Raw genomic sequence first — 115,343 nt, 5'->3', positions numbered from 1 at the left:
GCTGCAAAACCTGCACGGCGGGGCTTTTAGGCGCAAGGCGCTCGCTGTACAGGCTTTTGAACAGCCGGGTGTGCTGGGTGGCCGCATACTCCGCCAGGCGGCGAGTCAATTCCGCCGCACGCGACGGGGTGTCGAGCCCTGTACGCTCACCCAACAGTGGCGTTAACTGTTCGTGGCTGAGGTGCTCGACAATGCGCCTGGACAGCTGGCCCTGCATCAGCTCGGCACGGCTGATCCGGATCAGGTCCCGCCCCGTCGCCAGCCGGTTGCCATAGCGCACCGCCGAAGTGTCGAGCCCGTCCTCTCCCAACACGTCAATACCCGTGCTGGCCGGCCAATGGGCAAGCTCTGTGACCAGGCTGGCGGCATAACCGGTCAACTCGGCAGAGAGACGTCCAGCCGTGATCTGCCGGTTGAGTTCCTTCGCCTGCCCGTAGGCGCGAAATTGCTGCGCGGTGTCCAGCAACACCGCCGGTACCGGCTCACTTTGCGCGTGCACTCTACGCAACTGGTCCTCGTGGACATCGCTGACCTGACGGATCTGCTCAAGCTCCTCGTCGCTGAAGCCCTCCATCGCAGGGCCGATACGCCGCATCAGCGTCGCCCCTGTCCACTCCTGGGGCCGGTCGGCCTCATGCAGCCACCTGCCCTGGTTGTTGTGGCGCAGCAACGGCTGGTAGGCCTCTGCTCGCGTCGGGTGCTGGATACGGTAATGCCCGGTGGTGGCGTCCTCGACAATACGGTAATGCTTGCCCTCAATAGCGAGCACCGGTTGTCCATTCTGGCGGTACACACCGTGCTCGTCTGCTTGCCCCTGCGGCTCGTAATCCGGTAGTTCATAACCGTCGAGTCGTGGACGCCAAAGGGTCTTCCCGCCTGTGGGCAGGCGTACGTTTCTCAGGCTTTCGACCTGGCCCGACCATTGAACATGCGGCAATACCGCAGCGCCCGCGGCAAAAAATGCAGCATTGAGCGCTACCGAGGAAAAGCAGCGCCACATCTCTTTGACTTCACCCTGTTCATACGCCTCGATGCCATGGAACACGTCAGTCATCATCTGCCCAGCGCCCACCGCCAGCATGATCGGTCCAAGCCCCGGCACCACAAACGCCGCCAGGTTGAATACATTGAGCACCGCGTCCAGGAAACCTGCCATGCGCCTGGCCCGCGCCTGCGCGTCCTCGTCGCCGGTGGGCACGGCCACCGCCCTGGCATCGCTGAGCAGCTTGCGCATATGGGCCTGACGCTGTTCGATCCACACGTCGCCGGTGATCTCGAACGCTTCGATCGGCAATCTGGCGGGCTCGGCTTGCAGTACGAAATCCGTCTGCGTGTCGTCGCTTTCCTTTGGTTGATAGAGCTTGTTGAGTTGCTGAAAGAACTCACCTTGATGCTGCACGGGGATGAACTGGCTGAAGAAACGGCGGTAGGCGATGCTGTGCAGACGCGCTCTCAAATCGGCCATGAACGCGTCGCCGGAGGCATATTCGCGCATCGGCTGCTGCGGATCGTTGGGGATATACACCACCACCCGCTCGGCATCGACACTGCTCAGGCGCTCTGGCCCGATCAACAATGGCCCGACGAGCACAATGCCGAAGATTTTCAACGCCGCAAACGTGACCGGGCTGCCATCGAGGTAAGCGTTGCGCGAGCCGCTGAGCACCTGATCGAGCATCCGCCGTGCGCTGGCACTCACACCCGCTCTCCCGTTGGCGTCAGCCAACCGTTGCCGGCTGGCAATATCGAGACTCAGGGTAAATTGCTGGCGTTGATGCGCATGCAATTGGTTCTCCAATGCGGTGCGCTGGGTTTGATCCTGCGGCTCAAGCACCGCCTTGAGATGCTCCTGATACAACTTACCCAGGTTCAGCGAGCGACACAGCTGGGCAAACTCGTGAGGCAGGATGGCCACGGCCTGACCCTCCAGAACGTCGAACCCCGGGATCACCTCCCCTTCGAACGCGCTGAATCGAGTGATGATCGAGCAATCGCGGCAACTCAAGGGTTGTTCTTCAGAAGGCTCGAAGTTGGCCAGGGCGGCTTCAAGCAGCGTTACGCCGCGATAACGGTAATTGGCATCCGGACTGCTGGTTTGATCGACGGTAAAAAATCCACCAAAGGCAGCTTGCTCTTTTCCGGGGGTGTACTTGCGGGCGAAGTACACCTGCCTGACATCCAGGTCCAGGTTGAAACGTTGCTGAATCTGCGCTTTAAGCAGCGGTTCGGCGAAATCGAGCACGTCGTCAATGCGGGCAAGGTTGTCTTCGAGGTCGCGCTGAGCGGCGCGGAAGCGGGTGTGAGCGACCGCGAGGCTGGCTCGACCTGCCGAGTCGGCTTTCAGGTACCAATCCGGCAGTTGCAGCGAGTGGTCGGCCAACTCTTGCTGGCGCTGCTTGGGCGCCTGCAGAAACCAGGAAGGGACGCGGCTTTTCAGGAAGTCGTAATGCACTCCGCTATAGCCGGGCGAGGAAGAAGCGGGCGAAGGTATGTTTGGCATTTGGGCTCATCCGTGGCCAGGAATTAAGCCCTCAGCCTATCGAACGCCCTTGCGCCAAAAGGCACATATAGTTGTGCCGTTTGGCGCTTTTGCGTCAGTTCAGAACTGTTCGCGCGGGTTGAACGCGGCTTTCTCCGCCAGCGCCTGCCACAAGGCCTTGACCTCGTCGTCGGCAGCTTTGGGCATCACAGCCTTGAGCTGCACGAACAGGTAACCGCGCTGGCCCGCCTTGTTCAGCAAGCCGTGGCCCTTGGCGCGCATGCGCTGGCCGTTCTGGCTGCCCGCCGGCACCTTGAGGTTGATCTTGCCGGTCAGCGTCGGTACGGCCACTTCAGTGCCCAGCGCCAGTTCCCACGGCGCCAGCGGCAGGTTGATGATCAGGTTTTCGCCATCAACTTCAAACTTGCTGTGGGGCGCAAACTTGATGATCAGGTACAGATCGCCGTTGGCCCCACCGCCGATGCCCGGCGCGCCCTGCGCCTTGAGGCGGATGCGCTCGCCGTCGGTCACACCGGCCGGGATCTTCACGTTCAGGCTCTTGGTGGTGTTGCTCACATGCCGGCCCGAGGCGTCGTATTGCGGCACCTGGAAGCTGATCTGCTTGGACTCGGTGGACAGCGTTTCTTCAAGCGACACCGTCAGTTGCATCTCGACATCCTGGCCTTTGCGCCCGGCCGGACGGCGCTGGCCGCCGCCGAAAGCATCGCCACGATTACCAAAGATCGAACTGAAGAAGTCCGAAAAGTCCTCGCCCTGCCCGCCGCCGCCAAAGCCGCCACGGCTCTGCCAGCCCGGTGGCCCCTGGAACGGCTGGCCGTGCTGGCCGTATTTGCGCAGTTCATCGTATTCGGCGCGCTTATCGGCGCTCTTGAGCGCTTCATAGGCTTCGGACGCGTCCTTGAACTTGGCTTCGGCGTCTTTTTCCTTGCTCACATCGGGGTGATATTTACGCGCGAGTTTGCGATAGGCGGCCTTGATTTCCTTGTCATCGGCGCTCGGCTCGACACCCAATATCTTGTAATAGTCTTTGAAATCCATCGGCGGTTCACCATCCTTCATCGAGATCGCACAGCCCTGGGCACAACGTGCGCTGCTTTGCACCTGTTGAGTCTTGTGGCCTGGGGGTACGTCAGAGTTTTATCGGCACTTGCCGTATGCACCAGATGTGGGGGCAAATCCCACACTTTCAAGCACGATTTAACGGATGGTCGGCCTACGCATCCGCCTTCGACTGGCATACACTGCGCGGCCGTTTTTCGACCGGAACCCGATAGACATGAAAAACCCATCCCCAGCCCGTGCTTGTGGTATCGACTTTGGCACGTCCAACTCCACCGTCGGCTGGATCCGCCCCGGCGAGGAGACGCTTATCGCGCTGGAGGACGACAAGATCACCCTGCCGTCGGTGGTGTTCTTCAACTTCGAGGAGCGCCGCCCGGTATACGGTCGCCTGGCGCTGCACGAGTACCTGGAAAACTACGAAGGCCGCCTGATGCGGTCGCTCAAGAGCCTGCTGGGTTCCAAGCTGATCAAGCACGACACCAGCGTGCTGGGCACGGCAATGCCGTTCACCGACCTGCTGGCACTGTTTATCGGCCAGCTCAAGAGCCGCGCCGAAGCCAACGCCGGCCGCGAGTTCGAAGAAGTGGTACTGGGCCGCCCGGTGTTCTTCGTCGATGACGATCCGATGGCCGACCAGGAAGCGGAAAACACTCTGGTGGATGTGGCGCGCAAGATCGGCTTCAAGGACATCTCGTTCCAGTACGAACCAATTGCCGCCGCGTTCGACTACGAGTCCACCATCGAGAAAGAAGAGTTGGTGCTGATCGTCGACATCGGCGGGGGGACGTCCGACTTCTCCCTGGGGCGCCTGTCGCCCGCCCGCCGTCACAACGACAACCGCCACGACGACATCCTCGCCACCGGCGGCGTGCATATCGGCGGTACCGACTTCGATAAGCAACTGAGCCTGCAAGGCATGATGCCGCTGTTCGGCTACGGCAGCCGTATGAAAAGTGGCGCCTACATGCCCACCAGTCACCACATGAACCTGGCGACCTGGCACACCATCAACTCGGTGTACTCGCAAAAATCCCAACTGGCCTTGGGCAGCATGCGCTATGACATCGAAGACACCGGCGGCATCGACCGCCTGTTCAAGTTGATCGAACAGCGCGCCGGGCACTGGCTGGCGATGGAAGTGGAAGAAACCAAGATCCAGCTGACCCACGCAGACAGCCGCCATGTGGCGCTGGACCGTATCGAAGCGGGCCTGAGCGTCGACTTGAGCCGGGCGCTGTTCGAATCGTCCATCGACGCCCTGCTGGAGCGTGTGCGCGGCAGCGTGACGCAACTGCTCAACGACGCTTCCGTGACCGTGGCGCAAGTGGACACTGTGTTCTTTACCGGCGGTTCCAGCGGCATTCCGGCGCTGCGCCACAGCATCTCGGCGATGCTGCCGAATGCGCGGCATGTGGAAGGCAATATCTTTGGCAGCATCGGCAGCGGTCTGGCGATTGAGGCGAGCAAGCGGTACGGGAACTGATCAACAGATCAACACCCGTGCCCTACGTGCTTGCTCGCAACAGCGATCGGCCAGTCGACGGCCTCTCGTCATCGTGAGCAAGCACGCATCCCTGACCGCTTATCCCGGGTCAGTCCCACTTATAGAAAGGTCCATAGTCCAGCAGCAACTCCTCGCCCTCCTCAATATCCCGCCAGGCCACAAAAAACGTCATGTAACGACCGACGTAGATACTCGCCACATTTTGCTCGCCTACTGGTACTTGCCCTGGGGCAGCCGGGCTGTTGATCAGGCTAAGGATATTGCCACTGCCATGAGCGCTTAGTGTTCCGTCATTGGAAAAGCTCTGGAACGAGTAAGTCTCCACCGGCCGGCGCCCCTTGGCTGCAATCTCCTTCATCAGCGTCGGATCGCCTTGATGCAACTTTCCTGAATAAGGCCCCAGCACCTCAAACCTGCGAATCCTGCGTAGCGCAACGACCGACAGCCCTCGATCAGGGCCATCCGTCATCTTCCTGGCCAGTAGCTTGCCTAAGAAACGCGCGGCGTGACGCCCCTCATCTCGAATCCAATTTCGAACATCCTGGGTTATTTTTTCAGACCATCTCAGGCGTTCCTGCGTCCCGAACTCGTCGAGCAAACTGTTCCAGTAAGTCACTTCAATCTGGTCAACCTCACCCTCCAGTTCTGCGGTCAAACTGCGCGTGACATCGCTCGGATCTTGCAGGATGGGCAGGTCGTTATTGATTTCATGCTCAAGGAGAAGCGTTGCATCTTTGCTCTCATTAGCCACCGTCGGCTCGCGCCTGGGCACCTTGATCTGCGGTGAGAGCGGGTCCTGCGCAGGACGTTTGACGGGGACTCTGGAGCTTTTGCGTGCCGTGAATATCCGCGTCTCAAGGCTTTCGGGATTGAGGGGATTGGCGGGCAACTGCCCCGGTTCACCAAAGATCAGGCGGTTTTTTCCGATCAACGTGAACTTTCCGTTTGCCCTCACGTGGCGCGCCCACTCCAATGGGTCGATATTGTTGCGTTGAACAAACTCACTGGACGATACCGTTTGACCCTCCTTGCTTTGCAAGCGGTACCACTTGTCCAGATGAGCCTCGGTCAGCGGATCATAGTTAGCCCGTTCGAAAATAAGCTCGGTCATACCTTGCTTGGTAAAACTGCCATCTTGCTTTACGTAATCGCCCCACATGATCGGGTTGAGGTTATGCCGCGTGGCAAAATCACGGGCCATCAATTGGCTGCCGGGGGTTTCATACAGCGTTTTCCATTCACTGAGATGCTCACGAGTAATGCTTGTATAGGCACCACCGCCGGCATGTTTGAGCAGTACTCTCCCTATGTCGTTGATCGAGCCATCCTGAGCGATATGCAGCATGAGAGCATCTGGCTCAATCAAGTACTGATTCGCAAAACCCTCACGAGTCAACTCATGCCGCTCCCTGGGTGACAGTCGCTCCCATGCAGACAAATGCTCGGCGGTAACACTGGTACGCACTGCGTGCTCATTGTCGAGAAATGCCACCCCCTCAGGCGTGGTAGATCCGTCCGCTAATACGTAACGTCTCAAGGTGGGATAGAACAGTCCGCGCTGCCTGGCAAACTTGCGCATTAAGTTGGCAGAACGGTCGGCTTCAGATAACTCGCTCCAATCACGGACGTCATCCCCCGTTATCAAACGGTGAGGCTCGACGCCGCCCTTCAACCCGATGGACTCCCATTGATCGGGACCTACTCGCCGCAACCAGTAACCTGTCTGCCGGTTGGTTTGAGCATCGACGACGTTCACATCAAAAATGTCGGCCTCTATCCTGAAGTTATCGCGGATCTGGTACACCTGCTCTCGACCATCACCTCTTACGTCCCGGATATAAAACTGTTGGCCATCAGCCGTCCGATAGATGCCCTGGGCGCTGGGTGTAAGCGTCGAGATCGTGGACTGATCTACTGCGTACTCCCGGTACCCAAGAGGGGTCACCTCGGCAGGCTCGTCTACTGGGATGGGCGCTTCAAGCGCAGGCTCAACCTGCGCAGGCAGGTCAGGGGTCGGCTCAGACGACGTATACGTGATATGCCCCTCCTCGCTGGAGGCGGGGATAGCGACCTTCTGTAAACGAATGCGCCCATCTGGAGACGTGACACGGCGGAACATATTCATTTCTTCGGGCACGACGTAACTGAGCGCCAGACCGGTGACAGTAACCTCGACCAGGGCGTTAACCACACCGACAATGTGTGCCCAGCCCACCGCCTTGTCCCCCACGGACAAGTCCTCGATACCTTCCAGCACCTCATTCATCAGGTTGACCGCCGTCGCCCCCAGCAGTACTACGCCAAGCGCAGGCACAGCAAAGGCAGCAACGCCGATCACGGCCATGAGGTCTTCCAGCAACTGGGCAATCCACTCCCTGCGACTCTTCGCATCCGCATCTTCAGTGGGGACTGCCTGACGTCTCGCATCGGCCAGCCCCCTTTGTCGCCACTGCCGGTAGAGGCAAGCCCACACGTCCAGGCCTTCTTCCCAGATATCCAGAGATGTCCCCATGGGCCGGAACTGCAAGAGAAAGTCCAACTGCTCTTTTTGCCGCAGCACCGGCGCGTGACGTGGGGATTGTCCAGGTACTCGTTCGGTGAAGTAATTGAAAAAGGCTGGGCGATCTTCAAAGGCTACAAACCGACTGAAAAACAGCTGATAGTCAGAGGGCGCTGCAGTGGAAGACTTTGCTGCTGGGGCTTTTCGCAGAAATTGCGTCTTCATCTGCGCCTTGAGCTGCGCCAGGGAAGAGTAATGCTTTACGGGATGATCAGGATCATCAGGGATGTAAACAATGAAGCCGGACTCTGACTCGCTGTCCAAGAATGGCCAGATCACCTTCACTGGCAAACTCTGGCTTTTCTCAACGATCTCAAACACCACACAACCGTTCAGGTTCATTCCCATGAAGTTCAAACCGCGCAACCACAGCGGGTGGCCGTCTACTGCAACCTCTTGCTGTTGGTCGATAAGGGCAAGCAGAGCTTGATAGTGTTTCGCCTGAATATCTGTTTTTAACAGCGCGATGTAACTCGCGGTTTTAAGCGATGCTTTCTGATAGCGGATAAAGGCATCTTTTTCGGCCTCCAGCTTCTCAGGATCGCTCCAGCCTAGTGCGTCCTTTATGTGCTGTTGGTACTTTGCACCCAGGTCCAGATCCCGACATAAGGCTACAAATTTCTCGATCGTCAGCCCCTGGATTTTTTGGCGAATACCTACTTTCTTCCCGTAGTTAAAAAACTCGCTGATATAGAAAGCCCCCGCTCTTCCTTCAGAGGCCTCAAAATTATGCAGCGCAGCTTGCAACAGGGTAAAACACTCGATTTTTGGGTTACTGAAAAAACTGGCATGGGTATAAAGCTCCAACCAGACCTGATTGACATCCAGATCCAGGCCAAAGATTTTTTTGATTTCCTGCGTTAACAGTGGTGCAGCGAAATCATTAATCGCCTGCACATCAGCCATGATGCGAACGTAAGCGCTGTGCGCCTCGATGCTCAGCGCGGCATAGCTCGCAGCCGTCGCACGCTCAGCGGGCGAGGAAGACGTCCACCACTCGGGCAGCTGAGGAGTCATCCCCCCGAGTGTTTTTAAAGTCTGCGCGGGCGCGTTTAACAAACATGAAGGAACAGCAGACGCCACGATATTTATGTAGTCGTTGCTAACACCGGAGCCATCACTGGCAGTCGTTCCGCTACCATCGTTATCAGTACTGGAATCACCCATCAAATGCAGTCCTTCTGTTCGCGTTAGTTAGATCAAACGCTATCAGCGGGTCCTGCCTATTGAGGGTTAGATAATTACAGCGTGCCGCATCATTGATCAGGCTTTGGCAGTGGTGACGACTGCACTACCGTGCTCAACTCTGCCGTTCGCGCAGCGTAGGTAGGGTCGTTCACCTTAGTAAATCAAACCATCCCTCCGAGTTTCAGCTCACTCTTCAGATACGCATAGTAGATCGGCCCCGCCACCACGCCCGGCAGACCGAATGCGGCTTCAAACACCAACATCGCGAGCAGCAGTTCCCACGATTTGGCACTGATCTGCCCGCCAACAATGCGCGCATTGAGGAAGTACTCGACCTTGTGGATCACGATTAAATAGCCCAACGCCGCCACTGCCACCCAGATCGACAGCGACAGCGCGACGATGGTGATAAGGGTGTTGGACATCAGGTTGCCGATCACCGGCAGCAGGCCGAGCAGGAAGGTCAGCACGATCAGGGTTTTGGTCAGCGGCAGGTGAATGCCACACAGCGGCAGCACCACGGCGAGGAATATGGCGGTGAAGGCGGTGTTGAGCGCGGCGATCTTGATCTGAGCGAAGACGATGTTGCGAAAGGCCTGGACCAGCAGGTGCAGGCGGTCGAACAGCGCCGCCGCCAGGGGCTTGCGCTTGGTCAGGTCAGGCACGCGCTGCAGGGCGATGATCGCGCCGAGCACCATGCCGATCAGCAGGGTGACGAACATGTGCGCGGCGTCTTTGCCCACCAGTTGCAGCTCGCTCAGGTGTTTGCTCAGCCACTCACCGATGGCCACACGGAATTCGGCGGCGCTGGCCGGCAGGTAGGCGTCGAGGAATGGCGGAAGTTGGCCCCGCGCACGGTCGACCACGCCCATGAATTTGTCGAGGGAAGCCCCGGGATTTTCCGCTTCGTGGAGCAGGAAGCTAATGGCGCCGGCGAAGATCAGCGCAAGCACGCTGACAATCAGGGTCCCGAGCAACGCCACTGCCAGCCAGCGCGCGCGGCGGCCTTCGATCAGCCGTTGCAGTTGGGGGGTGAGCATGTTGACCAGTTCATAGACCAACAAACCGGCCAGCAGGCTGGGCAGCAATTTCAGCGGCAGCACCAGCAGCAGTCCGCCGAAAATGATGATGTAGCTGGCCAGCAACAACACATGACGCTGAGAAAACGTTGGCATACAGCCTCAAAACGAACGGCGTTAAAGGATGGGCAGTCTGCCAGCCTTCAGAGAATCAAGCGAGTGGATAGGTTGTGAATGCGATCAAGTGTGAGAGGGGCACCTCCCCTCCCACTTTTAATCTTCAGCACCTACGAAATCGTGATCAACCTTTGAGGCAGGTGCTCATGAACGTCTTGCGCGCATCGCCGGTCAGCGCTTTGGTTTTCGCCGACGCATTGCAATCCTTCATCTTCTGCTGCTGCGGCGTCAGGGTCTTGGCGTCATTGGCAGCCGGGGCCGACAGACAGGTTTTCATGAACGCCTTGCGCTCGTCGCCCTTGAGCGTCTTGGTGGTGGCCTCAGCATTGCAGGTGGTCATTTTGTTTTGCTGGGCAGTGGCGGCAAAGCCTTGGGAACACAGCAGCAAGCCCATCATCAATAACGGAATACGCAGCATCTTCATGGAGTTTTCTCCCTGTTACCACGCCGATGGGCATGGCCTATCCGCAGTGTAGTCAAAGCCTGTTACATCTTCATCCACAGCGAATATTCGTCCGGCGGTACTGCTCCGGCGTGCAGCCGGCATGGCGCTGAAACATCGCGATAAACGCCGAGGCGGTGCTGTAGCCGAGGTCGAACGCCACCTGCTGCACGCTGCGTTCGCTGTCGAGGGCTTCGATGGCCGCCAGGTAGCGCAGACGCTGGCGCCATTCACCGAAGCTCATGCCCAACTCGCGCACAAACTGGCGCGCCAGCGTGCGTTCGCTCACATGCACCTGTTCAGCCCATTGCGCCAGCGGGCGGTTATCGCCGGGGTCGGCCTGCATACCTTCCAGAACGCCAAGCAGCCCTGGGCGGCGGGCGTAGGGCAGGAAACCGTCGTGGATCGGTGCCTGCCGCAGTTGATCCACCAATACTTGGGCCAGGCGGATATCGGCTTCGGAATGCGGAATATTCACGTCACGCCGGGCGAAGTCGCGCAGGATCGCCTTGAGAATGTCGCTGATCGCCAGTGTGCAAGGCTGTTGTGGCAGTTGCTCGCAGAGCTCGGGGGCCAGGCCGACCGAGTGATAGACAATCGCCTGGGCGTTGTAGGAGCTGTGCTCAGTATTGGGCGGGATCCAGACCGCGTACTGCGGCGGCGACATAAAGCGGTTACCGGCCACTTCCATGCGCATCACACCGCTGGCGGAGTAATCCAGCGAGCCCCAGAAGTGCTGGTGCGGCGTGCACTCGGTGTCAGGGGCAAAGTCGGAATAACGGAAGTAGACCGGGCTGGGCAAGCTACGGAAATCGGCGAGGCGTACGGTGTGTCGGGCCATATTGTCTGGATGCAAAGGTGAGTTGTCTGGATCGCAGTATAGGCTTCGATCCAGACAGGGGATAATCCCGCTTCATCAACACACTTGGTTTCTTTCGATGCAGTACGCGTATCCCCTGCTGGCCATTTTTATCTGGGCCGGCAACACCGTGGTCAACAAACTGGCCGTGGGCTCGATTTTCCCGTCGGAGATCGGTTTTTACCGCTGGCTGCTGGCGGCGCTACTGTTCACGCCGTTCATGCTCAAGCCGGTGATCGCTCACTGGGCGCAGATCCGCCCGAATCTGGGCAAGATCGTCATCCTCGGCGTGCTGGGCATGGCCGTGTACCAAAGCCTGGCGTATTACGCCGCCTCCCTGACCACTGCCACCAACATGGGCATCATCCTGTCGCTGATGCCGTTGATGGCCCTGACAGCAGCGATCATCAGCCTCGGCCAACGCCTGACCTTCGGCGCACTCACCGGGGCTGTGCTGTCGTTTGCCGGTGTGGTCGTGGTGGTGTCGTCCGGCAGCCTGGGCGCGCTGTTGCAACATGGGGTCAACCTGGGCGACGCCATGATGCTGGTCGCCACCCTGGCCTACGCGGTCTACAGCACCTTGCTGAAAAAATGGCAGCTGCGCCTACCGCCGTTGGTGTTGCTGTATTTGCAGATACTGGTGGCGGTGGTGGTGTTGTTTCCGCTGTTCCTGTTCTCGGCCAAAACCGGCCTGGGCTGGGCAAATATCCCACTGGTGCTGTACGCGTGTTTACTGGCGTCGATACTCGCGCCGTTGGCGTGGATGCACTCGGTGAAGACCTTGGGGCCAAGCCGTACCACGCTGTTTTTCAACCTGCTGCCGTTGATTACCGCGTTGATTGCGGCGGTGGTATTGAAGGAGGAGCTGGCGTTGTATCACCTGGTGGGCGGTTTGCTGACCTTGGGTGGGGTGATCTTGTCGGAGCGCTGGACCACACCGGTGCGCCGACGGGCTTAAACACCTGCCGCTTTCAAGCGCCGGGCATGCTCCACAAACAATCGGATCGGCTCGGCGCCCTTGCCCACCAGCCCCATGGACTGATTGACGATATCAAAATGGTCCAGGGCAAAATCATCACCAATCACCGTGCCCAGGTGTGAGCTGTAGCGCCCGACCATGCCATCACACTGGCCCTTTTCCCGCACAAAGCTGCGGGCGAACAAGCGGCAACTGCGGTGGGTACCATCAAACAAATTACGGCCCCGATCCGTGATGCCCGGCTGCAACGTGCCGGACCACGAGTAATAGCGCACGCCGTTGACCACCTCCGCACCCTGCCCGCCCCATGTCTCGGGTAAGCCTTGGGGATACCGGCGATTGAACAAAGCCACACCTTCACTGGTGAGGGAATGGTGAGACGCCTGCAGATCCGCCTTGAAGCGCGGCCCGCGATAACCGGTTTCCAGCACACCCATCACCCAGGCGACCAGGTGAAACAGCGCGCTCATGATCCGGCCCTTGGCGCCGTCGATGGGGTAATGCGTGTGGATATGGTCCGCCAGCTCAGAACCGTGGTTCGGCCCCGCCACCGAAGTCACCGACGCCACCCAATCCGGGCGCAGGGCTGCTGCATAGCGCGCAGTCAGTGAGCCTTGGCTATGGCCGATCAAGTTGACCTTTTCCGCCCCAGTCTCGCGGCGTATGCGCTCGATCTGCACCAGCAGTTGCTCGCCACGCACCTCGCTGGAGTCCAGCGGTGCCACCTGTATCGGGAATACCTGAGCCCCACCAGCCCGCAAAGCCGGGACGATGCCATACCAGTAGGGGAAAAACCCGATGCGCACAAATCCGAGCATGCCGGGCACCAATACCAGGGGATAGCGTGTGGCCAACGACTGTGACATGAAGCGAATATCCTCGCAGCGCGTTTGATGCAATGCAGCCTAGCCCAGTTGCAAGTCGGGCTCGTGACGCGCGAGGTAAATCCGATAAAACTTTTTGCGCTGCCCGGCACTCACAACTTGGAGCGATCACGCCGACAGAGCGTGGCGTAACCCGGATTAGCCCCAGGAGATTGAGATGACTGAAGCAAACTTGACCGACGTTGCGACCCTGCGCAGCCGCGCCCGCCAGAACGTCGAAAACGGTGCCGTGACCGAAGGCTACGACGCCGACCGCGAAGAAATTATCCGCCTGCTCAACGCGTCGCTGGCCACCGAACTGGTGTGCGTGCTGCGCTACAAACGCCACTACTTCATGGCCAGCGGCGTTAAAGCAGCCGTCGCTGCAGAGGAATTTCTGGAGCACGCCACCCAGGAAGCCGAACATGCCGACAAACTGGCCGAGCGAATCGTGCAGCTGGGCGGCGAGCCGGAGTTCAACCCCGATCTATTGTCGAAGAACTCCCACGCGCAGTACGTGGCCGGTAACAGCTTGAAGGAAATGGTCTACGAAGACCTGGTCGCCGAGCGCATCGCGGTGGACAGCTACCGCGAGATCATCCAGTACATCGGCGACAAAGACCCGACCACTCGCCGCCTGTTTGAGGAGATCCTCGCTCAGGAAGAAGAGCATGCGGACGATATGGCCGACATCCTCGAAAGTCTTTAAATAGCGGAAACCCCATGTGGGAGGGGGCTTGCTCCCGATAGCGGTGATTCAGTCTCAGAGGTACTGACTGACATACCGTTATCGGGGGCAAGCCCCCTCCCACATTTGGTTAGCCTTTAACGGTCTTCGGCGCCTTGCCTTCTTTCATCTGCTGCAGCAGCGGCGCGCACTCATTGGGCTCGCCACCACTTGGGGCGACCAACGCAAGCAAGCCGGCAGCAGGACCCGCGATCACGCCCAGCGCCACCATGCCCGCGCCGCGCAGGGCTAATGGAATGGCCTTGACCCCGGCATTCGGCTTGATAAACGGCCCGTTCACATACAGCGGCGAGCGCAGGGAGAAGAGACGGAAGCCTTTGGATTCCGGGGTGACCGTCAGGTCCAACTGCTCAGTCGCCATGTTCGCGGTGCCATCGATGTAGATGATGGCGTTCTCGGTATCGAACACAAACAGCCGCGTAGTCGCCAAGCCGGTCTTGATGCCGAAATCCGCGGCGGCACAGTTGATCTTCACTTCCTTATCGCCGAACAAGCGGCCCACCACGTAGTTGCCCACGTTGAGCCCGGCGATTTCCATCAGGCCACGGCTGATGGCGCCGTCGTTGATCAGCATCTTCAGGTCACCATTGGAACTGCCCAGCAGCGCCGCCACGGAGTTACCTCGCCCGGCAATATCGGCGTCACCGTTGAGTTCACCGAAGCTGGTTTTCATCGGCTCGAAGCTCGGGAACAGTTGCTTGAGCTTGAAATTGCGCGCGGTCAATTTGGCGCGACCTTCCATCGGTGTGATGCGGCCATTCAGGCGAATCTGCGCATCGAGCTTGCCACCAGCGACGCCGAAACGCAGTGGCTCCAGGCTCAGCTCGCCGTCGTTGAGCACCAGATGGGTATAAAGATCGGTAAAGGGTAATTCGGCACTGTGCACGATACGCTTACCGGTGAATTCCACATCGGCATCCATGTCGCGCCAGCGTTCGGTGCGGAACTCTTCCACCGGCAGCACTTTGGTCGCCGGCTGTTTGCTTTCGCCGCCACGGGCCTTTTGCTTGGCGTTGGAGTCGGCGCCGATCAAGGGTGCAAGGTCAGTCATCAGCAACTGGTTGGACACCAGCGCGCCGCTGAGCTTGGGCCGTGGCTGGCTGGCGACGTAGGCGAGGTTGCCGTGAATGTCGCTGTTGCCGATCTTGCCGTTGAAGTTGTCGTAGCGGAAGGACGCGCCGCTGGCATCGTGCAGCTTGGCGATCAAGTGACCGTCGGTGGCGTAGGCCGGCGAGTCCGGCAGCGTGACGCCGGTCAGTGGATACAGGTTGCCCAGGCTGCTGCCGGACAGCTTAAGGCGCAGGTCAAGAGCGCCGAGGTTGAGCGGGTCGGTCAGGGTGCCAGCCAGGGCGATGTTGGTGTCAGCGATCTTGACTTGGGCCTGTAGCGGGAACGGCTTGGCCGCATCCTGCAGGGCCAGCAGGCCGCCGATCTTGCCGGTGCCGTCGAGCTTCTGGCCGTGGTACTGGCCTTTGACCTTGAGGGCGAACGCATAGTCCTGGGGCGCCGAGCCTTTCTCCAGAGCCTTCTTGGCATCGGCATCGCCGACGATTTCACCGAAGGGAATCGGTTTGCCCAAGGGGTCAATGATCACGTCGAGCTGGGTCTTGAGGGTCTGGTCATCCAGCGTCACGTGGCCTTTGTCAAAGCCGATGGCACCGATGTCCACCACCCAGTTGGAGGGTTCGGCATTGGGGTCTTTAGGGTCGAACGTGAAGGTCCAGTTGGCGCGACCATCGGCCAAGCGCTGTAACTCTGCACTCGGTTCGGTGAGATCGATACGCGGGATAACCACACGCTGTGCCAGCAGAGCCAGGGGCGAAATACGCAGCTCGACTTTCTTCAACGAAACCATCTGCGGTTTTTTCGACCAGTCCGGGTTACCCAGGGTCAAGTCTTCGGCAATCACATGAGGCCACGGTACCCAGGCACGCCAGCCGCCTTCATCGGGCTCTCGCTGCCACACCACGGCGAGGTTGCCGTTGATGGCAAACGGGCGATGCAGTTCTTCGGAGACTTTGGCATTGAGGGGCGGTTTGATGCGATTCCAGTCAAAAAACACCAGGACCAGGACTGCAACGGCGATTAACAGAACGAAGCTGGCGCAGCTCCAAGCGACGATTTTACGAGTGCGCGTCATTGCACAGGACTCCTCAACACGAATAGCTGAACTACAGCTCATAAGAGTACGACTGGCAAACCGTCCGGGGGTTTAACCCAGTGGTCAATTTAGTCGCAAAAAGCCATTTTCCTGATCGATCAGACAAATCCAATCATCAACGGCGCACCATTGTTACCCAGGTTCGTGTCGAAAATACCCACCACGGTGCAAAACCGCGTGCTTGAGAGGTCCGGTCTAGAGCCTCTGCGAGGAACAATCAATTCTGTTGATTATTACCATTGTGTTTATGAACTTTTATATCGACATATCGAGAGTAGCATTAGCCCTGTACCCACTTTATCGCCCTCCCAAGGAGCAACCATCATGAAACGCCAAGTACTCGCTACCGTCCTGTTGTCCATCATGGCTTCCAGCGCCTTTGCCCTGCCAGCCGCCGAACAAGTGACCCCACAAGTCAAAGCCGACGCCGTGCACGCCAGCCAAACCCTGGCCCGCAGCGGTTCGCAAGAAGAAGATAGCCGTGACTACGCCAAAGGCGCTGTTGCAGAAAACGGTTCGGATCAGATCAGCAAACGCGCTCACGCCGAAGGCCTGACCGAGAACGGTCGCGATCGCCTGCAAGAGAAAGGTCTGGTTGAAGACGGTGCCGATCAAATCAGCAAGCGCGCTTACACTGAAGGTGTTGCCGAAGACGGTTCTGATCGCCTGAAAGAACAAAACCAAGCACAGAGCTAACCCTGTGGTAGCCCAGAAAAAAGCCCGATCACCCGACCGGGCTTTTTGACTTTTTGTAGAACGTGTCACGCAACGCGCCCCCGCCAAGTTCGACGCCAACAGAGCTGTTTTGCTAGAGTGCGTCGCTGTACTTGCCGACAAAGCCCCCCGCCCATGCTGCCCCGCGCCGAACAGAAGCAACAGACCCGCCTTGCCTTGATGGACGCTGCCCGCCATCTGATGGAGTGTGGCCGTGGGTTTGGCAGCCTGAGCCTGCGTGAAGTAGCCAAGACGGCCGGCATCGTTCCCACTGGTTTCTATCGCCATTTTGCCGATATGGACCAGCTTGGACTTGTCTTGGTGAGTGAGGTCGGCCAGACCTTTCGCGCTACCATCCGCCTGGTGCGCCACAACGAATTCGTGATGGGCGGCATTATCGACGCCTCGGTGCGGATCTTTCTCGATGTGGTCTCAGCCAACCGTTCGCAATTCTTGTTCCTGGCCCGCGAGCAATACGGTGGCTGCCTGGCCGTGCGCCAAGCCATCAGCGCCCTGCGCGAAGACATCACCCGCGACCTTGCGGCCGACCTGACGCAGATGCCCAAGTTGCAGCACCTGGACCCCGATGGCCTGCATGTGATGGCGGACCTTATCGTCAAAAGCGTGTTTGCCACCCTGCCCGATATCATCGACCCGCCGGCTCATGCTTTGCCGGCTCACCTCACGCCCCAGGCGAAAATCACCCAGCAACTGCGCTTTATCTTCATCGGCCTCAAGCACTGGCAGGGCTTGGGCAGTACCGAGTAAACCGGTCACCCGGCCGAATGGAAACGCTTGGCGGTGGTGTAGTTTTTGCTCCAATAGCGATTGCTCAGTGAATCGATACGCACCGTCTTACCGGTTCGGGGTGAGTGAATGAATTTGCCCTCGCCTATATAGAGGCCGACATGGCTGACCTGACCGCGCCCATTACCTTTGAAAAACACGGCATCCCCAGGTTTCAGCGCATGACGCTTGATCGTCATCGCATCTGAACGGTGCATTGCCGCCGTGGTGCGGGGAATACGGATATTGGCCTGGGTCTTGAACAGATAAACCAGAAAGCTACTGCAATCGAACCCCTGCTCTACCGTGCTCCCTCCCCACTTATAGGGTGTGCCCAGCAACTCATGGGCGCGGTCGATCACATCGTTGATGGACGGTTTGGACGGCAAGGCCTGTAGGGCTTGCAGGGGAGTGCTGGCCGCGATCGGAGCCACCGCACGCTTTTGGACATTGGCCGAAGATGAGGGCGTAACCAGATAAAGACTGAACACGAATAAACACAAAATTGATCGAAACATGATGGAACCCGTCGTGAATGTTTAGCACGCGGCGAATCCTAAAGATCCTGCGCGTAAGCCGACGAACTCCAAATCCTCAATTCCCGTAGGACTAATCCGAAAACACCCAGAAACGAAAAGAACGAAAGGAACTTCATACACTCCGCATCGCCCTCGACGCCAAAACGCCCCTCTTTGGCGCTATAAACGTGTCAACGCACCAATTTGAAACACTCCCACCAAGCACTAACGCCCTATTCGGTAGCACTCCCCCGCGTACCGACAGAGATTTCCTACATCAACCCGTGATTGGCAAGCCACTTGCTCTAGCTGTTTCATCGCTCATAGCTGGAAGCTTCCTGATGCTGGTGATCCACCGCCGAATCGCCCCCCAAGCCCTCTGGGCCGCTGAGTTGCTGCTCACTTTCGAAGCGCGCAGCAAGAGCCGCCTGCGCTGTTTCAGTACTGACGGCGAAGACGTTGGCCTGTTCCTGGAGCGCGGCCAGCCGCCGTTGCACGATGGCGAATGCCTACAGGCTGAAGACGGACGTGTCGTACGTGTATGCGCACGGCCTGAACAACTGCTGCACGTCACGTGCGCCAATGCCTTTGAACTGACACGCGCGGCCTATCACCTCGGCAACCGCCATGTGGCGTTGCAAGTTGGGGATGGCTGGCTACGCCTGCTCGACGACTACGTGCTCAAGGCCATGCTTGAACAGCTGGGCGCCACCACGCAGACCCTCGAAGCGCCATTCCAGCCGGAGCACGGCGCCTATGGCGGCGGCCATCATCACTCGCGCCATGGCGATGAAGATTTCAACTATCCGCCCAAGCTGCACCAGTTCGGCGTGCGTTTATGAACCCAGCCTGGGCGTTGCTGCGTCTGGCCAGTCCGCAATTGCCGATTGGCGGCTACAGCTATTCCCAAGGGCTGGAAATGGCCGTGGAGAACGGCCGCGTGAAGGATGCGGCCAGCGCCCGCCGTTGGATCAGCGACCAGTTGCTGCTGAACCTGGCACGTTTCGAAGCACCGTTGCTGCTCGCCCATTGCCGCGCCGCTGCCGCAGAGGATTGGCCGACACTCTCGCAACTGTGCGAAGAGCACCAAGCCAGCCGCGAGACCCGCGAGCTGTATCAAGAGAGCCGCCAGATGGGCTACTCCCTGCAACAACTGCTCAACGGTCTGCCGGAACTGGACAGCCAGGCCCGCACCTTTCTTGAGCAACGCAGCGAACCTCATCTGGCTCTGGGCTGGGCCCTGGCCGCACGCGCCTGGACCATCAACCCCGACGATGCCCTCGCCGCCTGGCTGTGGAGCTGGTTGGAAAACCAATTGGCGGTGCTGATGAAAACCCTGCCCTTGGGCCAACAAGCCGCCCAGCGCCTGACCAGTGAACTGCTGCCGCTGCTGCAACAAGCCCAGCAGGACGCTGGCGGCGTCGACCCCCACCATTTCGGCAGCGCAGCGTTCGGCCTGTCACTGGCGTGCATGGCCCACGAGCGCCAGTACAGCCGCCTGTTCCGTTCCTAGGAGCTCTTTATTTTGGAGAAGCAAATGAACACACAACCCCTGCGCGTCGGCATCGGCGGCCCGGTCGGCTCCGGCAAAACCGCCCTGACCCTTGCCCTGTGCCTCGCGCTGCGCGACCGCTACAACCTGGCAGTGGTCACCAACGACATCTACACCCGCGAGGACGCCGACTTCCTGGTACGTAACGAGGCCCTGGCGCCCGAACGCATCATCGGCGTGGAAACCGGCGGCTGCCCGCATACGGCCATCCGAGAAGACGCCTCGATCAACCTGGAAGCGGTGGACCAACTCAACCGTCGCTTCCCCGGCCTGGACCTGATCCTGGTGGAGTCCGGCGGCGATAACCTGTCGGCTACGTTCAGCCCGGAGTTGTCAGACCTGACCATCTACGTGATCGATGTCTCCGCTGGCGACAAACTGCCGCGCAAAGGCGGCCCAGGTATCTGCAAGTCAGACCTGCTGGTGATCAACAAGATCGACCTGGCGCCCTTGGTCGGCGCCTCGCTGGAGCTGATGAACAGCGACACCCAGCGCATGCGCAACGGCAAACCCTTTGTGTTCAGTAACCAGAAAACCGGCGTCGGCCTGGACGAGATCGTCGCTTTTATCGAGCGCCAGGGCCTGCTGACCACTGCCGCCTGATCAACCCATAAGGAACCTGTTTATGAGCCTCAACAAACTCTTCGCCGCCGCCGCTCTGCTGCTCGCCCCAGCTTTGGCTTTCGCTCACCCCGGCCACGGCGACAATGGCCTGATGGCCGGTATCAGCCACCCACTGGGCGGCCTTGATCACCTGCTGGCCATGGTTGCAGTCGGCCTGTGGGCAGCCCAGCAAAAAGGCGCCGCCCGTTGGGCCCTGCCGTGCACCTTCGTCGGCACCATGTTGATCGGCGGCGTGCTGGGTTTTGAAGGGCTGGCATTACCCGCGCTGGAAAGCGGGATTGCCGCGTCGGTGCTGGCGCTGGGCCTGGCAGTGGCGCTGGCGGTGCGTCCACCACTGTTCATGGCTGTGGGCGCTACGGCGTTGTTTGCGCTGTTCCACGGGGTGGCGCATGGCCTGGAGCTGCCGGACATGTCCAGCCCTTGGACGTATGCGGCCGGTTTTGTCGGGGCAACTGCTGCGTTGCACGCTGCCGGCTATGCCGTGGTGCGGTTTCTGCCTGCGGCGGCGGCCCCGTTGGTGCGGGTTGCCGGTGCTGCTTCAGCGGCGACCGGGGTTTGGTTGCTCGCGAGCTGATTTGCGGGGCTATTGAGGGCCTCATCGGCCCCCTCCACATTTTGATGCGTGAACACCTTCAAAGGTGGGAGGGGGCTTGCCCCCGATAGCGCTGGCACAGACACCACAGAACGCAAGCCTGCTACCATGCGCGCCTACACCCCTGCCGTGACGACGCCAGCCAATGCCCATCGCTTCCCAGCCCACGTTGAATTCTGTGCTCACCCACTTCCATACCCTGATCGTGCCGCTCTGGCAGGGCCCAGGCTGGAATGCCGAGTTGGCGTTGCCCTATGAGGCGCTGGATGCCGATCATCGGCCTTTGCCGCCGCAACGCTACCGCGCCATGGCCTGCGCTCGACAGCTGTACCTGTTCGCCAGCCTGATCGGCGAGCCCGGAGCTGCCTTTGCCGAAGAACGCGCCGCCGCGTTGTTCCGTTCCCTGCAAAGGCACTTCCACGACGCCGAACACGGCGGCTGGTTCTACAGCGTCGACCCCGCCGGGCAACCGCTGGACAAGCGCAAAGACCTCTACACCCACGCCTTCATCATCTTCGCCTGCGCCCATTACTGGGCCAAAGTGCGCGAGCCGCTGGTGGAATCGGTGCTCAATGCCGCCCTTGAAGTGGTCGCCGAGCGTTTCGCCACGGGCGATGGCCTGTATGAAGCGGTACTTGAGCGTAACTGGTCTTCCCTCAAATCCGGCCCCCTACAAAATCCCTTGATGCACCTGGCCGAGGGCTTCCTCGCCACCCTCGCCGTGCGTGAAGACGCCGACGTACAAGCGGCCCTGCTGGGCTTGGCGACGGCCATGCAGCAGCGCTTCATCGACCGCCAGCATGGGGTAATGATGGAAAAACCGCTGGGTGCTGTGGATAACTGGTTTGAGCCAGGGCATCAATTCGAGTGGTTCTTTTTACTGGAGTCGTCGCCCGCCTTACGCGGCACGCCGTTGCATGCCTCACTGACCCGGGCGTTTACCTACGCCGAGCAAAAGGGTGTGGATCCGTTAAGCGGCGCGGTCAGCGGCATGCTTGCCCTCGATGGCAGCGTGCGTGACGCTACCCAGCGTATCTGGGCCCAGGCCGAATACCTGCGGGCACTGACCTTGCGGCCCGACAGCGAAGCGGTGCTGCAACGCCAATTGCTGGCGCTGCAAAAGCATTTCCTGCATGAGAAAGGCTGGCATGAATGCCTGGATGCCAACGGCGCGGTGAGCCGACGGGATATGCCGTCGACCACGCCTTATCATCTGGCGACCTGCTATCAGGGCCTCACGCAATCCATTTACGGTCGCCCGTAAAACTGATCGTTAACCAGCGCGCCGCATCCGGCGTGCCGAGCCCTGTGGATATCTCTTCGCGCAACCCATCCAGGGTGGCGACGTTATCCACCGGGTAATCCGCCGGCAGCACCACGTGAATCTCGATAAACCGCGCCCGCCCGTGCTTTTGCACGTAGGACACGTAGTCGTCGAAACCATGCCTGGCGCGGACCGCATCCATGACTTCGCGAACCTTGTCGTCCAAATGGTCGGGGGCAATCCCCAGCACCTCGCGTAACGCTGGGCGCAGGATCTTGAAGGCCGGCGCCAGCATGCTCAGGGCCAGCAGGATCAGGATCAAGGGGTCGACATACACCGCCCACTCGCCATAGCCCTGGGACTTGAGCAACAGCGCGGCCAGAAAGCTGATCAGCAAGCCCACCGACAGCATCGCGTCCACCAGCCAACTGATGTTATCGAACTGGATCAACGACGATTTGAGCGCGCGGTTGCGGTAGCGCACATAGAAGAAGTAGGCGAACTCAACGACGGTGAACACCGCCGCGTAGATGATCACCAGGCCCAACTCGATCTCGCGCCCGCCATTGATCATGCCGAACACACCGTTGAGGAATGCGTAGATGGCGATCAACAGCAGAAAGCTGCCTTCGATCAGCAGCACCAACGGCTCCAGGTGCCAGTAGCCGAACTGGAAGCGCGCGTTGCTTTTCTTGGCGATCAACTTGGCCGTGATCAACATCAACACCTTGATAGCGGTGGCGATCAGCGAGAAAAAGCCGTCGAACAGAATAGATTGGGCGCCGGATATCACACCCGTGACAATCCCGGCGATCGCTACCGCGAACATCAGAATCGTCGATTGTTTGAGCAGTGCCTGCTCACCTCGGTTACTCACATTTCCTCCCGTCAAAACCTTTGAACCGCACGATGCGGTGGGGTTTTCAGGAGTGGAGTGTACCTTATGGCCTGTTTTGGCCGATTTGACGCCATCGGGAGCGAACCCACTCCCACATGGGATTGGGTTCCCACGTTCCGACTTGTGAACACAGTCAAGTGTGAGAGGGGCTTGCTCCCGATGGCAGCGACGCGGTTTAAAGCCTTACTTACCGCCCCGCTCAATCGCAAACCCGGCCCAGGTCTGGCTCACCGGCATCAGCTCCAGGCGGTTGATGTTGACGTGCGCCGGCGTGTTCATCACCCAGAAGATGGTGTCGGCAATGTCCTGCGGCTGGATCGGCTCAGCGCCGGCATAGGTCGCGTCATAACGCGCCTGATCACCGCCGAAGCGCACCAGCGAGAATTCACTCTCACACAGGCCTGGCTCGATGTTCGTCACGCGCACGCCGGTGCCTTGCAGATCGCAACGCAAGTTCAGGGAGAACTGCTTCACAAACGCCTTGGAGCCGCCGTACACGTGGCTGCCAGGGTACGGGTAGTTACCGGCGATGGAGCCGAGGTTGATGATGCCGGCGCCACGGCCGTGGGCGATCAAGCGCGGCAGCAGCAGGTTGGTGGTGGTCAGCAGGCCCTTGATGTTGGTATCGACCATGGTCTCCCAATCGTCGAGGCTGCACTTGGGCGCAGGATCAGTGCCCACGGCCAAGCCCGCGTTGTTGATCAGGCCACGCAGTTTGGCGAACGACGGCGGCAGACTGGCGATGGCGTCTTCCATGCCCTTGCGGTCACGCACGTCCACGACCAGGCCGTGCACTTCGGTCTGCTTGGAAAGCTCTTCAACCAAGGCATTCAAACGTTCGGCGCGGCGGCCAGTGAGCACCAGTTTCCAACCGGCTTCAGCAAAACGACGGGCGCAGGCTTCGCCAAAACCTGAAGTTGCGCCAGTAATAAACAGCGTGTCGGACATGGTGTTCTCCTTGCGGGCATCGGGAAAAAAACAGCCAGCAGAATGCCCTTACACCGCCGTCGCGGCAACCGCTAAGCACACCCTTTCATATAAAGCTGATCACTTTTTGATCAAATCAAGCAAAGCCTTATGAACCGTGGCCTGCAGCCATATGCGCGCAGGTTATCCACAGCTGCGCCCACAGTCTTTGGGGGCAAGTACAAAATACCGAAAGCCTCTGTGTACAAGGCCTGCAGCCGATTTTAGAAAGTTTTTTGCTTGACCTTGGCGAGGTCGTATGTAGGCCCATCGACAGAGTGGAAATCCGGACGATGGCTCCAGGCCAGTCATTCCGGCCTCTGCGGAGGTCTTTCCAGAGTTTAATCACAGACTTATCCACAGGCTGAAGAGTCATATTTCGGTCATATACCTGTGTCTTTAAACAGGTTGACAAACCCCTTGGCCGGTCGCCAAAAAGCCGCTGATCAAAAAACAACCACCACGCTGTAAGCCACGGTTTTAAAGGCGTTCAGGCAGGTACTCCCACGTTACCCACAGCCGGTTCCACAGTGGATGGGGACAAGTCAAAAGCGTGACAAAACAGGTATTTGCGGCGGCTATATGTCGCGCTTTGGAGGGGGGCTGGATTTGTTTTCCACAATTTGGGATCGGCCTTATGAACACCGTAAAACAAATGTGGGAGCGGGCTTGCTCGCGAAAGCGGTGGGTCAGTTCCAGTCTACTGACTGATACACCGCATTCGCGAGCAAGCCCGCTCCCACAGGGGGTTTGCGTCAGGCTTTAGATCAGTGCCCGCCGAGGTAGGCGTTGCGCACTTCCTCGTTCACCAACAGCTCCTTGCCGGTGCCTGTGAGGCGAATCTCACCGTTGACCATCACATACGCCCGGTCCGACAAGCGCAGTGCGTGGTTAGCGTTCTGCTCCACCAGGAAGATGGTCATCCCGGTGGCTGCCAGCTCGCGCAGGGTAGAAAAGATCTGCTTCACCACAATCGGCGCCAACCCCAGGCTCGGCTCATCCAACAGCAACAGCTTGGGCCGGCTCATCAGCGCGCGTGCGATGGCAAGCATTTGCTGCTCACCACCGGACATGGTCATGGCGCGCTGGTTGCGCCGTTCCTTGAGCCGGGGGAACAGCTCGAACATGCGCTGCATGTCTTCCTGAGCGTATTTGTCGCCAATGGGGATAGTGCCCATCAGCAGGTTTTCCTCGACAGTCATGTCGGGGAACACCCGCCGCCCTTCAGGCGACTGCGCGATGCCGTTGGAGGCGATGTAGTGGGACGACTTGTGGGTAATGTCGACACCGTTGTAGATGATCTGCCCCGACTCAGCCCGTGGCTGGCCGAAGATCGACATCAGCAGCGTGGACTTACCCGCGCCGTTGGAGCCGATCAGGCTGACGGTTTCGCCTTCGTTGATGTGCAGCGAGACTTTCTTCAGGGCCTGGATCGGACCGTAGAACACGTCCAGGTCCTTCATTTCGAGGATAGGTGCACTCATACCAGCTCCTCTTCGTCTGCGCCCAGGTAGGCGGCAATCACTTTAGGGTCGTTGCGGATCGCTTCCGGCCCGCCCTCGGCGATCACGTTGCCGTGGTCCAGCACCACGATGTGGTCGGAAATACTCATCACCATGCCCATGTCGTGTTCGATCAGCACCACCGTAAGGTCGTGTTCGTCGCGCAGCAGGCGAATCATCGCGCTGAGGGCTTCGGTTTCCTGAGGGTTCAGGCCCGCTGCCGGTTCGTCCAGGCAGATGATCTGCGGCCGGGTGCACATGGCGCGGGCGATTTCCAGGCGGCGCTGTTGACCATAGGAAAGCTCACCGGCCAGGCGGTTGGCGCAGTCCACCAGGTCGACAACTTCCAGCCAGTAGAACGCGTGGTCGAGCGCATCGCTTTCGGCCTTGCGGTAGCCCTTGGTGTTAAGGATGCCTGCGAGCATGTTGCGGTTGACCCACATGTGCTGGGCCACCAGCAGGTTTTCCAGCACCGACATTTCCTTGAACAGGCGAATGTTCTGGAAGGTCCGCGCCAGGCCGGCGCGGTTAACCAGGTGGGTGCCGCCGAACATCTTGTAGTACACGCGGCTGAGGAAGCTTTTCGGCGATACGAAGTCGACGGCCTTGAAGCGCTCGCCCAGCAGTTGGATCACGTTGGTCTGCTTGCCACGAATGTTCAGTTCGATCTTGCCGCCACTGGCTTTGTAAAAACCGGTAAGGCAGTTGAATACCGTGGTTTTGCCGGCGCCGTTAGGGCCGATCAGGGCAAAGATCGAGTTGCGTTCGACCTTGAGGCTCACATCGCTCAAGGCCTTGATGCCACCGAAGTGCATCATCAGGTGTTCCACGGAGAGGACGACTTCCTTGCTCATGGCGCCACTCCTTTACGTGGGGTCACACCGGTACGGCTGATGCGGATCAAACCGCGTGGTCGCCAGATCATCATCACCACCATCAACACACCAAACAGCAGCACGCGGTATTCGCTGAAGCTGCGTAGCAATTCAGGCGCCACGGTCAACACGAAGGCCGCGATGACCACGCCGACCGTCGAGCCCATGCCGCCCAAGACCACGATGGCCAGGATCAGCGCCGACTCGAAGAAGGTGAACGACGACGGGTTGACGAAGCCCTGGTAGCTGGCAAAGAACACCCCGGCCAAACCCGCAGTAGATGCGCCGATGGTGAATGCCGAAAGCTTGACCAGCACGTGGTTCAGGCCCATGGAACGGCAAGCGATCTCATCTTCACGCAAGGCTTCCCAGGCGCGGCCAACCGGCATGCGGGTCAGGCGGTGCTTGATGTACAGCACGGCCAGCACCACCAGGAACAGCACGATGTAGATGAACATGAACTTGATGTTGGGGTTGTAATCGAGGCCGAAGAATTCGTGGAACGGAATCCCACCCTCCTTCGCCTTGCGCCCGAACTCCAGGCCGAGGAAGGTCGGCGAAGGCACCGGCATACCGTTCGGGCCACCGGTGAACGACAGCCAGTTGTTGAGCACCAGGCGGATGATTTCACCGAAGCCCAGAGTCACGATGGCCAGGTAGTCCCCGTGCATTCGCAATACCGGAAACCCGAGTATGCACCCCGCCAGTGCCGCCGCGATGGCGGCCAGGGGCAGCACGCTCCAGAAGCCCAGGCCGAGGTACTGATAACCCAATGCCAGGCCGTAGGCACCGATGGCGTAGAACGCCACGTAACCTAGGTCGAGCAAGCCGGCCAGGCCAACCACGATGTTCAGGCCGAGGCCGAGCAACACGTAGATCAGCCCGAGGATCACCACGGTCAGCAGGTACTTGTTGGCGAAGATCGGGAACACGATGGCGATCACGATCAGTGCCGGAATGATCCAGCGCAGCCGCGACTTGTAGTCCGGTGGCAGTACATGCACGCCGGAGCCACTGCTCTCGAAGCCCTGCAGAATCTTCACGCCCTTGGGGGTTTGCAGGAACAGGCTGAGGGCAAAGCGCCCGGCCATCACGATGGCGACCAAGATGGCCACGCGCGCAGGTTCCAGGTTGAAGCTGTAGCCGTCGAGGACCACGCCGACGATCGGACCGAACACGATCAGCGAAATCAGTCCGGCAAGGATCGTATCGACGACACTTTTCTTGATATCGATAGGTTTGGCAGCAGACATGTTTACACCTTCGCCACAAGTGGGCGACCAAGCAGGCCCTGGGGACGGAAAATCAGAATCACCACCAGCAGGGAGAAACTGAACACGTCTTTGTAGTCAGAGTTGATCAACCCTGAGAACAACGACTCGGAGATACCGAGGATGATCCCGCCCAACATCGCCCCAGGCAGGGAGCCGATGCCGCCGAGTACCGCTGCGGTAAATGCCTTGATGCCGATGATGAAGCCGGCATAGAAGTCGAAGGTGCCGTAATTGAGGGTGATGAGCACACCGGCCAGTGCGGCCATGGCAGCACCGATGACAAACACGTAGGAGATCACGCGGTCGGTGTTGATGCCCAGGATCGAGGCCATCTTGCGGTCTTGCTGGGTCGCGCGGCACATGCGGCCGAGCTTGGTGTACTTGATGATGTAGGTCAGCAATGCCATGCCGGCGAATGCCGCGACCAGGATGAACACTTTGGTGTACGTAAGCTGCACGAAGCCTGTGCCGATATCGACACGCCAGGCCCCGGCCAGCAGGGTTGGGATACCTTGTTGCTTGGCGCCCTGGGCGATCTGCGCGTAGTTCTGCAGGATCAGGGAGATACCGATGGCGCTGATCAGCGGAGCCAGTCGGGTGGAGTTGCGCAGCGGTTTGTAAGCGACACGCTCAATGACCCAGCCGTAAACGCCGGTGACGACCACGGTGAAGATCAGAGTGCCGAGAATGAGCAGCGGGAAGGATTCGATGCCGAAGTAAGCCAGCAGTGCCAGACTGATCGCCGCGAGGTAAGCGGAAATCATATAAACCTCGCCGTGGGCGAAGTTGATCATGCCAATGATGCCATAGACCATTGTGTAGCCGATGGCGATCAGGCCATAGACCGACCCGAGGGTCAGGCCGTTGACCAGTTGCTGCAGGAAAATACCATCCATAACGCAATCTCACGCGGTGAGCACCTGCACACCGGCGGGTGTGCGGCGCTTCTGGAGGAAAAAACAGATCTCGATAACAACACGGGTCCCAATGTGGGAGGGGGTTTGCCCCCGATGCGGTGGGTCAGCTGAACACCTGTTGACTGACACTCCGCGATCGGGAGCAAGCCCCCTCCCACATGGATTACTTCTGCTTTTCCAACTGATGGTATTTGCCGTCTTTATCCCACTGGTAAACCACGTAGTCGGAGATTTTCAGGTCGCCTTTACCGTCCCACTCCTTCTTGCCCATAACGGTCTGGACGGGATTGGCTTTGAGCCATTTGGCCGCGTCTTCGCCCTTGTTGGACTTGGCACCGTTGAAGCCGGCAGCCAGGGCCTGGACCGAGGCGTAGGCGTACAGGGTGTAGCCTTCAGGCTCGGTGCCGTTCTTGCGGAACTCTTCCACCACGGCCTTGCTGTCTGGCAGCAGGCGCGGGTCGGCGCCGAAGGTCATGTACACGCCATCGACGTACTGCTTGCCGCCAGCGGTGGCCACCAGTTCGTCGGTCACGATACCGTCATCGGACATGAACTTGACGTCCTTGAGGCCAGCTTCACGAATCTGGCGAACCAGAGGGCCGGCTTCCGGATGCAGGCCGCCGAAGTAAACGACGTCCGCGCCGGTGGAACGGATCTTGGTGACCAGGGCGCTGAAGTCTTTCTCGCCACGGGTCAGGCCTTCTTCGAGCACCGGCTTGACGCCGCGCTTGGTCAACTGGGCAGCGGTGGCGTCAGCCAGGCCTTTGCCGTAGGTGTCCTTGTCGTTGATCACTGCGACTTTCTTGCCCTTGAGCACGTCGACGATGTAGTCGCCGGCGACGATACCTTGCTGGTCGTCACGGCCGCACATGCGGAACATGGCGCCCAGGCCGCGTTCGGTCACTTGTGGGTTGGTGGAGCCAGGGGTGATGGCGATGATGCCCGCTTCGTCATACACCTCGGACGCCGGGATGGTGTTGGACGAGCAGAAGTGCCCGACCACGCCGATCACCTTATCCTGGTCAGCCAGGCGGTTGGCCACGGCTACGGCTTGTTTTGGCTCACACGCATCGTCACCGGCGACCAGCACGATTTTTTCGCCGTTGATGCCGCCAGCCTTGTTGATGGTATCGGCTGCCGCTTGGGCACCCTTCATGTACTGCTCACCGAAAGCGGCGTTGGCGCCCGTCATCGGCCCCGCTACACCAATCTTCACATCAGCTTGAACAAACGTAGAAACACCCAGCGCCGCTGCAACGGCGAGGGCCAGAAAACCTTTCTTGTAAAACGTCTGGGACATGAGTGGTGCTCCGATATTTTTGATTTTTGGCACTACAACTTGCGTTCAAACTTTTCACTGAAAGCTCAGAGCAAGCCCCGTGCCATTACGTTTTTATTCTTCAAAAAGACACGGTGTCATTGTTATTACAGGCGTTTCGACGCCGCTTGCCAGGACGTGCAACCCTCTAGCCTCGACAGGTGCAACCAGCCACTTAAAAAAGTACAACCGCGACGGGTCGCACCTGCAACCGAATGGATAAACACCCCGCTCCACACCTGTAACAGCGTGCGTAACGGAACTGCACATTTACAGTGCGTGATTGCTACGACCTGCACCAATACAGATTAGTAGCCTGCTAAGAAAATGCAGGCTTCTGAGCGGTATTTCGCTGATCAGATCACGATCCTCAAGCATTGCCCGGCGTGATACAGCGAGAATCCCGCCTCGTACAGGCAACTGCGCAGACCCACTCCGGCCAACGGTTGCATGGGCGCGAAGGGAATCGGCAGCGCTTGGGGATCCTGGTGACACAAGTAGTCGGCGAACGCCTTGCCGACCACACTGCCGGTGGTCACGCCGCGTCCGTTATAGCCCGTGACAGCGACCAGTCCAGGGGCCGGTTCGAACAGGCGCATCAAGTGATCGGGGGTGAACGCGATGCAGCCGGTCCAGGTGAATTCCCACTGCACCGATTTGAGGTACGGGAAGTAGTGTTGCTGCACCCGATCGGCCCACGCCTTGAGGAACCACGTCGGTTTCTGGTTGCCATTGCCCAGGCTGCCGAGCAATAAACGACCATCGGCATCGCGGCGGATACTGCTCAATACCTGACGCGTGTCCCACGATCCCTGGCCGCCAGGGAGAATCTGCTGGGCGGCTTCGTCGGTGAGCGGGGCCGACGCGACCTGGTAGTAATAACCGGGGAAAAAGTTACGCCGCAGCTCGGTCCATTCGCCTTCGGTGTAGGCATTGGAGGCAACGACCACTTGTGCAGCCTGCACTGCCCCGTGCTGGGTCTGAACCGACCAAAGTGCACCTTGGCGCTCCAATTGGGTGACCGGTGAATGGTCAAACAACTGCCCGCCGAGCCCGACCGCAGCATTGGCCAGCCCAGAGGTGTAGGCCATGGGATTCAAGGTGCCCGCACGCCGATCCAGCAAGGCGGCGGCAATTTTTTTAGTGCCGGTGGCTTGCTCGCAGGCCTGACCGGTGAGCAACTCCACTGGCGCGCCACGGCGCTTCCATTGTTCTTCACGACTGCGCAAATCCGCCTCGCCACGGGCGTTGTGCGCCATGTGCAAGGTGCCCTCGCGGCGCAGTTGGCAATCGATGTTGTATTTGTCGATGAGGCTGAACACCAGAGACGGTGCCGCGCCCAACATGCGGTTGAGCTGGCTGCCCACCGCTTCGCCGAAACCGGCTTCGATGTCGTCCGGGGGGATCCATAAACCGGCGTTCACCAGCCCGACATTGCGCCCCGAACCGCCGTGGCCAGTGCGATGAGCCTCCAGCACCGCGACGCTTTTACCCTGTTCCAGCAAGTGAATGGCGGCCGACAATCCGGTGATGCCAGCGCCGATCACGCACACATCCACCTTGACCTCGCCCTTGAGCGCGGCGCGATCCGGCCGGCCAGGGGTGAGGTGTTCCCACAAACACGTTTCGCGTAATGCCATTGCCAGACTCCGGTGAGACCCAACAAACATCTATTCCGAACTGCAAATGAGGTCACATGTGGGAGGGGGCTTGCTCCCGATGGCGGTGTATCAGACAACACTTCAAACCTGATTCACCGCCATCGGGAGCAAGCCCCCTCCCACACTGACCTCACTCCGACTTGAGGAAATCAGTCGAAGGTGATGCCCTGGGCCAGCGGCAATTCCAGCGAGTAGTTCACGGTATTGGTCTGGCGGCGCATATACCCGCGCCACGCATCCGAACCCGACTCACGACCGCCGCCGGTCTCTTTTTCACCGCCAAACGCGCCGCCAATTTCTGCGCCGCTTGGGCCGATATTGACGTTGGCAATGCCGCAGTCACTGCCGACTGCCGACATGAACTGCTCGGCTTCACGCACGTCAGTGGTGAAGATGCACGAGGACAGACCTTGGGGCACCGCGTTGTTCAGGCGCAGGGCTTCGGCGAAGTCGGTGTAGCCGACGACATACAGAATCGGCGCGAAGGTTTCGGTGCACACCACGTCGCTTTGCTCAGGCATCTCCACAATGGCCGGCGACACGTAGTAGGCGTTGGGGAATGTGTCTTCCAACTGGCGCTTGCCGCCGAACACTTTGCCGCCTTCGCTCAGCGCTTGCTCCAGCGCGTCCTGCATATTGTCGAAACCGTGCTTGTCGATCAGCGGGCCGATCAGGTTGCCTTCCAGCGGGTGGCCGATGCGCACTTTGGAATAGGCGGCCTTGAGGCGAGTGACGATTTCTTCCTTGACCGATTCATGGGCAATCAGGCGGCGCAGGGTGGTGCAGCGCTGGCCGGCGGTGCCGACGGCGCTGAACAGAATGGCGCGCACGGCCATGTCCAGGTCGGCGCTTGGGCCGAGGATCATCGCGTTGTTGCCGCCCAGTTCCAGGATGCTGCGAGCGAAACGTGCGGCGACTTTCGGCGCCACTTCGCGGCCCATGCGCGTACTGCCGGTGGCGCTGATCAACGCCACACGCGGGTCATCCACCAGCGCGGCGCCTGCATCGCGACCACCGATGATGACTTGGCTCAGATACTCAGGGGCGCCGTCGAATTTCTTCAGCACGCGCTCGAACAGCGCCTGGCAAGCCAGAGCCGTGAGCGGGGTCTTTTCCGAGGGTTTCCAGATCACGGCGTTGCCGCACACCAGGGCCAGGGCGGTGTTCCATGCCCACACGGCGACCGGGAAGTTGAAGGCGCTGATGACGCCGACCACGCCCAGCGGGTGCCAGGTTTCACGCATGTGGTGGCCTGGGCGCTCGGAAGCGATGGTCAAGCCGTACAACTGACGCGACAGACCGACCGCGAAATCGCAGATGTCGATCATTTCCTGCACTTCACCCAAGCCTTCCTGGGTGATCTTGCCCGCTTCCCAGGACACCAGCTCGCCCAGGTCGGCCTTGTATTCGCGCAGCACGTCGCCGAATTGGCGCACCAGCTCACCGCGACGCGGCGCTGGAACTTTGCGCCAGGCGTCGAATGCATGCTCGGCGCGACTGACCTGTTGCTCCACCTCGGCGGCACCTTCCCAATGCACACTGCCGATTTGGCTGCCATCAATCGGCGAATGCACGGGCTGTTTGCCCGTCTGGTACAGCGACGGGTTCACCCCGAGACGATCAAGCAATGCGGCAACCATGGGTCACTCCTTCAAACTGCAAACAGAAAATTCGCGCCGCGGCGCGCACGGCGATCCAGACCTTATTTGTAGCTGGCTCAAGACTTGCCAACAAACGACGATTAGGCGAGATATCATTCCGTTTATTCATGCAAAGCATAAAAAGAGGCACGCCGTGCTGAACAAAAGACATTTGCCCTCGATCACCGCCCTGCAGTGTTTCGAAGCAGCCACCCGCCACCTGAGCTTCACCCGCGCCGCCGAGGAGTTGAACCTCACGCAAAGCGCGGTCAGCAAACAGGTGGCGCAGTTGGAAGAGCTGCTGCAACACCTGCTGTTTCGCCGCGTGCGTCGCCGCTTGCAGATGACCCCGGCGGGCGACCTGTACCTGGTGGAAGTGCGCAAGATCCTCACGCAAGTGGAGATGTCCACCCACTACCTGCGCTCCTACGGCGGCGAGACCGAAGTGCTGCGCGTGTCCACGCCTTACACCTTCGGCGCGCGCTGGCTGGTGCCGCGCCTCAAGGGTTGGCGGTTGCGCCATCCGCAGATCCACCTGGACCTGTGCAACGAGCAGGAGCCGGACGAACTGCTGCAAGGCAAGGCCGACATGGCCTTCTACTTCGGCCAGGGCTCGCGCCCCGGCACCGAGAGCCTGAAGCTGTTCAGCGAAGAACTGGTGCCGGTGTGTGCACCGGAAAGTCTGCCCGCGAAGCCCTTCAACGACCCCACGCAACTGAGCGAACTGGTGCTGCTGCAAAACGCCTCACGCCCCCAGGGCTGGCATGACTGGTTCGCCGATCAGGGTTATCACACCGAGCACAGCTACCACGGGCCGCGTTTCGACACCTTTTATATGTGCATTCGAGCGGCGCAGGTAGGCTGCGGTGTAGCGCTGCTGCCGCGGTTTCTGGTGGAAGAAGAACTGGCCGACGGCAAGTTGGTGATCCCCTGGCAGCACGCGATGCCGAGCCAGGATGCGTATTACCTGGCCTATCCCGAGCATTCGGCGGAAGTGCCCAAGGTGCGCGAGTTTGTGAAGTGGATGATGGAGCAGGTTCTTTAGTGCCTGGAATACCGCCATCGGGGCAAGCCCCCTCCCACATTTGAAACACATTCCAAGTGTGGGAGGAGGCTTGCCCCCGATGACGCCAGTGGCCTCACTGAAAAAATCACTGGCAAAACCCCACAGGTCTATGCGCCACTAGCCCCCTTCCTTAATTGTGCGTAAAGGCCGGCGCCCATCGCCGACCCGTCTGGAGATTCCCGTTATGAGCGAGAGTGTGTTTGCCGATCGCATCGTGCAGAACCTGCTCGACACCGACTTCTACAAGCTGACCATGATGCAGGCGGTGCTGCACAACTACCCCAACGTGGAAGTTGAATGGGAATTCCGTTGCCGTAACAGCGAGGACCTGCGCCCGTACCTGGCGGAGATTCGCTACCAGATCGAACGCCTCGCCGAGCTGAGCCTGAGCCCGGACCAACTGGGCTTCCTGGAACGCATCAGCTTTATGAAGCCGGACTTCCTGCGCTTCCTCGGGCTATTCCGCTTCAACCTGCGTTATGTGCAGACCGGCATCGAGAACGGCGAGTTGTTTATCCGCCTGCGCGGGCCGTGGCTGCATGTGATCCTGTTTGAAGTGCCGATGCTGGCCATCGTCAGCGAAGTGCGTAACCGCTACCGCTACCAGACCGTGATCCTCGAACAGGCCCGCGAGCAGTTGTACCGCAAGTTCGATTGGCTGACGGCGAATGCCAGCAGCGAGGAACTGTCGGAGCTGCAAGTGGCCGATTTCGGCACGCGCCGACGCTTTTCGTACCGGGTGCAGGAAGAAGTGGTCAATGTGCTCAAGCATGACTTCCCCGGGCGCTTTGTCGGCACCAGCAACGTGCACCTGGCCCGCGAGCTGGACATGAAGCCCCTGGGTACCATGGCCCACGAATGGATCATGGCCCACCAGCAACTCGGCCCACGCCTGATCGACAGCCAGATCGCCGCCCTCGATTGCTGGGTCCGCGAATACCGTGGCCTGCTGGGCATCGCCCTGACCGATTGCATCACCACCGACGCGTTCCTCGGCGACTTCGACTTGTACTTCGCCAAGCTGTTCGACGGCCTGCGCCACGATTCTGGGGACCCGGTGCAGTGGGCGGAAAAAGCCATCGCTCACTACCACAAGCTGGGTATCGAGCCGATGAGCAAAACCCTGGTGTTCTCCGACAGCCTGTCGCTGCCCAAGGCCTTGGAGATTTTCCGTGCGCTGCGCGGTCGCATTAATGTGAGCTTCGGCATCGGCACCAACCTGACCTGCGATATTCCAGGGGTGGAACCGATGAGCATCGTGCTTAAAATGACCGCCTGCAACGGCCAGCCCGTCGCCAAAATCTCCGATGAAGCGGGCAAGACCCACTGCACCGACCCGAATTTTGTTGCCTATTTGCGTCACGTTTTTAAAGTACCTGCCATTTCCAGCAAGGAGTGAATCATGCAAGCCGTACAGCGCGAGATTGCTGAACAGCTCAAGGTGCAAGCGCCGTTCAACGACCAAGCCGCCCTTGAGGCCGAGGTTGCCCGACGCGTGACCTTTATCCAGGACTGCCTGCGCAATTCCGGACTCAAAACGTTGGTGCTGGGCATCAGTGGTGGCGTCGATTCCCTGACCGCCGGCCTGTTGGCCCAGCGCGCGATGCAGGAACTGCGCGCCAGCACCGGTGACGAGGCGTACCGCTTTATTGCCGTGCGCCTGCCCTACGAAACCCAGTTCGACGAAATCGACGCCCAGGCATCGGTGGACTTTATCGAGCCCGACGAGCGCCACACCGTGAACATCGGCCCGGCGGTGAAAGCCCTGGCCAGTGAAGTGGCGGCGTTTGAAGGCAAGGCGGCGGTGTCCCGTGACTTCGTGCTTGGCAACACGAAGGCGCGCATGCGGATGGTGGCGCAATACACCATCGCCGGCGCGGCCGGTGGTTTGGTGATCGGCACCGACCATGCGGCGGAAGCGGTGATGGGGTTTTTCACCAAGTTCGGTGACGGTGCATGCGATCTGGCGCCGTTGAGCGGGCTGGTAAAAAACCAGGTACGCGCGATTGCACGGCACTTTGGCGCGCCGGAGTCGTTGGTGGAGAAGGTGCCGACGGCCGACCTTGAAGACCTGTCGCCAGGTAAGCCGGATGAAGCGTCACATGGCGTGACGTATGCCGAGATCGATGCGTTCCTGCACGGTGAGCCGGTGCGCGAAGAGGCGTTCAGGATTATCTGCGAGACCTATCGCAAGACTGAGCACAAGCGGGTGATGCCGTTTGCGCCGTGAGGTGAGCCAGATATTTTTGTGTTGATTGGCAGGCCGCTATCGGGAGCAAGCCCCCCTCCCACATTTGATCGCATTCTCATGTTAGAACTCGGTCAAGTGTGGGAGGGGGCTTGCTCCCGATAAACGATAACGCGGTCTTATTTGACGACCACAGTGCCTTTCATCATCGAGATGTGGCCTGGGAACGAGCAGAAGAACGCGTAGTCCGTACCAGCAGCCAGCTTGGAAACATCGAAAGTCACGGAATCTTTCTCGCCGGCACCGATCAGCTTGGTGTGGGCGATGATGCGGTCGTCACCCTCTTTCAGGTAGTTCTTGTCGATGCCAGCGGCCATGCCGTCAGTGGCAACCGGTTGCATGTTGGCGGCAGTGGTCAGCACCCAGTTATGGCCCATGACGTTTTTCGGCAAGCTGCCCGAGTGTTCCAGGTTCACGGTGAACGTCTTGCAGCTCTTGTCGATCACGATTTCCTTGGTGTTGAAGGACATCTGATCGGTGGAGTCGACGGTGACATTGCACTCTGCGGCAAACAACTGGCCACTGGCCAAAGTCAGCAGGGAAACAGCAACGAGTTTGGCAAACATGTGAATCTCCAAGGCAGGGTTTATAAAACGCGGATTGCGGTAAGGGTGCCTCAAGCAGGCTTGAATTCTTATGATCTGAATCAACAGATTGTATACAACTTTAGGCTATCAGACTTATCAACACAATCTACCAGCCAAAGTAGCAGTACCTGCCTATGATCGGCCCATCACCCACTGGAGTCCGAACCATGCGCCTCAATCACCTGTTCAATGGCCTGCTGGCCGCGTACGCCTGCGGTAAGTGAAGGCAAAGCGCCCCTTGAAGCTGCTACCATGTCGTCACAAGGCAGCTGCGCGCCGCCACCCTCACCTTCGACCCTAGAGGATCGCCCATGGCCAAACCTAATTACTCCTTCGCCAAACGTCAGAGAGACTTGGCCAAGGAACAGAAGAAAGAGGAAAAACTGCAACGCAAGAAAGCCGCTGTCGATGAAGAAGCGGGCGCACTGAACCCGGACGCGGAAGGTGAAGTGGCAGCAGACGAGACCGAAACCCCGAAAGACCCGGCTGAATAAATTCTGTTGTGGTGAGCAGGCCCCCCCTGTCTCACCACACTCCACCGTTATTCCAGCGGCATCACCGTCACCCGCACCTCCGGGTCATGGTTACCTCCCCCCAGAATTACCCCACGCAACGGCGACACATCGGAAAAGTCCCTGCCCCAGGCCAAGGTGATGTGCTCCAGTGCCGGCTGCACATTGTTCGTCGGATCAAAATCTACCCAGCCTGACACCGGGCAAAACACCGATACCCACGCGTGGGACGCATCAGCACCGATCAGCCGTGGCTGGCCGGGCGGTGGCTGGGTGAGCAGGTAGCCGCTGATATACCGCGCAGCCAAGCCCCGCGAGCGCAGGCAGGCGAGCATCAGGTGGGCGAAGTCCTGGCACACGCCACGGCGGCGTTCCAGCACTTCCACCAGCGGTGTGGCGACTTGGGTCGCTTCGGCATCGAAGGTGAATTCACTGAAAATCTTTTCCATCAGCGCCTGCACGCCCAACAACAAGGGCTCGCCAGGGGGAAAACAACTTTCGGAGAACTCGACGAAGGTTTTTTTCAGGTGCACGTAGGGTGATTCAAAGCGATACCGACAGGCTTCGATTCGCTCAGGGGTCATCGGCTGGCTGCTGTAGGTCAGGCTGTCACGGGTCTGATCCCAGGCCGGCGACTGCCGAAAATCCAGTACAGGCCGCGCCAGCACCTCCACGGTCAGCCCAGCGTTGACCAGCAATTCATCGTGAGGCCGCTCGAACGCCAGGCGGGTGATCGGGTTGCCGTATACATCCAGCTCATCGCGGCGCGAGGTCGGCTCCGGGCTGATATCCAGTTGTTGCGACGTGCAGCGCTGCCAGGCACAGGGTCGTGGCCATAAGTGCGCCAACTGCTGGGCCAGGGACACCGGGCTGTCGTAGTGGTAGTGGGTATCGTGGAAAATCTGATAGCGCGCGCTCATTACACCGACACCGTTTGCTGGCTGACATCATCCACATGGGCAAAATGGCGCAACGCGAGGCGATCCGACACTTGCCCGCTTTCATCGGCCACCGCTTGCAGCAGGTCGGCCAGGCCGTCCAACGCAGCACGTACGCTGGACTCGCCAAACAACGGGTTCTCCAGGCAACTCAAGTCGAAACGCGCCAGGCGCTCCACCAAGGGCGCCAGGCCCGTTTCCCGTGGCACACCAAAATCATCATTAAGACGACGCAAAGTGCGACTGACCAATTTGAGCTGGAACAGCACGGCATGGGGGTTCTGCTCGTCGAGCAGCAACAGGTCGAGCACCGGAATCAACTGTGGCACCGCCAAGTAGCGCGAGCGGTATGTGATGCTGCTGTTGCCCAACTCCAGCAACCACTCCAGCCCCGCCTGATCGAACACCGCGACGCCACGCAGGAATGCCGCCAGGCTGCTGCTTAAGAATTGCAGGCGTTCTATGCGCCGGCCCATCATCAGGAAACGCCAGCCTTCGTCGCGGGTCATGTCGTCCAGGGCAAACCCGGACAGCGCCGCCAAGGACATCACCAGGCGGTTGAGAAAATCCAGCAACTCGCCAAAGTCCGGCGCTTCACTTTCCAGCTCCATGGCTTCACGTTGCAGCTCCACCAAGGCCTGCCAGTTCTCGCGGGACAACTTGCCACGCACCTGGGACGCTGCCCACTGCAAGCGTTGCAGGTTGGCGCGCAGGCTCGATGGCCAGTCATCGCCGAGCAACGCTGCAAGCAGACGCTCCGGCAGTTCGCCCTCTTCCGGCAGCAGGCGCAGGTTTTCGCCCAGCTCCACCGCCGCCAGCAACGCCAAGGGATCGTCGCCGTCGACATAACGCGCCAGCACGATTCGCAACCAGCGCGCGCTGTCATCGCAGCGCTCGCAGTAACGGCCAAACCAGAACAGGTTTTCCACCACCCGCGACGGCAGATAAGGATCGCGGCGCACCAGGTCATGGGCACCAATCGTGCGCTGGGCACGCCACTGCTCACCACCGGGGGCGCGTTCGCCGAGCACCCAGGTGTCTTTGCTCGCACCGCCGCGTTGCATCGACACCACTTCGGCATCGGCCTCAGCAGCCACACGGGTCAGGCCCCCGGGCAATACGCGATAGCCCTCGTTACTGGCCACGGCGTAAACACGCATACCAATGGCACGGTGCTGCAGGTGGTCATCCACGGTGTGCCACACCGGTGCCTGGGACAGTTGCGCCAGCTCCTGGGCGACGTAGGCGTACGGCCGCGCACGCATGCGTTCGGCCAGGGCCTCGCGTTGCTCGTCGTTCAGATCGCGGCCAAACACCGGGGCGAAACTCTGCGAGGGGAACGCGGGTTTGATCAGCAGCTCCGGCAGTTTTTCCAAGGCTTCGGCGAGCACCGGTGCTTCACCGCACCACCAGGTGGCGATGGACGGCAGGATCAGTTCTTCGCCGAACAAAAACTCGTTGATTTTCGGCAGGAAACCCAGCAACCCGGGCGACTCCAGCACGCCGCTGCCCAAGGCATTGGCCACCAGCACATTGCCCTGGCGCACCGCATCCAACAGGCCCGGCACGCCGAGGGCCGAGTCGGTGCGCAGTTCAAGCGGGTCGCAGAAGTCGTCGTCCAGGCGCCGCATGATCGCGTGCACCCGGCGCAGACCGCTGAGGGTTTTGAGGAACACGGTGCTGTCGCGCACGGTGAGGTCGCCACCTTCCACCAGCGGATAGCCGAGCTGGCGCGCCAGGTAGAGATGTTCGAAGTAGCTTTCGTTGAAGCGGCCTGGGGTGAGCAGCACGATCAGCGGTGTCTGGTCATCGCCGGGCGCCTGGCGGACCAAGGTTTCCTGGAGCGTGCGGAAGAAACCGGTGAGGTGCTGCACCTGCAAGTCACGGTACAAGTCCGGGAAGGCGCGAGACACGATGGTGCGATTTTCCAACGCATAACCGGCGCCCGATGGGGCCTGGGTGCGGTCGGCCGTCACCCACCAACGACCATCCGGAGTGCGCGCCAGGTCCACCGCGTACAGATGCAGGAAAGCACCGTCGGGGGGCTGGATACCCTGGCATGGCCACAGGAAATTGTTATGCCCGAACACCAGCTCCGCCGGCAGCAAGCCTTCTTTGATCAAGCGTTGCGGGCCATACAGATCAGCGAGCACGGCATTGAGCAGGCGCGCCCGCTGGGCGATACCGGCCGACAGGTGGTGCCATTCATCCGCCGCCAACACATGGGGCAGCAGGTCCAGTTCCCACGGACGATCGGCGCCCTTGGGGTCGGCATAGACGTTGTAGGTCACGCCGTTTTCCTGGATCTGCCGCGTCAGCAGCGCCTGGCGCTGGGCCAACTGCGCGGGGGTGCTGCGTTGCAGGTGATCAAGCAAGCGCCGCCAATGAGCACGCACCGCGCCGCTGTCATCCAGCAGTTCGTGATAAGTGCCCGCGGTCAGCGGGTAACGGTCGAGCAAGTCGGACATGGAACGCTCGGCAGAGGCAAAGGGGCTCAGATTACCCTAACAAACACTGCAAATCCCTCTGTGGTTTCCAGGCTTTGTGGTGAACGGGCTTGCCCCGCGCGAGGCATGCTCGCTCACTACATTATCTGGAGTCACAGTTGGATAGGGCTCAGTCATTTTTATTGGGGAAACGCCGCAGATCCAGGGTCATAGGGAATTCGTCATTGATCACAACACTCGGTACGGTGAGCTTCCCAGGCGTGTGGCCGAGACGGAAAAACCGCGCCATGCGCCGGCTCTCAGCCTCATTGGCGTTCACCGGTAAGCTGTCGTAATTGCGCCCGCCCGGATGCGCGACGTGGTACTGGCAACCGCCCAACGAGCGTTGCATCCAAGTGTCCAGTAGGTCGAACACCAGCGGCGCATGGACCGGGATGGTCGGTTGCAAACAGTTGGCCGGTTGCCAGGCGCGGTAACGCACGCCAGCGACAAACTCGCCGACTCGCCCGGTCGGTTGCAGCGGCACTGGGATGCCATTGCAGGTCAACAGGTAGCGGTGCGGTGGCAACCCGCTCAACTTCACTTGCAGGCGCTCCAGGGACGAATCCACATAGCGCACCGTGCCGCCCGCTGCGCCCTCTTCGCCCAGTACATGCCAAGGTTCCAGAGCCTGGCGCAGTTCCAGTTCGATACCGCTGACGGCATAGTCGCCGACCTTGGGGAAACGGAACCCCAAATGCGCGGCGAACCATTCGGCACGCAGTGGGTAGCCGGCGGCGTTGAGTTCGACGATCACGTCGGCAAAGTCCTGCTCGATAAAGTGCGGCAGCAAAAAGCGGTCATGCAACTCGGTGCCCCAGCGCGCCAGTTTCGGCGGTGCGTAAGGCTCACGCCAGAACCGCGCCACCAGCGCCCGCAGCAGCAGTTGCTGAGTCAAACTCATGCGCGCGTGGGGCGGCATTTCAAAGGCACGCAGCTCCAACAGGCCCAGGCGGCCGGTGGCGCCGTCGGGCGAGTAAAGCTTGTCGACGCAGAATTCGGCGCGGTGAGTGTTGCCCGTCACGTCGATCAGCAGGTTGCGCAGCAGGCGGTCCACCAGCCAGGGCGGGCACTCCTCGCCGGGCTCGGGCATTTGCGCGAAAGCGATTTCCAGCTCATACAGCGCGTCGTTACGCGCCTCATCCACTCGCGGCGCCTGGGACGTCGGGCCGATAAACAAGCCAGAAAACAGGTAGGACAGTGACGGGTGGTTATGCCAGTAGCTGATCAGGCTGCGCAGCAAATCAGGGCGACGCAGAAACGGTGAATCCTTGGGCGTCGCGCCCCCGAGCACAAAGTGGTTACCACCACCGGTGCCAGTGTGGCGCCCGTCGATCATGAATTTTTCGGTGGTCAGGCGGGTCTGTCGCGCCTCTTCATAGAGAAACTCGGTGCGCTCGACCAACTCATCCCACGTGGCGGACGGCTGCACGTTTACCTCAATCACACCCGGATCCGGCGTCACCCGGAAGTTGCTCAGGCGCATATCGAACGGCGGTTCGTAGCCTTCCAACAGCACCGGGCAGTGCAGCTCTTCGGCAGTGGCTTCGATGGCGGCAACCAGTTCCAGGTAATCCTCGACGCGCTCCAGCGGCGGCATGAACAGGTACAGGCGCCCTTCCCGTGCTTCGGCGCACAGTGCGGTGCGGGTCAGCCAGTCAGCGGACTCGTCGACCTCGGGCACTCGCTCATCGCTCGGCGCTGCTTCGCCGTGGCTTTGCAGTTGGGCACTGGTTGGCAGTTCCGGCTGATCCTGATTAGGGTCGGTGGGGTGCACGAACGGATACTCCGCCGCCGTCACCCACGGCTGCGAGGCCAACGGCAGGCGATAGCCAAGCGGTGAATCCCCCGGTACCAGGCGGCAGTGGTTATCGCGCAGGTACCAACGCCCACTTTGCCAGCGGTCATTCGCGGCCGTACGTGCCAGCGGCAGCACCTGGCCGATGACTTTATCCAGGCCCTGGCTGAACACTTTGCGCAGGCGTTCGCGCTCTAGGTCGTCGCTCAAGCGCGGGTCCTGGGCGGTGACGTTCTGAGGCAACGCACCTTCGCGCCACAGGTAGTAAAAATTGTCTTCGAAGGCCGGGAATACAAAACGCGCCGGCAACTTGAGGCGTTCGGCAACACTGGCCAGGAAGCGCCCGGCCAGCACGCCATCGGCACCGTAGTCCTCTTGCTCATCGGCAATCAGTGCACTGTTGTGCCAGATCGGCACGCCGTCGCGGCGCCAGTAACAGTTGAGCGACCAGCGCGGCAGTTGCTCGCCGGGGTACCACTTGCCCTGGCCGAAGTGCACCAGGCCCTTGGGTGCATAGTGCTTGCGCATGCGCTGAAACAGTTCGGCGGACAGGCGGCGTTTGTCGGGGCCAAGGGCCGCGGTGTTCCACTCGGCGCCGTCAGGGTCGTCGATGGACACAAAGGTCGGCTCACCGCCCATGGTCAGGCGCACGTCGTCCTTGAGCAGGTCGCCGTCGATCTGCCGGCCCAGGGCCTGGATCGCCAGCCATTGCTCTTCGGTGTACGGCTTGGTCACCCGCGGGGCTTCCCAAATGCGCTCTACCGACATCTCGTGGGTGAATTCACACTCGCACGGTTCCACCAGCCCGCTGATCGGCGCGGCAGACGATGGATCGGGACTGCAGGCCAACGGGATATGCCCTTCACCGGCAAACAATCCGGAGGTTGCATCCAGCCCAATCCAGCCGGCGCCGGGCAAATACACCTCGCACCAGGCATGCAGGTCGGTGAAGTCCACCTCAGTGCCGGACGGGCCATCCAGGGCTTTGACGTCGGCGGTCAGCTGGATCAGATAGCCGGACACAAACCGCGCCGCCAGCCCCAGATTGCGCAGCAACTGCACCAACAACCACGCCGAGTCGCGGCAGGAGCCGGAGGCGTTTTCCAGGGTGAACTCCGGGGTTTGCACGCCAGGTTCCATGCGGATCAGGTAACCGATATCGGTGGCCAAACGCTGATTGAGCCCCACCAGGAAGTCCACGGCGGGCAGTGGCGTGCGGTCGATGCCGGCCAGGTAGGCGGCAAACTTCGGCGTCAGCGGCAGGGTTTCCAGGTACGGCGCCAGCTCGCGCTGCTCATCGGCGGCGTAGCTGAAGGGGATTTTTTCGGCGTAGGGCTCAAGGAAAAAGTCGAACGGGTTGAACACCGCCATCTCGGCGACCAGGTCAACCTCAATGCGCAGTTCATCGGTCTTTTCCGGGAACACCAGACGCGCCAGGTAATTGCCCTGGGGGTCCTGCTGCCAATTGATGAAATGCTGCTCGGGCAGCACTTTCAGTGCGTAGGACAAAATCCGCGTGCGGCTATGGGCCGCCGGACGTAAGCGCACGATCTGTGGCCCGAGTTCGACGGCACGGTCGTAGCGGTAATGCGTAACGTGGTGCAACGCGACATGAATCGACACGGCGGCCTCCTGCGAGCCAGGGCATGAACACAACGCGCGCAAGACTTATGCCAGAGCGGCAGCCATTGCGCTTTATCGTAAGACCCGGTGCAGTACAGCACCAAAACGGCGCCATCGTAGGTGCCGTGGTGCGAGGGTTGCACATATTTGTGGCGAGCGTGTGCAAACAGGTGGCGAATCTACCCAGTCAGCCGCGCTTACCCTTCGCGATCACCGCCTGGCGCAGGTGGCGTATTTCGAAGAGCTTTTGGCGCATTTCACGATGGCGCTTGCTGTTAAGCAGCAATAACCCCAGCAACGGAAACAGCACGGCCGAGCCATAGACCCAGCCATTGAGGCCGTATTGAATCATCGGCAGTACGAACAATAGGCAGGCGACCAAATACCCCGCGACGAGCCGCGTCGCCCAGGGATACCCGCGCGCAATCATGACATTGCCAAAAACCAGCACCGCCACCAGCACCAGGATGGCGCCTCCCGAATAGCTGGACTTGAGGGCAGGATCGACACCGCGCAGATACGTCACGCCGGCCATGGACACCGCAGCCGAACCGGAGAAGATCGCCATGAAAATAGTGCCCATGAACACCGGGAAATATCGGGCCAGGAATCCGCCCATATCGGGAAAGCCGTTCATTCCGTCAGATCCTCGTACAGGCCGATAGCAATAGTTTCGGCCGTGCCCACGTGGCCGGTTCGATGGCTGCCCCAGATCCCCAACAGCCCCCCGATGGCATCCTTGAGCTGAGTCAGTGTGGCATGCCGGATTTCGGTGGAGCTGTAGCTCTTGGTCAACGTGCCGGCGCGCTGCTGCAATTTAAGCAACTTGGGGGTCAGGCTGGGGTCTTTCAGGCTCAGCAGTTCTTTGGTCAGCTTCTTGCGTTCCTGGCGGCTCAGGCCCTTGAGCAACTCGTACCAACTTTTGCCCAACGCAGCTGCTTTGTTGGCCTTGAGCAACCGAATCGTGGTCAAGGCACCTGTTCCGATACCCACCAACGAAGCCGCATCGAGAAGGGGGGAAACGGCGCCGTACCATGCGGCGTCATCCATGCGGTCGTTGGCATCGGGATCAAGCACTTCGTTATAAGTGCGCGCCACACCAAACCCGCATTGAGCGCTGCTGGCCAATGCCGCCGTGATGCCAATGCCGACCACAAACGCGCTGGCACCGGCGGTGAACGGCACCGCGACGCTGCCGCTGAATACCACGATCCAACCGATCACCGCGGCGCTACAGGAAAGGCCCATGTCAAACGCTTCCTTCTGGAGGCGCCCTTCCCGGGGATCGGTCTTCACCTGCTCCACAAACTGTGCGGGCGAGATGTACTTCTGCGCCTCGCGCAAGATGATGCGCTTGGGTTTGATGCTGCAGATCGGCTTGAATTCGCGCAGGGTGATGACGTTGAAGTCGGCGTCGATGTACACAACGCCCGCGCCGACGATGCCGGGGTCGGCGTCGATGGCAGCGAACAGGCGCGGTAGGTTGATCTGGCTTTCGATGCGCTGGCGCGCCATGAACTGCGAACGGTTGAAGTCCATGCCGATGCCGGCCAGGGGGTTGCCCATGGGGTGTTCTTCCTTGAAGGGGTGGAGACCGAACTGACGCTATCGGGGGCAAGCACCTCCCACATGTGATGTGTGAATACATTCAAAAAGTGGGAGGGGGCTTGCCCCCGATAGCGATTTAATGGGCGCCACCTTAACAAACAGACTCCCCACCGCCTAGAAAGCAAAACGCCAGCACGAGGCTGGCGTTTTACATAGTCAAGCGGCGATCAACGCGGCACAACCGGCTTACGCGCGGGCTTGCCGCCCTTGCCCTTGGCCGCATCGCTGCGCTCTTTGGCCGCCTGTTTGTTACGTGCCTGGGCCGCGGCCTTGGCTTGCTCACGCTTGTCCCACGGGTTGCTGCCATCGCTGCCACGAGGCGGCAGGCCAGTATGCTGAGTGAGGATCTTGGTGGTGGTTTCCTTGGCGACCTTATGGCTGCCGACCGGCGTCGAATTCTTGCGACGGGCGCTCTGGTAGCTGTCGGTGCTCGGCTGGTGCAGCGGGATCAGTTGGTCCTTGCCCGGCCCGATCAGGTCGGCACGGCCCATGCGGGTCAACGCTTCACGCAGCATCGGCCAGCCTTTCGGGTCGTGATAGCGAAGGAATGCTTTGTGCAGACGGCGCTGCTCCTCGCTCTTGACGATGGTCACCGCGTCGCTCTTGTAGGTGACCTTGCGCAGCGGGTTCTTGCCCGAATGGTACATCGCGGTGGCTGTGGCCATCGGCGACGGGTAGAACGCCTGCACCTGGTCGGCACGGAAGCCGTTGCCCTTGAGCCACAGGGCCAGGTTCATCATGTCTTCATCGGTGGTGCCTGGGTGGGCGGCGATGAAGTACGGGATCAGGTACTGCTCCTTGCCCGCTTCCTTGGTGTACTTCTCGAACATGCGCTTGAACTTGTCATAGCTGCCGATGCCCGGTTTCATCATCTGATTGAGCGGACCTTCCTCGGTGTGTTCCGGGGCGATCTTGAGGTAGCCACCGACGTGGTGCGTTACCAACTCTTTCACATATTCCGGCGACTCGACCGCGAGGTCGTAGCGCAGGCCGGAAGCGATCAAAATCTTCTTCACACCCGGCAAGGCTCGGGCGCTGCGATACAGCTGGATCAACGACGAATGGTCGGTGTTCAGGTTCGGGCAGATACCAGGGAACACGCACGACGGCTTGCGGCACGCGGATTCGATTTCCGGGCTCTTGCAGGCGATGCGGTACATGTTCGCGGTCGGGCCGCCAAGGTCGGAGATCACGCCGGTAAAACCAGGCACCTTGTCGCGGATCTCTTCGATCTCGCGGATGATCGACTCTTCGGAACGGTTCTGGATGATGCGGCCTTCGTGCTCGGTGATTGAGCAGAAGGTGCAGCCGCCGAAGCAGCCACGCATGATGTTCACCGAGAAGCGGATCATGTCGTAGGCCGGGATTTTTTCCTTGCCATACGCCGGGTGCGGGACGCGTGCGTACGGCATGCCGAACACGTAGTCCATTTCTTCGGTGGTCATCGGGATGGGAGGCGGATTGAACCATACGTCGACTTCACCGTGCTTCTGCACCAGGGCGCGGGCGTTGCCTGGGTTGGTTTCCAGGTGCAACACGCGGTTAGCGTGGGCATAGAGCACCGCGTCACCACGGACTTTTTCCACCGATGGCAGGCGGATCACGGTCTTGTCGCGGGTCATGCGCGGGCTGGCCAGGATCTGCACGACCTTGGCTTCTTCCGGGTCATCAACCGGACCCTTTTCCTGCTCGATGGCGCAGGCCTGGGTGTCCTGTGTGTTGACGTACGGGTTGATGATCTTGTCGACCTTGCCCGGACGGTCGATGCGGGTGGAGTCCACCTCGTACCAGCCTTCGGGCGTGTCACGGCGAATGAACGCGGTGCCGCGCACATCGGTGATGTCTTCGATCTTGTGACCCCACGACAGGCGCTGGGCGACTTCGACGATGGCCCGCTCGGCGTTGCCGTACAGCAGGATATCGGCGGTGGCGTCGATCAGGATCGAGTTGCGCACACGGTCCTGCCAGTAGTCGTAGTGGGCGATGCGGCGCAGGGAGGCTTCGATGCCACCGAGTACGATCGGCACGTTCTTGTACGCTTCCTTGCAACGCTGGCTGTACACCAGGCTCGCACGGTCCGGGCGTTTGCCAGCCATGCCGCCTGGAGTGTAGGCGTCGTCGGAACGGATTTTCTTGTCGGCGGTGTAGCGGTTGATCATCGAGTCCATGTTGCCGGCCGCGACGCCGAAGAACAGGTTCGGCTCGCCGAGCTTCATGAAGTCGTCTTTGGACTGCCAGTTCGGCTGGGCAATGATCCCGACGCGGAAGCCTTGGGACTCCAGCAGCCGGCCGATGATGGCCATACCGAACGACGGGTGATCCACGTAGGCATCACCAGTGACGATGATGATGTCGCAGGAATCCCAGCCAAGCTGATCCATCTCCTCCCTGCTCATGGGCAGGAATGGCGCAGGACCGAAACATTCGGCCCAGTACTTGGGATAGTCAAATAACGGCTTGGCTGTTTGCATGACGGTGACCGGTGTTGAGATGAAAAATCGCGGGCGCGGAATATAGCACAAATTTTGACCAATTCCGACGGTAATGGTCGGCTTTTAAACCGGCGATCTGCCGCTCCCGTATTCACCCTAGTTAATCAAGCACATACGGGGCTATTCCACTAACTCATCGGCAAAAACATCCTCGATAGGCTGGTTTCAATCAACCACAGCCCCTGGTGGCCCAGCCCATGAATACACGCCCCACCCCACCACCACGCCGCCCTCTCCTGACGGCACATCACGCGATGATAGGGCCTCAGTTGCCGTCCTGGCTGCGTCAGGCACCCGCCTCGCAGCTCAAGGATTTTCGCGACTGCCTGATCAACAGCAACCTGGCCCGGCACGACCTCAAAGCGCTGCTGGGCGAGATCCAAAGCCCTGAAGACTTTGCCCGCCCCCGCTTGCGCGCGGCACTGACTGCGCAGTTTTTCACGCTGATTGCCGACGAAAACGCGATCCTAGTGCGCGAATGGAAAAACCATCACCTGCTCGGGCTGATAAAAACCCATGCCAGAACCACCCGGCAGACGCTGCTAGAGGCGGCCCTGCAGAACTTCGAAGCCTCTGAAGCGCAAGAAGGCGGCATGGAAACCGGCACGGCAATTTATAACCTCACGGCAACCGGCGAGGTATCCAGTTCGATCACTGGCCCGGCATTCGCCAAGTTCTGCCGCAATCTGGACCTGGGCGGCCAATACCTTGCGCATATCTTCAGCGCGCTTGAGCCGTCGTCGAGCTCCGCCTCGGGGCGCACGCCGCAAGAGGTGCGAAGGGTGTTTCGCGCTCAGGTGCAGCATGCCTTTGGGGTCGCGATACATATCGCTTATATGAACCGCCGCCTCACCGCCAAGCAGCATCTGCAACTGAACAGTCTGTACCGGTCGGGGTCACCCCCGGATATGCAGTGCCATCACCTGACGATCAACGAGGTGGTATTGCCGGGCGTGCTGGTGATTGAGGCGCCAAAGATCGGCCTCCCGTTCATCCTCTACACGCCCGACGATCCAAGCGCTGCGCTACGTCCGCACGCGAGCCTAGCCGAACTCAAGCGCAAGCTGGCCGAACGGCTGCTGGATGAAAACTACCGCGCCGTCTTCGAGCGGCTGGTGCCCTTGCAGCACCAGGGCAGCCTGCTGGACGCAACGCCGGAGCATTCCGGCTCAGACAATATCGAAATGGGAGGACGGATCTACACCGAGCCGGCCCATCTGAACCTTCCTGTGGACCTCACCGCATGCAGCGCAGATGTGTTCCTGTCCATCGCCGAGCACACCATCGCGCAGATCAAGAGTGATGCCCAAACCCTCGCGGCACTCACCGCAAACGTCGACGTGCTGAGCCGGCAAAAGCGTCTGCAGGGCTATATCGATGCGGGCAAATCCCTGCTGTTCTTTGCAGCGTCGTTCATTCCGATTGTGGGCGAAGTGCTGCTGGTGGTCAGCGCCGCCCAGTTGATCGACACGATTTACGAGGGGTTCTCCGCCTGGAGCCGCGGCGACAGTGACGAGGCGCTCAACGATCTGCTGGATGTGGCGGACAATCTCGCCCTCGCCGCTGCAACCGCCGGCGCGATCAAGACCGCAGGTTTCACCGCCGGCTTGATAAAAGTCCGAGTGCGCAACAAAGGCTGGCGCCTGTGGCACTCGGACCTCACGCCGTACCGTCATCCCGACGGGCTGCCGGAACATCTGGTTGCCGACAGTCAAGGCTTGTATCAGCACGGACAACAGCAGTTCCTGAAGCTGGATGATCACGCCCACGCCGTACGCCGTACCGCTGAGGGCAAGCAATGGGAACTGGCGCACCCGACTGACCCACACGCCTATTCACCACCGCTGCTTAGCAACCAAGCGGGCGGCTGGCGCCATCTGCACGAAACGCCCGGCGAGTGGGAGGACATCAAGCTCATTAAGCGTCTGGGCCCGGATGCGACGCAGATCAAGCAAGCGGCGGTGGAGCCGATCCTGTTGCTCAGCGGCGTGGATAAGGCGGCGCTGCGTCAGATCCATCAAGAGATGGTGCGCCCACCGCCATTGCTGCTAGATACCCTCAACCACTTCAATCTGGAACAAGAAATCAATGACTTCGACCTGAGTCGCGCCGAGGGCATGACGCTCAGCCCGCATTCGCCGCAGATTCAATTCCACCTCCTCACGTCACTGGCGCAATGGCCCGCCAACCGCGTGCTGAAAATTGTCGATGAACAACAGCAGGAGGTGCTGAGCCATGGCACCGGTACAGCCGAAACCCGGATAGACGCGGCGCGTTTCCGGCGTGGCGAGTTGCTGCACGCACTGCAAGAGCAACTGCCCCAAGACGAATTCAACGCGCTGCTGCCACCGGTGTATATCGACTACTTCACCAAAGTCGAAAACCTGGCGCGGACCTTGGAAGAACAAGTCGTAGGGCAAAAGCAGCGGCTGTTTACCTTACTCACCGCGCCGAGTGAAAAACTGATGTCTCAGACCGAAAAGAGCCTTCACACCGCCGCGCCGACACTCTCCAAACGCCACCTTGAAGACATGCAAGGCACACTCTCGCAATCCGAACGCCAGCAGCTGGAGGGGCTAACAACCTTACCGAACGCACAGCGCTGGGAAGCCGAGCAATACGCCCAGACCCAACAGGCAACGCGTTTGGGTGAAAGTATTTTTCTCGAATGCCTACGCAGCCGTGAGAGCGTGCCACTCGTTCTGCACACTCTGGAGCGCATCCCTGGCTGGCCGAAGGCGCGCCAGATCGAAGTACATGACGTAAGCCACGGCGGCCCGTTGCTGGGTCGGATCGGGACCGCAGAGGTCACAGCCCGCGATGTGTTGATTCGCCAAGGCGAGCTTTACGCCCTCCACAATGACAAAAGTGCGCCCATGCCTTTGCTCGGGGCTATCGAGCGCATGCTGCCGGAGTCAGAGCTCAGCGTAATCCTGCAACGCTCAGGAGCCGATTCGCTCGAGCAGGCGCTTTATAAAACCGGCTTGTCGGTGATGAACGAAGGCCCGCCACCCATTCGCACCCGAGTCGCCTCCGCACAGACATCAAGCGCAGTCGGCTTACCCTTAGACCCCTTATTCAGCGACCCCTCGCCGCCGTTGGGCCTGACACTACGCGCAGACGGCATTCATCAAGCTCCCCCGCTGGCCAACGGCAACTATCGCTATTACATCCAGGACAACCAGAAATATTACCAAGTCAAATACGACACCATGGGATGGCGCCTGCTCGATGCCCGCAGCCGCTTTCGTGCCTATCAGCCCTACCTACGCCAGAAAACCGAGGGCGGCTGGGAAATTGATCAGGCCAAAGGCGCATTGCTCGGCGGCAAGGACTCACCTGTACGGCTGGAGGAAGGCATGGAATCCGGTGAGGAGTTTGAGTCGGCCGAATCGGTTAGTTTGAGCAGCGACTACGAGTCAGCCGAAGAGGGCGTGGTGAGGGCGCACTATTCTGCAACCGAGCTTAGCCAAATGCGCACCCACCGCGGCTACCAGTACAGCCAGAACTACCGGCGCATCTACGACCGCGCCAACAACGGCCGATACCCGTTGCGCGACACACTGGGCCGGCCTATGCGAATCCGGCAGATACAGAGCCACGGCAAATCGTTGACCACAGAAGCCGTCTTCGCCGCCAGCGAATTGCACCCCTACATTCGGTGGCAAGGTTACGAAAATGTGGCCCGCCTGTATGAAGACAAGCTTGAGGTCACCTCCTTCACCGCAGCTCATCAGAAGTGTGCACAGGAAGCGTCGCTGATTGGCGAGGCCACAGTCGTCACCCGCCGCGCCCTGAAAAAAGGTCAAGCATTGGGCGTCTACGGTGGAGAACTCTTGCCGCTATACGTCGCCAGGGCAAGGCAGGATCCTTACCTGATGCCGATCAAAAACCTCAGGCCTACTACCCCGCACGCCGTGAATATGCAATTGGTGCTCTCGGGAGACAACGCGCTCTCAAGGATAAACACGATTTTCGAGTACGAAGGCGAATTGCCGATCCGGCAGGCGAGCGTGGGCTATAACGTTGAGGCCGCGCAATTTCGTATCCAGGCGCAAGTGGACGACAACACACACGAACAACTGATACTCACGGGTCTGTTCGCCAGCGAGGACATAGCCGCCGGCGCCGAATTACGCTGGAACTACCAGTACGACGAATCTACCATCCGGGAGCTGTTTCCTCGCCCTTAGTACGGTTACTCGTCTTCGAAGTTGTAACTGCCCGGCGCCAGGTTTTCGAAGCGGGTGTATTTGCCGATAAAGGCCAGACGCGTGGTCCCAATCGGGCCGTTACGCTGCTTACCGATGATGATTTCAGCGATGCCTTTATGCTCGGTTTCCGGGTGATACACCTCGTCCCGGTAAACGAACATGATCACGTCAGCATCCTGCTCGATCGCTCCAGACTCCCGCAAGTCGGAGTTGATCGGGCGCTTGTTCGGGCGTTGCTCCAGGGAGCGGTTGAGCTGCGACAGGGCAACCACCGGGCAGTTGAATTCTTTGGCCAGGGCTTTCAACGAGCGAGAAATCTCGGAAATTTCGTTGGTACGGCTGTCGCCGCTGGAGCCTGGGATCTGCATCAATTGCAGGTAGTCGATCATGATCAGGGCGATATCGCCGTGCTCGCGCACGAGACGTCGGGTACGCGCGCGCATTTCCGACGGACTGATGCCCGCTGTGTCATCAATAAACAGCTTGCGGTCGTTGAGCAGGTTGACCGCCGAGGTCAGGCGCGGCCAATCATCATCTTCCAGGCGACCGGCACGCACTTTGGTCTGATCGATGCGGCCCAGGGACGACAACATACGCATGATCAGCGATTCACCTGGCATCTCCAGGGAGTAGACCAGTACCGCCTTGTCGCTGCGCAACACAGCGTTTTCCACCAGGTTCATGGCGAAAGTAGTTTTACCCATGGACGGACGGCCGGCGACGATGATCAAGTCAGCTGGCTGCAGGCCGCTGGTCATACCATCCAGATCGGTATAGCCGGTGGACAGGCCGGTGATGGCGTTGTCTGTGTTGAACAGGGTATCGATGCGGTCGATGGCTTTGGTCAGCAGGTCGTTGACGCTGACCGGGCCGCCGGTTTTCGGCCGGGCCTCGGCGATCTGAAAGATCTGCCGTTCGGCTTCGTCAAGAATCTCTTCAGCGGTACGGCCTTCCGGGTTGAAGGCACTGTCGGCGATCTCGGTGGCGATACCGATCAACTGGCGCAACGTGGCCCGCGCACGAACAATCTGCGCATAGGCCTTGATGTTGGCGACCGATGGTGTGTTCTTCGCCAGCTCACCCAAGTAACCCAGGCCGCCCACTTGGGAGGTCTGGCCCTCCTTGTCCAATTGCTCGGCCAGGGTCACTACGTCGATCGGCGAGTTCTGGTCGGCCAGCTTGGCGATGGCACGGAAGATCAGGCGGTGGTCATGACGGTAGAAATCGCCATCCGAGACTTGATCCAGCACGCGTTCCCAGGCGTTGTTGTCCAGCATCAAACCACCGAGCACGGCCTGTTCGGCCTCGATGGAATGCGGCGGCACCTTCAGGGCAGCGGTTTGCAGATCGTATTGCTCAGGAGCTGAAATATCGTTCATGGCCACTTGGAATTTGGGGTTTGTAGAAAAACAAAAGGCACGACCTGTAAACAGGATCGTGCCCGATGTTAACCGTCCGGCACACGAGGTGCCAGCCAGTTAGGTGTTGCTTAAGCTGCTACCACGACAACGCGTACGGTGGCTTCAACTTCAGCGTGCAGGTGCACGGCTACGTCGAATTCGCCTACGTTGCGGATGGTGCCGTTCGGCAGACGAACTTCGCTCTTCTGCACTTCAACGCCGGAGGCGGTCAGTGCATCAGCGATGTCGTGGGTGCCGATCGAACCGAACAGCTTGCCTTCGTCACCGGCGGTGGCAGTGATAGTCACTTCCAGCTCAGCCAGTTGGGCAGCGCGAGTTTCGGCCGAAGCTTTTTTGTCTGCTGCTGCTTTTTCCAGCTCAGCACGACGCTCTTCAAACGCAGCCAGGTTGGCAGCGGTTGCAGCGGTGGCTTTGCCGTATGGCAGCAGGTAGTTACGACCGTAACCGGCCTTAACGTTCACTTTGTCGCCCAGGTTGCCCAGGTTGGCGACTTTTTCCAGAAGGATCAGTTGCATGTGAAAATCCTCTAACTTTTAACCTTCACCGTTCGCGTTATCGGCGTCTTTCGGCGCAGAACGTCCGCGAAAATCAATCAGGCTGTCGACAATGGCCAAGACCACGAGTAACGGACCAATCAAGTGCATAAGCGGCAAGACAGTGACGTAAAACCCCACCAGCCAAAAACTGGCCAATTTTTTCTGCGCAACCAACCCATGAATCAAGGACAGGCCAGCGAAGAACAGCGGTACACCGCACAACGGCAACAAGATCAAGGTGTGCCAACCGATAAACGGAGCGACACACATGACGGCCAGCAGTGACAGCGCAACGCGCTTGGGGATTCGGATTGCGCGAAACTCGCTTCCGAAACCTCCGGGGTTATACAACAACGCTTGCCAGTAGCGCCCAAGAATCAGGCACAACACACTAAAGATCTGCACCGAAACCGACGTTGAAATGATCAACAGCGGGACTGTCAACGAAGCGAGAACTGCTTTCTGATCCGCCGAGAACTTCTCGTAAGACTCACCCATCACCAGCGGCAAAACGTGTTGAAACGTCTGCGCCAATGACTCGATGAAAGAACCGAATACGGTCCCCAGGCTCACCGCACACAACAACCCCACGGCCGTGCTGACCAGCAGCACACGATTCCAGGAATGACCAGCGCGCAAAACCAACGCCAGACTACAACTCCCAAACAGCACAAGAAGCGCTGTCGGGTCTTGCAGGAAATGCCAGCTCACCAACACTGACAACAACCCTAGACCCAGGACGCTCAAAGCGTCCGAACCGCGCCGCAGAAGCACAAGGCAACCTGCAGCAGCACTCAACCAAAACAACATCGGCAACACTGCACATCCAGCCACTACCAGAGTGGCCTGCACACGACCGCGCATGATGAACTCAGCTAAGGCGCGCATGCATTCAATCCCTTACTACTTGTCGACTGCCCGGTCTCAGCGGCCGTGGCTGTCGGTGTAGGCCAGCAGGGCCAGGAAGCGGGCGCGCTTGATAGCGGTGGCCAGCTGACGCTGATAACGTGCTTTGGTACCGGTGATACGGCTTGGAACGATTTTGCCGGTCTCGGATACGTAGGCTTTCAGAGTGTTGAGATCTTTGTAATCGATCTCCTTCACTTCTTCAGCGGTGAAGCGGCAAAACTTACGACGACGGAAGAAACGTGCCATTTGATAGGCTCCTTAATAAGGTCCGTGGATTACTCGTCAGCGTTATCGCTGCTGTCGCTGTCATCACTATCAGCGCTATCAGCGCCTTCGTGCTCAGGACGGTCGCGACGCTCACGGCGCTCACTGCGGTTTTCTTCAGCCTTGAGCATCTCGGATTGGCCGGTAACGGCTTCTTCGCGACGGATGACCAGGTTACGGATCACTGCATCGTTGTAGCGGAAGTTGTCTTCCAGCTCGGCCAGGGCCTTGCCAGTGCACTCAACGTTCAGCATCACGTAGTGAGCCTTGTGAACATTGTTGATTGCGTAGGCCAGTTGACGACGACCCCAATCTTCCAGACGGTGGATTTTGCCGCCGTCTTCTTCGATCAGCTTGGTGTAACGCTCAACCATGCCGCCGACTTGCTCGCTTTGATCCGGGTGGACCAAAAAGATGATTTCGTAATGACGCATGAATGCTCCTTACGGGTTGTAGCCTGCCGCTCAAAAACGGTCAGACAAGGAGTGAATGACACTTATGGATCTTGCCGCAGGGAGGCACATGCGTGCCTGCCGAGTGGGCAAGGGGCGCAATTGTAGAGAAGGGGAAGAACGGGCGCAAGGTGATTGGTGATTATTTGAACAATCTCCCACACCTCACAAAAACAAATGTGGGAGGGCGCTTGCTCCCGATTGCAGCGGGCCAGTCACAACAGCTGTAACTGAACCACTGCTATCGAGGGACAAGCCCCCTCCCACATTTTGACGCTATATCAGGATCAGAATTACTTCTTCACCTTGGCCTTGACCTGGGCACCACGCTGACGCTGAGCTTCAAACAGGCACACGCCGGTCGCAACCGACACATTGAGACTGCTGACGCTGCCTGCCATCGGCAAATGCACCAGATAATCACAATGCTCACGGGTCAAACGACGCATACCCTTACCTTCAGCCCCCATGATCAGGATGGTCGGCCCAGTGAGGTCCTGGTCATAAATACTGACCTCGGCCTCCCCCGCCGTACCCACGACCCACAGGCCGCGCTGCTGGAGTTTCTCCAGAGTGCGCGCCAGGTTGGTCACGGCCACCAACGGAATCACTTCCGCCGCGCCGCAGGCGACCTTGCGCACAACCGGCGTCAGGGTAGCCGACTTGTCTTTAGGCACAATTACTGCCAACGCGCCGGCAGCATCCGCCGAACGCAGGCAGGCGCCAAGGTTGTGCGGGTCGGTGACGCCGTCCAGCACCAGCAACAGCGGCGCGCCTTCGGTGCGGTCGAGCAGCTCGTCGAGCATGGCTTCGCCCCAGACCTGGCTAGGACTCACGTCCGCGACCACACCCTGGTGAACGCCTTCGACCCACACGTCCATTTCACGACGCTCGGCCTGGCCGATGGCAACCTTGTTTTGGGTGGCCAACTCAACCAGCGCCTGCACGCGAGGCTCGCTGCGACCTTCCGCCAACCACACTTGTTTGACGCGTTTAGGGTGATGACGCAGCAGTGCTTCTACGGCGTGGACGCCGTAGATTTTTTCCAGACTCATGACTTGGCCTTAGGTTTGCGCGACCCGCCGCTTTTCGCGGGGGCCGAACCCGCTTTTGGCGGGCCTTTACGATGTTTACTGGGTTTGCTCGACGGCTTTTCCGCCCCTTGGGACTTTCCCCCAGACGCCGCTTTACCACCGCTTTTGGCTTCGTTGAGCAACTGCTGCTTCAACTCGCGACTCTTGCGCAGCTCGGCGTTTTTCGCCGCTGCGTCACTTGGGCGGTAGGCTTCGGGGGCCTTGTCCTTGACGGAGGACCGGCGACCAGCCTTGGCTGGCGCAGGCTCGGCGGCCGCTGCTTTCGCAGGAGTTCCTTTGCCTTTGGCGGTCGGCGCTGCGGTTTCGACGCCGCGCTTTTTACGACCCGCCGGTTCGGCTGGCTTGTCTGGCATACCGAAGTCGATCTTGCGCTCGTCAAGGTCGACGCGCATGACCTGCACTTCCACCGTGTCACCCAGACGGAAGCTGCGACCTGTGCGCTCGCCCGCCAGGCGGTGATGCACGGGATCGAAGTGGTAGTAATCACCCGGCAAGGCCGTGACGTGCACCAGGCCTTCGACGTAGATGTCGGTCAGCTCGACGAACAGGCCAAAGCCTGTCACGGCGGTGATTACACCTGGGAAGGTTTCGCCCACGCGGTCTTTCATGAACTCGCACTTGAGCCAGTTCACTACGTCGCGCGTGGCTTCGTCGGCGCGGCGTTCGCTCATGGAGCACTGCTCGCCCAACTGCTCCAAGGCCGCCTCGTCGTACGGATAGATCCGTGCCTTCGGTATGGTCATGGCGCCAGCGCGCTTAACGTGCGGAGTGTTCTGCTTGGAATGGATCACGCTGCGGATCGCGCGGTGCGTGAGCAGGTCAGGGTAACGGCGAATTGGCGAGGTGAAGTGGGTGTACGCCTCGTAGTTCAAGCCGAAGTGGCCCTGATTGTCGGCGCTGTACACCGCCTGGCTCAACGAACGCAGCATCACGGTCTGAATCACATGGTAATCCGGACGGTCCTTGATGCTGGCCAGCAATGCCTGGTAGTCCTTCGGCGTCGGACCGTCCTTGCCTTTGTGCAGGGACAGGCCGAGCTCTCCGAGGAACGCGCGCAGTTTTTCCAGACGCTCCGGCGGAGGACCATCGTGCACGCGGTACAACGCAGGAATCTCATGCTTCTTCAGGAATTCAGCGGTGGCCACGTTGGCCGCCAGCATGCACTCCTCGATCAGCTTGTGCGCATCGTTACGGGTCGTCGGGGTGATTGCGGCGATCTTGCGCTCGGAACCGAAGACAATACGGGTTTCCTGGGTTTCAAAATCGATCGCGCCACGCACATGACGAGCACCCAACAGCACCTTGTACAGCGAGTAAAGCTGCTTGAGGTGCGGCACGACATGCCCGTACTCACCACGCAAAGCCTTGGCTTCGCTTGTTTTCGGCTGTTCCAGAATGGTACTGACCTTGTTGTAGGTCAGGCGCGCCTGGGAGTGGATCACCGCTTCGTAGAACTGGTAGTCGGTCATTTCGCCGGTTTTCGAGATAGTCATCTCGCACACCATGGCCAAACGGTCGACTTTCGGGTTCAGGGAGCACAGCCCGTTGGACAATTGCTCAGGCAGCATCGGGATCACGCGCTCCGGGAAGTACACGGAGTTGCCGCGCACCTGGGCTTCGTTATCCAGTGCAGAACCGATCTTCACATAGCTGGACACGTCGGCAATCGCGACGAACAACTTCCAGCCGCCAGAGAACAGACGCAACTTGCCGGGCTTGGCTTCGCAGTAGACCGCATCGTCGAAGTCGCGAGCATCTTCGCCGTCGATAGTGACAAACGGCATATGGCGCAGATCGATGCGTTTTTCTTTGTCTTTTTCTTCAACTTCAGGCTTGAGCTTGGCGGCTTCTTTCAGCACAGCTTCAGGCCAGACGTGAGGAATATCGTAGGTGCGCAGCGCGACGTCGATTTCCATCCCCGGCGCCATGTAGTTGCCGACAACTTCAACGATGTCGCCCTGAGGCTGAAAGCGCGCAGTAGGCCAGTGGGTGATTTTCACCTCAACGAACTGACCGACCTTCGCAGCGCCATTGCGGCCCGGGGTAATCAGCACTTCCTGCTGGACCTTTGGGTTATCCGGCACAACAAAGCCAATACCGCCTTCTTCGAAGTAACGACCAACGATGGACTCGTGGGCACGGGACACCACTTCGACGATCACGCCTTCACGGCGACCGCGACGGTCCAGGCCGGAAACGCGCGCCAAGGCACGGTCACCATCGAACACCAAGCGCATTTGCGCCGGGCTCATGAACAGGTCGTCACTACCGTCATCCGGGATCAAGAAGCCGAAGCCATCACGGTGACCGGCAATGCGGCCAAGGATCAAGTCGAGCTTATCCACAGGTGCGTAAGTGCCACGGCGGGTGTAGATCAGTTGAGCGTCGCGCTCCATGGCACGCAATCGGCGGCGCAGGGCTTCAAGCTGGTCTTCGGTGGTCAGACCGAATTCTTCAACCAACTGCTCGCGGCTAGCAGGCGAACCCCGATCGGCGAGATGCGCCAGGATCAGTTCGCGGCTAGGAATAGGGTTTTCATATTTTTCCGCTTCACGAGCGGCCTCGGGATCGAGGGACTGCCAATCGGCCATTAGAGAGTTTTCACCTTGTCTATATGTGGGTTAGTTTGGCATACGCGTATTGAAACGGGAAATTTCAGGCATCAACAAGCGTTTTAAAGCCCTTAATGGCCCTCGCTGCGCACCTTGCACGACCATTGGCGAAATATTCCAGGCTTTTTTCATAGCAGGGGTTTACAGCTTATAAGCCTCTCCGTATAGTGCGCGCCATCGACGACGGCAACGTTGTTGATGATGCCCAGGTGGTGAAATTGGTAGACACGCCAGCTTCAGGTGCTGGTGATCGCAAGGTCGTGGAAGTTCGAGTCTTCTCCTGGGCACCAAATTCAGATCAAACCCGCGAAAGCGGGTTTTTTCGTTTCTGGGGCTGAAACTTTGCAGGTGATTCCCTCCTGGGTCGCACTTGAGAAGTTTTATCGTTTATCCTTGTAAGAATTTGTTGCTTACAAGTGAGGAACACCCCGGATGATGATCCGCGATACCCGCCCCAAGACATCCCTTCTGCGTGGCCTTACCATCACTCTGCTCGGCCTGGCCCTGCTCTCGCCCGCGGCCTACTCTGCCGACAAAGTTTCCCTGACCCTATACAACGGCCAGCACAAAGAAGTCGGCGACGAACTCGCTAAGGCTTTCGAAGCCAAGACCGGCATTCACGTCAACGTACGCAAAGGCAGTAGCAACCAACTGGCCAGCCAGGTGGTGGAAGAAGGCGACCGCTCTCCCGCCGACGTCATCTACACCGAAGAATCCCCTCCCCTGAACAAACTCGGCGAGCAAGGCCTGCTGGCCAAGATCGACGGGAGCACCCTCGACGTGCTGCCCAAAGATTACGTCGGCAGCAACGGCGACTGGATGGGCGTGACTGCGCGCACCCGCGTCGTGGCCTTCAACCCGAAACTGATTGCCGAGAAAGACCTGCCCAAATCCGTGCTGGATTTCGCCGGCCCCGAGTGGCAAGGCAAGGTCGGTTTCGTGCCCACCAGCGGCGCGTTCCAAGAACAGGCCGTGGCAATCATCAAATTGCACGGTCGAGAGGCAGCTGAAGAATGGCTGACCGGCCTGCGCGCCTTTGGCAAGGTTTACAGCAACAACATGGTCGCCCTTAAAGCCGTGGAGAACGGCGAAGTGGCCACCGTACTGGTGAACAACTATTACTGGTTTGCCCTCAAGAAAGAAAAAACCAACCTGGACTCCAAGCTGCATTACTTCACCGACGGCGATGCCGGCGGCCTGATTACCGTGTCGTCCGCTGCCGCATTGAAATCCAGCAAGCACCCCAAGGAAGCCCAACAACTGCTGGCGTTCATGGCCAGTGAAGAAGGCCAGCGGGTCATCACCAACACCTCCGCGGAATACCCGCTGCGCAAAGGCATGGAATCCAACCGAGGCCTTAAGCCTTTCAGCGAGCTGCAACCGCCAAAAGTCACGCCTGCGGACCTTGGCAACGCCGAAGAAGCGCTGGAGCTGGAACGTGATGTTGGCTTGAACTGATGAACCCATCGCTACCCGCCACCGCCCTGCGCGGGGGATTGAGCCCTCGACGCAAACGCCCGTCAATCTGGCTGCTGCTTCCAGTGCTGTTTCTGGTTAGCCTGAGCCTGCTTCCATTGGCCTATGTCGGCCTTAAAGCCTGGCAAGCTGGATGGGCGGAGGCGGTGCATCTGCTGTGGCGGCCTTATGTGTTCAGGCTGCTGCGCAACACCTTGGCGCTGATGGTTGGGGTAACGGTAACCTGCGGCGTGATCGGCCTGTCCCTGGCTTGGCTGCTGGAACGCAGCAACCTGCCAGGGCGACGCATATGGGGCGTGATCCTGTGCCTGCCGTTTGCGGTCCCTGCGTTTGTCAGCAGCTTTACCTGGGTGTCCCTGAGCGCCAACTTCGAAGGGCTGGGCGGGGCGATCCTGGTGATGAGCCTGTCCAAATACCCGCTAGTGTTTCTGCCAGTGGCAGCAACATTGCGTAACCTTGACCCCTCCCTTGAAGAATCTGCTCGCACGCTGGGCCTCAATCGCTGGGCAGTTTTTCTGCGCATTACGTTGCCGCTGCTGTGGCCATCGCTGCTGGCCGGGGCACTGCTGATCGCGCTGCATATGCTGGTGGAATTCGGTGCGCTTTCGATCATCGGCTTGCAAACCTTCACCACCGCGATCTACCAGCAGTTCGAGCTGGAATTCAGCAACGCCAACGCTGCGATGCTTTCAGCGGTACTGCTGGTGATGTGCCTTACCCTGCTGTGGCTGGAACTGCGCGTGCGCGGCAAGGGCCGACATGTACGTATCGGCCAAGGCGCGGCGCGGCATGCCGAGCAGGTTCGATTGGGCAAGTGGGCGCCACTCGGCCAGGTGTACTGCCTGGCATTGGCGGTCATCGGTAGTGGGATTCCGCTGGGCATGCTCGGCTACTGGCTGGCCGCGGGTTCGTCGGCGGCTTTTCCAGTGGCAGAAATTGGCGAAGCGCTTCTGTCCTCGCTGGCGCTGTCCCTGGGCGGTGCAGCGTTGTGCCTGGTACTGGCCGTGCCGGTCGGCCTGCTGGTGGTGCGCTATAAAGGCAAACTGGCGATCTGGGCTGAGCGTCTGCCGTACCTGCTGCACGCGCTGCCCGGCCTGGTGATTGCGCTTACGCTGGTGTATTTCGCCTTGCATTACGTGCCTGCGCTGTACCAGACGTCTGCGTTGTTGCTGATCGCCTATGCGCTGTTGTTCTTGCCACTGGCTCAGGCGCCGATTCGCACCGCCTTGAATAAGGCCGCGCCGCAGCTGGAGGAAGCAGCGCGCACACTGGGTGCTTCGTCGTTCAGTGCGTTTTGCCGAGTGACTTTGCCGATTATCTTCCCGGCGCTGGGGGCAGCGTTTGCGCTGGTGTTCCTGGATGCGATGAAGGAATTGACGGCGACGCTGCTGCTCAGCCCGACTGGGCTAAACACACTCGCCACGGCGGTATGGTCGCATACGTCCAATGTGGAATTCGCGGCGGCAGCCCCTTATGCGGCGCTGTTGATACTGGTGTCGGGGCTGCCGGTGTATCTGCTCACGACGCGGATGTATCTGAGTCGCTGAAACCGCTATTGAGGCAATGCTAAGCGCGAAACTGCCCCAAGCTCGCCTTCAACTGCGCCGCCAACCCATCCAGGACTTTGCCACTGGCGGTCGTTTCCACCACCGCCTGCGCGGCACGCTCAGCCTGGGCATGGATCACCTCCACCCGACCACGCACTGCATGGGCGCCCTGGGCCTGATGCTCAGCCGCACGGGTAGCCAAGCCGATCGCGGCATGCACCTGCTCTACAGAAGCCTGCACCGTCTGCTGCAAGCGCTCGCTTTCACGCAGCACCAGTAAACCTTCGCTGGCCTGGCGCCCGGCCTTGCCAATGGTTTCCACAGCCTCACGCGCGCCCTGTTGCAACGCCACGATATGCGCCTGGATATCACCGGTGGAGCTCTGGGTTTTACTGGCCAGCGCACGCACTTCGTCCGCCACCACCGCAAAACCGCGCCCGGTCTCACCAGCGCGTGCCGCCTCAATGGCCGCGTTGAGCGCCAGCAAGTTGGTTTGCTCGGCAATACCATGGATTACCGTCAGCACCACTTCAATCTGCTCACTTTGCTGAGCCAGCCGTTCGATCACCTGGGAGCCGGCCTGGACCTGCCCCGCCAACGCCTCGATCAAGCTGCCGACTTCAGCCGAAGTGCGTGAGTTTTCATCCGTGGCATGGCGAATATCGACGACCTGTTGCAATGCCGCCTGCATGGCGTGGCTTTCGGCCTGGGCTTCGTCGGCCATCTGCGACAACGCGCGCAAGCTCTCGGCCACTTCGTCGCGCTGCAAGCCAGCCGCCGCATCAGCACCGGCATTACGCAAGGTCATGGCACCAATCTCCACACCGGTACGCTGGGCCACATCGCCCGCCTCGCGCACGATGGGCTGCAACTTATCCACAAAGCGATTGACCGCTGAGGCCATGTCGCCGATTTCGTCCTTGCTGCTGATCTGCACGCGTTTGGTGAGATCCCCCTCGCCCGCCGCCAGATCATCCATAGCGGCAATCAACAACTTCAGGCGATTGACCACGCGGCGACCGAGCACGACAGCGATCAACACCAATACGCCGAAACCCACTACGGCCAACCCCATGCCGATACGCCAGCGCAGCGTGCCCGCGGCCTCCTGCACGGCCTCGGTGGTGTTGGCAGTCATCTGGGTCGCAGTGGCCTGTGCCGACTGCAGGCGAGCACCCATGGCCGCCGCACTGTCGGCTGCGGCGCCTTTGAGACTATCGCCGACCAACTGATCACCGCTGGCAATCAGGGCGGCAAAGCGCTTGTCCAGTGCTTGCAGGTCGGCCTCTACCGAAGCAGTCGACACGCCCATGAGCACTTTGCCGATTTCTACGCCATTGGGGCTGATGGAGGCCTCAACGTAGAACACCGAAGGGTCGTTTTTCGCGGCATTCAGCACTTTGTCCAAGGCGCGGTCGCCTTGGCCTTTTTCCAGCAGCGCCTTGTTGATCGGATTTTCGCGATTCAGGTAACGGGTTAGATGCTCACCCGCTGCGTCGTCGTAGACCACAAACAGCACGTTGGGATTGCGCTGGGCCCGTCGGGCAAACTCGGACAATGTAGGTACGTCGCTGTCCCACATGGCGCGGGGCGCCACCGAAGCCAGCAGCTGCGCCATGTCGTTGGCGGAATCCTTCAAGTCTTTTTCCAGGGTCGCACGCAGCTGCTTCTGCTCTTCCTGCAGGCGTGTGGAAAGCCCTGCCGTCAGACGTTGCCGAGTGCTGGCAGACAAGCTATCGAGGCTTGACGTGACCTCCTTACCGGCTTGGGCCAACTCACCAGACAGCTTCTGGCTATCGACACCCAGACGATTACCCAAATCAGCTTCCAGTGCAGTGACGGTGCTCCGGGTTAGAGCGACCGCCACCAGCACTTGCACCAAAAGGGCGATACCCAAGGTAACGAAGACCGGTCGCAACAGACGACTTTGTAACAACGACAGAACGGCAGACATCAAGAATCCCTCCACCACGGGTGCCATTAATTTGATAGCACCGCGAAAAAGAGAAACACAGCAAGGGTCGTGCCGCCTCGCAAACAGAAACGAAAAAGGGCTCCCGAAGGAGCCCTTTGCTTTTTACATCAACAGCTTATTAAGCGAACGGATGACGCAGAACGATAGTTTCGTTGCGGTCCGGGCCCGTCGAAATAATGTCAATCGGCGCACCGATCAGCGCTTCGACACGCTTGATGTAAGCGCGGGCGTTGGCCGGCAGCTCTTCCAGGGTCTTAGCACCCACGGTCGATTCGGTCCAGCCCGGCACTTCTTCGTACACAGGCTGCAAGCCTACGTAGCTGTCAGCATCAGTCGGAGCAACATCATTGCCTTCCGCATCTTTGTAGCCGACGCAGATGTTGATGGTTTCCAGACCGTCGAGTACATCCAGCTTGGTGAAGCAGATGCCCGAGATGCTGTTCACATCGATAGCACGACGCAGGATAACGGCGTCGAACCAGCCGCAACGACGGGCACGACCGGTGGTAGCACCGAACTCGTGACCTTGTTTGGCCAGGTGCGCACCGACTTCGTCAAACAGCTCAGTCGGGAATGGGCCCGAACCTACGCGCGTGGTGTAAGCCTTGGTGATGCCCAGGATGTAGTCCAGGAACATCGGGCCAACGCCAGACCCGGTCGCAACGCCGCCAGCGGTGGTGTTGGAGCTGGTCACGTACGGGTAAGTGCCGTGGTCGATGTCCAGCAACGAACCTTGGGCGCCTTCGAACATGATGTCTTTGCCAGCGCGACGCAGGTCGTGCAGCTCGGCCGTCACGTCCAGCATCAGCGGCTTGAGCAGCTCTGCGTATTCCTTGCACTCGGCCAGGGTCTTGTCGAACTCAATGGCTGGCTCTTTGTAGTAACCGACCAGCATGAAGTTGTGGTAGTCCACGAGCTCACGCAGCTTGTCTTCAAAACGCGGCATGTTGAGCAGATCGCCCACACGCAGGCCACGACGTGCAACTTTGTCTTCGTAGGCTGGGCCGATGCCGCGACCGGTCGTACCGATCTTCAGCTCGCCACGGGCCTTTTCACGGGCCTGGTCCAGCGCAACGTGGAAGGACAGGATCAGCGGGCAGGATGGGCTGATACGCAGGCGCTCGCGCACCGGTACGCCCTTCTCTTCCAGCTTGATGATCTCGCGCAGCAGGGCGTCAGGTGCAACCACCACGCCGTTGCCGATCAGGCACTGCACACCTTCGCGCAAGACGCCCGACGGGATCAGGTGCAAGACGGTTTTTTCGCCATCGATGACCAGGGTATGGCCAGCGTTGTGGCCACCTTGGTAGCGCACTACGGCGGCAGCATGTTCGGTCAGCAGATCAACGATCTTGCCTTTGCCCTCATCACCCCATTGGGTGCCCAGGACTACGACATTCTTACCCATAACACTTGTCCTCATTCGCGCAAACTTGGTGCCGGCGATGGCCGGCAGGAAAACTCAAGAAGCCAGTGGCGATACTTGCCAAAGCCCGTTCTGCAGAATCAATTGCCGGTCGCAGTCCGCTTCACGGGCGGCGGCCAATGGCTGGCCAGGCAAGGCCTGGACAACACGCTGACCCTCACTGCGCAACTGGCAAACCTGCTGCCAGAGTGCTGCGTCCGTACTGTCGGGCATCCAAATGCCACCAGACGGCAGCTCGACCTCAGCACGCCCCAGGGTCACCAGGGTTTTCAAATCGGTGGAGAAGCCAGTCGCCGGACGCGCACGACCGAAGTCGGCGCCGATATCGTCGTAACGACCGCCTTGGGCGATGGCCTGGCCAACGCCCGGAACAAACACCGCAAACACCACACCGGTGTGGTAGTGGTAACCGCGCAGCTCGCCCAAATCAAAGTACAGCGGCAAATCAGGGAAACGTGCCGACAGCTGCTCGGCAATCGCCAGCACATCATCCAGCGCCGCCAGTACCGGCGCAGGCGCATTGGCCAGGCGTTCACGCGCAGCTGCCAGCACTTCACGGCCGCCGCACAGATTCACCAGCGCGCGCAGCATGCCAGCCAGGTCGGCAGGCACACCTTCGGTCAGTGCGATTACTTCATCGATAGCCTTACGCTGCAGGGCATCGAACAGCTGTTGCTCTACCTCACCGGACAAACCGGCCGCACGGGCCAGGCCACGGTAGATACCGACGTGACCCAGGTCCATGTGGACATCAGGCACGTCAGCCAGTTGCAGCATGGCCAGCATCAAGCTGATCACTTCAACGTCGCTGCTCGGGCTGGCATCACCGTACAACTCGGCGCCCAGCTGGATAGGGCTACGGGAAGACGACAAGGCACGCGGCTGAGCATGCAGCACGCTACCGGCGTAGCAAAGACGGCTAGGGCCTTCGCGGCGCAGGGTGTGCGCATCGATGCGCGCCACCTGCGGCGTGATGTCTGCCCGAAAGCCCATTTGCCGGCCCGATTGCGGATCAATGACCTTGAAGGTGCGCAGATCCAGGTCCTGGCCCGCGCCGGTCAGCAGGGATTCCAGGTACTCGATATGAGGAGTTACGACAAACTCGTAACCCCAGCTCTGGAACAGATCCAACACCTGGCGACGCGCTACTTCAATGCGCGCAGCTTCTGGTGGCAGTACTTCTTCGATGCCATCTGGCAGCAGCCAGCGGTCTACCGTTGCCATTACGCCATTCCCCTTTGATCCGGGCGGCCAGCCCTCGGCCGAGCCTTGAGTGAAGCAGAAAATACCCGCCCCCTGCATAAACCACGCGCAAGAGCGACGTGACGAACGGCCTGTAAACGGCCTCGTCGGGCACTTTCCTCGAAAAACCTGTCACGCCTGCCGAATCAAACACGCAGACGCAAAAAAGCCGGGAATTTCCCGGCTGCCGCATCATACACCCGTTTTCTGAAAGGATCACCCCGCCAGGCATTTTAGCCGCCCGACGGAGTGCGCCCTACAAAATCACAGGCTGATTACTTGGACTTTTCCAGGTAGCGGAAAAAGTCGCTGCTTGGGTCCAGCACCATGACGTCGGTTTTGTTTGCGAAGCTTTCACGATAGGCGCGCAGGCTACGGTAGAACGCGTAGAACTCCTGGTCCTGGCCGTACGCCTTGGCGTAGATCGCCGCAGCTTGAGCATCACCATCACCACGGGCCTCTTCAGACTCGCGATAGGCTTCTGCCAGCAGTACGCGACGCTGACGGTCGGCATCCGCGCGGATACCTTCAGCCAGCTCGTTACCCTTGGCGCGGTGCTCACGAGCCTCCCGCTCACGCTCGGTGCTCATTCGCTCGAACACGCTGCGATTCACTTCTTTAGGCAGGTCGATAGCCTTGACCCGAACATCGACCACTTCGATACCCAGCTCTTTTTCCGCCATCGTGTTGAGCGAACGCGTGATGTCAGCCATCAGTGCGTCACGCTCACCGGATACCACCTCGTGCAGAGTGCGCTTACCAAACTGGTCACGCAGGCCCGATTCCAGACGGCGCGACAAACGCTCGTCGGCAATCTGCTTGAGGCCGGAGGTCGCAGTGTAGAAGCGCTCGGCATCCTTGACGCGCCACTTGGCGTAGGCATCAACCATCACAGCTTTCTTTTCCAGGGTCAGGAAGCGTTGTGTCGGTGCATCCAGGGTCATCAGGCGGGCGTCGAACTTGCGCACTTGGTTGACGTAGGGCACTTTCACATGCAAGCCCGGCTGGACATCCGCCTGAACCACGCGACCGAATTGCAGCAGCACCGCACGCTCGGTCTGAGCCACGATGTAGAAGCAGTTCCAGGCAGCGATGACCACGACGACGCCCACAATCAGGGCTGTCAGCGATTTATTGCTCATCAACGACTCTCCCTGGTACGTGATTGCTGTTGCAGCAAGTCAGCGGCGGCACGGGCGCTCGCTTCGTTGGCAGCGGCATTGGAGCCGGAGGCCGGTGCGCTGGTGCTGCTACGACCACCTTCGATCATCTTGTCCAACGGCAGGTACAGCAGGTTGTTCTGCCCACCCTTGCTGCCGGTCACGAGGACCTTGCTGGTGTTGCTGAAGACTTCCTGCATGGTGTCCAGGTACAGACGCTCACGGGTGACTTCAGGAGCTTTGCGGTATTCGGCGACCAGTTTGGTAAAGCGATCCGCCTCACCCTTGGCGCGGGAAACCACTTCGTCACGGTAACCGTTGGCATCCTCAAGGATACGCTGGGCCTGACCACGAGCTTCCGGCACAACGCCGTTGGCATAGGTTTCAGCCTGGTTGCGCGAACGCTGCTCGTCTTCACGGGCGCGGATCACGTCATCGAAGGCTTCCTGCACTTCGCGCGGTGCAGCTGCGCTCTGTACGTTTACCTGAGTGACAGTGATGCCGGTGCGATAGGTATCGAGGAACCGTTGCAGGCGCTCCTTGATCTCGCTGGCCATCAATTCACGACCTTCGGTCAGCACCTGGTCCATCGCAGTGGAACCCACCACGTGGCGCAGGGCGCTTTCGGTTGCGTGCTGCAGGCTGATTTCCGGCTGATCAACGTTCAGCACGAAGTCCTGCAGGTTGCTGATCTTGTACTGCACGGTCAGCGGCACTTCGACGATGTTCTCGTCTTCGGTCAGCATCTGGCCCTGCTTGGTGTAGGCACGCTCACGCGTGACATTCTCCATGTACTTCTTGTCGATCGGCGGGAAGTAGATATTCAGACCCGGCCCGACCGTTTCGTAGTACTTGCCGAAGCGCAGCACCACGGCCTGCTCCTGCTCGTCCACGACGTAGACTGCGCTGTACAGCCATACGGACGCCAGCACGACAAGACCGAGGCCCAGCAGGCCATAGCCGCCGCCCTTGCTTGTGCGACCACCGTCGTCACCACCACGTTTTTTTCCACCACCGAACAACCCATTCAGGCTTTCCTGCAGCTTTCGGAAGGCCTCGTCGAGATCTGGTGGCCCCTTGCGGTCGCCATTATTGCGGCGCTTACCACCCCAAGGATCCTGATTATTCGAGTTGCCACCCGGCTCATTCCAAGCCATAGCGCTCTCCATCTGATAAAGCAAAGACGCGCCCACGGCGCGCCGACCAATGCTACAGAATGCCTGCTACTGCGGCACAACCGCTTTCGGAGGCTTTTATTGCAAAGTGTGTTGTTCGATGAACTCTGTCGGGACTACACCTTCACGGCTGACCAGCCGATTGAGCTCCGAGCGCGGCAACCGAACGGCCAGCAAGCTGACACCTTCTTCGTCGTGTTCTTCTTTCTGTACCGCGCCCAGCTCGAAAAACTGTGCACGCAGTCGAGCAAAACGCTGAGGCAAGCGCAAGGTGCCGACAAACAAATCGCTGCCGAGCAATTCGGCAATGGCCTGTTCAAGCAGCTCCAAACCACTGCCATCACGCGCCGACAGCCATACCCGTTGGGGCCTGCCGTTCTCGTCGCGCTGGATTTGTGGCTCAACGCCTTCAAGCAAATCGAGTTTGTTATACACCTCAAGGATCGGCAAGTCCTGGGCACCAATCTCGCCCAGCACCACCATCACCTGCTCAATCTGCAACATGCGATCCGGTTCGGCCGCATCGATCACGTGCAACAGCAGGTCGGAATTGCTCGACTCTTCGAGCGTAGACCGAAATGCCTCGACCAGCTTGTGGGGCAAGTGACGAATGAAACCTACCGTGTCAGCCAGGACGATCGGGCCGAGGTCGTCAATGTCCAAACGGCGCAAGGTCGGATCGAGGGTGGCGAAGAGTTGGTCGGCTGCGTAAACGTCGGATTTGGTCACGTTGTTGAACAACGTGGACTTGCCTGCGTTGGTATAGCCCACCAGGGACACAGTAGGGATATCCGCTCGGGAACGCCCGCGTCGCGATTGCTCGCGCTGGCTGCGCACTTTTTCCAGGCGCCCCTTGATCTGACGCAGGCGAACCCGTAACAGGCGTCGGTCGGTTTCGAGCTGGGTTTCACCCGGGCCGCGCATGCCTATACCACCACCTTGACGCTCAAGGTGAGTCCAGCCGCGAACCAGCCGGGTGCTCATGTGGTCAAGCTGGGCCAGTTCTACCTGGAGCTTGCCCTCATGGGTACGGGCGCGCTGGGCGAAAATATCGAGGATCAGGCCGGTACGGTCGATCACGCGACACTCGAAAACACGTTCGAGGTTACGTTCCTGACTGGGCGTGAGGGTGTGATTGAAGATCACCAGATCGGCTTCTTCGGCGTGGACCAGGTCGCGCAATTCCTCGACCTTGCCGCTGCCAATCAGAAATTTGGCGGTTGGCCGATGACGCGGCACGTTAAAAAACGCAACGGTCTCGGCGCCGGCCGAATTTGCCAACTCCTGAAACTCCTGCGGATCTTCGCGCGCCTCAGGGTCCTGTCCATCCAAGTGAACGAGGATTACTCGCTCACCACCACCGTGGCGCTCAAAGAACAAAGGAGACTCCTATCAGGCGTTACCTGGCTCAGCGTCACCTTGTTCGTCACCAGCTGCGCTAGGCAGACGGATTGGACGAACTGGAACGACTGTCGAGATAGCGTGCTTGTAAACCATCTGGCTGACGGTGTTTTTCAGCAGGATCACGAACTGGTCGAACGACTCGATCGTGCCTTGAAGCTTGATACCGTTGACCAGATAGATGGAAACCCCAACTTTCTCTTTACGTAAAGTATTCAAGTAAGGGTCTTGTAGCGAATGCCCTTTTGACATGTGCCGCACTCCTTTAAGGATCAATAATAAAAAATCGGAAAATAGATAGCTCAAGGCCGTCACACCCCCAAGGATAGACGGCAATTGCAAGGACTCAGCTCAATATGGAGACCGTTCCCAAGTATTTCAAGGCGCGTGACAGATTGTCGCTGTCCAGGCTGTCCAACCAGTGCAAATCGCTCCAGCTGCGCAGCCAAGTGAACTGGCGTTTCGCCAATTGGCGCGTGGCAATGATTCCGCGCTCCTGCATTTCGGCTGACGTCAGCTTGCCATCCAGATGATCCCAGACTTGGCGATAGCCTACAGCACGTATCGAAGGCAACCCTGGATGCAGGTCACCTCTGGAACGCAGTGCTACGACCTCGTCGATAAACCCCTGTTCCAACATAATTGTGAATCTTTGTGCAATTCGTTCATGCAGCACCTGGCGATTTGCCGGAGCGATGGCCAGATTCGCCACAGTATAGGGCAATTGTGACTGTCCAGATGCGCCTGCGTCAGCACTTTGCGCACTTTGTTTAAGCCGCAGTTCAGTCATGGTCTGGCCGCTGACACGCCAGACTTCCAGGGCGCGACTGAGACGCTGGGGATCGTTAGGGTGAATGCGCGCGGCCGAGACTGGATCAACCGCAGCCAACTGATCGTGCAGAGCCTGCCAACCGAAGCGTGCAGCTTCTTCTTCGAGCTCCGCACGCACATGAGCGTCGGCCGGCGGCATATCCGCCAGACCTTCCTGCAAGGCTTTGTAATAGAGCATCGTGCCGCCCACCAGCAGCGGAATATTGCCCCGCGCGGTGATCTCGGCCATGGCGACCAAGGCGTCGGTACGAAAGTCAGCGGCCGAATAGCTCTCGGCCGGGTCAATGATGTCGATCAGGCGGTGCGGATGCTGAGCCAATTGCGCTTTAGACGGCTTGGCCGTGCCGATGTCCATGTCCCGGTAAACCAGGGCAGAGTCGACACTAATAAGCTCGCAGGGCAACACCTTGGTCAGCTCAATGGCCAGGTCGGTCTTACCGGCGGCCGTAGGGCCCATCAGGAAGATCGCGGGGGGCAGGGCACTCATCAACGGCCGCGCAAGAACAGTTTGTCCAGATCGTCCAGGCCCATCTGGGTCCAGGTCGGCCGGCCATGGTTGCATTGTCCGCTGCGCTCGGTGTTTTCCATGTCGCGCAACAGGCCGTTCATTTCCGGCAAGGCCAGGCGCCGGTTAGCGCGGATGGCGCCGTGGCAGGCCATGGTGCCGAGCAATTCGTTGATGTGTGCCTGAATACGGTCACTGGTGCCGTACTCCATCAGGTCCGCCAGCACGTCGGCCACCAGCCGGTTGGCTTCGGCCTGCTTGAGCAGCGCGGGAATCTGGCGGATCGCCAGGGTTTCCGGGCCCAGACGTTGCAGTTCAAAGCCCAGTTTCTGGAACACGCTGTGATGCTCTTCGGCGCAATCGGCTTCACGCTGACTGACGGAAAGAGACTCCGGCACCAGCAGCGGCTGACCGCTGAGGCCTTCGCTGGCCATGGCGATTTTCAGGCGTTCGTACATGATCCGCTCGTGGGCGGCGTGCATGTCCACCAGCACCAGGCCATGAGCGTTTTCCGCGAGGATATAGATGCCTTTGAGCTGCGCCAGCGCATACCCCAGCGGAGGAATATCACCGCCACCCTCCGGCAAGGCGACTGCGCCCGGCTCGGCGCCTGGCAGAGGCGCGAAGAATTCGCGGTAGGCCGCCTGGGCCTCGGCCACTGGCACGGTCGATTGCGGGCGCGGGGTGTATTGGTATTGATAGCCCGCGCCAGCCCCAGACCCCGGTGCGGTGTAGGCAGGCTGCGACTGCGGCGATTGCAGCAGGTTGGCCGCCAGGCTCATTTCGCCCTGGGGGCCGAACTCACCCGCTTCGGGACCGCTCGGACGCACCACAGCGGTCACTATCGGAGCCGACAGTTGATCGTCCGGGCGCACATCGCCCAGCGCGCGGTGCAAGGTGCCATAGAGGAAGTCATGCACCATGCGCCCATCACGGAAACGTACTTCGTGCTTGGTCGGGTGCACGTTGACGTCGACGACCGAGGGATCGACCTCAAAAAACAGCACAAATGTCGGATGACGCCCGTTGAACAGCACGTCGCGATACGCTTGACGCACCGCGTGGGCCACCAGTTTGTCGCGCACCGCACGGCCATTCACGAAAAAATACTGCAAGTCAGCCTGGCTGCGGGAGAAGGTCGGCAAGCCAACCCAGCCCCACAGACGCAGGCCATTGCGCTCGATCTCGATCGGCAGCGCCTGCTCCAGGAACCCGCCGCCGCAAATCGCAGACACTCGCCGAGCGCGCGCGGCGTCGTCATGAGCCTCGTGCAGGCTGAGGATGGTCTTGCCGTTGTGCCGCAGATGGAAGGCCACGTCGAAGCGGGCCAGGGCCAGGCGCTTGATGACTTCTTGCAGGTGATCGAATTCGGTTTTCTCGGCCTTGAGGAATTTGCGCCGCGCCGGGGTGTTGAAGAACAGGTCGCGCACTTCCACCGAGGTGCCCACCGGGTGTGCGGCCGGCTGGACCCGAGGCGCCATGTCGCGGCCTTCGGTTTCCACTTGCCAGGCCTGCTCGGCATCGCGGGTGCGCGATGTCAGGGTCAGACGGGCCACGGAGCTGATCGAAGCCAAAGCCTCACCGCGAAAGCCCAGGCTCATGACCCGCTCAAGGTCTTCCAGATCGCGGATTTTGCTGGTGGCGTGACGGGCCAGGGCCAGGGGCAGGTCATCGGAAGAGATGCCGCTGCCATCGTCACGTACCCGCAACAACTTGACACCGCCCTGCTCCACATCGACATCGATGCGCTTTGCACCAGAGTCGATGCTGTTTTCCAGCAGCTCCTTGATCACCGATGCAGGGCGCTCAACAACCTCACCCGCAGCAATCTGGTTAGCCAGGCGTGGGCTGAGCAACTCAATGCGCGACCCGCTGTTCAAGGTAGATTCGCTCATTACTGCGCCGCCAATTCTGTGCCTGGGATGGTCAACACCTGACCGACTTTCAACTCATCGGTCTTCAGGTTGTTGGCACTGCGCAACGTCGCGGCCGAGACTTGGAAACGCACCGCAAGCATCGCCAAGGTATCGCCGGGCTGCACGCGATGGTCACGCGGGCCTTGGGCGATCTTGCCGGAGTCACGCAGCCAAGCGACGTAAGTGCCCGGCGGCGGGTTCTGCTGGAAGAACTGGCGCACGCCGGCACTGATGGAACGCGCCAACGCCTGCTGATGGCTGGCGCTGGCCAGCTTGGAGGCTTCGTTGGCGTTGGAGATGAACCCGGTTTCCACCAGAATCGATGGGATGTCCGGAGACTTCAACACCATAAACCCGGCCTGTTCCACACGCTGCTTGTGCAGCGAAGTCACGCGACCGATGTTGCTCAAGACCTTCTGGCCGACATTCAAGCTGGAAGTCAGCGAAGCGGTCATCGACAGGTCGAGCAGAACGCCAGCGAGCATCTTGTCCTTGTCATCGAGGGACACGTTGCCGGCACCACCGATCAAGTCGGAACGGTTTTCGCTGTCCGCCAGCCAACGAGCAGTCTCGGACGTGGCCCCGCGATCAGACAACGCAAACACCGAGGCACCGAACGCAGCGGACGACGGCGCAGCATCGGCGTGAATCGACACAAACAGGTCGGCACCTTTCTTACGGGCGATTTCGGTACGGCCGCGCAGCGGAATGAAGTAGTCGCCGGTACGGGTCAGTTCGGCGCGATAGCCTTTCATACCGTTGATCTGACGCTGCAACTCACGGGCGATAGCCAGTACCACGTCTTTTTCATGCTGGCCGCGTGAGCCGGAAGCACCCGGGTCTTCACCACCATGGCCGGCATCGATCACTACGATAATGTCGCGTTTGCCAGCCGGGGCCGGTGGCGGCGGTGGCAACTTGACCTGGGGTTGCGACGGGCTGACAGGCACGGCAGGCACCGTTGCCACGCTCGGGGTTGGAGCAGGCGGCGGTGCGGCATCGGCAGCGTTGTCGAACAAGTCGACCACCAGTCGGTTGCCATATTGGGCATTCGGCGCCAGGGAGAAGCTTTTCGGCGTCACGACTTTTTTCAGATCGATGACAACGCGCAAATCGGTGGGCGTTCGCTGGGCCGAGCGCATGGCGGTGATCGGGGTATTGGCAGTAGACACTTTGAGGGGCGCGGCCAGGGTCGCACCGTTGATGTCGATCACCAGGCGATCAGGCGCCGTGAGAGTAAAGACGCTGTGCTGGACCGGGCCAGACAGGTCGAACACCAGTCGCGTGTTATCCGGTGCTCGCCACAGGCGAACACTTTTCACCTGTGAAGCAGCCAGAGCATTGACAGTCATTGCCGCAAGCAACACCCCTACGACAGCAACCAACGCGCGAAAGCGCATACCTAACCCCACCAATTATTTGAATTCCAATGCCAAAGCGGCGCACCACGACTCTGCGCGCGCACTCTGGGGCAACAACTTCAGCTGACGTCCTGATTCACGCGGCGTAATGGTAATGGTCAGGTCCGGCTTTGGCAAAAAGCCTGTGCCTTTATCTGGCCACTCGATCAGGCACAGTGCGTCTTCGTCAAAGTAATCACGGATGCCCATGTACTCCAGCTCTTCGGGATCGACCAAACGATAGAGGTCGAAGTGGAAAGCACGCAACGCACCGATCTCATAGGGCTCGACCAAAGTGAACGTTGGGCTTTTCACCGCCCCTGCGTGCCCCAAACCGCGAATGATGCCTCGGGACAACGTCGTCTTGCCCGCCCCCAGGTCACCTTCGAGAAAGATTAGCCCGGCTGCGCCTGTGACCTGTGCAATACGATGACCGAGCGCGACCATGGCGTCTTCATTGGCCAGGAAAAGGATTACTTCAGGCACGGCGATTGCTCCTCCAACAATTGACGAATGGCCGGTATCAGATCGCTGGCAGCTAAGCCGCGACCCAGGCTGCCCTGGCGGTCCCCCGCCGTAGCGTGCAACCACACAGCCAGGCAGCTCGCTTCATAAGCAGGCATGCCTTGGGCCATTAACGCGCCCACCAGCCCGGCCAGTACATCGCCAAGGCCCGCTGTGGCCATCGCTGGATGCCCCTGATCACAACGGGAAACACGTCCATCGGGGCAGGCAATCAAACTGCCAGCACCCTTGAGGATAGCCACTGCACTGAATTTCTGGCTCAACGCGCGCGCCACCTTAAGGCGATCGGCCTGAACCTCGGCTGTAGAAATGCCCAATAAGCGCGCAGCCTCGCCCGGATGCGGCGTAATCACGCTACCGCTCGGAAGACTCATATTGCCGGTAGCAAGCTGATTCAGCGCGTCTGCGTCCCACACCTGCGGCAGCAGCGCGTTGGCGGCAACCGATAGCAGGCTTTTACCCCAGGACGCCTCACCCAACCCCGGACCAATAACGATTACCGAGATTTTTTCCAGCAAGCCCATAAGCTGGTTCGCCGAACTCACGCCCACGCTCATGACCTCAGGCACGCGGGCCAACGCGGCAGGCACGTGTTCAAGGCGAGTGGCCAGGGACACCATGCCGGCGCCGCTGCGCAAGGCACTTTCCGCGCTCAACAGCGCAGCGCCGCCAAAGCCGCGGTCGCCACCAATGACCAACAAATGGCCGAACTGGCCTTTATGGGCGTCCGGGGAACGCGCAGCCAGTTGCGGCAAATGGCCGGGCAACAAGGACTGAACGTCGGTTATTTCGTGTTTTGTCTGCGGCATGCGTCTTCAAGCTCCGATGTCTGGCAGAATTATACGCATCTAACCTGTGGTTTCCCGTGTCTCATGCCCGCTATTACCTCCGATCTGCCCGCCCTCGCCCAATCGATCAAAGACTGGGGCCGCGAACTGGGCTTTCAACAAGTCGGCATCAGCGGCCTGGACCTGGCCGAGCATGAACAGCACCTGCAACGTTGGCTAGACGCGGGTTACCACGGCGAGATGGACTACATGGGCGCCCATGGCAGCAAGCGCTCCCATCCCGACGAGCTCGTGCCCGGCACGTTGCGCGTGGTGTCGCTGCGCATGGACTACCTGCCTGGCGACACACAAATGGCGCAACTGCTGGCCCAGCCGGAAAAAGCCTACATTTCGCGCTACGCCCTGGGCCGCGACTACCACAAGCTGATCCGCAAACGCGTACAGCAACTGGCCGACCGCATTCAGGCACAGATCGGCCCATTTGGCTTTCGTGCGTTCGTCGACAGCGCCCCCGTACTGGAAAAAGCCATCGCCGAAAAAGCCGGCCTGGGCTGGATCGGTAAAAACACCCTGGTACTCAACCGCAAGGCCGGCAGTTATTTCTTCCTCAGCGAACTGTTCGTCGATTTGCCGCTGCCGGTCGATGAGCCACACAGCACCGAACACTGTGGCCGCTGCACCGCCTGCCTGGATATCTGCCCAACCAATGCCTTCGTCGGTCCCTATGTGCTGGACGCCCGGCGCTGCATTTCCTACCTGACCATTGAACTGAAGAACGCGATCCCTGAAGACCTGCGCCCATTGATCGGCAATCGGGTGTTCGGTTGTGATGACTGTCAGATCGTTTGTCCGTGGAATCGTTTCGCTCGATCCACCGCCGAGGGCGATTTCAAGCCACGGCATAACCTGGATAACGCAGAACTGGCCGAACTGTTTATGTGGGACGAGGATAAATTCCTCAGCAGCACCGAAGGCTCACCCCTGCGCCGCGCGGGCTACGAGCGCTGGCTGCGCAACCTCGCGGTGGGCCTGGGCAATGCGCCGTCAAGCATTCCGGTGCTGGAAGCCTTGAAGGCACGCAGGGATTACCCGTCGGAGTTGGTGCGCGAACATGTGGAATGGGCGCTGAACCAACACGCTACGCGCTAGTGCACGTCGTCGTTGTAGACGAATTTGGGCATTTCCCAGTGAAAACGGATCGCCAGCAGGCGCAATAGAAAGCCGCTGAACAGGGTCAGCAGAATTGCTTGCTCGCTGGGCAATTCCATATACAGACAGAGCAAGTAGAACCAGGCGGCCAGAAATGACACGCTGGCGTACAGCTCACGGCGGAAGATCAGCGGAATGTCGTTGCAGAAGATATCCCGCAGAATGCCGCCGAAGACGCCGGTGATCACCCCGCTGACCGAGGCCACCAGCATGCCGTGGCCCATTTCCAGTGCAGTCATGCAGCCGATCAGCGTGAAGGCCACCAGGCCTACGGCGTCCAGCGCTAGAAACAGCGAGCGCAGGTGACGCATCAGCGGCGCGATAAAGATCGTCACCAGCGCCGCCACCGAGGTCAGCACCAGGTATTCCGGATGCTTGACCCACGTCAGCGGGTAATGCCCCAACAGCACATCGCGCACCGAGCCGCCGCCCAGCGCCGTTACGCAAGCGATCAGCACCACACCAAACCAGTCCATGCCGCGCCGACCAGCCGACAAGGCACCGGTCATGGCTTCGGCGGTGATGGCGATGAGGTAGAGCATCAGCAGCATGATGGCGATCCTTGCAAAGAGGCCGGCAGTCTAATCATTTGCTGATGGCACCAAAAGGGGGCGCTTGGCGATAAAACGAGTTGCCTGCATCGGGGGCAAGCACCCCTCCCACATTTGGACCTGGGAATACATTCAACTGTGGGAGCTGGCTTGTCTGCGATGGCGCCCGGTCAGCCGCCCCCATTTCAAGCCTTGATGAAATGCTTGCGGTAATGCTGCAGCTCGGCGATCGACTCGCGAATATCATCCAGCGCCAGATGGGTGCTGCCTTTATGGAAGCTGTCTTTGACTTCCGGCGCCCAGCGCGCGGCCAGTTCCTTGAGCGTGGACACATCCAGGTTGCGGTAGTGGAAGTAGCTTTCCAGCGCCTTCATGTGGGTATAAAGGAAGCGGCGGTCCTGGCAGATGCTGTTGCCGCAGATCGGCGATTTGCCCTTGGGCACCCACTGTTCCAGAAAGGCGATGGTTTCGGCTTCGGCTTCGGCCATGCTGATTCGGCTGTCGCGCACACGCTGAGTCAGACCGGAGTTGCCATGGGTGCGGGTGTTCCACTCGTCCATGGTGGCGAGCACGGCGTCGCTGTGGTGGATGGCGATCACCGGACCTTCGGCCAAGGTGTTGAGATTGCTGTCGGTGACAATGGTCGCCATCTCGATGATGACGTCGGTGTCAGGGTTCAGACCGGTCATTTCCAGATCGATCCAAATCAGGTTCTGTGGGTTTTGCATGGCTTGATTCTCTTGGCACCTTGGCGTAGCTGCGCAGTTTAGCAGGCGGGGCCGTGCTAGACTCGCGACCGTTTCACCCAACCTTTGCATTATCGACACGGAACACCAATGGCCAAACGCCAGCTCAACCGTCGCCAAAACTGGCGCATCGAAAAGATTCAAGGTGAGCGCGCCGCACGCGCCGCCAAACGTGAATCCTCCGCCGTGGAAGCGCTCGAGGGCGGCGACCTGGGCCCCGAGCAAACGGGCCTGGTGATCGCGCACTTTGGTGTGCAGGTCGAAGTCGAGGCGCTGGAAGGCGAACTCGCAGGCCAAGTATCCCGCTGCCACTTGCGCGCCAACCTGCCTGCACTGGTCACCGGCGACAAGGTGGTGTGGCGCGCCGGCAACCAGGGCATCGGCGTGATCGTCGCCCAACTGCCGCGCACCACCGAACTGCGTCGTCCTGACAGCCGCGGCCAACTCAAGCCGGTAGCGGCCAACGTCGACATGATCGTGATCGTGTTCGCACCGTTGCCCGAGCCCCATGCCAACCTAATCGACCGCTATTTGGTGGCGGCTGAGCATGCGGGTATTCGCCCGCTGTTGCTGCTGAACAAATTCGACCTGATCGACGAACAGAACGCCCCAGCGCTCAACGCGTTGCTGGCGGTCTACCGCACCTTGGGTTACCCAGTGCTGGAAGTCTCGGCTCACCATGGCAACGGCATGGAACAGCTGCAACAGCAGTTGGACGGACGCATCAGTGTGTTTGTCGGCCAGTCGGGCGTTGGCAAGTCATCGCTGGTCAACAGCCTGCTGCCGGAAGTAGACACCCGTGTAGGCCCGCTGTCGGAACTGTCCGGCCAGGGCACTCATACGACCACCACCGCGCGATTGTTCCACTTCCCCGGCGGCGGTGAGCTGATCGACTCCCCAGGCATTCGCGAATTCGGCCTCGGCCACGTCAGCCGCAGCGATGTGGAAGCGGGCTTTATCGAGTTCAACGACCTGATCGGTACGTGCCGCTTCCGCGACTGCAAACATGACCGCGAGCCGGGCTGTGCGTTGCTCAAGGCCCTGGAAGATGGCCGTGTGCAGCAGCAGCGGATGAACAGCTATCGGTCGATTATTGCGAGCTTGCCCGAGAGCAGTTACTAAATCGACCCAGCATTGTGATGAGCGGGCTTGCCCCGCTCATCACAACCGCAAAAGAACTTACGAGCCCGTCTTAGGCGCCGTAGGATCCTTCATCCCACCATCGTCAAACAGGTTCAGCTTCTGCCGCAGTTCATGGGCCGGCAACGGCTCCTGCCCTGGTGGAATGGCATTCGGGTCAACCGGCACTTCGCCCGGCGCGCCCGCACCTGGGGTTGGCACGACAGGTGGCTGATCACCTTCTATCGCACGCTGAGCCTTCTTGGTCAGCACGACGATATCAATGCGACGGTTGATCGGATTGAACGGATCCTTGGGTTCAAATAGCTGCGAGGAGGCAAAACCCACCACGCGCGCCACTTGCGGGTCGGGGTAGCTGCCTGCCACCAACGCACGACGGGCAGCGTTGGCGCGGTTGGCCGAGAGTTCCCAGTTGCCGAAGTCACCCTGGCCGGCATACGGCTTGGCGTCCGTGTGGCCGCTGATGCTTATCTTGTTCGGCACTGCCTTGATGGTGTCAGCCATGGCCAACAGGATGTCTTCGAAGTACGGCTTCAGCCGCGCACTGCCGGAATCGAACATCGGCCGGTTGGCGGCATCAGTGATCTGGATGCGCAAGCCTTCCGGAGTGATCTCGAACGAGATCTGATCCTTGAATTTCAGCAACTGCGGATTTTCATCCACCTTGGTCTGCAACTCTTGCAGCAACAGCTCCAGGCGTTCCTGCTCAACCTGTTCAGCCATGCTCTCGACGGTGTCGCGCTCGATCGGGATGTTCTCCTGAGGCGATTCGGTCTTGACCTCTGGATTGATGGTGCGCTCAGGTGCCAACTGCGGCGAGCCGCCCAGGTCGATCACAAAGGGCGTGCCACTCTCCGAGAAGCCAATCGGGTCTTTGAAGTAACCGGCGATGGCGATCTTCTGTTCGGGCGTGGCGGTCGACATCAGCCACAGCACCAGGAAGAACGCCATCATCGCCGTCGCAAAGTCGGCGAAGGCGATTTTCCAGGCGCCGCCATGGTGCCCCGCAGCGAAGCGCTTGACGCGCTTGATGATTATCGGCTGGTTGTTTTCCATGGCTTAGCGACCGCGAACCGCTTGTTCCAGCTCGGCGAAACTTGGGCGATGCTTCGGGTACAAGACCTTGCGACCGAACTCCACTGCCAACGATGGCGGCATGCCGGACGCGGACGCTACCAGACTGGCCTTGATCGATTCGTACAGGTTGATTTCTTCCTTGGCATCGTGAGCCAGGGAGGTGGCCAGCGGGCCGAAGAAACCGTAAGCGGCGAGAATACCGAAGAAGGTACCCACCAGCGCCGCACCTACGTGCATACCGATGGCCGCCTGATCGCCCTCGCCCAGGGAGGCCATGGTCACCACGATACCGAGTACCGCCGCGACGATACCAAAGCCGGGCATGCCGTCGGCCACACCGGTCACGGCATGGGAAGGATGCTCCAACTCTTCTTTAAGGCTGAACAATTCCATGTCGAACAGGCCTTCCAGCTCATGGGGAGCCATGTTGCCGGAGGACATGATGCGCAGGTAATCGCAGATATAGGCGGTCATGCGCTCGTCTTTGAGCACGGCCGGGTACTTGGCAAAAATCGGGCTGGCAGAGGCGTCCTCGATGTCGGCCTCAATGGCCATCATGCCTTCGCGGCGGCTCTTGTTGAGGATCTCGTACACCAGGCCCAGCACTTCCAGGTAGAAGGTATGAGTGAAGCGCGAACCGAACATGGCCAGCGATTTCTTGACCACGTGCATAGTCATGTAACCGGGGTTGGCCTGAAGGAAAGCGCCCAGTGCAGCACCGCCAATGATCATCACCTCGAAAGGCTGGATCAGTGCCGCAATTTTACCGTGGGACAGGACGTACCCGCCGAGCACGCTCGCGAAGACGACGATGATGCCGATAATTTTAGCCATAGGAGATGAGTACTTGCGCCGTCGGGTTCATGGACATATTTGGGGGAACTGGAAAACTCTTGTTCCTCTTATCGGCAAAACTGCGCCAGACTATAGCCCGTTAAGGCGAAAAGCCAGTTCGGCCCGCTCCGGGCGTGTTGACCGCAAGTGATGATCGCGCCCCAATCATGGCTAATGAAACGACAGTCCCATCTGTAAGACCTATCTCTCTCGCCGCTTGGATCAAGCGCCTGGACGACGTGCTGCTGCCAGTTCCCCAGGCAAGCCACGACCGTGTGTGCAAAGCCATCCGCGACAGCCGCAGTTCGTTGCGAGATATTGCCGAGCTGATGCAAAACAGCCCGGCTTTGGTACTCAGCGTCATGCGCGAGGCCAACAGCCATAACCATGGCAGCCTGGCGGAGCCGGCGGAAAACCTCGAAGTAGCGCTCAATCGCCTGGGCCTCAAGCGCGCCGAGGAACTGCTGGCGCGCCTGCCCTCGGTGCCCGCCCAAGAGATTCCCGTAGCATTGCGTCAACTGTTGCTGGTGAGCCAGCACGCGTCGCAGCAAGCCAACGGTCTGTTCGGCAGTCGTCTGGCGCGGCTTTGGCAAGACATCCACTGGGGTAGCCTGCTGTTTCTGTCGCCGCTGTGGCCGATGGCCGTTGCCTACCCCAAGCTCCTTGAAGAGTGGGAACTGCGTGTCATCCACAAGGGCGAGCCTGCACGCAAAGTCGAGCAGGAGCTGTTCGGCGTGCGCCTGCTGGACCTGTGCCTCGGCCTGACCGAAGCCTGGCACCTACCGATCTGGGTATCCCAGGGCTATAACCTGCTGTTGAACGAGCAACGCTTGCTGGTCAAGGCACTTCATATCGCCCGTGAAGACGACTCGTTGCGCCATCAGCAATTGCTAGACGCCGAACCCAACCTGCGGCGTTGGCTGAACCAGCCGGCCAATACCGTGCTGCTAGCCAACGGCCTGGCGATGTCAGCCCAAGAGTCCTGGACCTGCCCGCACACTCAACGCTGGCAATACCTTACCGCGCTGTATTTGCAGCAACCGCTGGCTGAAGTGCAGCAACAATCTCACCAACAAGCCGTCACCAGCGCCCGCAGCACTCTAATGCCCGACCTCTGGCACCCGGCGCTGTCGCTGATCTGGCCGTGGAATGTGCAGAAGATTCATCGCGGCCTGCTGCCGGCGCCGCCACCGACTGCCGAGGCCCTGGCCGTGTGGCGTAACCGCTGCACCGAACTGCTGTTGGAACCAAGCCGCTTTGCCAACGCCATGCATTTGACCACCTGCGCCAAGGAAGCTCTGGTGGCCAGCGGCATGCAGCGAGTCTTGTTGTTCATGGCCGATCGCGCCCTGAGCACCTTGCGCGTGCACCAGGCCGACGGTCTGCCCAAAGACGCCGCCAACTTGAGCCTGGACGTGGTCAACAGCACGCTGCTACAGCGCCTGCTGGAGAAATCCGCCCAAGTACGCCTCACGCCGGACAACCACGCGCAGTTCTCGGCCTTGCTGCCGCCGATCCTGCGCCGTCTGTTCACAGGCGAACACCTGCTGTTGCGTTCGATGAGCTGCAACGGCCGTGTGGTAATGCTGATGGTCGCCGACCAGGGCGGCGGACCGTTTTCGGAAACCACCGTGCAGGCTTTCGGCAAAACCGCCCAGTGCATAGAGAAAGCCCTGCACAGCTTTACCAACCGCAGCGCCTGATGCTTGCGCTACAATCGCCGTCCTTTATCGCCAACATTTGTGCCCAGGAGACCTCACATGCCTGACTTCTCTGGCTTGCCGCTGGTGATCGAATCCAGCGACCTGCTCGGTCAACTGGATGCCGAACACCTGATTCTGGTGGACCTCACCAGTGCCGCCCGCTACGCCGAAGGGCATATCCCCGGCGCGCATTTCGTTGACCCCAAGCGCACCCAACTGGGCCAGCCGCCGGCTCCCGGCCTGCTGCCCAATAAAGCCGACCTGGAAAAACTCTTCGGCGAATTGGGCCACACGCCCGACGCCACCTACGTGGTATACGACGACGAAGGCGGCGGCTGGGCCGGGCGCTTTATCTGGCTGCTCGACGTGATCGGCCACCAGAAATACCACTACCTCGACGGCGGCCTGCTGGCCTGGCTGGAAGAGAAATACCCCGTTTCCACCGAAGTGCCCGGCCCCGTCGGCGGCCCCGTCAGGCTCACGCTGCATGACGGCCCCACGGCCACCCGCGAATACCTGCAAAGCCGTCTCGGCGCGGCCGACCTGGGTATCTGGGACGCACGCGGTCCGCTGGAATATTCCGGCGAGAAGGTACTCGCCGCCAAAGGCGGGCACATCCCCGGCGCGGTAAATTTCGAATGGACTGCCGGCATGGACAAGGCGCGCAGCCTGCGTATCCGCCGCGACATGCCGCAGATCCTCGAAGACCTCGGGCTGACGAAAGATAAAGAAATCATCACCCACTGCCAGACTCACCACCGCTCTGGCTTCACCTACCTGGTGGCCAAGGCGCTCGGTTATCCCCGAGTCAAAGGTTATGCCGGTTCCTGGGGCGAATGGGGCAACCACCCGGACACCCCCGTTGAGATTTAAGGTTTAAGGACAGTTATGAAAAAGCAGTTGTTTATCCTCAGCCAGTACTTGCTGCCGCACCATTTGCTGTCGCGCCTCGCTGGCTGCATTGCCGAGTGCCGCGTGCGTTGGTTCAAGAACGCTTTCACCACCTGGTTCGCTAAACGCTACCAAGTAGACATGTCCCAGGCGTTGGTTGAAGACGTGACCGCCTACGAGCACTTCAACGCCTTCTTCACACGCGCCCTCAAAGATGGCGCGCGCCCGCTGGATCAAACCCCAGGCGCGGTGCTCAGCCCCGCCGATGGCGCGGTCAGCCAGCTTGGTCCGATTGAGCATGGGCGCGTGTTCCAGGCTAAAGGCCACAGCTTTAGCGTGCTGGAGTTGCTGGGTGGCGATGCGGACTTGTCGGCACCGTTCATGGGCGGGGACTTCGCAACGGTTTATCTGTCGCCGAAGGACTACCACCGTGTGCACATGCCATTGGCTGGCACCCTGCGGGAAATGGTCTATATCCCAGGCCGTATCTTCTCGGTGAACCAGACCACCGCCGAAAATGTGCCGGAGCTGTTTGCGCGTAACGAGCGTGTTGCCTGCATCTTCGACACCGAACGCGGTCCGATGGCCGTCGTGTTGGTGGGTGCGATGATCGTCGCGTCGATTGAAACCGTATGGGCTGGCCTGGTGACCCCACCGAAGCGCGAACTGAAAACCTTCCGCTACGACGAAGCGGCGCGTGCGCCTATTCATCTGGAGAAAGGTGCGGAGCTGGGTCGCTTCAAGTTGGGTTCGACCGCGATTGTGCTGTTTGGGCCGGATCAGGTGAAGTGGGCTGAAGAACTGGTGGCGGGTTCGCCAGTGCAGATGGGCCAGGGTATCGCTTTACCTAAAGCCTGACACCGAACCCAATGTGGGAGGGGGCTTGCTCCCGATAGCGGGGAATCAGTCAACACATCAGTGACTGAACCACTGCCATCGGGGGCAAGCCCCCTCCCACATTTAGTCAGTTACAGCTGACCGTCGCGGTCGCGAAAGCCCAGCAGATAGAGCACGCCATCCAACCCCAAGGTCGAAATCGCCTGCTTGGCCGATTGTTTGACCAATGGCTTGGCGCGGAACGCCACACCCAAACCGGCGATCGCCAGCATCGGCAAGTCATTCGCCCCGTCGCCGACCGCAATGGTCTGCTCCAGACGCAAACCTTCCTTGTGTGCCAATTCCTTCAGCAGATCCGCCTTGCGCTGCGCGTCGACAATCGGCTCGACCGCGACGCCGGTCACCTTGCCATCGACCACTTCCAGCTCGTTGGCGAACACATAGTCGATGCCCAGCTTTGCCTGCAATTGCTTGGCAAAGTAGGTGAAGCCGCCGGACAGGATCGCAGTCTTGTAACCCAGACGCTTGAGTTCGGCGAACAGGGTTTCGGCACCTTCCGTCAGGCGTAGCGAGGCGCCGATGGAGTCCAGCACGCTGACATCCAGGCCTTTGAGCAGTGCCAGGCGCTCCTTGAAGCTGGCGCGGAAGTCCAGCTCGCCGGCCATGGCGCGCTCGGTGATCGCGGAAACCTGCTCGCCCACGCCGGCGGCTTTGGCCAGTTCGTCGATGACTTCTGCTTCGATCAGCGTGGAGTCCATGTCGAATACCGCCAGGCGACGGTTACGACGGAACAGCGAATCTTCCTGGAACGCGATGTCGACATTCAGCTCCTGGGCCACGCTAAGGAATTCGGCGCGCAGGGCCTGCGGATCGGCCGGCTCGCCGCGAACGGAGAACTCGATGCAGCCCTTGCCCTGATCTGCCGGCGTGTCCAGCGGCATGCGCCCCGACAGACGGTCGATATGGTCGATATTCAAACCATACTGCGCGGTAATGGAGCTGACGCGCTGCAGTTGTTCGGCGGTGACCTTGCGGGTCAGTAACGTGACGATATGGCGTTTCTTCCCTTGGCCAGCCACCCAATGCTGGTAGTCGTCTTCGGAAACAGGGGTGAAACGCACCTGTTGATCCAGCTTATACGCCGTAAACAGGATGTCCTTGAGTACGGACGAGGCCTGTTCGGTGCTGGGGATTTCCACCAGGATGCCGAACGACAGGGTGTCGTGGATCACTGCCTGGCCAATGTCGAGAATGTTCACACCACCCTGGGCCAGAACACCGGTAATGGCGGCGGTAAGACCCGGGCGGTCTTCACCGGTGATGTTAATCAGGACAATTTCGCGCAAGGCGCACCCCCAGGCTGGAAAAAAACCGCATTCTACCCACTTTCAGTGACCATCGGGCACAGCCAGCGCTTTGCCGGTCCTAGGCCTGTCGCTATACTGCGCGTCAACTTCACGGACCGAGAGCCGAGCGCAAGTGAACCGGCCCACGCCAGTAAAAACCGATAACTTCTTCCTGCTGATCTTCCGGGCACTGCGCCACCGCCGTGTACCGATCGCATTACGCATCGCCAGCCATAACGTGATCCTGGTGGCCTTGGCCCTGGTGATCTATGCCTGCGTGATGGGTTTGCAGTTCAAACAGGCCATGCACGAGCAAGCCGACGCCCTGGGCGAGAGCTTGACGACCCAGACCGCCACCTCGGCGACTGAGCTGTTGGTGTCCAACGACATCCTCAGCCTCAACGTGCTGCTCAACAACCTGACCAAAAACCCGCTGGTGGCCCACGCCGCCATCTACAGCGTGGACAACCGGATCATGGCCGAAGCCGGGCAACGCCCGAAAAACGGCCTGCTGGGTGAAGCCGAAGGCCTGTACCAGAGCAACATCACGTTCCAGGATGTGAAGGCCGGCCAACTGCGCATCAGCCTGGACATGCAGCAATTCCAGCAGCCGATGACCATCAGCCTGCAAAGCATGGGCATCCTCAGCGCAATCCTGCTGGCACTGGCCTTGGCCTTGAGCCTGCGGCTGGGTCGGCACATTTCTACGCCATTGATGCAACTGCGCATCTGGTTACGGGATATCGACGAACACACGCCAGCCACCGACCGCCAGGACGAAATCGGCGACCTCGCCCGCCAACTCCACGCCAGCTTCGCCCCGGAGCCAGTGGTTCGTGAAGTGGAGCCGGAACCTGAGTTCGACGACACCGATTACGACGACGAGCCCGAGTTTGAAGTGCGCGACCTGCGTGATCCTGGCTTCGACGAAAGCACCCCGGTGGCAGGCCTCAAGCCTGCAACACGCAAGGTCATCCAGGCTGAAGAAGACGAGCTGGACGATGAAGACCCGTTCGCCGACCTGCGCGACACCTCGGCCAACAGCCCGGCCGTCGCGCCGAAACCGGTACCTGCGAGGAACACCGAGCCCCAGCACAGCGCCGTATTGGCCGTGCAACTGGGTGCCCAGGACCAACTGCGCCGCCTGCCCCGCGCACGCCTGACGGAACTGCTGGAACGCTATCGCGATTGCCTCGACCAAGCGGCCTCGCTGTACCAGAGCGAACTGCACACCCTGAACGATGGCAGCACGCTGATGCTGTTCCACAGCGAAGACAGCGGCGAAGACTACCTGACCAACGCCATCTGCTGCGGCGAACTGCTGCGCGCCCTGGGCCATGCCCTGCAGATCGAAGTGGCGGACAGCGGCATCACCCTGCAACTGCAACTTGGCTTGACGGTAGGTGACGACCTGTTCGGCATGAGCCAGATCGATCTGCTGCTGACCGAAATCGCCCAAGACGCCCTGGCCCTGTCGCAACACAGCCGCAACCTGCTGCTGGTGGAGCGCAAGATCAGTGAAGACACGCTGATCCGCCAACGCGCTCGCATCCGACCGATTGCCAGCCCTGAAGGCGCAAGCTGTGTGGAGCGGTTGATGGAGCCGTATCCCTCGATGCTTGAACGCCAGTTGGCGCGGATGCATGAGACTCGCTCCAAGCCCTGAAGAACACCGCCGAACCAATTGGGAGGGGGCTTACCCCCGACTGCGGAGCATCAGTTAGCACATCATTAACTGAACCAACGCAACCAGGGACAAGCCCCCTTCCACACTTGATCTGCGCCGTGACTTATATCTCCACAAACAAAAAGGCCCGCTAAGTCAGCGGGCCTTTTTTGTTGAAGCTGTTTCAGATCAGAACCTGAACACTTCCATATCCGTACGAATGGGCGTAGCCATCGGCATCTTCGGCTTCTGCGGCTCTGCTGGCTTGGCCTGCACCGCCGGAGCTTGCTTGCGCGGCGCCTCGGCAATCGGCGGCTGGTTGGCGAGTGGTTTGAGGGCCACCGACAACTGCTGTGCCAAGTGCTGCAACAGCACGCCCTGGGCCTGGACCTGGGATGCCGTGGAACCGGTGTGTTCTTCCTGCAGGTGCACGATACGGTTATCGCGCACCTGGCCACGACGGTCGATCAAGCGCCACTGTGCATCCAGGATTGCCGGTTGCGACACACCCGAGTCGAGGCGCGTAATGGTCAGCAGCACCTGCACATCCGGGCTGAAACCCGTCGGTGCGGGTGCCAGTACCACGCGCTGGCTATCGAGATGGCCCGCGACTTGGCGCAATACCAGCTGGTTGATATCCGAAGACAGGCTACCCGCCCAACGACCATCGGTGGAACCTTGCAGGCTACCGTCATTCTGACGCTGCAGCAGGGTTTCGCGTTGCAGGTAGTCGGCAACGACCACCGGGCCTAGCAGAACTGCCATACCGGCACTTTGTGCAGGTTGCGCCGGACTTCCGCTGTCCAGCTGGTACAGCGACACCGGTTGGTGTGTGCTGCAACCCGCCAACCCCAAAAGGCCAGCGAGCATCAAAAATAAAGGAAGGCGTGGAGCAGTCATCATCCCATCCAGGTGGCTGCCACAAGGCGAACCACAATGTAATACTAAAAATAACCTAAACACGCTCGGCCACGCCGGCGCTGGAAAGGCCATATCATCCGTGAATATGCGCCATGACTCCAGCGCCAAAGAGTCGATCTACGCTTTAAATCGTAGATCGAGGGCTCTAATACGCCTTAAACCGGCGTTTCCACCAGCAAAGCATCCACACGCTGGAAGCCGCGAGGCAGTTTATTACCGCGACGACCACGCTCGCCCTTGTAGTGTTCAAGGTCGTCAGGGCGCAATGACAACGTGCGCTTGCCGGCCTGGAGCACCAGGGTGGAACCTTCCGGGATCACCGCGATGTCGGTCACGTACTCTTCGCGACTGGCCACCCGCTCCCCTGGAATACCAATAATCTTGTTGCCCTTGCCTTTGCCCAGCTGGGGTAGATCGCTGATCTTGAACACCAGCAGACGACCTTCGGTGGTCACCGACGCCAGCCAATTGCTCTCACGGTCATCTACCGGTCGCGGCAGGATCACCTTGGCGTTATTCGGCAGGCTCAACAACGCCTTGCCCGCCTTGTTCTTGGCCTGCAGGTCTTCACCCTTGACCACAAACCCGTAACCGGCGTCGGAGGCGATGACGTACAGCGAGTCATCGTCCGGCAGCAGCACGCATTCAAAATTCGCCCCTGGTGGCGGCGTTAGACGCCCGGTCAACGGTTCGCCCTGCCCCCGTGCTGACGGTAAGGTGTGCGCCGGCACTGAATAGCTGCGCCCCGTGGAGTCGATAAACACCGCAAACTGGTTAGAACGCCCGGCCGCGGCGGTTTTAAACCCATCACCCGCTTTGTACGACAAGCCAGTGGCGTCAATATCATGCCCCTTGGCCGAACGAACCCAACCCTTTTCCGACAGAACGACGGTAATTTTCTCGTTTGGCAGCAGTTCGGTTTCTGTCAGCGCCTTCGCTTCAGCACGCTGCACGATTGGCGAACGACGGTCATCGCCGTAGGTTTCGGCGTCTTTGATCAGCTCGGTACGCACCAGCTTTTTCAGCTTGGCTTCACTGCCCAACAGAGCTTGCAGCTTGGCTTGCTCCTTAAGCAACGCGTCTTGCTCGTCGCGCAGTTTCATTTCTTCCAGTCGCGCCAATTGACGCAAGCGGGTGTCGAGGATGTAGTCAGCCTGGATCTCGCTCAGCTCGAAGCGCGCGATCAATTCGGCTTTCGGGTGCTCGGCGGTACGGATGATGTGAATCACTTCATCCAGGTTGAGATAGGCAATCAGCAAGCCGTCCAACAGGTGCAGGCGGCGCTCGACCTTGTCCAAGCGGAATTGCAGGCGGCGACGAACGGTTTGTACGCGGAACTCCAACCACTCCACCAGCAGGTTGCGCAGGTTTTTCAGCTGCGGCTTACCGTCCAGACCGATGATGTTGATGTTGACCCGGTAGCTGGACTCAAGATCGGTACTGGCGAACAGGTGCTGCATCAGCACTTCGTGATCGACCCGGCTGTTGGTCGGGATGATCACGATACGGCATGGGTTTTCGTGGTCGGACTCGTCACGCAGGTCGGCGACCTGGGGCAGTTTCGACGGTTTGGCCTGCATCAGCGCAGCAATCTGCTCCAACACTTTGGCGCCCGACACCTGATGCGGCAGAGCGGTGACGATAATGTCGCCGTCCTCAATGTGGTACACAGCGCGCATGCGCACCGAGCCCTTGCCGGTTTCGTACATCTTCAGCAGATCGGCGCGCGGCGTGATGATTTCCGCTTCGGTCGGGTAGTCCGGGCCCTGGATATGCTCACAGAGCTGCTCGACGGTCGCCTTTGGCTCATCCAGCAAGCGTACGCAGGCGGTGGCGACTTCCCGCAGGTTGTGCGGCGGTACGTCGGTGGCCATGCCGACCGCGATACCGGTGGTGCCATTGAGCAGGATGTTCGGCAAACGTGCCGGCAACACCAGAGGCTCGTCCAGTGTGCCGTCGAAGTTCGGGCCCCAATCCGCAGTACCCTGGCCCAGTTCGCTGAGCAGCACTTCCGAGTAACGCGACAACCGCGCCTCGGTGTAACGCATCGCGGCGAAGGACTTGGGATCATCCGGCGCACCCCAGTTACCCTGGCCGTCCACCAGCGTGTAGCGGTAGCTGAACGGTTGGGCCATCAGCACCATGGCTTCGTAGCACGCCGAGTCGCCATGGGGGTGGAACTTACCCAGCACGTCACCGACGGTACGCGCCGATTTCTTGTGCTTGGAATCGGCATCCAGGCCCAACTCACTCATGGCGTAGATAATGCGCCGCTGTACGGGCTTGAGGCCGTCGCCGATATGCGGCAACGCGCGGTCCATGATCACGTACATGGAGTAGTTGAGGTAGGCATTTTCGGTGAAGTCAGCCAGCGACCGGCGTTCTACGCCGTCTAAGCTGTCTGCGAGGATGTCACTCATGCGGGCCTCATCATTGTTTGGTAAGGCGCAGCGGAAATGCCGCTGCGCTGAGTCAATTCAAGTGTTTGATCATTCACGGCTGGGCACTCCAGCCGCCGACCGGGGCGGCAAAACGATAGACCACCGGGCGTTTTTCACCATCGGCGCGAGGGCCGAAGTTGTTGTCGATACCCAGCCACGCGCCTTCAGCATCAACCACAAGGGCTTCGGCAAGACCATAGGGCTGGGCATAACGCCGCTCGGGCACCAGGGTTTCGTCGGCAAACGACCAGCACAGCTCGACCTTGGCGGTGACCGCATCGCGCCGGCAAATCTGGAACGCGTTGCGCTCCAGCGTAAACAGCTTGCCGTTGAACAGGGAGAGATCAGCGAAATCCTTGGACACGGGCTTGGCGTCGGTGAATTTAGCCGGTTGTACCTCCTGGCCGGCCTCACTTAATAACACGCAAGGGCCCTCACAACTCCACAGGCTTTGCCCACGCTTGATGGAAATTAAGCCACGCCGCTCACGCTCGGCCGCCAGCCAGATTTGATTGCCTTCAGGGTTCACCGCCAAGCCTTCAAACAGCGCATTGAAGTGCAGCAACATGCCACTGGCCCGGGCCTCACGCACCATGCTTGGGGCAATCTTCAGCCATTCAGGTGCGCCGGTGGCAGGCACTTGCAGCACTGCCGCATGGGCTTCACTGACGATGTAGCGATTACCGGCAACATCGCAGCTGATCCCTTCAAAGTCCAGGTCGCCACCGCGAATAAACGAGGCAGCCGTGGTGCGCGAACGCAGCCCCCAAGGCAGACCGGACTCTGGCACGGGCGGCACTTCGATTTTCACTGTTTCTGCCTGCCAGGTCGGCGCGCTGATATCCAGACGGTAGATCTGATCGTCGTCACGGTCGGAAACCGTCCACAATTCATTGCCGCACACAGCCAGACCCGACAGATTGCCGCCGCGCATGCCATCCACCGGGTGCTCGGACACGAGTTTGAGCTCTGCCACGGGCGCAGCAACCACCGGGGTGGCCGCCAGCCCGCTCATCATCAGGATCGCCAGGGCGACGCCTGTGCGCATCAGCCCACCACCTCGGCCAGGTTGCCTTTGGATTCCAGCCAGGACTTGCGGTCCGGCGCGCGTTTCTTCGCCAGCAGCATGTCCATCATTTCCGAGGTGGCGGCGTAGTCTTCCAGGGTCAACTGCACCAGGCGCCGGGTGTTGGGGTCCATGGTGGTTTCACGCAATTGTGGCGGGTTCATTTCACCCAGACCTTTGAATCGCGTGACCTGCGGCTTGCCGCGTTTCTTCTCGGCCACCAGGCGGTCGAGGATGCCATCGCGCTCCGCTTCGTCCAGGGCATAGAAAATCTCCTTGCCCAGGTCGATGCGATACAGCGGTGGCATGGCGACGTAGACGTGACCGGCATCCACCAACGGGCGGAAGTGCTGCACGAACAGGGCACAGAGCAACGTGGCGATGTGCAGCCCGTCGGAGTCGGCGTCGGCGAGGATGCAGATCTTGCCGTAACGCAGTTGGGCGATATCCGCAGAACCTGGGTCGACACCAATGGCCACGGCGATGTTGTGCACTTCCTGGCTGGCCAGGACTTCGCTGCCGTCGACTTCCCAAGTGTTAAGAATCTTGCCGCGCAACGGCAGGATCGCCTGGAATTCCTTATCCCGCGCTTGTTTGGCGGAACCGCCGGCGGAGTCACCCTCCACCAGGAACAGTTCGGAGCGCATCGGGTCCTGCCCGGCGCAATCGGCCAGTTTGCCTGGCAGTGCCGGGCCTTGGGTGATGCGCTTGCGTTCAACCTTCTTACTGGCTTTGAGGCGACGGCCGGCGTTATTGATCGCCAGTTCAGCCAAGGCCAAGCCCAGCTCAGGATGCTCGTTGAGCCACAGGCTGAAGGCGTCCTTAACCACACCAGAGACAAACGCCGCCGCCTCGCGGGACGACAGACGCTCTTTGGTCTGGCCGGAGAACTGCGGTTCCTGCATTTTCATCGACAGCACGAACGCAATGCGCTCCCACACGTCTTCCGGCGCCAGCTTCACGCCGCGCGGCAGCAGGCTGCGGTATTCGCAGAATTCGCGCATGGCATCGAGCAGGCCCTGGCGCAAACCATTGACGTGGGTGCCGCCCTGAGCCGTGGGAATCAGGTTGACGTAGCTTTCCTGCACGCTGTCGCCGCCCTCGGGCAACCACAGCAGCGCCCAGTCGACGGCTTCTTTATTGCCGGCCAGACTGCCGCAAAACGGCTCGTTGGGCAGGCGCTCGAAGTCGCTGACGGAATCTTCCAGATAAGAGCGCAGGCCGTCTTCGTAATGCCACTCGACCTTCTCACCGGTGCCTTTGTCTTCAAAGGTCACCAGCAGGCCCGGGCACAACACGGCCTTGGCCTTGAGTACGTGTTTGAGGCGGCTGATGGAGAATTTCGGCGAATCGAAGTATTTCGGGTCCGGCGCGAAGTACACGCTGGTACCGGTATTGCGCTTGCCCACAGTGCCGATCACTTCGAGGTCGGTGGCTTTGTAGCCATCGGCGAAGGTCATCTGGTACTCGTTGCCGTCGCGCTTGACCTTGACCCGCACCAGCGTCGACAGGGCGTTGACCACGGAAATACCCACACCGTGCAAGCCACCGGAAAATTGGTAGTTCTTGTTGGAGAACTTACCGCCGGCGTGCAGCTTGGTGAGGATCAGCTCGACGCCTGACACGCCCTCTTCCGGGTGAATGTCCACGGGCATGCCGCGACCATCGTCGGACACTTCGAGGGAGTGGTCAGCGTGGAGAATGACGTGCACCGACTTCGCGTGCCCGGCCAAGGCTTCGTCAACGCTGTTGTCGATGACTTCCTGGGCGAGGTGATTCGGCCGGCTGGTGTCGGTGTACATGCCGGGGCGTTTGCGCACCGGGTCGAGGCCCGAGAGGACTTCGATGGCGTCGGCGTTATAAGAGCTAGCGCTGGGAGTGGCCATGGGGTCTCGTCGTGAGTCGTTCGATTAAAAAGTAACCTGCGGTTTTCAAGGCAATTACAGTGCCGAAAAATCGAAGGATTGATACTGATCTGCGCCAATGCCGGCAAAGCTCAACAGCGCCGGCAATTGCTGGGCGAACCCCTGGTAACCATGGTCGCCACCGGCCTGGATGCGCAAGGCGCAGGCCCGGTAATACTGTTGGGCGAGGCGATAATCCAGGGTTTCATCCCCGGTCTGCAACCACACCTGATAACGCGCAGCATCCTGGGGTGCCGGCACTTCCAACTCGGCGAGTGCCGTGACGTGGTCGTGGGTCAGTTCCCAGGTTTCATCGGTGTAGAGGTTCTTCTGGGTGCCCAGGTAGCCGTCGAACATCCGATGGGGGCTCACCGCCGGGTTGACCAGCAGCGCCTTGAGGCCATGGCGCTCGGCAAGATGGGTTGCATAGTAGCCGCCGAGTGAGCTGCCGACCAGCAGTGGCCGCCCCAGTTGGGCAATGGCTTGCTCCAACTGAGGAATTGCCTGACGGGGGTGGTGATGCAGCGCCGGCACGCGCAGTTGGTCGGCCAGGCCGAGGCTGTTCATCACGGTGATGAGCTGGCTGGCCTTGTTGGACGCCGGCGCACTGTTGAAACCGTGGATATACAGGATCGAAGCAGACATACCGGGCTCTCCGTGCTTGCGCCAAAAGCGCGCAGTTTACAGGTAAATCTCAGTAGCCGTTGCTACCGTAATCCACCGTAAACGCGAACCCGACCAAGCGCTCTACCCCGGTCTCCAGCCGCCCGTCGGCATGCAAACGCAACCAACGATACCCCGGCGCCTGCTCACTGACCTTGAAGTCCTCGCTGCCCGGCGCGAACTGGATGCACGTAGACGGCGACGCTAGCAGGCGCACGCCATTACGTTCGCGGTCGATTTCCTGGTGCACATGCCCCCAGAGCACTGCCCTGACTTGGGGAAAGCGGTCCAGCACGGCAAACAACGCTTCGGGATTGCGCAGGCCGATGGGGTCCATCCACGCACAGCCGAAAGACACTGGGTGATGGTGAAAGCACACCAGATGATGACGGCCGGGGGCTTCACTCAGGGCTTGGGCCAGCAATTGCAGTTGCGAGTCCTGAAGGTAGCCTGGCACCGAGCCCGGTACGGCAGAGTCCAGCAGTGTGATGCGCCAGTTGCCCACATCCACCACCGGTTCAAGCAGGTCGCTGTGCGCAGCGGCGTGCGCCATGATTTGCGGCTCGTCGTGGTTACCGGGAATCCAGCGGGCAGGGGCGCCGATGGATGCGGTCATGTCGCGAAATTGCTGGTACGACTCCAGCGTGCCGTCCTGGGACAAGTCCCCGGTAGCCACTATCAGGTCGATTTGCGGCTGTTGCTGGCACACCAACTCAATTACACGCCGCAGGCTCTCACGGGTATTCATACCCAGCAGCGTGCCGTCGGCCTCGGCAAACAGGTGGCTGTCGGACAGTTGCACCAGCAACGCCGGCGCATCGGGGTTCACGGTGGATACGCTCGGCAAGGCGCTCTCCCAAGGCAATCACAGGAATAGACAACTGGGGCGATTATGCTGGGGCAGAACGCAAAGAGGAAACCCAAGGAAGCAGACGCAGTTCACATCTACCGCACGACCTCAAACTCATGACCCAGAGCCAGGCAATGGCTCAACCACTCGCCGAGGAACACATTGAGCTGTGCTTTCTCATCGGGCTGGTGCATGAACACATTTGGGTAAGGATAGATGCTGCGGAAGCGTCGTGCATGTTCGGCGCTGATCACTTCGGCCATGCGGGCGTCGTGGTAAACCTGCACTTCCAGTTGCGGCACCGGCAGCCAAGGCAGGCTGTGCTCCTGACGAACGCGCAGGGTGGTGGTGTACGGACAGTTGACGATAACTTCCAGGGCCAGTACGCCGAGCATTTGGTCGCCATGGGTTACGCCGATGCGCCGTGCCTCGGGGGCGTGGCGCATATCGGGCAACAGGCGCATCAACCGCGCATAGTTGGCTTCGCAGGCGGCTTGCAGCCCGATCAGGTCGACTCGATAACGTTCCCGTGCCTTTACTGCCATAACCCCCTCACTTCCGCGCGATTAAGCGCAAGCCATTGCAGGGCGATAATGCTGGCTGCGTTGGAAATCTTGCCGTCGCGCACCGCTTGCAGGGCATCTTCGAAGGCCCAGACGGTGACGCGGATATCTTCTGCCTCTTCTTCCAATCCATGGACACCACCTGCACCGGCGCTCTCGCAACGGCCCAGGTACAAATGCACAAACTCGGTACTGCCACCGGGCGACGGGAAATACTTGGTAATCGGCCACAGCGCGGAGAACGTCAGCCCAGCTTCCTCCTCGGCTTCGCGGTGTGCAACCTCCTCCGGCTCTTCATCCTTGTCGATCAGGCCCGCGACCATTTCCACCAGCCAAGGGTTGTTGCTGCGGCCCATGGCGCCTACACGGAACTGCTCGATCAACACCACTTCATCGCGCTGCGGGTCGTACGGCAAGACACACACCGCGTCGTGACGGACGAAGACTTCGCGGTTGATCACCCGGCTCATGCCGCCATCGAATTTTTCGTGGCGCAGTTGCACGCGATCAAGCTGGTAGAAGCCCTTGTAGGCATTGTCGCGCTGAACAATTTCGATTGTGCTCGGCGTCGATTTTGCTGTGTCCGTCATATCCCTTCCTCGTTATGCCTGAGCAATTCGCGCCATCCTAACGCGCTCCCGCCCTCGGATGCAGCCCCTTTCCGGTTGCCGGGATAGACGGCGGGCGTCAAACTCACTCTAATCAGCTTAGTGGCGAACTGACTGCCTTGCTGGTAGTCGAAGCTGCACAATTTCGCTCTTATCGATAGACGAAGGACACCCATGTCGCTTTTAAAAATCGCCTCCGTGGCCTGCATCGCCTTGACCCTCGGCGCCTGCCAAAGCTTGTTCCAACCCAACTGGCGTACCCCGCTGGAAGCCACCCGCGACACCACTGAACAAACCCGGCCGGGCTGCGCCAGCGCCGATTGCGCGCTGGTGAATATCGACACCGTGCACTTCGCCAAGGAACCCAAGCTGGACGCGCTGATCGAACAGCGCCTACTGGAAATGACCGGCGCCAACCCGCTGCCGACCAGCCTTGAGACCTATCGCGAGCAATTCCTGAAAACCGCGGCCCCAAGCAACAGCATGTATTTGCAGGCCAAGGTACGGGAGCAGCATGACGGCTTGGTGATCATCGAACTGTCCAGCTATCTGGACCAGGGCGCCACCCATGGCGAGCCGGGCCGCGCATTCATCAACTATTCGCGCCAGCAGCAAAAGGCCCTCTCGCTCACCGACATGCTACTGCCGGGTAAAGAGGACGCCTTCTGGAAAGCCGCCCAAGTGGCACACAACAGTTGGTTGATCAGCACCCGCCTGAGCCTGGAGCCGGAGTTTGTGAAAACCTACCCCTTCCAGAAAACCCCGAACGTTGCGCTGACCTATGGTGGCGTGGTCCTCAAGTACCCCACCACCACCATCGCGCCGTATGCCTTGGGCCATGTCGAGTTGCAGATTCCCTACTCGCGCCTGGACGGCATTCTCAAGCCTGAGCTGGTACCCGCACGCCGCTGAAGGCCCGACCCAGGACGAACTGCAGCAGCCCTGCCAGCACCAGCGCCGGCAGGGTTGCGCCGACATCCGGGTACAGATTGGCCAACAGATGGTAAGTGGCAATGCCACCTAACCAGGCCAACAGCGCCGGCCAACGCAGGCCGGCAACCACACCCTGACCACGACGGCGCAGGATGAAATGATCCACCAGCACCACGCCGAACAACGGCGCAAACACTGAGCCGATCAATAGCAGGAAGTTCTGGTACTGGGCCAACGGCGCGAAACAGGCGATCAAGGTGCAGATAACACCGATCGCCAACGCCAGATGCTCGACTTTCAAGCGCAACAGAACCCCGCTGGACACCGCCGCCGAGTGAATATCGGCAAAAGCATTTTCCGACTCGTCCAACAGGATCAGCAGCAGCGGAATCCCCAGGCCGGCGCCAGCCAAAGCAAGGAGCAGCGCGTTCACTTCACCGCTCGGCGCAAATGCCAGGGTGTAGGCCACGCCCAGGCTCATCAGCCAGAAATTACCGATAAAGAAGCCCACCGCGGTGCCGCCGAACACGCTTTTAGCGCGCTTACCGAAACGGGAGTAATCGGCAATCAGCGGTAACCAGGACAGCGGCATGGCGATGGCAATATCGAAGCCCACGGCGAACGGCATCGAACCATCACCGACCTGAGCCCATAGCGCGGCCAAATCAGCCTTGGCGAACAAGTTCCAGGTGAGCCACAGACAGGCGGCGAGCAGCAGCCAGATGCCCCATTTGCGCAGGATCTGACGCACAAAGGTCAATGGACCGCTGACTGCCAGCAGCGTCGCCAAGCCGCCGAAAAACAGCGTCCACAGCAACGGGCTGGCCAGCAGGCTGCCCTCGCTGAATGCTCGCGTACCCAACAGGCTGGCCGCATCGCGCATCACAATGATTTCGAATGAACCCCAGCCGATCAACTGCAGCAAGTTGAGCAACGCGGGCAGGCTCGCGCCTTTGGCACCGAGGCTGAGCTTGAGCGCCGCCATGGCGGACAGGCCGGTGTCGCTGCCGATCACGCCGACGGCGGCCAGCAACAACACGCCGACCAGAGTGCCGAGGAAGATTGCCAGCAATGAACCCGACAGGCCCAGCCCCGGCGCAAGCAAAGCGCCGGTTTGCAGGACCATCAGGCCAATGCCGAGGGAGAACCATAGGGAGAACAGGTCACGGGCGCCGAAGACACGTTTGTCTTGGGGGACTGCGATGTCCGGTGAGTAGGTGCTCGGTTGAATGTTCAAGGGTGTTATCTCTGAGGGGCATGTGTTGTTTGAAAGATTGCTATCGGGGGCAAGCCCCCTCCCACATTTTGAATGGCGAACACGTTCAAGTGTGGGAGGAGGCCTGCCCCTGATGAGGCCCTTAAAAGCACCTGCAACCTCGGATCAGACCTTCTTATAAAGCTGACTACCTTCCTGCTTGAACCGCTCCGCCTGCTCCGCCAAGCCCTTGGCCACGTCCACATCCACCGCTTCAATGCGCTGGTTGGCCGCGTATTCACGCACTTCCTGGGTGATTTTCATCGAGCAGAATTTCGGCCCGCACATTGAGCAGAAATGCGCGACCTTGGCCGAGTCCTTCGGCAGGGTTTCATCGTGATAGGAGCGCGCGGTATCAGGGTCAAGGCCGAGGTTGAACTGGTCTTCCCAGCGGAACTCGAAGCGCGCCTTGCTCAAGGCGTTATCGCGGATCTGCGCGCCCGGGTGGCCTTTGGCAAGGTCGGCGGCATGGGCGGCGATCTTGTAGGTGATGATCCCCGTCTTCACGTCATCCTTGTTCGGCAGGCCCAGGTGTTCCTTGGGCGTGACGTAGCACAGCATGGCGCAACCGAACCAACCGATCATCGCCGCACCGATACCGGAGGTGATGTGGTCGTAACCCGGCGCGATGTCGGTGGTCAGTGGGCCGAGGGTGTAGAACGGCGCCTCGTCGCAGCACTCCAGCTGCTTGTCCATGTTCTCTTTGATCAACTGCATCGGTACGTGGCCGGGGCCTTCGATCATGGTTTGCACGTCGTGCTTCCAGGCGGTCTTGGTCAGTTCGCCCAGGGTTTCCAGCTCGCCGAACTGCGCGGCGTCGTTGGCGTCGGCAATCGAGCCGGGGCGCAGGCCGTCGCCGAGGGAGAAGCTGACGTCATAGGCCTTCATGATTTCGCAGATTTCGTCGAAATGCGTATAGGTGAAGTTCTCTTTGTGGTGCGCCAGGCACCACTTGGCCATGATCGAACCGCCACGGGACACGATGCCGGTGACGCGCTTGGCAGTCAGCGGCACGTACCGCAGCAGCACGCCGGCGTGGATGGTGAAGTAGTCGACGCCCTGCTCGGCCTGTTCGATCAAGGTGTCGCGGAACAGCTCCCAAGTCAGGTCTTCGGCGGCGCCGCCGACTTTTTCCAGGGCCTGGTAGATCGGCACGGTACCGATTGGCACTGGCGAGTTACGGATGATCCACTCGCGGGTTTCGTGGATGTGCTTGCCGGTGGACAGGTCCATCACCGTGTCCGAGCCCCAGCGAATGCCCCAGGTAAGTTTCGCCACTTCTTCTTCGATGGACGAACCCAAGGCGCTGTTGCCGATGTTGCCGTTGATCTTCACCAGGAAGTTACGGCCGATGATCATCGGCTCCAACTCGGTGTGGTTGATGTTGGCCGGGATAATTGCGCGGCCACGGGCGATTTCTTCGCGCACAAACTCGGGGGTGATGATTTTCGGCACGCTGGCACCGAAACTGTGGCCGGCGTGTTGCTGGTCCAACAGACCACTGGCGCGGGCTTCTTCGAGCTTCATGTTTTCGCGGATGGCGACGTATTCCATCTCGGCGGTGATGATGCCTTTGCGCGCGTAGTGCATCTGGGTGACGTTGGCGCCGGCCTTGGCGCGGCGCGGATTTTTCACATGGGCAAAGCGCAGTGCGGTCAGTTCGGCATCGCTCAGGCGCTGCTGGCCGAAATGCGAGCTGAGGCCGGACAGGCGCTCGGTGTCGCCGCGTACTTCGATCCACGGCGAGCGCACATCGCCCAGGCCTTTACGCACGTCGATGATCACATTGGGGTCGGTGTACGGGCCGGAGGTGTCATAGACCACCACAGGTGCGTTGATTTCACCGCCAAAGTCGGTAGGGGTCACGTCCAGGCTGATCTCACGCATCGGCACACGAATGTCCGGGCGAGTGCCTTGCACGTAGATTTTTTGCGAGCGGGTAAACGGCTGCACAGAACCGGAGTCGACCTTGGCCGATTCACTTAAATGCACAGTGCTTTTTAGTTTTGTAGTCATCACGGGCTCCAACTTATCCAGGCGGTGGATTTTTGTCGGAGCGAACCTGTGACGGATGGACGCACTGAAACCAGTGCTGTGCTTGGCGCACGAGGACTGTTCGATTGTCGAACAGCATCCCGGACGAAGCACAAGAGGACTCGCCGGGTGACGAGAAATCTTGTTCCCTACGCAGGCGTTAACCTGATCAGGTTCAACGGGATCCGGTATTTACCGATCTCAGCCTTCCAACAAGGCACCCCGACAAGAACGCGGCCAGTCTAGACCATGGCGTGGGCAAATTGCCAACAGTGGAGCATTCAGCGTGATGAATGGCGCAATTACAAGATTGTTGTGCCGGGGTCGCGCCACTACACTCGGATGCCGCCTCAAGGCTTGACGCCAGAAATGACCAGCCGTAGCCTTGGGCGCTAAATTATCGTCGTAATATTCACACTAGGGATCGCCTCATGCTGCGCAAACTTTCACTGGCTGTTGCCGTGTCTTGTGCGACCAACGGAATGGTCTGGGCAGCTGAAGCGCCCTTGTCTGCCAGAACCGATCTGGTCAGCGTCTATCAGGAAGCGGTGGATAACAACGCCGACCTGGCCGCCGCCCGCGCCCAATACGGTGCGCAAAAAGAAGTGGTACCCCAGGCACGCGCCGGGTTGCTGCCGAATCTGTCGGCTGGTGCCGATATCAACAATGTGCGCACCCAGATCGACACGCCCTCGGCCACCGCCAACCGTGACGCCCATTCCTGGCGCGCGACCTTGAGCCAGCCACTGTTCCGCGCCGACCGCTGGTTCCAGTTGCAAGCCGCCGAAGCCGTCAACGAGCAGGCCGCATTGCAACTGTCGGCCACCGAACAGAACCTGATTCTGCAGAGCGCCGAAAGTTACTTCGCCGTGCTGCGCGCCCAGGACAACCTGGCCTCCACCAAGGCCGAAGAAAATGCATTCAAGCGCCAACTGGACCAGTCCAACGAGCGCTTCGATGTGGGCTTGTCGGACAAGACCGACGTGCTGCAATCCCAGGCCAGCTACGACACCGCTCGCGCCAACCGGATCCTGGCTCAGCGCCAGGTGGAAGACGCCTTTGAAGCGCTGATTACGCTGACCAACCGCCAATACAACTCGATCCAAGGCATCGTGCACACGTTGCCGGTGTTGCCGCCGCTTCCGAACGACGCCAAGGCGTGGGTCGAAACCGCTGGCCGCCAAAACCTGAATCTGTTGGCCAGCAACTACGCCGTCACCGCCGCTGAAGAAACCCTCAAACAGCGCAAGGCCGGTCATGCGCCGACTCTGGACGCAGTGGCGCAATACGAAAAAGGCGACAACGACGCGCTCGGTTTCAGCAACCCGAATGCCTTCGGCACGCCGTATCGCGGCGACGTCGAGCAGCGCACCATCGGCCTGCGCCTGAGTATCCCGCTGTACAGCGGCGGCCTGACCAGCTCGCAAGTGCGTGAGTCCTACTCGCGTCTGGGCCAGACCGAGCAGCAGCGCGAGGGCCTGCGCCGCCAGGTGGTGGAAAATACGCGCAACCTGCACCGCGCGGTGAACACCGATGTGGAACAGGTGCAAGCGCGCCGCCAGTCGATCATCTCTAACCAGAGCGCGGTGGAAGCCACGGAAATCGGTTACCAGGTGGGTACGCGCAATATCGTCGACGTGCTGGACTCACAGCGCCAGCTCTACTCGTCGGTGCGCAACTACAACAACAGCCGCTACGACTACATCCTCGACAACCTGCGCTTGAAGCAGGCGGCGGGCACCTTGAACCCAGGGGACTTGGAAGACCTGGCACGCTACCTCAAGGCGGACTACAACCCGGACAAGGACTTCCTGCCGCCAGACCTCGCCAAGGCCGCTGCCGAACAACTCAAGGCCCGCCCGGGATACTGAGCACACTACAAAACAACTGTGGGAGGGGGCTTGCTCCCGATAGCAATCTTTCAGGTCAGTCGTTTTGACTGACACTCTGCTATCAGAAGCAAGCGCCCTCCTACCTTTGGATCGGCGCTGGGTCAGCGAGCGATCAATCGGCCCAAACCATCCAGCAACCGCTTCAGCGCGCCCTGATTAGCCTGCATCACTTTGAGCCCCGCCTGCGCCATTTTGCGCGCATCCTGCGGCAGTTCGAACAGCTGTCGCACGGCTTCGGCCAACCCTTCAGCGTCATCCACCTCACGCAACGCACCCGCTTCGCGCATCATCGCGGTGATTTCGAGGAAGTTGAACACATGGGGCCCCATGATCACCGGCTTGGCCAGTGCCGCCGGCTCCAGAGGATTGTGCCCACCGGTCGCCACCAGGCTGCCGCCGACGAAGGCGCTGTCGGCGAGGGCGTAGAGAAACAGCAACTCGCCCATGGTATCGCCGAGCAGCACTGAGGTTTGTGCGCTTACGGGCTCGCCTGTAGAACGGCGCACCGTGGCAAATCCTTGCTGCTTGCACAGGTCGAACATCGGGCCGAAGCGTTCCTGATGACGCGGGACCAGAATCAGTAACGCGTTGGGATAGTGGCTGAGCAACTGACGATGAGCGGCCAACACCACTTCATCTTCACCTTCGTGAGTACTGGCGGCGATCCACACGGGACGCTCGCTGGCGCCCCATTGCTCGCGCAAGGCGGCGGCACGCTCAAGTAGCTGCGGGTCGATGGTCAGGTCGAACTTGATAGAGCCGGTCACTTCCACAGTCTCCGGCCGCGCGCCCAGGCTCAAGAAACGTTGGGCCTCGGTGTGCGTCTGCACAGCAAACAAGCTCATTTCAGCCAGCATCGGCGCCGTCAGCTTGGCGAAACGCCCATAGCCCTTGGCAGAGCGCGCCGACAGCCGCGCATTGGCCAGCGCCACCGGAATTCCGCGCTGGGCGCAGGCGTGGATATGGTTGGGCCACAGTTCGGTTTCCATGATTACCGCGAGCTTGGGCTGCACGCGATCGAGAAAACGCTTGGCGGCGCACGGCAAGTCATAGGGCAAATAGCAGTGCTGGATACGCGGCTCGTTGGCGAACAACGCCTGGATCCGCTCGGAACCGGTGGGCGTCATGCAAGTGACGGTGATCGGCAGCTGTGGATAACGCTCCAGCAGCCCACGGATCATCGGCGCAGCGGCAATGCTTTCGCCCACTGACACGGCATGCACCCAGATTCCGCCAGGCTGCATCACCGGCAAGCCATAGGAAAACCGCTCGCCCACGCGCCTGGCGTAGGCCGGTGCCTTGCGCGCGCGCAGCCACAGACGTAAAGCCACCAACGGCAGCGCCAGGTAAAACAGACAGCTGTAGAGAGTTCTATTCATGGCGGCGGAGTTTATCCACTTTTTCAATCAATCGCCCGCAGGCACTCGGCAAAACGTTCGGCAAGGAAACGCGCAGCAGGCCCAAGGTGCTCGTCGCGACGCCATACCAGCTCCACGACCAGGGCCGGCGGCGTCCATTCGCTGTCCAGCTCCACCATTTGTTGCTGATAGGTCGGGTATTGCACGATATGCCGCGGCAACCAGGCCCAGCCCAGCCCACTCATCAGCCATTCGGCCAATACGTAGAAACTGTCGGCGCGCCACACCAGCGGACTGGCTGCTTCGCTGCCGGGGTAGACACTGGTCTGAGTCGACATCAACAGCTGCCGGTACTGGGCCAAGCGCTGGCACGTCACGTACCCGTCCTTGGCCAGCGGATGGTTCACGCCGCAGACGGTGACCATTTCCACACTGCCCACCACGCGCCGCTCAAGGGCCTCGGGAATCTGGTCGTGATAGAACAACAGGCCCAGGTCTGCCTTGCGCTCCACCAATTTGCGCGCCACGTCGCCTTGGGCGGCACTGGACAGTTGCACTTCCAGCAACGGGTATTGCACCGCCAGCGCCTCAAGGCTATCGAGCACCGGCTGGAACAACATTGCCTCGTCCTGAGCCAATCGCAGGCAAGCTTCTTCACCACGGGTCAGTGACAGCGCGCGGCCATTGAGCCGCTCACATTGGCGCAACACTTCGCGTGCTTCCTCCAGCAACACGCTACCGGCTTCAGTCAGGCGCGGCTGGCGCCCGCTGCTACGCTCAAACAGGCTCACCCCCAAGTCCGCTTCCAGCAATGCAATCCCATTGCTTACCGCCGATTGCGCCTTGCGCTGCCCACGCGCCACCGCTGAAAACGAACGCTGCTCGGCGACGTCGACAAATAGACGCATCTGTTCAAGATTCCACTGCATGGCCAACCCATCTTCAAATCGGATAGGTAATGACTTTACCCCATCTGGTAAAGCCCTAAAATGCCGACCTTATCAAGTGCGCTGCACACCGAGGATTGACGCCATGAACCCTGCCTACTACTACCTGGCTATCGCCATTTGCTCGGAAGTGATCGCTACCGTCTCGATGAAAGCCATCAAGGGTTGGAGCACGCCGATCCCGTTGTTGCTGGTAGTCGTCGGGTACGGCGTGGCCTTCTGGATGCTGACGCTGGTGGTGCGCACAGTGCCGGTGGGTGTGGCCTACGCCGTGTGGGCCGGGATGGGTATCGTGATGGTCAGTATCGCGGCGCTGTTTATCTATGGGCAGAAGCTGGATGTCCCGGCGATGCTGGGGATGGGGCTGATTGTACTGGGCGTGGTGGTCATCCAGTTGTTCTCGAAAACCGCCGGGCACTGACCGCTACTCAACAGCCTGTATACTGCGCCTCTTGTCTTGAACACTGAGGTCGCCCATGCCATCCGTTATTTCCACCGACGTTCTGATTGTCGGCGCCGGGGTTGCCGGCCTCTGGCTGAATGCGCGGCTGCGCCGCCAGGGGTTTTCCACGGTGGTGGTGGAGAGCGCCACCTTGGGTGGCGGGCAAAGCGTGAAGTCCCAGGGGATTATTCACGGCGGTGCGAAATACGCCCTTCATGGCGCCCTTACCGGCGCCTCCGAAGCGATTGCCGACATGCCGCGCCGCTGGCGTGAAGCCTTGGCGGGCAACGGCGAACTGGACCTGTCGGGCGTGCGTTTGCTGTCCGAAGCCCACTACCTGTGGTCCCCCGGCACCCTCGCCGGCAACCTCACCAGTTTTTTTGCCAGCAAGGCCGTGCGTGGCCGTGTCGATCAGGTCAAGGGCGACGACCTGCCACCGGCACTGCAAGACCGCCGCTTCAAGGGCAAGGTGTATCGCCTGGCCGAGTTGGTGGTTGATGTACCAAGCCTGATCGAACGCCTCGCGCAGCTTGCCGGTGACGGCTTGCTTGCTGGTCAACATATCGAACCGTTGCTGGACGCCAACACGCTGGTGGGCTTGAAGGTGGATGGCCGTGAAATCCGCGCCCAGCGCATTGTCTTGAGCGCTGGCGGCGGCACCGCTGAACTGCTGAGCACCCTTGGCCTGAACAATCCGGCCATGCAAAAACGTCCACTGCATATGATCATCGCCAAAGGCCCAGGCCTGAAGCCGCTGTACGCTCACTGTCTGGGCGGCGGCACCAAGCCACGTATCACCGTGACCACCCACCCGGCTGCCGATGGCAACTGGGTGTGGTACATGGGCGGTGATATTGCCGAGGCCGACGGCGTTGCACGTACGCCCGAGGAACAAATCGCCACCGCCCAGAAAGAACTCGCGCAATTGCTGCCCTGGATCGACATGAGCCAAACCCGCTGGGCCACTCTGCGCGTCGACCGCGCCGAACCGCTGCAATCAGGCCTCAGCCGTCCCGACAACGCCTTTGTCGCCGACGAAGGTCGCCTGCTGGTGGGCTGGCCGACCAAACTGGCGTTGGCGCCTGACTTCGCCGATCGCGTAATTAACAGCCTCGAACGTGACGGCATCCGCCCAAGCGCAGCTGAACCGCTGCCGGACCTGCCAAAACCCGCCCTCGGCGTTCCAGCTTGGGAGCAACTGTTGCCATGAGCCTGCCAACTTTGCACGACCTGCATCGCCCTTTGGGCAGCACCGGCATTCTGGTATCGCCGCTGGGCCTGGGCACCGTCAAGCTGGGCCGCGACCAGGGTGTTAAATACCCCAACGGTTTCCAGATTCCGGATGACGACGAAGCGCGAATGCTACTGCGCCAAGCTCGTCAGCTTGGCATCAACCTGATCGACACCGCGCCGGCTTATGGGCGCAGCGAAGAACGCCTGGGGCCGCTGTTACGCGACCAACGTAAGGATTGGGTGATCGTCAGCAAGGTAGGCGAAGAGTTCGAAAATGGTGTCTCCCAGCACGATTTCAGTGCCGCCCACACTCGGCTGTCCATTGAGCGCAGCTTGAAACGACTTGAAACGGATTTTATCGACCTGGTGCTGGTGCATTCCGATGGTAACGACCTGCACATCCTCAACGAGTGCGAGGTCTACCAGACCCTCGCAGAGCTGAAAAAAGAGGGCAAGATTCGCGGTTTCGGCTTCTCCGGCAAAACCGTCGAAGGCGGCGTGAAGGCTCTGGAACAAGGTGATTGCGCGATGGTCACCTACAATTTGAACGAACAGGCGGAGAAAGCCGTCATTGATTATGCAGCGGCCCATGGCAAGGGCATCTTGGTCAAAAAGGCGCTGGCCAGCGGCCACGTTTGCCTGGAGCCCGGAATGGATCCAATACATGCCAGTTTCATGCTGTTGTTTGCGCAAACCGGCGTCGCCAGTGCTATTGTCGGGACCATTAATCCGCTGCACCTGGCCCATAACGTGGCGACCGCTGCCAAGGTCATTCGTCAACTCTGATGCCGCCCACGCGGCCGACCCCGTCGCAAAAAGGAGCCGACATGCCGCGAACGCTCATAAGAAAAAACCCCAGCAACTTTAAAACACTGCCGCTGCACGTCGAAGCCACCCCTGAAGGCCTGAGCTATCAGAGCGTGGGCATGCCGCTCAACTTCGCCCAGACCCTGCAACGGCGCAAGCCGGTGGAGGTGGCAGACTCGGAACGTTTCGTGCTGGAACTGGCCAACCTCGGCGTGTCGGTACGCTTGACCCTGCACTGGCAAAACCGCGATTACTGGGTGCTGGTGCGCCAGCGTCGCCAGGACCGTGGTGATGTGGTGCTCAAGCTGATCTCCGGCTACGTCCCGGCCCACGAGCTGAACTTGCCACTGCACACCGCCATCCAGGAAATTGCTGAAGAGTGCCTGCTGGAAACACCCGAAGGCTGGCTCGGCGGGCGCTTCAATGACACCTGGCTGCCGGCGCCCTACTCCGCGGCGCTGCATTACCGCGAAGCGCTGCCGTTTCGCCTGAGCCCGCTATCCGGTGCGGCCCGCCCGGTGCGTTGCGCCACCACCCAGTTGATCGAACGACCACGGGCCTATGTGCATTTGCCCACGGCATCGCTGCAATTGATCTACGACCTTCGCCTGGAAGTGCCGAAGGAAGCCAAGTCGCTGAGCCTGTTCCATGTGGATGAGCGCCTGGAAGGCGACCAGTTGGTCGCGCGCCTGGACCGCAAGCGTCCGGACTTGTACCTGATGCCGCTAAAAGACGGCCAGCCCCTTCCTGAGTTGTACACGGTGAAGAAAGACCAACTGTACCCGGCCAGTACGCGCGGTTTGTACCTGGCGGAAAGCTTCGCCCAGCAGGAAGGCTGGCTGGTGCGGGAAGAGCGCATTCGCTGGAAGGATTGGCTGAGACAGCAAGGTCTGGCGGAGCCGGAGAAGGAGTCGAAGTTGAAGGGATTGGCGCGGCGCGTGTTGCGCAAGATCGTGCCGAAGAAAAAGGCCAAGGGCTAAACTGCAATCTAAATGTGGGAGAGGGCTTGCCACTCCCACATTGAATTGATGGTTAGCCGTTAAGCAGTCGTTCCAGGCCGACTTTCAGCGGGGTAGGTTCCGGCAACATGAAACTCGCCAACAACCGCTGGTTGTTCGCCCGTGAATGCCGAATATCCCCCGACCGCGCCGGCCCGTAAGTCACGGATGGCAAGGAGCCCACCGCTTCTTCCAGCGCCTGCAGCACTTGCTTGAGCGTAGTGGTACGGTTCCAGCCCACGTTGATCGCCCCCAAAGGAGCCTGCGGCGCTTCGATCGCCTGCACCAACACGTCAACCAGGTCTTCCACGTACATGAAGTCGCGGGTTTGCTCGCCATCGCCAAACACGGCAATCGGCAAACCCTGCTGTGCACGTTCGCTGAAGATACTGATCACGCCGGAGTATGGCGACGACGGGTCCTGGCGCGGCCCGAAGATATTGAAAAAGCGGAAAATCACCGGCTCCAGACCATGCTGGCGGCGATAGAAATCAAAGTAGTGCTCGCCGGCCAGCTTATCGGACGCATAGGGCGTCAACGGCGCCTTGGTAGTCTCTTCGTCAATCGAAGCACCTTCGCCGTTGTTGCCATACACCGCTGCGCTGGATGCAAAGACCACGCGCTTGACGCCTGCCTTGCGCATGGCTTCGCAGACATTCAGGGTACCGACGAAATTGCTCTGGTGCGTGCTGACTGGATCATCCACCGAGGCCTGCACGGACGCGACCGCCGCCAGGTGCACCACCGCCGTTGCGCCAACAGCGGCACGCGCAACCAGCCCGGCATCGGCGACATCACCTTCGAGCAGCTCGACAAGCGGGTTGTGCAACGGCAGGTTGCTGCGTTTGCCTGTGGACAAGTTGTCCAGCACACGCACCGCGTAGCCCTTAGCTAGCAAGGCATCCACGAGGTGCGAGCCAATAAAGCCCGCGCCACCGGTGATCAGAACCAACGGATCAGACTTACTCATTATTGCGGATCTTTTCGACAATCGCCGTGGTCGAGCTGTTCTCAACCAGACCCAACACTTTGACCTTGCCGCCGTAGGCGCTGACGATATCCGCACCGACCACCTGGTCGACGGAATAGTCGCCGCCCTTGACCAGAACGTCCGGCTTGACCTGAGCCAGCAGATTTTCCGGGGTCGCTTCAGGGAAACTGATCACCCAGTCCACTGCACCCAACCCAGCCAGCACGGCCATGCGCCGGTCGACGCTGTTGATTGGACGGCCAGGGCCTTTCAGGCGGCTGACCGAAGCGTCGTCGTTGACCGCAACGATCAGGCGATCGCCTTGGGCGCGCGCCTGCTCCAGATAAGTCACGTGGCCGGCGTGCAGGATGTCGAAGCAGCCGTTGGTGAACACAATGCTTTCGTTATGCGCGCGAGCGTCGTCAATCGCCAGCAGCAATTGCTCGATGGTCAGCACACCGCGCTCCGAGCCTTCGGAGCGTTGGATGGCGCGGCGCAGCTCAGGTGCGCTGATGGCAGCGGTACCCAGTTTGCCGACCACGATGCCCGCCGCCAGATTGGCCAGGGCCACGGCGTGAGGCAGCTCTTCGCCGGCCGCGATGGAAGCGGCCAGGGTAGAAATCACGGTGTCTCCGGCGCCGGTGACGTCGAACACTTCACGGGCCCGCGCCGGCAGGTGCATCGGCGGGTGGCCTGGACGCAGCAGGGTCATGCCGTGCTCGCCACGGGTTACCAGCAAGGCACCGAGGTCGAGATCGGCCATGAGTGCCGCGCCTTTGGTCACCAGTTCGTGCTCATCGGCACAACCGCCGACGATGGCTTCGAACTCGCTGAGGTTCGGCGTGATCAGGCTGGCGCCCCGGTAAATCGAGAAGTCCTTGCCCTTGGGATCGGCCAACACCGGGATGCCCTTGGCCTTGGCGGCCTGGATCAGCACTTGGTGATTCTTCAATGCGCCTTTGCCGTAGTCGGACAGCACCAGCACCTTGATGCCTTCGAGCAACTCGTCGACCTGACCGCTGAGGGCCAAGGCGTCGGTGGCGAAGGGTTCTTCGAAATCGATACGCAGCAACTGCTGGTGACGGCTCATGACCCGCAGCTTGACGATGGTCGGCTGGTGGGCAATGCGCTGGAACAGCGCACGCACGCCAGCACCGCGCAGGCTGTTGGCCAGGCTGTCGGCGGCTTCGTCGTCGCCGGTCACACCCACCAGGGAGGCCGGGGCGCCGAGGGCGGCAATATTGAGGGCAACGTTGGCAGCGCCACCCGGACGGTCTTCGATTTGCTCGACCTTGACTACCGGTACCGGCGCCTCAGGGGAAATCCGTGAGGTACCGCCATGCCAGTAACGGTCGAGCATGACATCGCCGACCACCAAGACAGGGGCTTGATCGAATCGCGGCATGGACAACTTCATGGAGCAACCCACATACAAAATGAACAGGGGCGCGATATTAGCACAGGGTGAGCGCTGCCTAGTTCGAGAGCTTTATCCGCAATGCGCCATGCGCCAAAACTGGTTATTTTTTAAACAAAACCGCCAGGATCTGCTCAACGGCATCGGCCAGCTCGACCTCATCGGTGTTGATCTCACAGTCAGCCGCGCTCGGCGCCTCATAGGGGCTGTCCAAACCGGTGAACGCTTTGATACGCCCATCCAACGCCGCTCGGTACAAACCCTTGGGGTCACGCCGAGCACACACGTCGAACGGCGTGCTGACGTAAACCTCAAAGAATTGCCCCGGCCCGAACAGCGCCTTTGCGGTTGCTCGGTCGACGCTGAACGGCGAGATCGCTGACACAATCACAATCAATCCCGCATCGACCATCAACCGCGCTACTTCGCCAATGCGCCGGATATTTTCCTTGCGCGCCGCATCGCTCATGCCCAAGTCATTGCACAACCCCGTGCGCAAATTATCGCCATCGAGCACAAAGGTGTGCCGGCCCTGCTCGTTGAGTTGCACCTCAAGGGCATTGGCCAGGGTCGACTTGCCGGAACCGGACAACCCCGTCAACCACAGGCAGCACGGCTGTTGATGCTTGAGCGCGGCCCGTGCCGCCGCCGACAACGACAGGGCAAAGGGACGAATGGCAGCGGACTCACTGGCAAGCGACTGGTTATTCATAACCCAACACCTCGTAATCACGCTTATAGGCGCGCCTGACCAAACGGCGCGTACGCACCGAGCAGAACGCCCTGACCGGCTCGCTGCGCCGCCCCAGTGAAATATTCAGATGTGGCAGGGATGAGGTCACGCCGAGGCGCTCGCACAGGTGCTGGAAATCTTGTTCCAGCGATTCCTGACGGCCGAGAAAATCCATAGCCATCCCGCCCAGGTGATCAACCAGAAAGTCGGTCTGGGGCGCGAAATGCAGTTGGCGGCGCAGGTTGTCCGGGTGCAGCCAGCCGGCCACAAATTGGTCGAAGTCACGGTAGCTGCTGACCAGTGCCTGGGCTTGCACGTCGCGGGCACCCATGTGGTTGCCGCGCAAGTAGGTGTAGGCCGAGTAAGCCCGCTCCAGCGGGTCACGCACAAAGGCAAACTTGAAACTGCGCTCGCAGTGTTCGGGAAACTGCTGCTGATACCAGTAATACGGCAGATGCCCCGGCCAGCGGCCATCAAGAAGCGCCGAGCACACGCTGCTGCCGGCGCATTTTGGCACATGGATAAACACGCATTTGTGTCGCTCGAACGCGGGATTAAGGGTGATCACCCCAGACAGGGATTTGTTCACCGCCTGACGGTCAACCACCGACAAACGCCCCAGCAGAAACACCCTCTGGTGCTTGGGAAGCATTTTCCAGAACAGACGTTGCAACATTCCATTACCCACGCAAGAAGGTTAGCCCTCTCGTTCGTCATTCGAATCGAGAAGGCCAACATAACAAACGATAGGCAACGAATTATTTGGCTTTGGTCAAGCCCTGTAAGGAACTCGATACAAACAACGGGGCGCATTGCGCGCCCCGTCGGATCAGGTGATGTTGTTCGCGACCGGCTCGTCCAGCCCCATCGCATGCAACCGCGAGTAGTAGCCGCCTTTGGCGAGCAGTTCGACATGCGTACCACGCTCGACAATTTCACCGTGGTCCATCACCAGAATCAGGTCGGCTTTCTCGATAGTGGACAAACGGTGCGCGATCACCAGGGTGGTGCGACCTTTCATGACCTTATCCAACGCAGCTTGAATGTGCCGCTCGGACTCGGTATCCAGCGCCGATGTCGCCTCATCCAGGATCAGCAGCGGGGCATTTTTCAGCAGGGCCCGTGCGATTGCCAGACGCTGGCGCTGACCACCGGAGAGCAGCACGCCGTTTTCACCGACCTCGGTGTCCAGGCCTTTTGGCAGCTCCGAGATGAAGTCCATGGCGTAGGCATCGGCCGCAGCTTTCTCGATGTCGGCACGCGGCGCGTCGGCCAGGTCGCCATAGGCGATGTTGTTGGCCACGGTGTCGTTGAACAGAGTCACGTGCTGGGTAACCTGGGCTACATGCCGGCGCAGGTTGCGCAGGCGGTAGTCTTCAATCTCGACCTCGTCCAGCAGGATTTCCCCGGTTTCATGATGGTAGAAACGCGGGATCAGGCTGGCCAGGGTCGACTTGCCGCTGCCTGAGCGGCCAACCAGAGCGATCATCTGCCCAGGGGCTGCGCTGAAGCTGATGTTCTTGAGCACCTCGCGTTCAGTACCTGGGTAAGTGAAGCTCAGGTTGCGCACGTCCAGGCGACCGCTGACGCGATCACGCTCCACGGTACCGCCGTCGACTTCAGGCACTTCATCCAGCTGTTCGAAGATGCTCTCGGCACCCGCCACGCCTTTCTGGATCGTCGAGCTGACTTCCGACAACTGGCGGATCGGCTTGGGCAGCAGGCCCGCCGCGGTGATGTAGGCAACCAGATCGCCCGCCGTGGCGTCACCGCGCAACAGCAGGACCAGGAACATCAACACAGCCATGGCCGTGTAGATCACCAGCTGCAGCATCGGCGTATAGACCGCACCGGTCTTGTTCATGCGCAATTGCTTGTCGGTGTTGCCCTGGCTAGCGGCGGCAAAGCGACGCTGCTC

General features: G+C 60.2%; 95 protein-coding genes, 1 tRNA gene and 1 riboswitch (2 of these 97 only partly in view). Of the genes, 30 read left to right on the top strand and 66 right to left on the bottom strand.

Annotated features, from left to right (window positions below; all coding sequences use genetic code 11):
* Nucleotides 1–2,500: the 5' portion of a dermonecrotic toxin domain-containing protein gene (locus BW43_RS04405; RefSeq protein WP_256226930.1), read on the bottom strand. It extends 2,618 nt beyond the left edge of the window; 2,500 of the gene's 5,118 nt are visible here — the first part of the coding sequence; it begins with the start codon at nt 2,498–2,500; its stop codon lies off the left edge, out of view.
* Between the two features lie 99 nt (nt 2,501–2,599).
* A complete protein-coding gene (locus BW43_RS04410) occupies nt 2,600–3,538 on the bottom strand; it encodes a DnaJ C-terminal domain-containing protein (protein ID WP_032890568.1) in 939 nt (312 codons plus the stop codon).
* A gap of 238 nt (nt 3,539–3,776) precedes the next feature.
* On the opposite strand from BW43_RS04410, the gene BW43_RS04415 reads away from it, so the two are divergent.
* Nucleotides 3,777–5,045, top strand: a complete 1,269-nt coding sequence (locus BW43_RS04415; RefSeq protein WP_032890567.1) for an Hsp70 family protein — start codon at nt 3,777–3,779, stop codon at nt 5,043–5,045.
* A gap of 109 nt (nt 5,046–5,154) precedes the next feature.
* On the opposite strand, the gene BW43_RS04420 is transcribed toward BW43_RS04415, so the two are convergent.
* From BW43_RS04420 to BW43_RS04435, 4 genes are all read right to left on the bottom strand, one after another.
* Nucleotides 5,155–8,793 (bottom strand): dermonecrotic toxin domain-containing protein, encoded by a 3,639-nt coding sequence (locus tag BW43_RS04420; RefSeq protein ID WP_032890566.1) that lies wholly within the window; start codon nt 8,791–8,793, stop codon nt 5,155–5,157.
* A 182-nt stretch (nt 8,794–8,975) separates the two neighbouring features.
* The gene (locus BW43_RS04425; RefSeq protein ID WP_032890564.1) at nt 8,976–9,989 is read right to left on the bottom strand and encodes an AI-2E family transporter; all 1,014 of its coding nucleotides are present in this window, start codon (nt 9,987–9,989) and stop codon (nt 8,976–8,978) included.
* Between the two features lie 145 nt (nt 9,990–10,134).
* Nucleotides 10,135–10,434 (bottom strand): PsiF family protein, encoded by a 300-nt coding sequence (locus BW43_RS04430; protein ID WP_017849707.1) that lies wholly within the window; start codon nt 10,432–10,434, stop codon nt 10,135–10,137.
* Nucleotides 10,435–10,504: 70 nt separating this feature from the next.
* Nucleotides 10,505–11,293, bottom strand: a complete 789-nt coding sequence (locus BW43_RS04435; protein ID WP_032890562.1) for a helix-turn-helix transcriptional regulator — start codon at nt 11,291–11,293, stop codon at nt 10,505–10,507.
* A 97-nt stretch (nt 11,294–11,390) separates the two neighbouring features.
* On the opposite strand from BW43_RS04435, the gene BW43_RS04440 reads away from it, so the two are divergent.
* Nucleotides 11,391–12,269, top strand: coding sequence for a DMT family transporter (locus BW43_RS04440; protein WP_032890560.1), 879 nt, complete (start codon nt 11,391–11,393; stop codon nt 12,267–12,269).
* Here BW43_RS04440 and BW43_RS04445 read toward each other — a convergent pair.
* Nucleotides 12,266–13,156 carry a triacylglycerol lipase gene (locus tag BW43_RS04445; RefSeq protein WP_032890559.1) on the bottom strand — a complete coding sequence of 297 codons (891 nt, stop codon included), beginning with the start codon at nt 13,154–13,156 and terminating at the stop codon, nt 12,266–12,268. The two genes, BW43_RS04440 and BW43_RS04445, sit on opposite strands and share 4 nt — an antisense overlap.
* Nucleotides 13,157–13,331: 175 nt before the next feature.
* On the opposite strand from BW43_RS04445, the gene BW43_RS04450 reads away from it, so the two are divergent.
* Entirely contained in the window at nt 13,332–13,862 is a 531-nt protein-coding gene (locus tag BW43_RS04450) for a bacterioferritin (RefSeq protein ID WP_032890557.1), read from the top strand.
* A gap of 109 nt (nt 13,863–13,971) precedes the next feature.
* On the opposite strand, the gene BW43_RS04455 is transcribed toward BW43_RS04450, so the two are convergent.
* Nucleotides 13,972–16,041, bottom strand: coding sequence for an AsmA family protein (locus BW43_RS04455; protein WP_032890555.1), 2,070 nt, complete (start codon nt 16,039–16,041; stop codon nt 13,972–13,974).
* A 345-nt stretch (nt 16,042–16,386) separates the two neighbouring features.
* Between BW43_RS04455 and BW43_RS04460 the strand changes: the two genes are divergently transcribed.
* Nucleotides 16,387–16,758 carry a hypothetical protein gene (locus BW43_RS04460; protein ID WP_032890553.1) on the top strand — a complete coding sequence of 124 codons (372 nt, stop codon included), beginning with the start codon at nt 16,387–16,389 and terminating at the stop codon, nt 16,756–16,758.
* 153 nt (nt 16,759–16,911) lie between these two features.
* The gene (locus BW43_RS04465) at nt 16,912–17,544 is read left to right on the top strand and encodes a TetR family transcriptional regulator (RefSeq protein ID WP_032890551.1); all 633 of its coding nucleotides are present in this window, start codon (nt 16,912–16,914) and stop codon (nt 17,542–17,544) included.
* Between the two features lie 5 nt (nt 17,545–17,549).
* Here BW43_RS04465 and BW43_RS04470 read toward each other — a convergent pair whose 3' ends face one another.
* Nucleotides 17,550–18,080 carry a C40 family peptidase gene (locus BW43_RS04470; protein ID WP_032890549.1) on the bottom strand — a complete coding sequence of 177 codons (531 nt, stop codon included), beginning with the start codon at nt 18,078–18,080 and terminating at the stop codon, nt 17,550–17,552.
* Nucleotides 18,081–18,421: 341 nt separating this feature from the next.
* Here BW43_RS04470 and ureE point away from each other — a divergent pair, with 341 nt between their 5' ends.
* From ureE to BW43_RS04495, 5 genes are all read left to right on the top strand, one after another.
* Nucleotides 18,422–18,922, top strand: coding sequence for an urease accessory protein UreE (gene ureE / locus BW43_RS04475; protein ID WP_032890547.1), 501 nt, complete (start codon nt 18,422–18,424; stop codon nt 18,920–18,922).
* Nucleotides 18,919–19,593, top strand: a complete 675-nt coding sequence (locus BW43_RS04480; protein ID WP_032890545.1) for an urease accessory protein UreF — start codon at nt 18,919–18,921, stop codon at nt 19,591–19,593. The genes ureE and BW43_RS04480 overlap by 4 nt, the downstream gene beginning before the upstream one ends.
* 24 nt (nt 19,594–19,617) lie before the next feature.
* The gene (ureG, locus tag BW43_RS04485) at nt 19,618–20,235 is read left to right on the top strand and encodes an urease accessory protein UreG (protein WP_032890544.1); all 618 of its coding nucleotides are present in this window, start codon (nt 19,618–19,620) and stop codon (nt 20,233–20,235) included.
* 22 nt (nt 20,236–20,257) lie between these two features.
* Nucleotides 20,258–20,830: a HupE/UreJ family protein gene (locus tag BW43_RS04490; protein ID WP_032890542.1), complete on the top strand. Its 573-nt coding sequence runs from the start codon at nt 20,258–20,260 to the stop codon at nt 20,828–20,830.
* 163 nt (nt 20,831–20,993) lie between these two features.
* Complete coding sequence (locus BW43_RS04495) at nt 20,994–22,112, top strand: AGE family epimerase/isomerase (RefSeq protein WP_032890540.1); 1,119 nt, start codon at nt 20,994–20,996, stop codon at nt 22,110–22,112.
* Here the strand turns inward: BW43_RS04495 and BW43_RS04500 are convergent.
* The 9 genes from BW43_RS04500 to BW43_RS04540 all read right to left on the bottom strand — a co-directional run bounded on the left by BW43_RS04500 (nt 22,084) and on the right by BW43_RS04540 (nt 33,163).
* The gene (locus BW43_RS04500; protein ID WP_032890538.1) at nt 22,084–22,989 is read right to left on the bottom strand and encodes a cation diffusion facilitator family transporter; all 906 of its coding nucleotides are present in this window, start codon (nt 22,987–22,989) and stop codon (nt 22,084–22,086) included. The genes BW43_RS04495 and BW43_RS04500 overlap by 29 nt on opposite strands.
* Nucleotides 22,990–23,193: 204 nt before the next feature.
* Nucleotides 23,194–23,958 (bottom strand): SDR family oxidoreductase, encoded by a 765-nt coding sequence (locus BW43_RS04505; protein ID WP_032890536.1) that lies wholly within the window; start codon nt 23,956–23,958, stop codon nt 23,194–23,196.
* A gap of 785 nt (nt 23,959–24,743) precedes the next feature.
* A complete protein-coding gene (locus BW43_RS04510; protein ID WP_032890534.1) occupies nt 24,744–25,460 on the bottom strand; it encodes an ABC transporter ATP-binding protein in 717 nt (238 codons plus the stop codon).
* Nucleotides 25,457–26,332: an ABC transporter ATP-binding protein gene (locus BW43_RS04515; protein WP_027607703.1), complete on the bottom strand. Its 876-nt coding sequence runs from the start codon at nt 26,330–26,332 to the stop codon at nt 25,457–25,459. The genes BW43_RS04510 and BW43_RS04515 overlap by 4 nt, the downstream gene beginning before the upstream one ends.
* Nucleotides 26,329–27,606, bottom strand: coding sequence for a high-affinity branched-chain amino acid ABC transporter permease LivM (livM, locus tag BW43_RS04520; RefSeq protein ID WP_032890532.1), 1,278 nt, complete (start codon nt 27,604–27,606; stop codon nt 26,329–26,331). Before livM ends, BW43_RS04515 begins: the two co-directional genes overlap by 4 nt.
* Before the next feature lie 2 nt (nt 27,607–27,608).
* Nucleotides 27,609–28,523 carry a branched-chain amino acid ABC transporter permease gene (locus tag BW43_RS04525; protein ID WP_003188099.1) on the bottom strand — a complete coding sequence of 305 codons (915 nt, stop codon included), beginning with the start codon at nt 28,521–28,523 and terminating at the stop codon, nt 27,609–27,611.
* A gap of 184 nt (nt 28,524–28,707) precedes the next feature.
* Nucleotides 28,708–29,844: a branched-chain amino acid ABC transporter substrate-binding protein gene (locus BW43_RS04530; protein WP_032890530.1), complete on the bottom strand. Its 1,137-nt coding sequence runs from the start codon at nt 29,842–29,844 to the stop codon at nt 28,708–28,710.
* Between the two features lie 374 nt (nt 29,845–30,218).
* Nucleotides 30,219–31,502 (bottom strand): FAD-binding oxidoreductase, encoded by a 1,284-nt coding sequence (locus BW43_RS04535; RefSeq protein WP_032890528.1) that lies wholly within the window; start codon nt 31,500–31,502, stop codon nt 30,219–30,221.
* Between the two features lie 170 nt (nt 31,503–31,672).
* Nucleotides 31,673–33,163, bottom strand: coding sequence for an aldehyde dehydrogenase family protein (locus BW43_RS04540; protein WP_032890526.1), 1,491 nt, complete (start codon nt 33,161–33,163; stop codon nt 31,673–31,675).
* A 154-nt stretch (nt 33,164–33,317) separates the two neighbouring features.
* Here BW43_RS04540 and BW43_RS04545 point away from each other — a divergent pair, with 154 nt between their 5' ends.
* From BW43_RS04545 to nadE, 3 genes are all read left to right on the top strand, one after another.
* Nucleotides 33,318–34,208, top strand: a complete 891-nt coding sequence (locus BW43_RS04545; protein ID WP_032890523.1) for a LysR family transcriptional regulator — start codon at nt 33,318–33,320, stop codon at nt 34,206–34,208.
* A gap of 205 nt (nt 34,209–34,413) precedes the next feature.
* Nucleotides 34,414–35,628 (top strand): nicotinate phosphoribosyltransferase, encoded by a 1,215-nt coding sequence (pncB, locus tag BW43_RS04550; RefSeq protein WP_032890522.1) that lies wholly within the window; start codon nt 34,414–34,416, stop codon nt 35,626–35,628.
* A gap of 3 nt (nt 35,629–35,631) precedes the next feature.
* Nucleotides 35,632–36,459 carry an ammonia-dependent NAD(+) synthetase gene (gene nadE / locus BW43_RS04555; protein WP_032890520.1) on the top strand — a complete coding sequence of 276 codons (828 nt, stop codon included), beginning with the start codon at nt 35,632–35,634 and terminating at the stop codon, nt 36,457–36,459.
* A gap of 137 nt (nt 36,460–36,596) precedes the next feature.
* Here nadE and azu read toward each other — a convergent pair whose 3' ends face one another.
* Nucleotides 36,597–37,043 carry an azurin gene (gene azu / locus BW43_RS04560; RefSeq protein ID WP_032890518.1) on the bottom strand — a complete coding sequence of 149 codons (447 nt, stop codon included), beginning with the start codon at nt 37,041–37,043 and terminating at the stop codon, nt 36,597–36,599.
* Nucleotides 37,044–37,375: 332 nt separating this feature from the next.
* Between azu and BW43_RS04565 the strand changes: the two genes are divergently transcribed.
* Entirely contained in the window at nt 37,376–37,558 is a 183-nt protein-coding gene (locus BW43_RS04565) for a hypothetical protein (RefSeq protein WP_032890516.1), read from the top strand.
* Between the two features lie 47 nt (nt 37,559–37,605).
* Here BW43_RS04565 and BW43_RS04570 read toward each other — a convergent pair whose 3' ends face one another.
* The 6 genes from BW43_RS04570 to BW43_RS04595 all read right to left on the bottom strand — a co-directional run bounded on the left by BW43_RS04570 (nt 37,606) and on the right by BW43_RS04595 (nt 48,500).
* Complete coding sequence (locus BW43_RS04570; RefSeq protein ID WP_032890514.1) at nt 37,606–38,496, bottom strand: transglutaminase family protein; 891 nt, start codon at nt 38,494–38,496, stop codon at nt 37,606–37,608.
* A complete protein-coding gene (locus BW43_RS04575) occupies nt 38,496–40,982 on the bottom strand; it encodes a circularly permuted type 2 ATP-grasp protein (RefSeq protein WP_032890512.1) in 2,487 nt (828 codons plus the stop codon). Before BW43_RS04575 ends, BW43_RS04570 begins: the two co-directional genes overlap by 1 nt.
* Nucleotides 40,983–41,130: 148 nt before the next feature.
* Complete coding sequence (locus tag BW43_RS04580) at nt 41,131–44,421, bottom strand: DUF2126 domain-containing protein (RefSeq protein WP_032890510.1); 3,291 nt, start codon at nt 44,419–44,421, stop codon at nt 41,131–41,133.
* 187 nt (nt 44,422–44,608) lie between these two features.
* Nucleotides 44,609–45,058 carry a hypothetical protein gene (locus BW43_RS04585; protein WP_032890508.1) on the bottom strand — a complete coding sequence of 150 codons (450 nt, stop codon included), beginning with the start codon at nt 45,056–45,058 and terminating at the stop codon, nt 44,609–44,611.
* Nucleotides 45,055–45,987 carry an NAD synthetase gene (locus BW43_RS04590; protein ID WP_032890506.1) on the bottom strand — a complete coding sequence of 311 codons (933 nt, stop codon included), beginning with the start codon at nt 45,985–45,987 and terminating at the stop codon, nt 45,055–45,057. The genes BW43_RS04585 and BW43_RS04590 overlap by 4 nt, the downstream gene beginning before the upstream one ends.
* Nucleotides 45,988–46,196: 209 nt before the next feature.
* Entirely contained in the window at nt 46,197–48,500 is a 2,304-nt protein-coding gene (locus BW43_RS04595) for a YgiQ family radical SAM protein (RefSeq protein WP_032890504.1), read from the bottom strand.
* A gap of 206 nt (nt 48,501–48,706) precedes the next feature.
* Here BW43_RS04595 and BW43_RS04600 point away from each other — a divergent pair, with 206 nt between their 5' ends.
* Nucleotides 48,707–52,714 carry a dermonecrotic toxin domain-containing protein gene (locus BW43_RS04600; protein WP_081797843.1) on the top strand — a complete coding sequence of 1,336 codons (4,008 nt, stop codon included), beginning with the start codon at nt 48,707–48,709 and terminating at the stop codon, nt 52,712–52,714.
* A 5-nt stretch (nt 52,715–52,719) separates the two neighbouring features.
* On the opposite strand, the gene dnaB is transcribed toward BW43_RS04600, so the two are convergent.
* The 7 genes from dnaB to rnr form a co-directional block, all read right to left on the bottom strand.
* On the bottom strand, nt 52,720–54,114 hold the full coding sequence (gene dnaB / locus BW43_RS04605) for a replicative DNA helicase (protein WP_003217484.1): 1,395 nt from the start codon (nt 54,112–54,114) through the stop codon (nt 52,720–52,722).
* Between the two features lie 110 nt (nt 54,115–54,224).
* Entirely contained in the window at nt 54,225–54,671 is a 447-nt protein-coding gene (gene rplI, locus BW43_RS04610) for a 50S ribosomal protein L9 (protein ID WP_003171376.1), read from the bottom strand.
* A gap of 18 nt (nt 54,672–54,689) precedes the next feature.
* The gene (locus BW43_RS04615) at nt 54,690–55,580 is read right to left on the bottom strand and encodes a hypothetical protein (protein ID WP_032890500.1); all 891 of its coding nucleotides are present in this window, start codon (nt 55,578–55,580) and stop codon (nt 54,690–54,692) included.
* Between the two features lie 36 nt (nt 55,581–55,616).
* Nucleotides 55,617–55,847 (bottom strand): 30S ribosomal protein S18, encoded by a 231-nt coding sequence (gene rpsR, locus BW43_RS04620; protein ID WP_003171373.1) that lies wholly within the window; start codon nt 55,845–55,847, stop codon nt 55,617–55,619.
* A gap of 29 nt (nt 55,848–55,876) precedes the next feature.
* Nucleotides 55,877–56,299 carry a 30S ribosomal protein S6 gene (gene rpsF / locus BW43_RS04625; protein ID WP_003171371.1) on the bottom strand — a complete coding sequence of 141 codons (423 nt, stop codon included), beginning with the start codon at nt 56,297–56,299 and terminating at the stop codon, nt 55,877–55,879.
* 311 nt (nt 56,300–56,610) lie between these two features.
* Nucleotides 56,611–57,372 carry a 23S rRNA (guanosine(2251)-2'-O)-methyltransferase RlmB gene (gene rlmB, locus BW43_RS04630; RefSeq protein WP_032890499.1) on the bottom strand — a complete coding sequence of 254 codons (762 nt, stop codon included), beginning with the start codon at nt 57,370–57,372 and terminating at the stop codon, nt 56,611–56,613.
* On the bottom strand, nt 57,369–60,002 hold the full coding sequence (rnr, locus tag BW43_RS04635) for a ribonuclease R (protein ID WP_032890497.1): 2,634 nt from the start codon (nt 60,000–60,002) through the stop codon (nt 57,369–57,371). The genes rlmB and rnr overlap by 4 nt, the downstream gene beginning before the upstream one ends.
* Before the next feature lie 224 nt (nt 60,003–60,226).
* Between rnr and BW43_RS04640 the strand changes: the two genes are divergently transcribed.
* From BW43_RS04640 to BW43_RS04650, 3 genes are all read left to right on the top strand, one after another.
* Nucleotides 60,227–60,313, top strand: a tRNA-Leu gene (locus BW43_RS04640).
* Nucleotides 60,314–60,455: 142 nt separating this feature from the next.
* Nucleotides 60,456–61,481 (top strand): extracellular solute-binding protein, encoded by a 1,026-nt coding sequence (locus BW43_RS04645; RefSeq protein ID WP_032890495.1) that lies wholly within the window; start codon nt 60,456–60,458, stop codon nt 61,479–61,481.
* The gene (locus BW43_RS04650; protein WP_032890493.1) at nt 61,481–63,046 is read left to right on the top strand and encodes an iron ABC transporter permease; all 1,566 of its coding nucleotides are present in this window, start codon (nt 61,481–61,483) and stop codon (nt 63,044–63,046) included. The genes BW43_RS04645 and BW43_RS04650 overlap by 1 nt, the downstream gene beginning before the upstream one ends.
* A 19-nt stretch (nt 63,047–63,065) precedes the next feature.
* On the opposite strand, the gene BW43_RS04655 is transcribed toward BW43_RS04650, so the two are convergent.
* The 12 genes from BW43_RS04655 to BW43_RS04710 form a co-directional block, all read right to left on the bottom strand.
* A complete protein-coding gene (locus tag BW43_RS04655) occupies nt 63,066–65,000 on the bottom strand; it encodes a methyl-accepting chemotaxis protein (RefSeq protein WP_032890491.1) in 1,935 nt (644 codons plus the stop codon).
* Between the two features lie 139 nt (nt 65,001–65,139).
* Complete coding sequence (locus BW43_RS04660; RefSeq protein WP_032890489.1) at nt 65,140–66,429, bottom strand: adenylosuccinate synthase; 1,290 nt, start codon at nt 66,427–66,429, stop codon at nt 65,140–65,142.
* Between the two features lie 54 nt (nt 66,430–66,483).
* On the bottom strand, nt 66,484–67,671 hold the full coding sequence (locus tag BW43_RS04665; protein ID WP_032890487.1) for an ATP phosphoribosyltransferase regulatory subunit: 1,188 nt from the start codon (nt 67,669–67,671) through the stop codon (nt 66,484–66,486).
* Nucleotides 67,672–67,964: 293 nt separating this feature from the next.
* On the bottom strand, nt 67,965–68,831 hold the full coding sequence (hflC, locus tag BW43_RS04670) for a protease modulator HflC (RefSeq protein WP_010213607.1): 867 nt from the start codon (nt 68,829–68,831) through the stop codon (nt 67,965–67,967).
* Nucleotides 68,831–70,006: an FtsH protease activity modulator HflK gene (hflK, locus tag BW43_RS04675; protein ID WP_032890485.1), complete on the bottom strand. Its 1,176-nt coding sequence runs from the start codon at nt 70,004–70,006 to the stop codon at nt 68,831–68,833. Before hflK ends, hflC begins: the two co-directional genes overlap by 1 nt.
* A gap of 96 nt (nt 70,007–70,102) precedes the next feature.
* Entirely contained in the window at nt 70,103–71,404 is a 1,302-nt protein-coding gene (gene hflX, locus BW43_RS04680; protein WP_032890483.1) for a ribosome rescue GTPase HflX, read from the bottom strand.
* 12 nt (nt 71,405–71,416) lie between these two features.
* Nucleotides 71,417–71,677 carry an RNA chaperone Hfq gene (gene hfq / locus BW43_RS04685; protein ID WP_003188059.1) on the bottom strand — a complete coding sequence of 87 codons (261 nt, stop codon included), beginning with the start codon at nt 71,675–71,677 and terminating at the stop codon, nt 71,417–71,419.
* 94 nt (nt 71,678–71,771) lie between these two features.
* Nucleotides 71,772–72,743: a tRNA (adenosine(37)-N6)-dimethylallyltransferase MiaA gene (miaA, locus tag BW43_RS04690; RefSeq protein ID WP_032890482.1), complete on the bottom strand. Its 972-nt coding sequence runs from the start codon at nt 72,741–72,743 to the stop codon at nt 71,772–71,774.
* Nucleotides 72,743–74,656: a DNA mismatch repair endonuclease MutL gene (gene mutL / locus BW43_RS04695; protein WP_032890480.1), complete on the bottom strand. Its 1,914-nt coding sequence runs from the start codon at nt 74,654–74,656 to the stop codon at nt 72,743–72,745. The genes miaA and mutL overlap by 1 nt, the downstream gene beginning before the upstream one ends.
* Nucleotides 74,656–76,077: an N-acetylmuramoyl-L-alanine amidase gene (locus BW43_RS04700; RefSeq protein WP_032890478.1), complete on the bottom strand. Its 1,422-nt coding sequence runs from the start codon at nt 76,075–76,077 to the stop codon at nt 74,656–74,658. Before BW43_RS04700 ends, mutL begins: the two co-directional genes overlap by 1 nt.
* Before the next feature lie 15 nt (nt 76,078–76,092).
* Nucleotides 76,093–76,563: a tRNA (adenosine(37)-N6)-threonylcarbamoyltransferase complex ATPase subunit type 1 TsaE gene (tsaE, locus tag BW43_RS04705; RefSeq protein ID WP_032890476.1), complete on the bottom strand. Its 471-nt coding sequence runs from the start codon at nt 76,561–76,563 to the stop codon at nt 76,093–76,095.
* The gene (locus BW43_RS04710) at nt 76,551–77,411 is read right to left on the bottom strand and encodes an NAD(P)H-hydrate dehydratase (protein WP_032890474.1); all 861 of its coding nucleotides are present in this window, start codon (nt 77,409–77,411) and stop codon (nt 76,551–76,553) included. The genes tsaE and BW43_RS04710 overlap by 13 nt, the downstream gene beginning before the upstream one ends.
* A 63-nt stretch (nt 77,412–77,474) precedes the next feature.
* On the opposite strand from BW43_RS04710, the gene queG reads away from it, so the two are divergent.
* Complete coding sequence (gene queG, locus BW43_RS04715; protein ID WP_032890472.1) at nt 77,475–78,539, top strand: tRNA epoxyqueuosine(34) reductase QueG; 1,065 nt, start codon at nt 77,475–77,477, stop codon at nt 78,537–78,539.
* On the opposite strand, the gene BW43_RS04720 is transcribed toward queG, so the two are convergent.
* Both BW43_RS04720 and orn read right to left on the bottom strand, forming a co-directional pair.
* Nucleotides 78,536–79,153, bottom strand: a complete 618-nt coding sequence (locus tag BW43_RS04720) for a trimeric intracellular cation channel family protein (protein ID WP_177326460.1) — start codon at nt 79,151–79,153, stop codon at nt 78,536–78,538. The two genes, queG and BW43_RS04720, sit on opposite strands and share 4 nt — an antisense overlap.
* A gap of 182 nt (nt 79,154–79,335) precedes the next feature.
* Nucleotides 79,336–79,878, bottom strand: a complete 543-nt coding sequence (gene orn, locus BW43_RS04725; protein WP_024073074.1) for an oligoribonuclease — start codon at nt 79,876–79,878, stop codon at nt 79,336–79,338.
* A gap of 108 nt (nt 79,879–79,986) precedes the next feature.
* Here orn and rsgA point away from each other — a divergent pair, with 108 nt between their 5' ends.
* Nucleotides 79,987–81,018, top strand: coding sequence for a small ribosomal subunit biogenesis GTPase RsgA (rsgA, locus tag BW43_RS04730; RefSeq protein ID WP_032890468.1), 1,032 nt, complete (start codon nt 79,987–79,989; stop codon nt 81,016–81,018).
* Nucleotides 81,019–81,075: 57 nt separating this feature from the next.
* Here the strand turns inward: rsgA and motB are convergent, their stop codons facing one another.
* Together motB and motA are read right to left on the bottom strand one after the other, a co-directional pair.
* A complete protein-coding gene (motB, locus tag BW43_RS04735; RefSeq protein ID WP_032890466.1) occupies nt 81,076–82,092 on the bottom strand; it encodes a flagellar motor protein MotB in 1,017 nt (338 codons plus the stop codon).
* Nucleotides 82,093–82,095: 3 nt separating this feature from the next.
* Nucleotides 82,096–82,947, bottom strand: a complete 852-nt coding sequence (gene motA / locus BW43_RS04740) for a flagellar motor stator protein MotA (protein WP_032890464.1) — start codon at nt 82,945–82,947, stop codon at nt 82,096–82,098.
* 167 nt (nt 82,948–83,114) lie between these two features.
* On the opposite strand from motA, the gene BW43_RS04745 reads away from it, so the two are divergent.
* Genes BW43_RS04745 through asd form a run of 3 tightly spaced genes read left to right on the top strand, consistent with a single transcriptional unit; the run spans nt 83,115 to nt 86,399 of the window.
* Complete coding sequence (locus BW43_RS04745; protein WP_032890462.1) at nt 83,115–84,650, top strand: HDOD domain-containing protein; 1,536 nt, start codon at nt 83,115–83,117, stop codon at nt 84,648–84,650.
* A gap of 57 nt (nt 84,651–84,707) precedes the next feature.
* Entirely contained in the window at nt 84,708–85,523 is an 816-nt protein-coding gene (locus BW43_RS04750) for a rhodanese-like domain-containing protein (protein ID WP_032890460.1), read from the top strand.
* Between the two features lie 15 nt (nt 85,524–85,538).
* Nucleotides 85,539–86,399 carry an archaetidylserine decarboxylase gene (gene asd, locus BW43_RS04755; protein WP_032890459.1) on the top strand — a complete coding sequence of 287 codons (861 nt, stop codon included), beginning with the start codon at nt 85,539–85,541 and terminating at the stop codon, nt 86,397–86,399.
* Between the two features lie 110 nt (nt 86,400–86,509).
* Here asd and serB read toward each other — a convergent pair whose 3' ends face one another.
* Nucleotides 86,510–87,724 carry a phosphoserine phosphatase SerB gene (gene serB, locus BW43_RS04760; RefSeq protein WP_032890457.1) on the bottom strand — a complete coding sequence of 405 codons (1,215 nt, stop codon included), beginning with the start codon at nt 87,722–87,724 and terminating at the stop codon, nt 86,510–86,512.
* Between the two features lie 133 nt (nt 87,725–87,857).
* On the opposite strand from serB, the gene BW43_RS04765 reads away from it, so the two are divergent.
* Nucleotides 87,858–89,390 (top strand): AhpA/YtjB family protein, encoded by a 1,533-nt coding sequence (locus tag BW43_RS04765; RefSeq protein ID WP_032890455.1) that lies wholly within the window; start codon nt 87,858–87,860, stop codon nt 89,388–89,390.
* Nucleotides 89,391–89,579: 189 nt separating this feature from the next.
* Here BW43_RS04765 and BW43_RS04770 read toward each other — a convergent pair whose 3' ends face one another.
* From BW43_RS04770 to BW43_RS04805, 8 genes are all read right to left on the bottom strand, one after another.
* A complete protein-coding gene (locus tag BW43_RS04770) occupies nt 89,580–90,290 on the bottom strand; it encodes a membrane integrity-associated transporter subunit PqiC (RefSeq protein ID WP_032890454.1) in 711 nt (236 codons plus the stop codon).
* 176 nt (nt 90,291–90,466) lie between these two features.
* A complete protein-coding gene (gene parC / locus BW43_RS04775; RefSeq protein ID WP_032890452.1) occupies nt 90,467–92,731 on the bottom strand; it encodes a DNA topoisomerase IV subunit A in 2,265 nt (754 codons plus the stop codon).
* Between the two features lie 73 nt (nt 92,732–92,804).
* Complete coding sequence (locus BW43_RS04780; protein ID WP_032890450.1) at nt 92,805–93,800, bottom strand: esterase-like activity of phytase family protein; 996 nt, start codon at nt 93,798–93,800, stop codon at nt 92,805–92,807.
* Nucleotides 93,800–95,704, bottom strand: a complete 1,905-nt coding sequence (parE, locus tag BW43_RS04785; RefSeq protein ID WP_032890449.1) for a DNA topoisomerase IV subunit B — start codon at nt 95,702–95,704, stop codon at nt 93,800–93,802. The genes BW43_RS04780 and parE overlap by 1 nt, the downstream gene beginning before the upstream one ends.
* 54 nt (nt 95,705–95,758) lie before the next feature.
* Nucleotides 95,759–96,367, bottom strand: coding sequence for a YqiA/YcfP family alpha/beta fold hydrolase (locus tag BW43_RS04790; protein WP_032890447.1), 609 nt, complete (start codon nt 96,365–96,367; stop codon nt 95,759–95,761).
* 49 nt (nt 96,368–96,416) lie between these two features.
* Nucleotides 96,417–97,232 (bottom strand): 3',5'-cyclic-AMP phosphodiesterase, encoded by an 816-nt coding sequence (gene cpdA, locus BW43_RS04795; protein WP_032890445.1) that lies wholly within the window; start codon nt 97,230–97,232, stop codon nt 96,417–96,419.
* A 98-nt stretch (nt 97,233–97,330) separates the two neighbouring features.
* Nucleotides 97,331–97,780 (bottom strand): DUF1249 domain-containing protein, encoded by a 450-nt coding sequence (locus BW43_RS04800; RefSeq protein WP_003171323.1) that lies wholly within the window; start codon nt 97,778–97,780, stop codon nt 97,331–97,333.
* Entirely contained in the window at nt 97,771–98,388 is a 618-nt protein-coding gene (locus BW43_RS04805) for an NUDIX domain-containing protein (RefSeq protein ID WP_032890443.1), read from the bottom strand. The genes BW43_RS04800 and BW43_RS04805 overlap by 10 nt, the downstream gene beginning before the upstream one ends.
* A gap of 192 nt (nt 98,389–98,580) precedes the next feature.
* On the opposite strand from BW43_RS04805, the gene BW43_RS04810 reads away from it, so the two are divergent.
* On the top strand, nt 98,581–99,318 hold the full coding sequence (locus BW43_RS04810; protein WP_032890438.1) for an RsiV family protein: 738 nt from the start codon (nt 98,581–98,583) through the stop codon (nt 99,316–99,318).
* On the opposite strand, the gene cytX is transcribed toward BW43_RS04810, so the two are convergent.
* Nucleotides 99,287–100,576, bottom strand: a complete 1,290-nt coding sequence (gene cytX, locus BW43_RS04815) for a putative hydroxymethylpyrimidine transporter CytX (RefSeq protein WP_032890436.1) — start codon at nt 100,574–100,576, stop codon at nt 99,287–99,289. The genes BW43_RS04810 and cytX overlap by 32 nt on opposite strands.
* Before the next feature lie 144 nt (nt 100,577–100,720).
* On the bottom strand, nt 100,721–102,610 hold the full coding sequence (thiC, locus tag BW43_RS04820) for a phosphomethylpyrimidine synthase ThiC (RefSeq protein ID WP_032890434.1): 1,890 nt from the start codon (nt 102,608–102,610) through the stop codon (nt 100,721–100,723).
* A gap of 147 nt (nt 102,611–102,757) precedes the next feature.
* Nucleotides 102,758–102,863, bottom strand: a riboswitch (TPP riboswitch).
* A gap of 196 nt (nt 102,864–103,059) precedes the next feature.
* Here thiC and BW43_RS04825 point away from each other — a divergent pair.
* On the top strand, nt 103,060–104,499 hold the full coding sequence (locus tag BW43_RS04825; RefSeq protein WP_032890432.1) for a TolC family outer membrane protein: 1,440 nt from the start codon (nt 103,060–103,062) through the stop codon (nt 104,497–104,499).
* 122 nt (nt 104,500–104,621) lie between these two features.
* Here the strand turns inward: BW43_RS04825 and waaA are convergent, their stop codons facing one another.
* Entirely contained in the window at nt 104,622–105,899 is a 1,278-nt protein-coding gene (waaA, locus tag BW43_RS04830; RefSeq protein WP_032890430.1) for a lipid IV(A) 3-deoxy-D-manno-octulosonic acid transferase, read from the bottom strand.
* Between the two features lie 23 nt (nt 105,900–105,922).
* Nucleotides 105,923–106,813, bottom strand: coding sequence for a LysR family transcriptional regulator (locus BW43_RS04835; RefSeq protein WP_032890428.1), 891 nt, complete (start codon nt 106,811–106,813; stop codon nt 105,923–105,925).
* Nucleotides 106,814–106,910: 97 nt separating this feature from the next.
* Here BW43_RS04835 and BW43_RS04840 point away from each other — a divergent pair, with 97 nt between their 5' ends.
* The 4 genes from BW43_RS04840 to BW43_RS04855 are packed head-to-tail and all read left to right on the top strand — an operon-like array spanning nt 106,911 to nt 110,287.
* The gene (locus BW43_RS04840) at nt 106,911–107,246 is read left to right on the top strand and encodes a multidrug efflux SMR transporter (protein ID WP_032890426.1); all 336 of its coding nucleotides are present in this window, start codon (nt 106,911–106,913) and stop codon (nt 107,244–107,246) included.
* A gap of 55 nt (nt 107,247–107,301) precedes the next feature.
* Nucleotides 107,302–108,477 carry an FAD-binding oxidoreductase gene (locus BW43_RS04845; protein WP_032890424.1) on the top strand — a complete coding sequence of 392 codons (1,176 nt, stop codon included), beginning with the start codon at nt 107,302–107,304 and terminating at the stop codon, nt 108,475–108,477.
* On the top strand, nt 108,474–109,286 hold the full coding sequence (locus BW43_RS04850; protein WP_032890423.1) for an aldo/keto reductase: 813 nt from the start codon (nt 108,474–108,476) through the stop codon (nt 109,284–109,286). The genes BW43_RS04845 and BW43_RS04850 overlap by 4 nt, the downstream gene beginning before the upstream one ends.
* Before the next feature lie 41 nt (nt 109,287–109,327).
* Nucleotides 109,328–110,287: a hypothetical protein gene (locus BW43_RS04855; protein ID WP_032890421.1), complete on the top strand. Its 960-nt coding sequence runs from the start codon at nt 109,328–109,330 to the stop codon at nt 110,285–110,287.
* 52 nt (nt 110,288–110,339) lie between these two features.
* Here the strand turns inward: BW43_RS04855 and BW43_RS04860 are convergent, their stop codons facing one another.
* The 5 genes from BW43_RS04860 to msbA form a co-directional block, all read right to left on the bottom strand.
* The gene (locus BW43_RS04860; RefSeq protein WP_032890419.1) at nt 110,340–111,275 is read right to left on the bottom strand and encodes an NAD-dependent epimerase/dehydratase family protein; all 936 of its coding nucleotides are present in this window, start codon (nt 111,273–111,275) and stop codon (nt 110,340–110,342) included.
* Entirely contained in the window at nt 111,268–112,692 is a 1,425-nt protein-coding gene (hldE, locus tag BW43_RS04865) for a bifunctional D-glycero-beta-D-manno-heptose-7-phosphate kinase/D-glycero-beta-D-manno-heptose 1-phosphate adenylyltransferase HldE (RefSeq protein WP_032890418.1), read from the bottom strand. The genes BW43_RS04860 and hldE overlap by 8 nt, the downstream gene beginning before the upstream one ends.
* Nucleotides 112,693–112,795: 103 nt before the next feature.
* Nucleotides 112,796–113,404, bottom strand: coding sequence for an adenylyl-sulfate kinase (gene cysC / locus BW43_RS04870; RefSeq protein WP_032890416.1), 609 nt, complete (start codon nt 113,402–113,404; stop codon nt 112,796–112,798).
* Nucleotides 113,397–114,101 carry a sulfotransferase family 2 domain-containing protein gene (locus BW43_RS04875; protein WP_032890414.1) on the bottom strand — a complete coding sequence of 235 codons (705 nt, stop codon included), beginning with the start codon at nt 114,099–114,101 and terminating at the stop codon, nt 113,397–113,399. The genes cysC and BW43_RS04875 overlap by 8 nt, the downstream gene beginning before the upstream one ends.
* 153 nt (nt 114,102–114,254) lie before the next feature.
* A protein-coding gene (msbA, locus tag BW43_RS04880; protein WP_032890412.1) for a lipid A export permease/ATP-binding protein MsbA crosses the window boundary here: on the bottom strand, nt 114,255–115,343 show its 3' portion. Its footprint extends 720 nt past the window's final position; 1,089 of the gene's 1,809 nt are visible here — the last part of the coding sequence; its start codon lies off the right edge, out of view; its stop codon occupies nt 114,255–114,257.

It is taken from the genome of Pseudomonas sp. RIT357, from assembly GCF_000632245.1.
Classification (GTDB): domain Bacteria; phylum Pseudomonadota; class Gammaproteobacteria; order Pseudomonadales; family Pseudomonadaceae; genus Aquipseudomonas; species Aquipseudomonas sivasensis.
Note: the sequence above shows the minus strand (reverse complement) of the source record. Positions and strands in the feature narration are given on the sequence as shown.

What these genes read in the sequence shown, in the direction of transcription:
- azu (WP_032890518.1), bottom strand. Translation starts at nt 37,043, where the DNA reads ATGTTTGCCAAACTCGTTGCTGTTTCCCTGCTGACTTTGGCCAGTGGC.
- BW43_RS04460 (WP_032890553.1), top strand. Translation starts at nt 16,387, where the DNA reads ATGAAACGCCAAGTACTCGCTACCGTCCTGTTGTCCATCATGGCTTCC.
- orn (WP_024073074.1), bottom strand. Translation starts at nt 79,878, where the DNA reads ATGCAAAACCCACAGAACCTGATTTGGATCGATCTGGAAATGACCGGT.
- BW43_RS04860 (WP_032890419.1), bottom strand. Translation starts at nt 111,275, where the DNA reads ATGAGTAAGTCTGATCCGTTGGTTCTGATCACCGGTGGCGCGGGCTTT.
- ureG (WP_032890544.1), top strand. Translation starts at nt 19,618, where the DNA reads ATGAACACACAACCCCTGCGCGTCGGCATCGGCGGCCCGGTCGGCTCC.
- nadE (WP_032890520.1), top strand. Translation starts at nt 35,632, where the DNA reads ATGCAAGCCGTACAGCGCGAGATTGCTGAACAGCTCAAGGTGCAAGCG.
- pncB (WP_032890522.1), top strand. Translation starts at nt 34,414, where the DNA reads ATGAGCGAGAGTGTGTTTGCCGATCGCATCGTGCAGAACCTGCTCGAC.
- BW43_RS04810 (WP_032890438.1), top strand. Translation starts at nt 98,581, where the DNA reads ATGTCGCTTTTAAAAATCGCCTCCGTGGCCTGCATCGCCTTGACCCTC.
- BW43_RS04505 (WP_032890536.1), bottom strand. Translation starts at nt 23,958, where the DNA reads ATGTCCGACACGCTGTTTATTACTGGCGCAACTTCAGGTTTTGGCGAA.
- motB (WP_032890466.1), bottom strand. Translation starts at nt 82,092, where the DNA reads ATGGAAAACAACCAGCCGATAATCATCAAGCGCGTCAAGCGCTTCGCT.
- BW43_RS04425 (WP_032890564.1), bottom strand. Translation starts at nt 9,989, where the DNA reads ATGCCAACGTTTTCTCAGCGTCATGTGTTGTTGCTGGCCAGCTACATC.
- hldE (WP_032890418.1), bottom strand. Translation starts at nt 112,692, where the DNA reads ATGAAGTTGTCCATGCCGCGATTCGATCAAGCCCCTGTCTTGGTGGTC.
- BW43_RS04790 (WP_032890447.1), bottom strand. Translation starts at nt 96,367, where the DNA reads ATGTCTGCTTCGATCCTGTATATCCACGGTTTCAACAGTGCGCCGGCG.
- cysC (WP_032890416.1), bottom strand. Translation starts at nt 113,404, where the DNA reads ATGAATAACCAGTCGCTTGCCAGTGAGTCCGCTGCCATTCGTCCCTTT.
- motA (WP_032890464.1), bottom strand. Translation starts at nt 82,947, where the DNA reads ATGGCTAAAATTATCGGCATCATCGTCGTCTTCGCGAGCGTGCTCGGC.
- BW43_RS04435 (WP_032890562.1), bottom strand. Translation starts at nt 11,293, where the DNA reads ATGGCCCGACACACCGTACGCCTCGCCGATTTCCGTAGCTTGCCCAGC.
- BW43_RS04710 (WP_032890474.1), bottom strand. Translation starts at nt 77,411, where the DNA reads ATGCCGCAGACAAAACACGAAATAACCGACGTTCAGTCCTTGTTGCCC.
- BW43_RS04450 (WP_032890557.1), top strand. Translation starts at nt 13,332, where the DNA reads ATGACTGAAGCAAACTTGACCGACGTTGCGACCCTGCGCAGCCGCGCC.
- livM (WP_032890532.1), bottom strand. Translation starts at nt 27,606, where the DNA reads ATGTCTGCTGCCAAACCTATCGATATCAAGAAAAGTGTCGTCGATACG.
- BW43_RS04825 (WP_032890432.1), top strand. Translation starts at nt 103,060, where the DNA reads ATGCTGCGCAAACTTTCACTGGCTGTTGCCGTGTCTTGTGCGACCAAC.
- BW43_RS04455 (WP_032890555.1), bottom strand. Translation starts at nt 16,041, where the DNA reads ATGACGCGCACTCGTAAAATCGTCGCTTGGAGCTGCGCCAGCTTCGTT.
- rpsR (WP_003171373.1), bottom strand. Translation starts at nt 55,847, where the DNA reads ATGGCACGTTTCTTCCGTCGTCGTAAGTTTTGCCGCTTCACCGCTGAA.
- BW43_RS04530 (WP_032890530.1), bottom strand. Translation starts at nt 29,844, where the DNA reads ATGTCCCAGACGTTTTACAAGAAAGGTTTTCTGGCCCTCGCCGTTGCA.
- BW43_RS04430 (WP_017849707.1), bottom strand. Translation starts at nt 10,434, where the DNA reads ATGAAGATGCTGCGTATTCCGTTATTGATGATGGGCTTGCTGCTGTGT.
- BW43_RS04570 (WP_032890514.1), bottom strand. Translation starts at nt 38,496, where the DNA reads ATGAGCGCGCGCTATCAGATTTTCCACGATACCCACTACCACTACGAC.
- BW43_RS04650 (WP_032890493.1), top strand. Translation starts at nt 61,481, where the DNA reads ATGAACCCATCGCTACCCGCCACCGCCCTGCGCGGGGGATTGAGCCCT.
- BW43_RS04465 (WP_032890551.1), top strand. Translation starts at nt 16,912, where the DNA reads ATGCTGCCCCGCGCCGAACAGAAGCAACAGACCCGCCTTGCCTTGATG.
- ureE (WP_032890547.1), top strand. Translation starts at nt 18,422, where the DNA reads ATGCTGGTGATCCACCGCCGAATCGCCCCCCAAGCCCTCTGGGCCGCT.
- hflK (WP_032890485.1), bottom strand. Translation starts at nt 70,006, where the DNA reads ATGGCTTGGAATGAGCCGGGTGGCAACTCGAATAATCAGGATCCTTGG.
- BW43_RS04470 (WP_032890549.1), bottom strand. Translation starts at nt 18,080, where the DNA reads ATGTTTCGATCAATTTTGTGTTTATTCGTGTTCAGTCTTTATCTGGTT.
- rnr (WP_032890497.1), bottom strand. Translation starts at nt 60,002, where the DNA reads ATGGCCGATTGGCAGTCCCTCGATCCCGAGGCCGCTCGTGAAGCGGAA.
- miaA (WP_032890482.1), bottom strand. Translation starts at nt 72,743, where the DNA reads ATGAGTGCCCTGCCCCCCGCGATCTTCCTGATGGGCCCTACGGCCGCC.
- BW43_RS04410 (WP_032890568.1), bottom strand. Translation starts at nt 3,538, where the DNA reads ATGGATTTCAAAGACTATTACAAGATATTGGGTGTCGAGCCGAGCGCC.
- BW43_RS04855 (WP_032890421.1), top strand. Translation starts at nt 109,328, where the DNA reads ATGCCGCGAACGCTCATAAGAAAAAACCCCAGCAACTTTAAAACACTG.
- BW43_RS04655 (WP_032890491.1), bottom strand. Translation starts at nt 65,000, where the DNA reads ATGTCTGCCGTTCTGTCGTTGTTACAAAGTCGTCTGTTGCGACCGGTC.
- BW43_RS04540 (WP_032890526.1), bottom strand. Translation starts at nt 33,163, where the DNA reads ATGGTTGCCGCATTGCTTGATCGTCTCGGGGTGAACCCGTCGCTGTAC.
- BW43_RS04840 (WP_032890426.1), top strand. Translation starts at nt 106,911, where the DNA reads ATGAACCCTGCCTACTACTACCTGGCTATCGCCATTTGCTCGGAAGTG.
- parC (WP_032890452.1), bottom strand. Translation starts at nt 92,731, where the DNA reads ATGAGTGACATCCTCGCAGACAGCTTAGACGGCGTAGAACGCCGGTCG.
- BW43_RS04845 (WP_032890424.1), top strand. Translation starts at nt 107,302, where the DNA reads ATGCCATCCGTTATTTCCACCGACGTTCTGATTGTCGGCGCCGGGGTT.
- waaA (WP_032890430.1), bottom strand. Translation starts at nt 105,899, where the DNA reads ATGAATAGAACTCTCTACAGCTGTCTGTTTTACCTGGCGCTGCCGTTG.
- rpsF (WP_003171371.1), bottom strand. Translation starts at nt 56,299, where the DNA reads ATGCGTCATTACGAAATCATCTTTTTGGTCCACCCGGATCAAAGCGAG.
- BW43_RS04585 (WP_032890508.1), bottom strand. Translation starts at nt 45,058, where the DNA reads ATGAACGGCTTTCCCGATATGGGCGGATTCCTGGCCCGATATTTCCCG.
- BW43_RS04805 (WP_032890443.1), bottom strand. Translation starts at nt 98,388, where the DNA reads ATGACGGACACAGCAAAATCGACGCCGAGCACAATCGAAATTGTTCAG.
- BW43_RS04665 (WP_032890487.1), bottom strand. Translation starts at nt 67,671, where the DNA reads ATGGCAACGGTAGACCGCTGGCTGCTGCCAGATGGCATCGAAGAAGTA.
- queG (WP_032890472.1), top strand. Translation starts at nt 77,475, where the DNA reads ATGCCCGCTATTACCTCCGATCTGCCCGCCCTCGCCCAATCGATCAAA.
- BW43_RS04480 (WP_032890545.1), top strand. Translation starts at nt 18,919, where the DNA reads ATGAACCCAGCCTGGGCGTTGCTGCGTCTGGCCAGTCCGCAATTGCCG.
- parE (WP_032890449.1), bottom strand. Translation starts at nt 95,704, where the DNA reads ATGGCCACTCCCAGCGCTAGCTCTTATAACGCCGACGCCATCGAAGTC.
- BW43_RS04525 (WP_003188099.1), bottom strand. Translation starts at nt 28,523, where the DNA reads ATGGATGGTATTTTCCTGCAGCAACTGGTCAACGGCCTGACCCTCGGG.
- thiC (WP_032890434.1), bottom strand. Translation starts at nt 102,610, where the DNA reads ATGACTACAAAACTAAAAAGCACTGTGCATTTAAGTGAATCGGCCAAG.
- BW43_RS04415 (WP_032890567.1), top strand. Translation starts at nt 3,777, where the DNA reads ATGAAAAACCCATCCCCAGCCCGTGCTTGTGGTATCGACTTTGGCACG.
- rsgA (WP_032890468.1), top strand. Translation starts at nt 79,987, where the DNA reads ATGGCCAAACGCCAGCTCAACCGTCGCCAAAACTGGCGCATCGAAAAG.
- BW43_RS04660 (WP_032890489.1), bottom strand. Translation starts at nt 66,429, where the DNA reads ATGGGTAAGAATGTCGTAGTCCTGGGCACCCAATGGGGTGATGAGGGC.
- BW43_RS04515 (WP_027607703.1), bottom strand. Translation starts at nt 26,332, where the DNA reads ATGAGCAAGGAAGTCGTCCTCTCCGTGGAACACCTGATGATGCACTTC.
- BW43_RS04875 (WP_032890414.1), bottom strand. Translation starts at nt 114,101, where the DNA reads ATGTTGCAACGTCTGTTCTGGAAAATGCTTCCCAAGCACCAGAGGGTG.
- BW43_RS04780 (WP_032890450.1), bottom strand. Translation starts at nt 93,800, where the DNA reads ATGCGCACAGGCGTCGCCCTGGCGATCCTGATGATGAGCGGGCTGGCG.
- BW43_RS04420 (WP_032890566.1), bottom strand. Translation starts at nt 8,793, where the DNA reads ATGGGTGATTCCAGTACTGATAACGATGGTAGCGGAACGACTGCCAGT.
- BW43_RS04575 (WP_032890512.1), bottom strand. Translation starts at nt 40,982, where the DNA reads ATGTCCGACTTGCTCGACCGTTACCCGCTGACCGCGGGCACTTATCAC.
- BW43_RS04800 (WP_003171323.1), bottom strand. Translation starts at nt 97,780, where the DNA reads ATGGCAGTAAAGGCACGGGAACGTTATCGAGTCGACCTGATCGGGCTG.
- BW43_RS04750 (WP_032890460.1), top strand. Translation starts at nt 84,708, where the DNA reads ATGCCTGACTTCTCTGGCTTGCCGCTGGTGATCGAATCCAGCGACCTG.
- hfq (WP_003188059.1), bottom strand. Translation starts at nt 71,677, where the DNA reads ATGTCAAAAGGGCATTCGCTACAAGACCCTTACTTGAATACTTTACGT.
- asd (WP_032890459.1), top strand. Translation starts at nt 85,539, where the DNA reads ATGAAAAAGCAGTTGTTTATCCTCAGCCAGTACTTGCTGCCGCACCAT.
- BW43_RS04445 (WP_032890559.1), bottom strand. Translation starts at nt 13,156, where the DNA reads ATGTCACAGTCGTTGGCCACACGCTATCCCCTGGTATTGGTGCCCGGC.
- BW43_RS04850 (WP_032890423.1), top strand. Translation starts at nt 108,474, where the DNA reads ATGAGCCTGCCAACTTTGCACGACCTGCATCGCCCTTTGGGCAGCACC.
- BW43_RS04745 (WP_032890462.1), top strand. Translation starts at nt 83,115, where the DNA reads ATGGCTAATGAAACGACAGTCCCATCTGTAAGACCTATCTCTCTCGCC.
- dnaB (WP_003217484.1), bottom strand. Translation starts at nt 54,114, where the DNA reads ATGAACGATATTTCAGCTCCTGAGCAATACGATCTGCAAACCGCTGCC.
- BW43_RS04495 (WP_032890540.1), top strand. Translation starts at nt 20,994, where the DNA reads ATGCCCATCGCTTCCCAGCCCACGTTGAATTCTGTGCTCACCCACTTC.
- BW43_RS04510 (WP_032890534.1), bottom strand. Translation starts at nt 25,460, where the DNA reads ATGAGTGCACCTATCCTCGAAATGAAGGACCTGGACGTGTTCTACGGT.
- BW43_RS04700 (WP_032890478.1), bottom strand. Translation starts at nt 76,077, where the DNA reads ATGCGCTTTCGCGCGTTGGTTGCTGTCGTAGGGGTGTTGCTTGCGGCA.
- BW43_RS04595 (WP_032890504.1), bottom strand. Translation starts at nt 48,500, where the DNA reads ATGCAAACAGCCAAGCCGTTATTTGACTATCCCAAGTACTGGGCCGAA.
- hflC (WP_010213607.1), bottom strand. Translation starts at nt 68,831, where the DNA reads ATGAGCAATAAATCGCTGACAGCCCTGATTGTGGGCGTCGTCGTGGTC.
- BW43_RS04615 (WP_032890500.1), bottom strand. Translation starts at nt 55,580, where the DNA reads ATGCGCGCCTTAGCTGAGTTCATCATGCGCGGTCGTGTGCAGGCCACT.
- mutL (WP_032890480.1), bottom strand. Translation starts at nt 74,656, where the DNA reads ATGAGCGAATCTACCTTGAACAGCGGGTCGCGCATTGAGTTGCTCAGC.
- BW43_RS04490 (WP_032890542.1), top strand. Translation starts at nt 20,258, where the DNA reads ATGAGCCTCAACAAACTCTTCGCCGCCGCCGCTCTGCTGCTCGCCCCA.
- BW43_RS04645 (WP_032890495.1), top strand. Translation starts at nt 60,456, where the DNA reads ATGATGATCCGCGATACCCGCCCCAAGACATCCCTTCTGCGTGGCCTT.
- BW43_RS04535 (WP_032890528.1), bottom strand. Translation starts at nt 31,502, where the DNA reads ATGGCATTACGCGAAACGTGTTTGTGGGAACACCTCACCCCTGGCCGG.
- rlmB (WP_032890499.1), bottom strand. Translation starts at nt 57,372, where the DNA reads ATGAGTCTGGAAAAAATCTACGGCGTCCACGCCGTAGAAGCACTGCTG.
- rplI (WP_003171376.1), bottom strand. Translation starts at nt 54,671, where the DNA reads ATGCAACTGATCCTTCTGGAAAAAGTCGCCAACCTGGGCAACCTGGGC.
- BW43_RS04770 (WP_032890454.1), bottom strand. Translation starts at nt 90,290, where the DNA reads ATGACTGCTCCACGCCTTCCTTTATTTTTGATGCTCGCTGGCCTTTTG.
- BW43_RS04590 (WP_032890506.1), bottom strand. Translation starts at nt 45,987, where the DNA reads ATGGGCAACCCCCTGGCCGGCATCGGCATGGACTTCAACCGTTCGCAG.
- BW43_RS04440 (WP_032890560.1), top strand. Translation starts at nt 11,391, where the DNA reads ATGCAGTACGCGTATCCCCTGCTGGCCATTTTTATCTGGGCCGGCAAC.
- BW43_RS04565 (WP_032890516.1), top strand. Translation starts at nt 37,376, where the DNA reads ATGGCCAAACCTAATTACTCCTTCGCCAAACGTCAGAGAGACTTGGCC.